The organism is Rhizobium sp. S96, from assembly GCF_030382195.1.
In the GTDB taxonomy this organism is placed as follows: Bacteria; Pseudomonadota; Alphaproteobacteria; order Rhizobiales; family Rhizobiaceae; genus Rhizobium.
In genome coordinates this window covers 1-82561 of record NZ_JAUDRY010000017.1, presented here as the reverse complement: position 1 = coordinate 82561, position 82561 = coordinate 1, and the positions used below count along the sequence as shown (strand labels likewise).

The window sequence follows — 82561 nt, the reverse complement described above, 5'->3', positions numbered from 1 at the left end:
GGACCATAACCTGAAGGCCGCAGGTTCAAATCCTGCCCCCGCAACCAACTTTCCAATCAAGACGAACACACACTCAATAAACCCCGCAAGGGGCTGTTTGCGTTAGGGTTTATCAACGTCCCGTTTCAAGCCAGAAGATCGCTTGCTCCGTTTCACTGAGGTCGAAAACCTGAATCTTGGGGTGAACAAAATAGCTGGCCAAGCCCGGGACGAGCTTCAGGAAGCTGTTATCGGTCGCGACAGCGATCCGTTCTATCAATCGGTGATGACCGGCGACAAAACTCAGGTGGGTGGCAATCGCCTCGAAGTTTTCCCAACCGGGAAACGACTTCATCTTGATCATGAGACCGGTCACCTTGCCGCTCGACACAATGGCTTGGTCGAATTCCTTCCCGATCGTCTCGAAATCCTGCCGCTCGAGTGGGCCTTGTGGTGTAATGATCAGAATGCTGCTGTTACTCGTTGTCTCAACGCTTATCATTTGCCATCGCTCCTTTTCCAGCCAGAAAACTGTAGTCCCACCGGTTGGGATGATGCAGTGCATCCGCCAGCAAACCCAATGTCCGGTAAAATTTCGGTTGGATGGCGGCGGCGTCATTTTCGAAATTGATCTCGAGCACCATTGGCGGAAGATTGGATGTCGAGCTAACGCCGCGATGAACATGCACAGAACGGCGCGGACGAGGCGTATATTACGGTAAAGTACATGGCGGCGATTGCAGAAGCGGCCGGAGGCCGTATAGCGTCGCGGTCCATAGCCGGACCTGACGGTGTTCCGCGCCAATTCTGCATGGCGTCGCACCGGAGGCCCGTTCTCGGTAGGCAAGCTTTCACCCCTACGGCAGAAGGCGAGAGGACGAAATTGACCGATGTGACCCGAGCTGTCGATCGTTTTGAAAGCATGGAACCTCAATACGGTTGCGCCTTCTTTCGGTATTGGCACCTCTGAATGTACGCGGCGATCAACACATTCGTGCTGGTGCTGGCCTCCGTGTTTCCGGTCGTCAACCCACCGGGCTCGGCGCTTGTCTTTCTCGGATTGACCCGCGGGGCAACACCCGAGCTACGTGCCACGCTCGCACGGCGCATCGCGTTAAATTCGCTTATACTGCTCACTTGCTCATTTCTGCTCGGCGCTCTCATCTTGCAGTTTTATGGGATTTCGGTGCCTATCCTGCGCGTTGCCGGTGGGATCATCGTCGCCGTGGCTGGATGGAAGCTTCTCAATGAAGGAAGCCGCAAGGAACTGGATGACCCGGCAGGCGATACCTCTCGGGTCGATTTGCTCGATCAATCCTTCTATCCGCTGACACTGCCGTTGACGACAGGACCGGGATCGATCGCAATCGTGATCAGCATCGGGCTTTCGGAGGCGACGGTTACCAGTCCTGCGCACAGGATCATATTCGTCTTGGCAAGCCTTCTCGCCCTTTTTGTGCTGTCCCTGACGATCCTGCTTTGCTTTTCCTATGCGGATCGCATCCAGCGGCTCCTTGGCCGCGGCGGAACCGACATCGCGGTGCGCCTGTCCGCGTTCATCCTGTTCTGCCTCGGTCTGCAGATCCTTTGGTCAGGTGCCAACGACCTGCTGAGATCCACGCTTTCCGCCGGCTAGGCATCCCGCTGCGGCGGACGAGCTTTCTTCTAAGCGCGAGGGCTTGCCGCATGAGTGGGTCGATGACCCGCCTTACTGCCTCCGTAGTGTAGCCTCACGTAAGTTACGCCCCATGGCCGGGTCGCTGTAATAGAGTGCGGCTTCTGATGCGGCTGGAACGACAGCCCTGACATGCGACATCGACATGAGGCGGAGGGGCCGAAGGTCGCGTTGCTTGGGGTGCTCAGACACAGCTGAATACGCAACGCGATAAATTCCTAACGTCTGTGATGCAAGGAGGTCGACGCATGCTGAGAGCAAGATCCTTCAGGCTGCTGGCCGGGTTGTCGGCCCTGTCATTGATTTGGATATATCCTGGTCCCGTGGCCTATTCGCAGACGGCTACCCCGGCGTCGGCTCCGGCAGCTGCGGCAGCGACCACCGTGGAAACACCTGACCTCCTTTCAGAGGACGAGCTCGAGGTTCTGGTCGCGCGTATTGCGCTCTATCCGGATGAGCTTGTCGCGGCGATTTCTGCTGCGTCGCTCTTCCCGCTGCAGATCGTGGAGGCGCAGCGCTTTCTAGAGGCGAAGGAAAAAAAGACCGATCTCAAGCCCAAGGCGGATTGGGACGGCAGCGTCATTTCCCTCCTCAACTATCCCGACATCGTCAAGATGATGAGCGATGACCTCGATTGGACGCAGTCGCTCGCCGATGCTCTGACCAACCAGCAGAAGGACGTGCTGATTGCCATCCAGCAGCTTCGTGACGAGGCGGTCGCCAAGAACATCATCAAGACCGACGACAAGGTGACCATCGTCAACGAAAACGAAAACATCGTCATTCGTCCGACAAACCCCGAGAAGGTCTATATCCCCCAATACCCGCCGGAAATGCTCTACGAGGATAGCTATCAGGCGGCGCCTATCTCGTATTATCCGAGTTCCTACGACAGCTATTACTATCCCGGCGCGGCATTCTTCGCCGGTGCCGTGACCGGCGCCGCATGGGCCGCAATCGTGAATTGGGATGACTGGGGGGTCTGGGGCGGCAACTGGGGCGGCGACGTCGATATCGACTGCAACAACTGCTTCAACGATCGCAACTTCAACGGCAAGATCAAGTTGAATGATGTCGACTGGAGCAAGGTCGATCGAAGCAAGTTGAATATCGGCCGTGACCAGATCAACAACCTGGACCGGTCGGCGATCAAATCCGGCTTGCAGGGCGATAACCGCAACCAGCTGAAGAACAAGATCGGCGAGGGGCAGGCTCGCGGGCCCTCGACACGTGATGCAGGCCCGCGCGCCCAGGACATCCGCAAGAGCACGGCCGAAGGCCTGAAGGCGGGCCCAAAATCCAAGGCAGGAAACGCGGCCGCCAACCGGCCCAATGCCGGCGCACGACCTGAAACGCGTCCGGCGGCCGGCAACAATCGTCCTGCGGCGAAGACCAACAAGAAGGCCAACGCACCAAAGATGGCGGCTCGGCCTGACAACAGATCTCGCCAGCCGAATGCACTCGGCAACGTACAATCCGGTCGCCGTGAGGCGGTTGCCTCCAAGCGGGGCGGGCAGAGCATGGGTGGCGGTCATCGCGGTGGGCAGAGCATGGGTGCGCCGCGCGGCGGCGGTGGCTCGCACGCCAGTCGGCCACGTCCAAGACCCCACGGCGGCGGCGGTGGTGGCCGAGGTGGTGGTGGCGGCCGCGGCGGCGGCGGAAGACGATAGTTGGCTGTCAGATAACCGGAGATAGATCATGAGACGAGAGTTGCGATTGATCCCACTGGCGCTGGGAATGGCGCTCACCCTGTTGCCGGCTTACCCTGCTGTATCGCAGCTGCAGACCAATTTGTCGGAATTCGTCGGCGGAACGCCACCGTCATTCGACAATCCATCGGATGCGCTAGAGCGTCTGAAGTCGGTGCTCAGTGCCGACGACAAAGCTGGCTTTGCCAATCTGCTCGGTCTGGACGCCAGCAAGCTCGGCGCCAACAGCGACGCGATGGCGACCTACGCGCTTATCCGCGCCGGCGCCGACCGGGAGTTGCAGCTGCAGGACCTTTCAGGGCGGAAGATTGTCCTGATCGGCAAGGCTCTGTGGCCGCTGCCTTTCCCGCTATCGCAGCTGAAGGACGGCAAGTGGGCTTTCGACACGCAGGTGGGATTGCAGGAAATCGTCAATCGGCGCGTTGGAGCGAACGAACTTCAGACGATCCAGACGATGCATGACTACGTTGCTGCGCAGTACGAATATGCGAAAGAGGACCAGGATGAAGATGGCGTCTACGAGTTTGCCCAGAAGCTGATCAGCAGCCCGGGTAAACGCGACGGCCTGTACTGGCCGCCGGGCACCTTTGATGTCGATAGTCCCGCCGGAAAGCTGATCGAGACGGCTGCCCTTGGCCGCGCGAAGCAGGGTGAGGGGTACTACGGCTATCACTATCGGATCCTGACGGGCCAAGGTGACAACGTGCTGGGAGGCAAGCAGAGCTACATCGTCAACAAGAACATGACGGGTGGCTTTGCGCTGATCGCCTGGCCGGTCAAGTATCGCGTCACCGGCGTTCAGACCTTCCTCGTCAACAATGCTGGTATCGTCTACCAGCGAGATCTGGGTGAGCGGACCGAAGAAAAGGCCGCCGCCATCAGGGAGTTTAATCCCGACTCGAGCTGGGAGCTCGTGACCGACTAGGCATATCGCCACCGGCTATCTTGACGCGACGCCAGTTTTCCGGTCGCATAGGTGCGGCCGGTGGTGTCATGCAAATGAAACGCTGGAGCGCTACTCTGCCCTAGTTTGGGTGCGCATCACAGGATGCGCCAAATCTGCCTTTCGTGCACCGGCATGCCAACCGTCAGATGACGGTCAAGATGATCGCGCCTGGTTCTGCCAGGCATAACTCCCGTACCCACAGAGGAGTGGACATGATGTCCGATCTCGCCAACATCACGAACACCCTGATGTTCTCCAACCCCGTCACCGCATACTGGACCGATGCATGGCAACGGTCCGTGCTCTACCTTGATGTGATGAGACGACGCGGCGCTCAGTATGAGGAGCAGGCCGCGCTTAGTGCTCCTCATGTGCTGGACTATGATGCGGAGCTTGTCTGCGACGGTCGTCGGCTGGAGCGGCCCGTCAACTACCTTCTTGCCCATATCATCCCGCCTTCGGGCGTCGTCATCGACCAGGGGAAGCGGCCGTTTGTCGTCGTCGATCCGCGGGCCGGCCATGGGCCTGGAATAGGCGGGTTCAAAGCCGACAGCGAGATCGGCGTTGCGATGAAGGCAGGTCATCCGTGCTATTTCATCGGGTTCCTGCCGGAACCGGTGCCGGGCCAGACGATCGAGGATATCGTTCACGCGGAAGCGACGTTCCTGGAAAAGGTGATCGCGCGCCATCCCAATGCCGATGGAAAGCCGTGCGTCATCGGCAACTGCCAGGCGGGCTGGGCTGTGATGATGCTTGCCGCACTGCGTCCGGAGCTGTTCGGGCCGATCATCATTGCCGGCACCCCGCTTTCCTACTGGGCGGGCGTCGAAGGGCAGTATCCGATGCGCTATTCCGGCGGCCTTCTCGGTGGAAGCTGGCTGACGGCGCTGACCGGCGACCTCGGTGCCGGCAAGTTCGACGGAGCGTGGCTGGTGCAGAACTTCGAGAACCAGAACCCGGCCAACACGCTCTGGAGCAAGCAATACAACCTCTATTCCAAGGTCGATACAGAGGCCGAGCGCTATCTCGGTTTCGAGCGCTGGTGGGGTGGGCACGTCATGCTCAATGCCGAAGAGATGCAGTTCATCGTCGATGAACTGTTCGTCGGCAACAAGCTCGCCGCCGGCGAGATCCGGACGTCCGACGGGACGGCGGTCGATCTGCGTAACATCCGCTCGCCAATCCTGGTCTTCTGCTCGAAGGGGGACAACATCACGCCGCCGCAGCAGGCATTGGGTTGGATCCTCGACCTCTACGACAGCGTGGACGAGATACGCTCTCTCGGGCAGACCATCGTCTACACCGTCCATGAGAAAATCGGCCATCTCGGCATCTTCGTTTCGGCCGGCGTGGCGCGCAAGGAACACGACGAGTTCGCCTCGAACATCGACCTTATCGATGTGCTGCCTCCCGGTCTCTACGAAGCGGTTCTCGAGCCTGTCGGCGATGCCATCGACCGCCCGGAACTGGTCAACGGCCAGTGGATCATGCGCTGTGAAGCGCGCACTCTGGATGATATTCGCGCCCTTGGCGGCAACGATATTGAAGACGAGCATCGCTTCGCCGCGGCCGCGCGGCTTTCGGAGATCAATCTGGCGAATTACCGCGTTCTCGCACAGCCGGCGATCCAGGCTGCGGTCACCCCGCAGTTTGCCGAAATGAGCCGCCATCTCCACCCGTTGCGCCTCAGCTATGAAATGTTCGGTCCGCGCAATCCGATGATGGCATGGGTCGAGAATGCAGCTGACTATGTCCGCAAGAACCGTCGTCCTGTTGCGTCCGACAATCCGCTTCTTTCCATACAGGAGAAGCTGTCGGAACAGATTGTCGATGGCCTTGAAAGCTGGCGGATCCTGTCGGAACGGCTGGCGGAGGAGACGTTCCGCGCGGTCTACGGTTCTACTCCCCTGCAGACTGCCCTAGGGATCGATCCGAATTCCAGTCGCCCGCCACGCAAGGCGCCGAAAAGTCTCCTGAGCGGCGCGCTACTGAAAACCCGTGTTGCGGCGTTGAAAGCGAAGATCGCAGAAGGTGGTCTGCTGGAGGGCCTTGCGCGATCGATGGTGTATGTCGGCATGGCGCGGGGCAGTGCTGACGAGCGCGGTTTCGAAGCCATTCGCAGAATAAGGCGCAGCCAGCCGGCGGCAAGCCAGTTGACGCTCGCCGAGTTCAAGGCGCTGGTGCGCGAGCAGTATTTCATGCTGCTGATCGACGAGGCGGCAGCCCTTGCGGCAATCCCGTCACTCCTGCCGCCAGATGCGGACGAGCGCCGCAAGGCCTTCGACATGCTGCGTGAGGTGCTGGAATCGTCCGGGGCGCTCGACGGCGAGGCAGCCGAGCGGTTGGATCGCGTGGCTGCATTCTTCGATATCGCTAAGTCCGATCCCGAAAGCGCCGCGCTGGTCAAGGCTGCCGGCGGCAAGCCCGTCCGGGTACCAACGCATCCAGGCAGAAGAGAAGGGGCTCCCCATTGATCGATCTCACCACGGCTGCGCCGAGCATTTCCAAATACGACCGCCTGATCGCCACCGCACGACAGGTCGTGCCGGCCGTGACGGTCGTTGCACATCCTTGCGACGAAACCTCGCTGCGGGGAGCGCTCGATGCTGCCGAAAGCGGCCTGATCGTCCCCGTGCTGGTTGGCCCATCCGCCAAGATCCGCGAGGTGGCGGCGGAAAAAGGGCTCGATCTGAAGGGGCACGAGATCGTCGATGCTCCGCACAGCCACGGAGCGGCCGCGCAGGCGGTCGCTTTGATACGTGAGGGTAAGGGCGAACTCCTGATGAAGGGCAGCCTGCACACCGATGAGCTGATGCGTGAGGTCACCGCATCAGCCACCGGGCTGCGCACGGAACGCCGTATCAGCCATGTCTTCGTCATGGACGTACCCGGCTACGCCGACACGCTCTTCATCACTGATGCCGCCATCAATATCTTCCCAAATCTCGACGCCAAACGTGACATCGTTCAGAATGCGATCGATCTCTGGACGGCGATCGGGCTGGGCGAACCGCGGGTGGCGATCGTCTCGGCGGTGGAAACGGTTACGACAAAGATCCCTTCGACGATCGACGCTGCAGCGCTCTGCAAGATGGCCGAACGCGGCCAGATCACCGGCGCCGTTCTCGACGGCCCGCTTGCATTCGACAATGCGATCAGTCCGGAAGCGGCAAGCATCAAGGGGCTGACGTCGCCTGTCGCCGGCCGGGCGCAGATCATCGTTGTGCCCGATCTCGAGGCAGGAAACATGCTAGCCAAGAACCTCACCTTCCTGTCGCACGCGGATGCAGCGGGTATCGTTCTTGGAGCTCGTGTACCGATTGTCCTGACCTCCCGAGCCGACACAGTGCGCAGCCGTCTGGCCTCGTGCGCTGTCGCAACCCTCTTTGCGGCGGCCCAGCGGCGCGTCGCGCAAGTGGTGGCCTGACGCATGGACGCAATTCTCGTTGTCAATGCGGGGTCATCGAGCCTCAAGTTTCAGATCTTCGAGATCACCGGCACGGGCCTCAGGCGCTGCATTCGCGGCCAGATGGACGGTATCGGGACGAAGCCGCGCCTTGTGGCGAAAGGTGCGGACGGCGAGGTTCTCGTTGACCGCCGCTATGCGCCGGAAGCGGTCGATCACCTGCCGGATGCGATTGCCGAAACGCGCGCTTGGCTGATGACCCTCGAGGGCTTTGCGCTCAAGGCGATCGGCCATCGCGTTGTCCACGGCGGCCCCGACTACGCTAAGCCGATTTTGATCGACCACGACATCCTGGATACCCTCGCCACCTTTCAGGAGCTCGCGCCGCTGCACCAGCCCAACAATCTGGCGCCGATTCGCCTTGCCATGGAGATCAATGCCGACGTTCCGCAGGTCGCCTGTTTTGATACGGCGTTTCATCGCGGCCACGCCGCCCACACCGACTGCTATGCCTTGCCGGCGAGCTATTACGAACATGGGGTGCGACGATACGGCTTCCATGGCCTGTCCTATGAGTACATCGCCGAGAGGCTGACGGAGGTCGCGCCAGACGTCGCAAGTGGGAGCGTCGTGGTTGCCCATCTCGGTAGCGGCGCATCCATGTGCGCGCTGAAGGAGGCCAAGAGCCTCGAGACGACGATGGGGTTCACCGCGCTGGATGGTTTGCCGATGAGCACGCGGCCCGGGCAGATGGATCCCGGCGTTGTGCTCTACCTGATCGATCAGAACGGCATGAGCGTGGCCGAGGTGACGGACCTCCTCTACAGGTCGTCGGGCCTGAAGGGACTTTCCGGCATTTCGGGCGATATGCGTGAACTTCTCGCGAGCAGCGATCCGCGTGCGGCCTTCGCGATCGATCACTTCGTCCATCGCTGCGCGCTCAGCGCCGGCATGCTCGCGGCGGCGTTGGGGGGACTGGATGCCTTCGTGTTTACAGCCGGCGTCGGCGAAAATTCCGCCCCGATCCGCGCTCGCATCAGCGAGCGTCTCGCCTGGCTCGGCGCCGAACTTGATCCTGCGGCGAACGAGGCCGGCGAAACGGTCATATCGACACCGGCGAGCCGCGTTCGTCTCTACGTCCTGCCGACCGACGAAGAGCTGATGATCGCACGCCATACGCTCGCACTCATCAGGACATCCTGACCGGCCTTTAAGGAGATGCATCAATGCCCATCTCGGTTATCAACCCAGAGCTTCTCAAGGGACGAAAAGGGCTGATCGTCGGCATCGCCAATGATCGTTCGATCGCCTGGGGATGCGCCCGTGCGTTTCGCGCTTTCGGCGCCGAGCTTGCCGTCACCTACCTCAATGACAAGGCCAAGCCCTATGTGGAGCCTCTCGCTCATGAGGTGGAGGCGTCAATCGTCATGCCGTTGGACGTCTCCGTTCCTGGTCAGCTCGAAGCTGTTTTCGAGCGCATTACCGAAACCTGGGGGGAGCTCGATTTCGTCGTTCACTCGATCGCTTTCTCGCCCAAGGATACGCTCGGCGGTCGCGTCGTCGATGTGCCGCGCGAAGGGTTCCTCAAGACGATGGACATTTCCTGCTGGTCGTTCATCCGCATGGCTCATCTGGCCGAGCCGCTGATGAAGAACGGCGGCTCGCTGTTTACGATGACCTATTACGGCTCGCAGATGGTCGTCGAGAACTACAACATCATGGGCGTGGCGAAGGCGGCGCTGGAATGCGCCGTGCGCTATCTGGCCGCTGAACTCGGACCAAAGGGGATCAGGGTTCATGCCATCTCGCCCGGCGCGCTGGCAACGCGGGCTGCCTCGGGGATACCGGAGTTCGACGAGCTGCTTGAAAAGACCAAGGCGAAGTCGCCAGCCCGCGAGCTGATCGACATCGACGACGTCGGCGTTGCCACGGCCTTTCTCGCTCACAACGCTGCACGCCTGATCACCGGGCAGGTCCTCTATGTCGACGGCGGATACCACATCATCGACTGAGTAGCTCGGCGAGAGTTGTGCGTTGCCGGAGTGGGCCGTGGACTGAGGACTGAGTTGCGCCGTCTGAAACTATCCAGACGGCGCTGGGCTTCTTCGGTCAGCGCCAGCCGAGGGCGGGTGCGATGTGTTTCAGGATGGCCTCGATGACGTGCGCGTTGTAGTCGACCCCGAGTTGGTTCGGGACGGTGAGCAACAGGGTATCGGCTTCGGCAATGGCTTCGTCCTCGCGAAGCTGCTTGATCAGCGCGTCCGGCTCGGCGGCATAGGATCGGCCGAAGATGGCGCGGGTGTTGTCGTCGATGTAGCCGATCGAATCCTGTTCCTTGCCGCCTCTGCCGAAATAGGCGCGATCGCGGTCGTCGACGAGTGCGAAGATGCTGCGGCTCACGGAGACCCGCGGCGTGCGCGTGTGTCCTGCTTCCTTCCATGCGTCCCGATAGGCACGGATCTGCGCGGCCTGCTGGACGTGGAATGGCTCGCCGGTCTCGTCATCCTTCAACGTCGAGCTCTGCAGGTTCATGCCGAGCTTGGCCGCCCAGATGGCGGTGGCGTTGGAGCCGGCTCCCCACCAGATACGCTCGCGCAATCCTTCAGAGTAGGGCTCAAGCGGCAGAAGGCCCGGCGGGTTCGGGAACATCGGCCGTGGGTTGGGCTGGGCGAAGCCGTTGCCCTTCAGGGCGTCGAGGAAGACCTCGGCATGAGCGCGGCCCATATCGGCATCGCTCTTGCCCTCGTCGGGCTGGTAACCGAAATAACGCCAGCCGTCGATCACCTGTTCCGGCGAACCACGGCTAACGCCAAGCTGCAGGCGGCCGCCTGCGATCAGGTCGGCTGCGCCAGCATCCTCGGCCATATAGAGCGGGTTCTCATAACGCATGTCGATCACGGCAGTGCCGATCTCGATGCTCTTCGTTTTCACGCCTACGGCCGCCAGAAGCGGGAAGGGAGAGGCGAGTTGGCGGGCAAAGTGATGGACGCGGAAATAGGCGCCGTCCGCGCCGAGCTCTTCGGCGGCAACCGCGAGGTCGATGGATTGGAGAAGCGCATCGCCCGCCGAGCGGGTCTGCGACTGGGGAGAGGGTGTCCAATGCCCGAAGGAAAGGAAGCCGATTTTCTTCATGTTGTGCCACCTGAAATTGTCTGATGCAGTCTGATGACACAAGATCGGGCGCAGCGACAGTCATGCTACGGCGAACGGTTCGTTCAACCGTTGAGGACTGCGCGAGCGCCATTGGGGCACTCGCGCCGTTGTTTCGCTAGGCTTCCTTGGGCAGCAGGGGGCTGCCGAGCCGGCCGACAAGCGTCGAGCTCGCCAGGTTCAGGCCTTTGACATCGACATGGACACCATGGGCCTTGAACCGCTGGACGACCTTATCGAGCGCTTCGACGCTGGTGATGTCCCAGAAGTGCGCTTGCGACACGTCGATGAGAACCGACTTGCCATTGGCATCCTGGATGTCGAAGGAGTCGATGAAGGCGTCCGCCGAGGCGAAAAAAACCTGGCCTGATACACGATAGGTCAGGCGCGCGGCGGAGGCGTCCGTTTCCGTTTCCACCTGGAGCAGGCGCGCGACCTTGAAGGCGAAGAACACGCCGCTCAGGAGAACGCCCACCGTGACGCCGAGAGCCAGATTGGCGGTGAAGACCGTGACCGCAACCGTCACGACCATTACCGCACTCGACAACTTGGGATGGACGATCAGGGCGCGCAGCGATGACCAGTCGAACGTATCGATCGACACCGTCACCATGATCGCGACCAGCGCCGCGACAGGGACCTGCGACACCCATGGCTTGAGCAAGACCATCAGAATGAGCAGGAAGGCGCCGGCAAACAAGGTCGAGAGGCGTCCGCGTCCGCCATATTTCACGTTACTGACTGTCTGGCCGATCATGCCGCAGCCGGCGATCCCACCGAAGAGGCTCGCGGCGGCGTTGGCGATACCGAGGCCAGTGCATTCCCGGTTCTTCGAACTGGTTGTATTCGTAAGGTCGTCAACGACACTTGCTGTCATCATGGATTCGAGAAGGCCGACCATCGCGATGGCGAGTGCCGGGCCGGCGATGATTGTCAGCGTTTCCCATGTCAGCGGAACCGCAGGCCAGCCAAACACCGGAAGCGAATCCGGCAGCTTGCCGAGGTCGGCGACGGTCATCAGGGGAAGCTGGAAGGCGATCGACGCGACAGTCAGAACGAGAATGCAAATCAGCGGCGATGGGACCGCCGTGGTGATCCTTGGCGCGAGATAGATGATTGCAAGGCCTGCGGCCAGCGCTGCGTAGGTAATCCAGTTGCCGCCAAGGATATGCGGCATCTGCGCGCCGAAAATCAGGATCGCCAGCGCATTGACAAAGCCGGTGCGGACGGACTTCGACACGAACCGCATGAGGACGCCGAGGCGCAGAAGGCCAAACAGGATCTGAATGAAGCCCGCAAGGAAGCCGGCAGCGAAAAGATACGTCAGCCCGTGGGCGTGGACCAGCGGTGCGGCCACCAGCGCCACCGATCCGGCCGCGGCCGAAATCATGGCGGGGCGTCCGCCGGTAAAGGCAATGACGATGCCGATGACGAAGGAGGCAAACAATCCGACCTGCGGATCGACGCCGGCCACGAACGAGAAGGCGATGACCTCAGGGATCAGTGCGAAGGTCGCAACTGCCCCGGCGAGCATTTCACGGACTGGATTGGCGAACCAATCCCGACGAATGATTGAAAGTTGCATAGGATCTGTCTCGCAAAGCATACCGCACGCGCGCTGTCGAGCGGCTGTCAAAATGACATGGAGGTTTTGCGTGGTCTGGCGGATCGGCGGCCAGAAGAGCCACCCGGAGTTTCACCGGGTCCGTGGTGAGTCCTTGGCTTATGGCCGTATTCTCCCATCGAAGCAAGGCCAAATCGCGCCCATATCGCGGTCTCAGACGGTGCCAGACCTATCCCAGGAATGCGGGCTGGCAACCTTTGGGGCGGTCAGGTTGGTGGGCTCGATGTGGTGCGGGACCGCATAAGATTTCAATCAGGACTGCTGTCGTGCTCGGCTAGTATCTTCGAAAAAGGGGTGCGACCCGCGCGACAATGAAACCCGTTTCCAAGACGCCATTTCGTTTGAATTGCACCTATGTTGCAGCTATCAATCTAGGCTATGCATTCGCTCGACGCCCAACAACGCCTCTTTACGACAAATCTGCTGTCGACCGGCCGCCAATGGCGCCGGGCGGTGGATATGGTCTTGAGTTCTCATGGCATTTCAGAAGCCTCGGCAACGCCGCTTCTGTGGATTGGCCGACTTGGCGATGGTGTTCGACAGGTGGTGCTCGCCAGCCATGTCGGTATCGAGGGGCCCTCGCTTGTGCGGCTGCTCGACCAGCTGGAGTCCCTCGGTCTTGTTGTACGCAAGGACGATCCGACGGATCGCCGCGCAAAGGGCCTATGGTTGACGACAGAAGGTGTCGCGCTGGCGGCTCGCATGGAGCGAATTCTCGACGATTTACGCTCGAGAATATTGCGCGACGTCGATGAGGCCGATCTCGAAGCGGCAGTACGCGTCCTCCAGGCATTCGACAACATCGATGTTTCCGAGCCAGCGCTTGCCGGTGACGAGCCCGGGGATGTGCGCTAGGCACAAGCGGCGACCGTCGCTCAGCCGTAATTCTGTTGCACGCTCTTTCGTACGTGCTAGATTTCGTCGAAACATGGCAAGCGTCTGTGTTGTTTGCATTTTTTGGCTCTGTCTGGCGGGTAGGGCGAATGAAGACTGCGAGTGCCTCATTAACGATCCACTACGGTGTCGAACCGGGATTGCGCTTTGCGCTCCTGCTCGACGGACACGGCGGATGTCGACAGCTCGATATGGCAGGCGTTTGTGCCTGGAAGCCGGAAGACGGCGTGCTCTGGCTTCATTTCGAGAGGGATCATCTCGCGGCGGCGGAGTGGGTGGAGCGGCAGGGTGGCCTTGATCCCTTCGTGACCGAAGCCCTGCTTGAGGAAGAGACGCGACCGCGCGTCGAGCCGGTCGATGAAGGCTTGCTTATCATCCTGCGCGGCGTCTGCGCCACGGCACCGGAAGAGGTGGAGAATGGCAACCGAGAGATCGATCTTGTCCCGCTCCATCTATGGTCGGACGTCAACAGGCTGATCTCGCTGCGTGACAGCGGCCACTACATCATGGCGCTTCGCGACATTCGCCTGGCGCTGGAGAAAGGCAAGGGGCCGCAACGCACCGGCGACCTGTTGGCGCTGATCGGCGACAAGCTCGTGCGCGACCTCGAACCGGTGCTGGATGGCATGGACGAAGAGGTCGACGAACTCGATGAAATGATCTTCCATGGCGATGCGAGTGAAGTCCGGGAGCGGCTGAAGCTGCTTCGCCGGCGCTCCGTGCAGCTTCGCCGCTATCTTGCGCCGCAGCGCGACGCCCTGAACAGGATCGAGCACGACGATGCGCCTTGGTTGCTTGAACGAGACAAGCTGCGGCTTCGCGAGGTCATCGACAAGCTCATGCGCTTCATCGAGTATCTTGACGCGATCCGGGACCGGACAGGCATCCTGCACGACGACCTCTCGACCGTGATCAGCGAGCGGATTGCCCGCAACTCTAACCGACTGGCTGCGCTGGCGGCCCTGCTGCTGCCGCCGAGCGTCGTGGCGGGTCTGTTCGGGATGAATGTCGGCGGGATCCCCGGTGTCAACGATACCTGGGCCTTTGTGATCATCGTTGCCTTCGTGACGATCACGTCGATCGCGACCTTGTGGGCGCTACGACGCATTGGCTGGTTGTAAGAAAACGCAATTCGTTGTTTGTTGCGTGTATAGTCACACGAAGATTTGACGAGCGCTGCGTTGCCTCATTTCTTGACAAGGGGATTCTCCCGGAAATATTTCTGTTGCGGATGTCACACGTCATCCGCGTGAAATATAAGGCTTCAGGTTCGGCATGATCGACACTCGCTTCTCGACAGCTCTGCAGATCGTCATCAGCGTTGCCGTAAATGAGGAAGCCGATCTTCGAACCACGAGCCAGTCGCTCGCGCAGGGGCTCGATACCAGCTCAAGTTTTGTCCGCAAGCTGCTATTGCCGCTCAACGAAAGCAGCATTCTGGCGACTTCGGCGGGTGGCAAGGGCGGTATTCGTCTGGCGCGTCCGCGAGACCAGATCCTGCTCAGCCAGATCTATGCTGCGGTAACCGGCGACAAGAGAATCTGGGCGACACGCCACGACATTCCCCATGAAGGACTTGTGGGCGAAAACATCGGCGATCTCTCCGAGTTTCTGTGCGATCGGGCGGAAAAGGCGGTCGTGGACATGCTTGGTTCCGTGACCATTGAAGACAGCGTCTCGGAATTGCGCCGACTGGAGGCGCAAAAAGCGGCTCTTCAGGGCACGACGGAGACAGGCCTCAATAGCGGTCGTCACGCTGCGGAATAAAAACTCACCAACAAAAAGAGGCGGCCAGGCAGGGAACCCGGACCACCTCTCCTAACTGATCGGAGGTCAATCTGATCAGAAGCGATTTGGAGCGCCGCAAATTCTCCTCGACCACTGTGGTCGTCGAGGAAAGATAGAATGCGGCGCTGCCGCTTATTAGAACGCGCGCTGCAGGCGGAAGAAGCCGGTCGTTACATCGTCGCCGTTGTCCGGCTCGAAGTAGTTGACGGTTGCCTTGGCGTAGAGGTTGTCAACGATCTGGTAGTCGAGCGTTACGCCGACCTTCCATGCGTCGTTGCTGTCATCGAAATCACCGGTTGCCGTGTCGATACCGTAGTTGCCGTAGTACTGAACACCGGGGGTGATCTTGAACTTGTCGGTCGCCTTGATGGCGTATTCAGCAGCGAGAACCCATTCTGCCTTCTGGTAGTAGGAGTTCGGGCCAGACGAATAGATGCCTGCGAGGCCGAGCGTGCCCGGGCCAACCGCAACGGTACCCATGGCGCGAACTGCGCCTTCTTCGTTGTCGGTGTCGTAGCCAGCCGTGATCTGGTAGGTGAAGATACCAGCCTTGCCGCCGAGACCAATAGCTACGCCGATATTGTTGGGGGTTTCGCCAGCACCGAAGTAGCCGTCTTCCAGTTCGTCAACGCTGATACCAGCGTAGAAATCGCTGGCTTCGTACTGATAACGGAACGAGTTGTGCAGAGTAACCTTGCTGCCGATGTCATCCGTTTCGCCCGAGAGGCCGTCGTCCCACCAGCTGTAGAACAGACCAGCGCGGAAGCCGGCGACGTCGATGTAAGCGGAGTCGAGCACAGCGGCCTGCGACGAAGCGTTGTCCGCATTGGTCTGCAGGACGATAACGCCGGTGAGCGGGCCATACTCAGTGTCGCTCTTGGCGGTGAACTGGACCTGACCGCGGGTGTACATATCCCAGTCAGAGTCGTTGGCAACAGAGGTGCCGTTGCCGTTGGTCGCGCTGGCATTCGGGCCACCGTTGACCTGGGTACGGATGTAACCGCTGATCTTCAGGCAGGTTTCCGTGCCCGGGATGTAGAAGTAGCCGGTGCCGTAGGCGTCGCATACGCGGACGTATTCAACAGCTTCCGGTTCAGCAGCGACGATGGCGTCGGCAGCCTGGGCGCCCGATACGGCGGCCAGAGCCGCTGCCGAGCTGATGAGCATCATTCTAATAGTCATAGTTGAGTCCAATCTAATGTGGATTGGGCACAGGTCATCATTGCCGTAAACGGCCCTACCTACCCCAATTGTCAAACAAGCCCTCACGGGGACGTGATGTCTCCGCGCCGCCAAATTACATTTCCGAAAGAATGTATCAATTATAGATACAGTCATATTTTGTTTTTTATTGCAGAGCAAAAACATCTGTTGCAGAAAGGCAACGGTGGCGATTGACGCAATTCGGCCACGGTAGAAAACTGCTATTCATCAATAACTTATAGCCGTTGTGCTTATCCGAGTAACGATGCTGCATCGCAGCATCTCCCTTCGGATGTTCTGTATTTTTGGTCGGCGAAGGCGGTCGCGGCGATCAGGACGCGACGCGTACAGCGTCCCCCTTCGGTCCTATCAGCGCGCGAACAATCGGGTCTGATCTGTTGAGGAACAGGTCGCCGTCCGAACCGACGATACGGCCGAGCAGCGCATGGACGCCTTCGCTGAAAAGGCGGCTTGCCTCCGCAGCTTCGAGACTTGCCAGCGTCGTCAGACCGACGACGCGGACGCCATGAATGTCGACGACTTGGTCCGGTTCCGTCAGCGAGCAGTTGCCGCCGTCGGCCGCGGTCAGGTCGATTACGATCGTACCCGGCGCGAGGCTGGACAGTGTTTCTTCGTCGATCAGAGCTGGAGGCCGCGCGCCCGGCAGGGTGGCGCCTGTGACGATCAGTTGCTTGTCGATCAGCTGCGGCGTGATTCGGCGGCGTAGCGCGCTCATGTCTGCCGGGGACTGATTCGCCGAGAGGCTGATGCCGCCGAGAAGAAGTTTTGCGCCCAGCTTCTCGATCCTGTCTTGCGCGTCGTCGGAGAAGGCGATTGCATGCGTCATCGCGCCGAGGCGACGCGCGGTCGCAATCGCCTGCAGGCAAGACGCATCGGCGCCGAGCGCCAGCATCTTGATGGGGCGCACAAAGCTGCCGTCGATCGTCAGCATCGATGGTGAGACACCGAGCCGCCGCGCCGCTTCCAGAACCGCGGCGTGTCCGCAAATGATCGCCTGCGTCGTAGAAACATCCATGCTGCCGGCATCCGGAAAACCGGCAAGCCGCGCAAGATTGAACCGCGAAGGATGGTTCCGGCTTGTGCCGCCGGCCTCGGCCGAGCCGAGAAAAATGAGGATGGCGCGTTCGGGAGGCGCCCGGTCGATGTCCGGTTGGCGTACGGCGAGGATGATATCGGACCGAGATCGAATGTCCTCGAACGAGGCCGACTGTGCTCCGGCGGCGAGATAGGCGCTATCGTCATGACCCGAGGCGACACCGCAGCCAGGTTCAAAGCGGATCGTCATGCGGGGGGCTAGACGGCGCACATCATCCGGCGTCAGCGCAACGCGACGCTCACCGGGAAAGGTCTCCCGAAGCAGTCCGATCTGGACGCGGATAGTGTTGTGCATTCATCGCTCTTCAAGACGGCATTTCGACGTGGTGCCCGAGCGATATAGGCGTTGTCCCCCATCGTTTTATGACAAATTTGTAATTATTTTCATCTTCCCGCGATGTCTTTGCATCGTCGCTCAACTTTGGGTAAGTTGCTGTTTGCGAAGACTTTCCACCCACTTGCATGAGCTGTTGCTTGAATTGCTATCCTGGCGAGAGATCAGGTTTTGCGTGAGCGGGTTTGGATGTAATGGTTGATCCTGAAGCGCTTGGCTGCTGGAGGCATTTGTGAATTTCTATTCGGTTTATGATCAGGGATTTGTGCGTGTAGCGGCATGTACGCCGAACTGCGAAATCGGCGATCCCGATTTCAACGCAGCCGCGACCCTGGAGCTTGCGCGGCAGGGGCATGCGCAGGGCGTCGCCCTCATGGTCTTTCCAGAGCTTGGCATTTCCGGCTATTCCATCGACGACCTGCTTGGCCAGGATGCACTGCTCAAGGCAGTCGAAGCCTCGCTTGCCGAGATCGTTCGGGCCAGCCGGGATCTGACGCCGGTGCTACTCGTCGGCGCGCCGCTGCATAGCGAGGGGCGGCTCTTCAACTGCGCCGTTGCCATCCATGCGGGACGCGTGCTCGGCGTCGTTCCGAAGATGTTTCCGCCAAATTACCGTGAGTTCTACGAAAAGCGGTGGTTTGCGTCCGGCCGCAGCGTGCGTGGCCAGCAGATCCGCGTCGCGGGCCAGGTCGTGCCGTTCGGCGTCGATGTGATTTTTGCAGCCGAAGACGTCGCTGATTTCGTGTTTCACATCGAGATCTGCGAGGACCTCTGGGCGCCTGCACCGCCGAGCGATTTCGGTGCGCTTGCGGGTGCACTGATCCTCACCAATCTTTCCGCGAGCAATATTACGGTTGGCAAGGCGGACACGCGCAAGCTGCTGTGCTCGGCGCAATCGGCGCGTAGCTGGTCGGCCTATGTCTATTCAGCGGCCGGTCCGGGCGAATCAACAACCGACCTTGCATGGGATGGCCAAGCCTGCATCTACGAGCTCGGCAGCCTGCTTGCGGAAACAGAACGGTTTCCGACGACATCGCAGATGTGCGTGGCGGATATCGATGTCGAGCGATTGCGCCTCGAGCGGCTGCGGACCGGCACGTTCAACGATGCCGCCACGCTCAACCTCGGCCCGGATCGCGAGTTCCGGCGGCTCTCGTTCGCGTTCAAGAAGCCTGAAGGCGATATCGGGCTGAAGCGGGACGTCGCGCGCTTCCCGTTCGTGCCCGCAGACGAGGGGCGGCTCGATCAGGATTGCTACGAAACTTTCAACATTCAGGTGCAGGGCTTGATGAAGCGGCTGCGGTCGACCGGTATCAAGCGTCTCTGCCTTGGCATCTCAGGCGGTCTCGATTCGACCCATGCGCTGCTGGTTGCCGCGCGCGCTTATGATCAGCTCGGCTGGCCGCGCTCAGATATCCTTTGCTTCACGATGCCCGGTTTCGCCACGGGGGATGCCACCAAGTCGAATGCGTGGGCGCTGATGCGCAGCATGGGCGTGACCGCCGAAGAAGTGGATATACGCCCGCTGGCACTGCAGCTTCTCAAGGACCTGAAGCACCCGTTCACGGATGGCGAACCGGTCTATGACATCACCTTCGAGAACGTTCAGGCCGGCTTGCGGACGGACTTCCTGTTCCGCGCCGCCAACCAGCGTAACGCGCTGGTGCTCGGCACCGGCGATCTTTCCGAGATCGGGCTTGGCTGGTCGACCTATGGCGTCGGCGACCAGATGAGTCATTATAATGTCAACGCATCGATTCCGAAGACGCTTATTCAGCATCTGATCCGCTGGGTCATTCGCACCGGCGATTTCGATGCCGAGGCAAAAGCAACGCTCGAGCGCATTCTCGATACGCTGATTTCGCCCGAGTTGGTTCCTGCCGACGAGAATGGCGTGATGCAGAGTACCGAGGATAAGATCGGGCCCTACGACCTCCACGACTTCGCGCTGTATTACACTACTCGTTTCGGTCTTCGTCCGTCGAAGGTGGCCTTCCTTGCCTACAAGGCATGGCACGATGCCGGCGCCGGCGTCTGGCCGCCGCATTTTCCGGCCGACAAGCGCCGGAGCTTCGATCTGCCCACGATCAAGCATTGGATGGAAGTCTTTCTGTTCCGTTTCTTCACGATCAGTCAGTTCAAGCGCTCGGCCTCGCCGAACGGGCCGAAAGTTACATCGGGCGGCTCGCTTTCGCCGCGCGGAGACTGGCGTGCGCCATCGGATGGCAACGCGCGAATATGGCTGAAAGAGCTGAAGGCAAACGTGCCCGACGTCAAAGGCTGACGGACAGAGTTGATCGGCTTTGCCTTGCCGGGGAGGGCTGGTGCGGTAAAATAGGTGATGACGCGCAGAACGCGATCGACCGGAGGTCTTCGCAGATGAAATATTGCCGTTCTGAAAATCTTCCGCGCTATGAAGTCTTCCAGGAATTCCCCGGTCGATGGGCGGTCATGGATACCATGACCTCACTGCCCGCTGCGACGGACGGACGCGATTTGGTCGGTCTGACAAAGCAGGATGCCGAGGATATTGCGAAAGAGTTGAACAGCAGCGATGCCCAGGGACTCGATCCGCTGATCTGATTTGTCCAGCGTCGGGCGGCTGGCGGCGCTGCTCATGTTCTCGTGTCGTCATAACCCTGCGAGGAACCTGTTCCCGCGACTATTGGACGTGGGCAAAGTTACTAAATTTATTGCTGAAGCAAGATCAAAAAATCCAAGTCCAGGCAAAACGTGGATATAAACTATATAAAAGATAGCTATTTGTTGTGCGTTCATCGTTTTGGCGTTATTTGCTGGTTAGGGGATGGAATACAGGGTGCGAGGCATAGAAAATGCTGACGAAAAAAGGGAAGTATGGGCTGAAGGCTCTGGTCGATCTGGCGCGGCTGGCGCCGGGCGAAACCGCCTTCATCAATGACGTTGCCGCACGCAACAATATTCCGAAGAAGTTTCTCGACACGATCCTGCTCGAGTTGCGCAATGTCGGCATCCTTCGCTCGAAGAAGGGGCCCGGCGGCGGTTATTCGCTATCGCGTCCAGCAACCGAAATTCGCATCGGCCATGTCATCCGCACGCTGGACGGTCCGCTCGCGCCGATCCGTTGCGCCAGCCGCACCGCGTATGAGGCGTGCGACGACTGTTCGGATCCCGAAACCTGTCAGGTGCGTCGCTCCATGACTGAGGTACGCGACGCGATTGCCGACATTCTCGACAACATGACACTGGCTCAATTCGTGGCCTCCGGCGGCAAGCTCGATGACGCCCCGGAAGAATTGCCGATCTCAGCCGTCAGTTGAGCTGTTGCGGATTTCACTAAAATAGTGCCCTGCGATGCCCGAATAGAAGCCGTTCGCGGGCTGAGCCAGCCCGTGAATGCGGGCGTTTCGCCAGTGCCGATCGAGGTTACGACCGATGCCGGCTGCGTCGTCCCCTGAAAGCGCGAACAATGCGTTGGCGGTTTCGAGTGCTGCCGAACTTGCGGTGATCTGGGCGGCGGACGCGGCGTAGAACGCGCTTTCGACGAGCTTCTGCGATGACGAGACCTGCGCGACATCGAGCTTTCGGCCCGCACTTTCCACGAGCGCGGCGGCAGCCTCTATCGTGACGACCAGCTTGCCGATCTCCGCAAGACGCGGCGATGCCGCCAGGTTTGCCAGGACCGCCCGGGCGATCCCAAGGCTTGTGCCGGCGTGCAGGAGAGCTGTGATTGCGTCGACAATCGAGGGGGAGGGTGTTGCGACGGTAGACGTTGCATCCGCGCTCACCAGAGTGCCATCAGCGATTATGGTGGCGCCGCCGTTCGTTCGCTGTCCCAAGCCGTCCCAGTCGTCGATAATGCGCAGGCCCTCGGCTTCCAGCGGCAGGTAGAGCACCAGATTCTGAATTTCGTTATTGCTGGTTATTGCAAACCAGTCTGCGAAAAGCAGAGCGGGGGCCGGGGTGCTTCGACCGGTCAATCGATAACCGCTTCCTGCAGACGCCACGGCGTCCGGTTCGGCAAAGTATGCGCCGGCGAAGCGTTCGCCCGTTAGCGCGCGGGCGAAGAGCGAGGACCTCAATTCGTCATCGGCAAGAATACGGACCTGTTCCAGGACGCGGAAGTGCAGCTCAAGACACTCGGCGACCGACGAGTCGCCCTCCGCAATGATGGCGACGATTTCGCCGAGCAGGGCGTTGGAAACGTCGAGCCCTTCATGCTCGGGAGGGATGGTGACAGCGGTCAGGCCGGACTGGGAGAGTTGATCGAGCTCCGCATAGGGGAGAATGCGATTGATATCGCGTTCACTCGCTTGTTGCGCGAATGCTGTCGCAAGCCTTCGGGCGATCGCAATCGCCTCTTCCTCGCTTTCAATTCTATGCGCCACCGGCCTTTGCCGGTTGTGAAACTGCGAAACGGTTCCCATCGGCAACCTCTCTGTTCCCGGCAGTCTGAGGGATCACATTTGTGAAGATAAGGTGCGTTTTTCTACAAGTAGGCATGGTATTGAAATTTTCTTATCCGCTTGATTGTCGCCGCAAGCCCGGTAGTTATGGCGTCGCGTCTCGGTGAAACCTTGGCGGGCGTCATCCTGAAAATCAGGTCGTCAAATTCCTATGCAGTGAGAGGTCTTACATGACACCGAACGGCCGCACACGGCTTACACTTGATCCCGGTGACATGCCGATCTACGCGATCGGTGACATTCACGGCAGGCAGGATCTCCTGCAACAGGCCGAGCAGGCGATCATCGATGACGCCGCCATGCTGCCGGGTCGCAAGCTGATCATCACACTCGGCGATTATATTGACCGGGGGCCGTCCTCCGCTCAGGTCATCTCGCACCTGATGACCGCGCCGCCGGAAAATTTCGATCGCATCTGCCTGACGGGAAACCACGAAACCACCATGCTCGATTACCTCGACGGGCTGATTTCATTTTCCGACTGGATGCCGATGGGCTCCGATGCGCTGCTGAGATCCTACGGGCTTGATCCCGAGCAGCTGCCGCGGATTTTCCCGACGGCCGCCAAGCTCGATGACTTTATCCGGCAATCCATACCGACGTCGCACATCGAATTCCTGCGATCGTTGCCGATCCTGGTCGATACGCCCGATGTCCTGTTTGTCCATGCCGGGATCGATCCGGCACGGCCGCTTGAAGACCAGGACGACGAGGACCTCGTCTTCATTCGCCAGCGCTTTATCAACAGCGCGCTACCCTTGCCGAAGCTGGTCGTTCACGGGCATACGCCGGTCGAACAGCCCGATGTGCGGGCAAGTCGCCTCAACATCGATACCGGAGCCTACAAGAGCGACCGCCTCACGGTCGCTCGTCTGTGGCGTGGACGAGTGCACCTGTTCTCGACCTGATCAGGCGCCGGCCTCGGCCGGCTGCCGGGGCTTCGGTGCTTCGTCGGTGTAGTAGCTCACATATTTCTGGCGGTAGCGTTCCGCACCGCCGAAGTTGGTGAACTTGCCGAGTTCGGTCATGTCGGTCTTGTTCAGGATCACACCCAGGATCTTGGATTTGATCTGCGGTTCCGCGTTGAGCAGGTCACGCACCACATTGGTCGGTGTCGCACCCCATTCGGTCACGAACAGGAAGCCATCGACCTGCGGCGCGAAGGCCTTGGCGTCGATGACAGGCCCGAGCGGCGCAAGGTCGACGACGATGTAGTCGAACATCTTCCGCGCATTTTCCATGAGGTTGAACATGCCCTGCGAGGCCAGAAGCTCGCTGGTGTGCATCAGGTGATCGTTCGGCAGAACCGGAAGGATCGCGAGCTTGGTTACCGGATCTACTTTGACGGCGCTTGCCCACGGCACTTCGCCAAGGACGGCCTCGACAAGACCATGCTGCGGCGGCGTCTTCAACATGCGCGTCAGTCCGGGATTGCGAAGGTCGGCGTCGATCAGAAGCGTGCGCTTGCCGCTCGATGCCAGTAGTGCTGCGAAGTTCGCTGCGGTGGTCGATTTGCCTTCTCCCGGCATTGCCGAGACCACGCCGATGACGCGATCAGATTTGCCCTGGAACATCACGTCGCTGGCAAGCTTGGCATTGCGCAGCGTTTCGGCAAAGACCGAACGAGGTGCTTCGAGGACGACGCGCATGATGCGCTGGAACGTTGCGCCACTGGTATCAGGCGTCGGATCTTCCTCTTTTACCGGTGCTTGAGCGCGGGGGCGGAAGATCTTGCTTTCGCGCGGGCCTTTGCCGACGAGCGGCAGATAGCCCAGGAACTTGAGGCCGAGGATGGTGCGAACATCACCCTCCACACGGAAGAAGCGCTCGCGGAATTCCTGGAAGACGGTCAGTGCGCCGCCGGCCATCAGTCCGAGAACGATCGCCAGTCCGAGCGTCATGGTCTTCTTGGGGCTGGATGGCGACGCCGGAACGCCGGCCTCGGAGATGACACGAGCCTTGGCGATCGGGAAGGACTGCTGCTGCGAGGCTTCCTCGTATTTGCCGAGGTAGGATTCATAGAGCGTTTTCAGTGCCGTGGCGCGTTGCTCGAGATCGTTCAGCTGAACGAGCGATCGATCCGCTTCCGAATTCTTGCCGGTGAGGTGGTCGATGTTCTGGCGCAGCGACGCTTCACGCGAACGGGCAACTTCGAACTCGTTGCGATAGCTCGCCGTCAGCTGCTGAAGCTCCTGATAGATCTGCCGCGTCAGGTCCTGCTTTTCCGCGCGCAGTGCGACGGCCTGTGGGTGGTCCTCGCCGAAATTCGTGGTCACTTCCTGTTCGCGCTTGTTGACGGAGATGTAGCGCGTGCGGAGATCCTGGATCACCGTGTTGTCGGTCTGGCCGGACGAGATCGCAGCGTTCTTGACTGCACTATCGGGGCCAAGGTCAACGATCGACTTGAACTGGTTGTAGCGGGCCGAGGCGCTGGCCGTATCCGCCTGGGCAACGATCAACTGCTTGTTGAGGTCGGCAAGCTGCTGTTCCGACATCAGTTCGCCGTTGGCGGAGGTCAGCCCGTTGTCCGCCTTGAACTTCGCGACATCAAGGGCTGCCTGCTGCGATCGTTCCCGAAGGTCGGTCAGACGCTGCTGGAGCCAGACCGACGCGCTTTCGGTTGCGTCGAAATTGGCGTTCAGCTGGTCGCTGAGATAGGCGGTGGCGTAGGCCTTGGTGATGCGGGCCGCGAGCAGGCGGTCGGTCGAACGGAAGGAAACGGCGAGAACAGCGCTTCGGTTGACGCGCGACACCGTGACGGCGTCCTGCAGCAGGGCGGCGGCCTTCTGACGACGAATGTTGCGCTCATCGTCTTCGTTCGCGGGGGTTCGGCCCGGCAGCAGCGCGCTCATGATCAGCTTCACGCCCGACTTCACGAGCGCGACCGGCGACTGCGGCGGATCGAGGATCGTGGCGTTGTCCTGGAGCTTTTCGGCGTCGACGACGCGAAGCGCGAGCTGGTTCGACTTCAGGATTTCGACGGCGCTGGCGATCTGCATGTCCACTTGCTGCGAATTCGCGATCGGCGGCTGATCCTGGGCATATTTGGTCATGCTGTCATCGAGCAGGATCTGCGTCATCGATGTGTATTGCGAGGTCGAGAAGAGCAGGTAGACGACCGCAACGGCGACCATCGCTCCGACGCAAAGGGCGATCGAACCGGCGCGGCGTATCACGATGGCAATCAGGCGGTCGATGTCGATGAAGGAATCGCTGTCGTCGGCCGCTTTCGGCAGAGTGCTGTGCAAGGTCAGGTTCCGTTGGTTCATGGCTCTATCCTTTGCGGGAGCGGGCGCCATCGATGGCTGTGAGGTCGGCTTGCTGGCCAATCAGTTTGCGGAGCGGCGCAAAGGCGCGCTCAAGTCGTGCGGCGATCGGCATCTTCAGATGCGCGACGGCCGACGGGTTGCTCCATGCTGTTCTGATCGCTCCTAAGATCGACCGGTCTTTGATATTCTGGACAAGGACGAGGAACGCGTGTCCCCGGCGCAGGCTTCGTGTCCTGAATTCCTGCGCGGCCGTGGCCTCCGCATCCAGCGGGTAATTTCGAAGGAAGGTCTTATCGCCTTCGATCATGGCGTCGATGTGATGCAGGGCGAGAACCCGGGAAATCGAGCCCTCGCGGATGTGGTAATCGTAGCCGGGGACAGGCTCGATCACGCATCGCGCGCCGAGCGCCATCGCGGCGGCGAAGAAGAGATAATCCTCGCCGATCCTCAAGGCCTCGTCGAAGCGAAGCGCATGGTTTTCGATGAAAGCTCGCTGAAAGATGGGCTTGAGATATCCGAAATTGTGCGTCGTTTGAAACAGGGCGTTGGAGCGGATGAAGACGGGAAGGGTCAGCTCCGGTGTCCGCGACAGGTCATGTTCGGCGAACATCGTTTCCGGCGGCGTACCATCGGCCCTGACCACCCGAAGATTGTCGACCGCGATCTGGGCACCAGCGGCTTCGGCGCGCTTGATCATGCGCTGCAGCCTGTCCGGCTCTACCATGTCGTCCGAATCGAGGACGGCAAGCCATCGGCCGGTCGCTGCCGCGATCGCCGCGTTGCGGGCCGCGGATGGTCCGCCGTTGCGGGCAAGCGCCACCAGCCGGACATCGGCTGCCTGGTAGCTTTCCGCAACAGCTCTTGTCTCGTCGGTGGAGCAGTCATCAGCGACGATGACCTCGACCGAAACGCCGCGCTGGGCAAGCGCGCTGTCGATCGCCTTGGCAAGCGTCCCGGCGGCGTTATAGGCGGCGATGATGAAGCTGACGTCGGGCTGGGTTTGCGTCATGCAGCCTCCGCCGTTCCATATTGGCGGATCTCACGTACGCCGAGCAGGCCGCTGACGACGCCGGAATGCATGACGCCGCGAAGGGCATAGCGGTAGCGGGGAACCGCCGAAAAGACGCATGCCAGTGCCGCCGCATAGCAGAAACCGGCTTTGGCCAGGGCCAGTCCAATCGTCTTGATCCGCTTCAGACCCGGGCTCTTCTGCTGCAGCAGCCGGCCGTGGGTCTGGCCGAAGCGGAAGCGGCGCTTCGCGAGCCAAGTCAGGTCAGCGCGGCTTTCCGTTACAGGTTCGTAGACATAGGCGTTCTCGGCATAGGCAATCTTGCCGCCATCGGCATGCATGTGGCTGAAGAACTCCGTGTCCTCGCCGCCGGTTCGGCCAAGCGCGAGGTTGAAGCGACGACCGGCCACAGTTTGCGAGGCAAGCCGCAGCAGGACATTGCAGGTGTAGCCGGTCCGAATTTCGCCGGCGACCCAGACGGGCAGGGTCGAGTGGAAATCTCCCTCGCGCATCCATGCGGGAGCGGTCTGCGAATAGACACTGCGAACCGGGCCAAGCACTGCATCCGCCTTGGTCGCCTTTGCTGTTGCCAGCAGTTCGACCAGCCATTCCTCGCTGGCATCCTCGTCATCATCGATGAAGGCGAGGAAGTCGCCGGTCGCGTTATCCAGGCAGGCGTTGCGGGCGATCGAAATGTTCGAGGCCGGGCAATGAACATAGGCGATCTCGTGGGGCACGGTATGCCGCAGGGCATCGACGCGCGCTTGTGCGCTCGGGGCCTTGTCGTTGTCGGCAACGATGATCCGCAGCGTGGCGCCTTCGGGCACAGCGAGGACGGCAAGTGAGAGCAGCGCTTCATCGAGCGAAGCGCGCCGGTAGGTGCAGATGCCGATATCGATCTGGATGGTTTTTTTCTGGGTCATCAGGACGCCTTTCGCCCGCGGAAATTCAGAAGCTCCATCCAGAACCCGGCGGACCACGCAAAGTGCATGACCATGGCGGATAGCGCCGCCAGCGGCCCGTAGGGGTTGCGCTGTCCGACGGCCATCCAGAAACCGTAGCCGACGCAGGCGACGGCCCAGAGGCTGAACGGAATGACGGCGGCCCAGTTCAGCACCGCAAGGAAGGCGCCGATGAATATCGGAACGACGAGAAGCGGCAGCAGTTGGCGCAGGCTCGGCATGCTGCCGTGCTTCAGAATGTTCTTAGCCCGGCCGCGGCCGTAACCGAGATACTGGCGAAACAGCGTGGCGACGCTGGAGCGCGGGTAGTAGATCATCCGTGTCTTGTCAGTCATCCAGATGCCGAAACCCGCCTTCTTCAGGCGGTAGTCCAGTTCCGCGTCCTCGTTGTGGCTGAACGTTTCGTCGTATCCGCCGACGGTATCAAAGGCGGCGATGCGCATCAGCGCGTGGTGGCCATGGTTGGTCCAGTGGCCCTTGGCACCCTCACGGTGTTTCGAGCCGCCGTTGCCGAGCTTGGAATTCTGCGCGAATGCGGTCGCCTTCTGGAATGTGCCGAAGCCGACCGTCTGCATTGCCACGACAACCGAGTCAGCTTGCGTTTCGACGGCTTCCTGGACGAGGCGGCGGCAATAGTCGGCGGGATAGTCGCCATGCGCGTCGATGCGGATCATGTAGTCGTAGTCGCGCCCGAAGGTGGCGACTGCCAGGTTGATGGCGGCGCTCTGGATTCGGCGCGGATTGTCCAGCAGGACGATGCGAGGATCGATTGCGCTGATGCGGGCGACGATTTCGCGCGTCGCATCCTTGCTGCCGCCGTCGGCAACCACGATCTGTGCATTGAGATAGTCGAGTTCGTTGCTCAGTTTGCCGAGCAGCGCTTCGATATGTTTCTCTTCGTTCAGGCAAGGGATGATGATGAGGCTGGAGACGCTGCTACACACATCAGACTTCATGTTTGTCCACCCTTCTGGAGCTGCTGTTTCTGAAAGAATTGCGCCGGCTTCGCCCCTCTCTGCGATGGCCGGAACAAGGCGGGAAAGGTTTGCGACGAGCGCTTCGCAATCGCTGCGATCGGCAAGCCATGTCTTGCGATCCTGGGCGGCGACGGCTTCGCTCAAGGCGTGATATCGCTCGCCAGTCATGGTCTCGAAGAGCGCCTGCAGGCCCGATGCGCTAGCCTCTGAAAGCGCAATGCCGATGTCTCGCTCGCGGACGAAACCTGCGGTCTGAGTGCCGTCGAGGGCAATCGGGACGGTGCCGTACAGGCAGCCCTCGTAAAGCCGGTTCGGCAGAAGCCAGCTGGAATTGAGGCCTTCCTCGAAGAAATCGATGGCCCAGGAAAAGTGGACGTCGTCGTAGATGGCCCGGAGATCTTCGGGGTTTCGATATGGCCCGTCGAAGCGAAGATAGGGCTCATCGCGCACAAAGCTGTCGAAATCCTCGAACTCCGAATAGGCGGGGCGACCGCGCAACACGATCTCTACCCGGCCTTCCATGCGGCGTGAGAAATCGGCCAGCAGGGCAAGCGATTTCCGGCAACGAAGCGCTCCGAACCAGCCGATTTTCCAGGGCTGACCGGGTTGCTTGAGGGGGCGGACAATCGATGGCTCCGGCCCCGCGTCGTCGAGCGTTATGACCTTGTTTTCGATCAGCAATGTTTCAGCGCGGATGCCTGAGCGTGGCGCGAAATAATTCTCGATGAATGCCGGAGAGCTGGTCATGATCAGTCTGGCTTTGCGGCCGAAGAATGCCTCGGCCCGCCGCATCGCCTTGCCGGTGAAATCGCCGCGCGACAGCAGACGGTGTATGTCCAAGCACTCGTAGACGACGGGTACAGCGCCGCCGAACAGGGCATTGGCACGATCGGCGATGGCAAGCGCTTCGAGATTTCGGCCGATGATGACATCTGGTTTGCCGGTATTCTTGAGCAGGCTTTTCAATGTCGTCATCGCTTTCGCGACAGCGGCCATGCGCTGGGCGAACCGCGCGTCGGCGGTACGCCCGAGCTCGATCGGCGTCAGTCCGTGCACTTCGGCGAGGCGATTTTCGCCGCGCCGAAAGCCGGCGAGCGTCACATCAGCACCGCCCTCGCGCAGCATCAGCACCCGTCGCCGGACGGCCGGGTCAGCCAGATCGTGCACGAGATAGAGGACTTTGAGCATAGAGATGTCTTCTCCGTTGCGAGCCGGTGGCATCACTTAGTTGAGCGTGCAGGCGATGGATTCGGGGAACTGGCAAGGAGCACCGGCGGCCGTATAGGCAAACCGCTCGACCTCCAGCGTGGCCGGCTGTGTATAGGCAAAGCGGCCCATCCAGTTCGACAGCGTGTCCGTTCCCCAGAGGCTGAAGAAGATCTTCTGCGGGTTGGTCGGGATTTTCGCCGGGTCGGTCACGTCCTGCACGAGTTTGCCGTTGAGATAGTAGCGCAAACGGCCGGGCTCCCAGACAAAGGCGTAGTCGTTGAAGCCGTCATCCGCCTTGCTGCCGACGGGGACGAGCTTCTCGTTCCCGCCCTTGGCCTTGACGTACTGATTGACCTGCACCTGGCCGGTGTTCTTTCCCAGCACCTCGAAGTCGATCTCGTCGTGCTCCTTCTTGTCCGCCGGGCCGATGTAGGTGAAGAACGCCGAATTCAGGCCAGAGCCGGTGCCGGCCTTCATGCGCGCTTCATAGGTTCCGTAGCCGTATCGCTTGGTCGTCTGGATTTCGCCGCAGAGATACTTGCGATCCTTCGATTGCCCCTCGGCGAAGGAAAGATGCAGGGAGCCGCCTTCGACTTTCACCTGGTTCTTCGACCAGGTGCAGTTCTGATGGGCACCGTTGTTCCAGCCGTCGGAGACATACCAGGCGCTGCGGTCGAGCTTGTCGAAGTTTTCGACAAAGGAGCCGCCGGCTTGTTGGGCGACAGTCGACGAGGCTCCGAGAACGAGGACTCCGAGCAGGCCAAGAGTGGGGGAAAGTGTTCGCGCATGGGCGATTTTGGTCGTCATGTGTCACCTTCGCTGTGAAATGAATTCGGAAGAGATCGCCGCTGCCGTTGCAGGCGCTTCGGCCCGTTTTTTCGTGCGCCCGCCTGTCAGCGTCGCATAGAGGCGGGGAGCGATCGTTCGGCAGAGGCTGTTGGAAACCGCAAGAACCGGAAACAGCAACGCCAGCGAGCCCAGGAAAAACAGCGGATAGATACTGATCCCTCCCTTGCCCCAGATGATCCAGAGAAAAAGCAGCAGGGGATAGTGCGCGCAGAAGATCCAGAAGCTGAGGCTTCCGGTTTTCGACAGGCGCTGGCCGATCTGGGTTTTGATCAGCAATGCGGATAGCAGCCAGAAGCCGAGGGCGCCGACAATTGCCAGCGTGTTGCGGAACAATTGTACCCAATCGGGCATCGATGGACCGGTCAGGTAGATGATCGTCGCAAGCAGCGCGGAGCTCGCAAGCAGAAGTGCCACCCCAACATGCGCATAGCGGTCAAGCGCTTTCAGATCGATCTTGTACAACCCAATGTAGATTCCGAGGCTGAAACTGAAGAGGATCGAACGCTTGAGAACGATGTAGAGCGACAGTTCCGGAACGAGCGCCAGCACCAGCAATACCGAAAGCGTTAGCAACGGCACGCGGCTGATCAGCCAGGCGAGCAGCGGCGAAAGCAGAATGCAGACGAACAAATCGCGCAGGAAGTAGAGCGGGACGTTGACCGGAAAGTCCTCCGTTGCAAGGAGTTGTGTCATCAGATCGCGTGCGGATGCGTGCCAAGGATCCGGCACATAGCCGTTGCCCAGGCCGAAACCGAGCGCGACGACGATTGCGAGAAAGAACGCGCTGTTCCAAAGCAGAAACGGCAGCAGCACCGTCTGCGACTTGGTTCGCACGGTCTTCAGATAGCTGAAGCTCTCCAACCCGCTGCGAAACAGCAGGTAACCGGAGATTGCACTCAAACACGGCACGCCGACACGGAAGAGCGCTTCCGTCAGAAACACCCTGAACCAGTCGAAAATCCCGTAAGTCCCGTTGAAAGCGCTATTCGCTGCATCAAACGGTATATGAACAAACACGATGCCCGAAATGAGCACTATGCGCATCAAGTTGATCCGCGAGGAAACGTTTGCATCAACATTCACGTTATCAGTCACCCCTTTTGGGTCGCACCTCCCTCGCGACCGTTTCAATCAGAGCAGACCCGAGCCCGCAGGCGAGAAGCTAGGGCGGATTCGCGGAATAAAATATGGCACTGCAGCAAAAAGTGATCGTCGGCCCCGGTTTGAAACGTTTGCTACCTGCCGTTACGGAAGCTCTTTTGGCGCTCCAGCGAGCGTCGCGAGCCGCTGTCTATGTCAACGTCAGCAGTGCATTCAAGAAAATGGTTATATTCATTGGGTTAGCTGTTCGCCGCCGGCCGGCGAACACGAAAGTTTTTGTCGACTGGTGACGAATGTTACAATGTTAGAGACGTCGCAGACTGCTTTTTGTGGCAGGAATGGGGCAAATAGCAGCTTGCAGCTGCATTTTGAGGCAGCTGTTCGTGAATCGGTTGTTTGTCCGCTTTGACAAATTTCGGACGAAATGCCCCTGATGATTGTGCGCTGCAGCAGCTTGTGGCCGATCCTTCGGCCGCTATATGCGCGGACTGAAGCACCAATTCGAACCTCTCAAGGAGAGAGTATGGCGACTTTCACGATCATCATCCCGTTCTATCAGCGGGAGGACGGGATCCTCAGGCGGGCGCTGGCGTCGGCCTTTTCGCAAACTTTCCAGGACTTCGACATCATCGTTGTCGACGACCAGTCGCCGTATCCGGTGGCCAGCGAACTTGCGCCGCTTCCCGAGGAGGAACGTGCGCGAATCACCGTTGTCAGCCAGCCGAACGCCGGCCCGGGTGGAGCGCGCAATACCGGCCTCGATCATGTTGCCGGTCAGACGAGCTATGTGGCGTTCCTCGATTCGGACGATATCTGGACGCCCAACCATCTGGAGAATGCCTTTGCCGCGATGCAGACGCTCGGTGGCGATTGCTACTGGGCCTCGATCGAGGGTGGCGAGGAATTCGACTACCACTTCGGAATTGCGGCGCTGGAGCAAGTCGAAGGCGCGCGCCGGGTGATGGAAAAGCCCGTCGTCCTTGACGTGCCCGACATTGCCGGGGTCATGGTCAACAACTGGGCCTTCCTGCACATGTCATGCATGGTCATCGGTCGGCCGTTGATCGAGACCGTTCGCTTCGATGCGGCGTTGCGTCTGGCGGCCGAGGATGTGCTGTACTTCTGCGATTGCATGCTCGCGGCGAAGCAGGTGCTGCTCTGCGCCGAGGCCGGCGCGCTGCGCGGGGAGGGGATCAACATCTTCCACGGCGTCGACAACACGTCGCCGGAGTTCCTGAAGCAGCAATTCATCACCTGGATGGCGCTCGATCGGCTCGAGACCCGCTTCGCGCGCCGTCCGCGCGAGATCGAGGCTATCAAGGCGCACAAGATGATGGCGCGCAGGCAGGCCGTCTGGAGTCAGATCGGGGTTCTGCGCCGGCGCGGACGTCCTGATTTCAAGTTGCTGGCGCGCTGGGTGGCGCAGGATCCGCGCCTGTTGCAAAGCGCCCTGCAGCTCGCCGTGGGCAAGCTCGCCAAGTAGCTTTCGCTACTTGGCCTGGGCCGGCAGAAGATATCGCAAACGCTCGCCTTCAATCGTGACCGAGACGCCGGCCGGGTTGCGCCAGCGCTCGGTCTTGTCGGCGAGAATGCCGCCGGTGATGGCCGGAAAGGCGCCCGGATGCTTCAACACATGGGCGACGGCCGCGACCGGGCCCGATTGGGACTTGATATCCAGGAAGCGGCGCAGCTCGTACTTCCCGCGCACGTGGCGTTCGTGCCGCCGCACCGCCGCGGCCGCGGGTCGCGGCAACTCGGATGTCGCAAGAAGCGCGCGGTCAGCTTCATAGAGCCGTTGCAGATCACCGGTGCGGTGGCTGCCGCTCAGCGAGTTGCTGCGAACGACAGCTCCATAGCCGCAGCTATGGATGACCTTGTACCGGGCGCCCAGCGCCAGGGCGCGGATATAGAGATCGTAATCCTCGCCGAGGCGCATGTCCTCGCGATATCGCAATCCATGCTTGTCGAGAAACGAGCGGCGCATGACCGGCTTGAGGAAGCCGATCTCGCCTCGCCGGACGCCACGCTTGGAGATGTTGCCGTCCACGAAGGTCGTAAGGTCGAGGAAAAGCGGATCTTCGTCGAAGTCGTCCAGCTTCTCGGAAGCGAGAGCGGCCGCATCGGCATCGACGAAGGCAATGTTGTCAGCCACGAACTCCCAGTCATCCTCCGCAAGCATTCGACGGAACCGCTCTTCGAAGAAGAAGTCGTCGGCATCGAGAATGGCGATCAGGGGAGCGGAAGAGATGTCGATCGCGTGGTTGCGGGCGGCTGACGGCCCCCTGTTGACGTCGAATCGGACCACATGAAGTCTGCCACTTGCATCGTCGCCCCGCTTCGCGGCGTCGGCGGTGCCATCGGTCGATCCGTCATCGACAACGATGACTTCGGCCACTTCCTGCTCGCGAAGGGCTGATCTGACAGCGGTTTCGATGGTATCGGCCGCATTCTTGGCGGCGATGATGACACAGGTGCTTGCCGTTTGAGCCACACTCTACCTCCGTTGTTTCGCCCCAGAACTAGGACGTCGGGCGACGGCAGACAACGGATCGGACTTCACATGATGTTACGGGCCGATCTCCGCGGCCAGGGCGTCGTGGTGGGACGCCGGCGATTCGATTCTCAGCGGTTGAAGGGTTCGGAGCCCTTGAACGGCGAGACAGGCAGCTTTTCCGGCTCTTCGCTGCGTGCCGATGCGTTCTTGTTCACGTTCCGGCTCCGGGACTCTTTCCACACGAGATACAGCACGCCGCCGAAGTATCCGGCCTGAAGCAGGACAGCGCAGATCGCCGTCTTGAAAAGTGCGCTGGAAAGAGAGCCGCCCAGCCAATAAGTCGCGATTGCAAAAACCGCCAATGCGCCGAGCATGCTGACGAAAACGCGAGGTGCATACATATGTTGCCTCCCCATCGGAGCTATCATTCAATGAACAACCATTGAATACGACCGCCCCATCAGGACCTTTGGTAGACACGTTTTACAGGACTTCTTGATTTAACAGAAGCTCTGGAGACGTTATTTGCGTCTGCGGTACCGGTAGTACAAGCACGATCTTAAATGTTTGTTCCGGGGATTGGTAAAAATACCACTTATGACGATTTCTCGCATTTTTCGAAGCAAACGCAACGAGATGGCCGCTTCGTTCTCGAATGTGGCGAAACTGGCGACGGATCGTATCGACCGCGCCACAATTCCCTGCCGCATCAGCTGCCGCTTGGGCGTTTTACGTTCAACTTTTATTACAAAGTTTTAATTTCAAACGTTTCGTTTGTGCTCTGCGAAATCAATGTTGCGATGCAATAAAAATCTGTCCGGCAAGATCAAAACCACCCCTCCTGCAGAAGCGAACGGTCAAATGGATGATTTCGCCGACAGATGTCGCAATGACTTAGACTTCAGTATTTTTGCGCGGTCAAGCAACTGACGTTCAGGTTGTTTTGTTGTGCAAAGATCAATTCAAGAATGTCCGACAAATGTAAAATTGTTTCAGTGATTGCTGAAAGACAAAAAGGTGAACAGCACCCTATCAAAACCGTTCGGAAACGTTTGGTTTTAAAAATGTGGCTTAAAAAAACAAAATCCGCTCATACACTTCAAACTCGTCAGCGCTAGCTAAGCGTCCTGAGCCTACCGACCAAACGGCAAACATAAGTGGAGTTACCTCTATGAAGTCTGCGACGAGATCGGACAGTTCGCCATTCTATGGCGCAGTTCACGAAAGGGTGTTTCCGCCCACCGGCGGATTCGCAAAACGGGCATTCGATGTGTCCGCTGCCTGCATCGGGCTACTGTTTCTCAGCCCGATTTTTCTTATGGTGATGCTCCTTGTGAAGCTCACGGACAGAGGTCCGGCCTTCTATGGGCATCGTCGTATCGGCCATAACGGCCAGGAATTCCGTTGCCTGAAGTTTCGGACAATGGTGACCAATGGCGACAAGGTTCTGCAGGAGCACCTGCGAAACAACCCGCAAGCCATGGAAGAATGGCGTGCAACGCGCAAGCTGCAGAATGACCCCCGGGTCACTGCCGTTGGTGCGGTGTTGCGCAAGCTGAGCCTTGATGAGCTGCCCCAGCTCTTCAACATCATTCGCGGCGAAATGAGCATCGTCGGACCGCGTCCCGTCGTTCAAGACGAACTTGAAATGTACGAACATGCGGCCGTCTATTATCTGCAATCGCGTCCGGGCCTTACTGGCCTCTGGCAGGTCAGCGGACGAAACGATGTTTCCTACGCAGCCCGCGTCGCTTTCGACACCCACTATGTCGAGAACTGGTCGTTGGTCCGGGATGTCGTGATTATCGCACGCACGATCCCCGCCGTTTGCGCTCAGCGCGGCAGCTACTAGCTGCTTCTTCTTCCAAGCTCCACGAGCAAACGCGCGGCAACGCCTTGAGCCTTGTCGTGCCGTAACACGGGGAAAGTTATGAATAGACGCTTCTTTGGCGGCAAGGCCGGGCGAACCCGTGCCCTGCAATCCGGTATCGCGCTTGCGGCCGGGTTGAATGCCTTTCTGTTATCAACGTGCATTGCCAGCGCCGATGACTATCGGCTCGGGGTGATGGACAAGCTGAAGATCCGGGTTGCCGAATGGCAGACGGCGGATGGAACGATCCGCGACTGGTCAGTCGTCAGCGGCGACTACGCGGTAGGTCCGTCGGGCAGCATTTCGCTGCCGTTCGTCGGCGATGTGCCGGCGTCTGGAAAGACGACCGACGCGATCGCGCAGGAAATCGGCTCTGCGTTGCAGAAGCAATTCGCCTTGAAGGATCGACCGTCCGCTTCCGTCGAGCTGTCGGAGTTCCGGCCGGTCTATCTTTCCGGTGACGTGGAAAAGCCGGGTGAATACCCGTTTGCGCCGAATCTCACGGTCGTCAAGGCCGTGAGCATCGCCGGCGGTCTTCGCCGCGCCGATGCGGGGCAACGCTTCGCCCGCGACTTCATCAATGCCAAGGGCGATGCCGTCGTCTACATGGCGGATCGCGCACGGCTTCTCGTGAAGCAAGCGCGCCTGAAGGCCGAAACGGCCAACCAGGATACGATCGAGATGCCCGCGGAGCTGCGCGACAAGCCTGAAGCAAAGGCTCTGCTCGCAAGCGAGACGGCACTCATGACGTCACGCAGGAAGCGGCTGACGCTGCAGCTGCAGGCGCTCGACGATCTGCGCGCGCTGCTGCAAAGCGAAGTCGAGACGCTGGCGAAGAAGACCGAGACACAGAACCGTCAGCTGCAGCTGGCGACGGAAGATCGCGACAAGGTCGAGGATCTGGCGGAGAGGGGCCTCGCGCTCAGCGCCCGCAAGATGTCGGCCGAGCAGCGTGCCGCCGACATCGAGGCCACTCTTCTCGATATCGACACGAACTCGCTGAAGGCCAAGCAGGATATCAGCAAGGCCAATCAGGACGAGATCACGCTCAAGAACGACTGGGACGCCCAACTGGCGCAGGAACTCCAGAATGCCGATGCGCAGCTGGACGAGCTCAACCTGAAGCTTGGAACGAGCAATTCGCTGATGTCGGAGGCTCTGACGCAGTCGACGGATGCGGCTCGTTTCGACGGGACCACAGGTGCTGCGAGCATCGCCTATTCGATCATCCGCGAAGTCGATGGAAAGCCGAAGGAAATCCCGGTGCAGGAAAACACTGCACTGCAGCCCGGCGACCTGATCAAGGTCACTGCCGGTCTGTATATGAGGTAACGAGGCCCAATGCGTATCGCTAAGTCGGCGCTCATCCAGCCCGGCGGGAATGCGGCCTATGCCATTCCCGCCGTGGCGCTGTCATTGTTCTGTTTCGCCTACTCGATCAAGTTCGGTCAGGTGGCGATCCTGCTTTATTATGCGCTGTGGCTGCCGCTGATTGCCGTCGATTACAAGAAGGTACTCGGCAGCTACGGCCGCTACATGTGGATTTTCGCGTTTGCGACGCTGGCGTTCCTGTCGGTTTTCTGGTCGGCGGTCCCCAGCGTGTCGCTGCGCGCCAGCATTCAATATCTGACGCAGGTGATCTGCGCGCTGATCGCGGTGCGGGTTCTCGATGTCAGGACGCTGACTGTCGGCATGATTGCCGGCGTTGGTATCGTTCTCGTCTACTCCCTGCTGTTCGGCTACTACGAATACGATCCGCTCGACGGCACCTTCAGTTTCGTCGGGGCCTTTGCCTCCAAGAACCAGCTTGGATTCTATGCGTCGCTGGGACTGATCGTTTGCTTCGCGGCGGTGTTCATCTTCGGTGAGCGCCGCCTCTGGATGGCGGCTGCCGGTGTCGTCGGCCTATTGTCCGCCTACTGCCTCCTTGCCTGCCAGTCGGCAACATCGGTCCTAACCACCTTCGTGGTGATCGCGCTGATCGTGGGGCTTCGGGTCGTGCTGGCGCTGACGCCCAACCAACGCAAGCTCCTGGTCGTGGGCGGCGGCGTTGCGGTCATCGTTCTGGCAGTGGCGGGTGTCTATCTCGGTGCCGTCGATGCCGTGCTCGGTATTTTCGGCAAGGATTCCACGCTGACCGGCCGAACCTATCTCTGGCAACAGGGGATCGAGGCGGCGCAGCAGAATCCGATTTTCGGCGTTGGCTACCAGGCCTATTGGGTCCAGGGGTTTTCGGAGGCCGAGCGTCTGTGGGAAGAGTTCTTCATCGGCTCGCGCAGCGGCTTCCATTTCCACAACACCTATATCGAGACGGCCGTGGAGCTTGGCCTGGCCGGCGTGATCACGCTTGCCCTAACGCTGCTCCGGATCCTGTGGGGGCATCTGCGCCGCCTGATCGAGGACATCAGGAACGACGAATCCTACCTGCTGTTTGCTATCGCGGTGCTGCTCACGATCCGCTCGTTTGTCGAGATCGACATCCTGACTCCCTACAATGTCGGGACATTCCTTTTCTATTTTGCTGCCGGGAAATTGGCCGCCCCTCGACGCCTGCCGGGCCGCCGGCAATTGGCGTCGGCAAAGGCTGCCAGAACCGGTGATGCCATAACGTCATTTGCATTTCAGACCGGCGTTGATCGGTCATTCGAGGGAACCGGATGAAGACTCTTTACGGCATCCAATATCTGCGCGCCTTTGCAGCGCTCGCTGTCGTCGTCTTTCACGCGGCGGAAAAGGTTGGCGAGCACTTTGCGATCGGTGCGGCCGGCGTCGACGTGTTTTTCGTCATCAGCGGTTTCATCATGTGGGTCATCAGCGACCGGCGGCCGATGTCGCCGCAACAGTTCCTGTTTGATCGCGTTCGTCGCATCGCGCCGTCCTACTGGTTGGTCACGGCTGTCATGATCGTCGGTGCGGTGGTCGGGTTGTTTCCCAATCTCAAGCTGACGGCGTCGCATATCATCGCCTCGCTCTTCTTTGTCCCTATGCGCTCGGCGAGCAATGGCGAGATCTGGCCGGTTCTGGTGCAGGGCTGGACGCTGAACTTCGAGATCTTCTTCTACGTGCTGTTTGCCGGTGCGCTGTTTTTGCCGCGCAACTGGCGGCTAGGCTTTCTTTCGCTGGCGTTCGGCGGCTTCTTCGCGTTCGGCTTGATCTTCCAGCCGACGTCTCCGGCGCTTCACACCTACACGCGGCCGATCATTCTGGAGTTTCTCGGCGGCGTTTTCCTTGCCGAACTCTGGCTTCGCCGATGGATCGCCGGCACCAGCCTCGGGCTCGCCTGTGTCGGCGCGTCGCTTTCGGGCTTTGCCGCGATCTTCCTGATCGGCGCTGATTTCGACGAAGCGATCTGCGGCCCGCTGGCGATGGCGCTTGTCTACGGCATGGTGTCGCTGGAAGCCGATGGAAGCATCGGGCGGGTCCCGTTGCTGACCTATCTCGGCGACGCGTCCTATTCGATCTACCTCTGGCATACGCTGGCGATTTCGGTGATCGTCAAGATCGCTGGCTTCGCTGGCCTTTCCTCTGCGCCGACGGTGGTGGCGTCGGTAATCGGCGGCACGATCCTCGGCACGGCGGCTTACGAGTTCGTCGAAAAGCCCTTTAGGAAGATGTTCTCGCGGACCGGGCCCAAGCAGGGCGCGCTGGCGCGGCGCCCTTCATGACGAGGCTTCGACCTTCGGCTCTTCCTCGACGGCCGTTTCGGTCTCGGCGGACGCGACGGGCTTCCGCCGCCATGAATGCAGGACGACATAGAAAACAGGCGTCAGGAACAGGCCAAAGAACGTTACGCCGAGCATCCCGGAGAAAACGGCCGTCCCCAGTGATTGGCGCATTTCGGCGCCGGGGCCGGTGGCGATCGCGAGCGGCAGGACGCCGAAAATAAAGGCGAACGCCGTCATCAGGATCGGGCGCAGTCGCAGGTGGCTGGCCTCGATCGCAGCCTCGACAGGCGACTTGCCCTGTTCCTCAGCCTGGCGTGCGAACTCGACGATTAGAATGGCGTTCTTGGCTGCGAGGCCGATCAGCACGATCAGACCAATCTGGGTCAGGACGTTGTTGTCCATACCCCTCAACCAGACGCCGATCAGTGCGGCAAGGACAGCGAGCGGGACGATCAGGATGATCGCCAGCGGCAGTATCCAGCTTTCATATTGAGCCGCCAGTGCCAGGAAGACGAAGACGACGGACAATATGAAGATATAGATGGCCGTGTTGCCGGTGTGAGTTTCCTGATAGGCGAGCTCCGTCCATTCGAAGGTCGTGCCCGGCGGCAGGATCTTCGTCGCCAGCGCCTCCATTTTCTTGATGGCGTCGCCGGTCGATGTGCCGGGAGTCGGATTGCCCTGCAGCGGTACCGACACATACATATTGTAGCGCTGCACCAGAGACGGTCCGCTCGAATCTTGAATATCCATCAAGGTGCCGAGCGGGACCAGCGCGCCGGTCGCGGATCGGACCTTCAGCGCGAGAATATCTTCCCTGTCCATGCGGTATTGCCGGTCAGCCTGTGCGCGCACCTGATAGACGCGGCCGAAAGCGTTGAAATCGTTGACGTAGGCGACACCGAGATTGATTGACAAGGCGTTGAAGATGTTGGGGATCGGCACGTTCAGGAAGCGTGCCTTGTCGCGGTCGATCGCCAGGAAATATTGAGGGCTTGCGTCCGAGAAGGTCGTGAAGACGCCAGTCAGGCCCTCCGTCGTTGCCGCAGCACCCATCATCTGACGAGCGAGACCCAGCACCCGTGTCATGTCGGCATTTTCAAGATCGGAGATCTGCATCTTGAAGCCGCCTGAGTTGCCGACGCCGCGCACCGATGGCGGCGGAATGGCGATGATGAAGGCTTCCTGGATGCTCTGCAGCTTGCCGAAGAGTTCGCCGATGATCTTGTTGGCGGTTTCGCCGCCTTCCTCGCGTTCGGCGAAGGACTTGAACGGCACGAAGACCACGCCCGCATTCGAGGCATTGGTGAAGGTCGCGCCGCTGAAGCCGGCGAACTGCACGGCATTGCCGACCCCGGGCACGGTGCGGGCAATGTCGCCCACCTGTTTGACGACGGCGTCGGTTCGCGCAAGCGAGGCGCCATCGGGTAGCTGCACGACGATGATCGCATAGCCCTGGTCCATCGTTGGAATGAAGCCCGACGGAACCTTCGTTCCCATGTACCAGGTGGCGGTGAGGAGGCCGGCAAAGACCAGAAGCGAGCAGGTCAGCCCCACCCAGCTGCTGACCAGATGCCGGATGATCCATGAATAGCCGGCGCTCATCCGATCGAATCCATGGTTGAAGCCATCGGCAAGGCCGCGTCCGATGCGGGATGCGATATTGGTCCGCTTTGCCTCGTGGTCGTGGCTTTTCAGCAGGATACCGGCCAGCGCCGGCGACAGCGTCAGCGAGTTCAGGGCCGAGATGGCCGTGGTGACCGAGATCGTGACCGCGAACTGCTTGTAGAACTGGCCGGAGATGCCGGGGATGAAGGCGGTGGGCACGAATACGGCGATCAGCACCAGCGAGATGGCAACGACGGCGGTGCCGACTTCATCCATCGTGACGTGCGCTGCCTCCTTCGGCGTCATCCCGCGCGCCAGATTGCGCTCGACGTTCTCCACCACAACGATCGCATCGTCCACCACGATGCCGATCGCGAGAACGAGACCGAAGAGGGTGAGCATATTGAGGGAGAAACCGAAGGCGAACAGAATGGCAAAGGTGCCGATCAGCGATACCGGGATCGCGATGATGGGAATGATCGCGGTGCGCCAGGACTGGAGGAAGACCAGAACGACGATCGCCACCAGGATCGCTGCCTCGGCGATCGTTCGATAGACCTCGTAGATCGAGTCCGAGATGAACTCTGTCGTATCGTAGACGATGCGGTATTCCAGCCCCTGCGGGAAATTCCGCGCGAGGTCCTTCATGATCCCCTGGACCTGATGGGCCGTATCAAGCGCATTGGTGCCGGGCCGCGCGAAGATGCCAAGTGCCACTGCCGGGTCGTTGTTGAGATAGCTGTTCGTCACATAATCCTGCGCGCCGAGCTCGATACGGGCGACATCCTGCAGCTGCACGAGGCGGCCGCTGGCGGTGGATTTGACGATGACATAGCGAAACTCGCGGACGTCGGAGAAGCGGCCATTGGTGCGAACGGTATACTCAAAGGCATTCTTGCCGGTGACCGGCGGCGCTCCGATCTTGCCCCCCGAGACCTGCACGTTCTGGTCTCTCAGTGCCGCGACCACGTCATCCGAGGTCATCTGGTATGCCGAAAGCTTCTCGGGATCGAGCCAGATACGCATCGAATACTGACGCTCACCAAAGATCTGAACGTCGCCGACGCCATCGAGGCGAACGAGAACATCGCGGATGCGATTGCGGGCATAGTTCGACACATAGAGCTGGTCATAGCGATGCGACGGCGACAACAGATGCACGACCATCATCAGGTCTGGCGAACTCTTGTCGGTGGTCACACCCAGTCGCTGCACTTCCTCGGGAAGGCGGGGCAGGGCGATGGAGACGCGGTTCTGGACAAGAACCTGTACCTTATCGAGGTCGGTGCCGAGCTTGAATGTGATGGTCAGCGACATGGCGCCGTCGGCGCTGGAATATGAGGACATATAGAGCATGTCCTCGACGCCGTTGATCTGTTGCTCGAGCGGTGTCGAAACGGTATCGGCGATGGTCTGCGGGTCGGCGCCCGGGTAGGACGTTCGGACGACAATGGTCGGCGGCGCAATCTCGGGATACTGCGATACCGGCAATTGTGTGTAGGCAATGCTGCCGACCACGAGGAAGACGATGGAGATAACCGCCGCAAAGATCGGGCGGTTCACGAAGAAATGGGCAAATCTCATTGTCCGCTCTCCGCTCCGGCCGTATCAGGCGGCGTTTCGCTCCGCTCCTTTGGCAGTTCGGTCATTTGTGGTGTGACCGTTCCGCCGGGCCGGGCGCGCATCAGGCCGTTGACGATGATCGTTTCCGTGCCGTCCAGACCTTCGCGAATGACGCGGTAGCCATAGAGCCGCGGTCCCGGCCGCACGGGCTTGGTCGAAACCTTGCCGTCGGCGCCGACGACATAGACGACGCGCTCGTTCTGATCCGAGCCGATCGCCTCATCCGGAACGAGGATGGCTGTGTAGGTGTTGGAGGCCTCGACCTGAATGCGGCCGAACAGCCCGGGCTGAAGCACGAGATCGGGATTGGCGAAGCGAGCGCGGATTCTGATGGTGCCGCTCTCGTTGTCGATGCGGTTTTCGGCAAAATCCAGCTTTCCCTTGAAGGGTTTGGCGTTGGGATCGCTGATCGTGACGACGACATCGACGCCGCCACCGCCTTGCTGCAGATCCTTGCCCTGCCGGCGAGCGGTGTCGGCAAAATTCAGCAGGCGACGTTCGTCGACGTCGAAGTAGAAATCGATCGGATCGAGCGAGACGATGGTGGTCAGAATGGTGTCGTCGGCCTGAACCAGATTGCCGGTCGAAATCAGGCGGCGGTCGATGCGGCCGCTGAGCGGCGCAGTGATCTGGGTGTAGAGCATATCAAGAGCGGCGCGATCGGCGGTTGCCTGTGCACCGCGGACGTTGGCTTGCGCTGATATCCATTCGCGGCGGCGGTCATCGAGGATGGAGACGGACTGGCTGCCTGTCGTTGCCAGCGACTCCGCCCGCTTGAACTGCGCTTCCGCATAGGTCTGCGTGGACTTGGCGACCTCAAGAGCGGCGTTCGCTTCGTTCAGCGCCGTGATGAACGGCCGCTGGTCGATCACGAAAAGCAGGTCGTCCTTCTTGACGATTGCGCCATCGGTGAAGTGCACCTCCTGCAGGTAGCCGCCGACGCGGGAGCGAACCGATACCTGGTCCACCGGCTCGAAGCGGCCGATGAATTCGTCGTTGTCGACGACATCGCGCACGACAGGCTTTGCCACCGTGACTGGAGGCGGCGCCGGCGCGCCCTGGGCGACGGCATTTGCGACGGGTAGGAGGATCATGCCGCCGAGCAGAAGCGCGGATCTAAGCGAGAAAAGCATAGCAGTCCCCCGATTGCGGCAGCTGCTTGGCAGCGCCGGTTAGGTCGATGAAATCATGCGCGTCATGTCTTGCTGCTGCGGACGAGAGTCGGTCGCCCGTATCGAATTCCGCACCAAGGCGCCGCTGCGGACGTGTTGGTGATCTGCCATTGCCAGAAATCTGATGCGGCGGAGGCCGCCGCTAAGTAGCTGTACGAGGTATATAAACTGCCCCGAAGCGAAATTGCAAATGCCGACGGGTTGCAATTTCGTGCGGCGCAAAAAGCGATGCGTGTGTGCCCATGAGGTCCGTTTGTGCCGCCGTTCGCAAGGACGGAGCGCCGGTGCGGCATTTTGGTCGCATCCGTCGAATCTGTAGCCGGCACCCCTTGTGCGCCGCACAAGCTTAATATATCTGGGCACATTATAAGTGTACTTATGATTGGCGCAGACTTCAATGAACAGCAATCCGACCCTCGGTTTTCTCCTGCACGACATCGCTCGCTTGCTGCGCAAGCGGTTCGAGCATCGTGCGCGGTGCCTTGGGTTGACGCGATCGCAGTGGCAGACGCTGGCGTATCTCTCGGCAAACGAGGGAATCCACCAGGGCGGGCTGGCTGAGATCCTTGAAGTCGAGCCGATTACACTTGCGCGTATTCTCGACAAGCTCGCGGAGCGTGGGCTTATCGAGCGCCGCCAACATCCGACTGATCGTCGTATCTGGCTTCTCTACATGCGGGACGAGGCTCGCCCGCTTCTGGAGACGATGCGCGAAATCGGCGACGTGACACGCGGCGAAGCTTTGGACGGTATCTCGATGGAACAGCGTGACGAACTGTTCCAGATCCTGTCCCTGATGAAAATAAACCTAGTGCAGGCCTGCCGGACCCCCCTGGCTGAAAATGAGACCAACCATGGCTGATCAATCCCCCCTTCGCATCGTTGCCGATGCCAATGCCAAGACTCCAGTTGAAGACAATGACGTTCCTGCATCCAAGGAAACGGTAGCTGAGGCGCCTTCATCCAATTCAGCGCCTGCTTCTGCCGTGGCTGCGCCTGGCGGCACAAAGGTCCGCCGCCGGCGCAGCCTCACGCGTCCCGTGCTGTTTGCACTTCTGCCGGTCGCGCTGGTGGTTGGTGGCTACTACTACGTCAACGGCGGCCAGGTCATGTCGACCGACAATGCCTATATTCAAGCCGACATGGTCGGCCTGACGACTGATGTGTCCGGTATCGTCGATCAGATCAACGTGCATGAGAATGAAGCGGTCAAGAAGGGCCAGGTCCTCTTCAGCCTGCGGCAGGATTCGTTCAAGATCGCCCTCGATGGCGCGACAGCGCAGCTTGGTGCCGTGCGCAACCAGATCCTGAACCTGAAGGCCAGCTATCAGCAGTCGCTTGCCGAGATCACCCAGGCCGAAGCCGACATTCCTTATTATCAGAGCGAATTCGATCGCCAGCAGAACCTGATGAACAGCTCTGCGGCAACCCGCGCGGCGTTCGATCAGGCCAAGCATAATCTGGACGCCGGCCACCAGAAGGTGATCGTCGCCAAGGCGGAAGCGGCTGCGACGCTGGCACAGCTCGGCGGCGACGCCGATCAGCCGGTCGAACAGAACCCGCTCTATCTCGAAGCCAAGGCCAAGGTTGACGATGCGCAGCGCGAGCTCGATCACAGCGTCGTCAAGGCGCCGTTCGACGGCATCGCAACGAACGTCAATTCGCTGCAGCCGGGATCCTATCTGCAGGCGTCCACGCAGGCCTTCTCGCTGGTTTCGACGAGCAACCTGTGGATCGCCGCCAGCCCGAAGGAAACGGAGCTGACCTATGTGAAGCCAGGTCAGCCGGTCAGCATCTATGTCGACACCTATCCTGGCGTCGAGTGGAAGGGCAAGGTCGAGAGCATCAGCCCGGCTTCCGGCTCCAGCTTCTCGCTGCTGCCGGCACAGAACACCACCGGCAACTGGGTGAAGGTCGTGCAGCGTATCCCGATGCGGGTCAGCATCGAGGATGCCGCCGGCAAGCCGCCGCTGCGCGTCGGCATGAGCACCGTCGTCGACGTCGATACCGGCCGTGCCCGCGGTCTTCCGGATTTCGTCTCCAAGCTTTTGGGTCGCACCGGCGGCAAGGATCATGAGTAACGCTGCTGCTTCTTCGCCGGCCACGCCGGTCGCCAATCGCGGCGCGATCACGGCCTGCGTCATTCTCGCCGTCATCATGCAGGCATTGGACACGACAATCGCCAACGTCGCGCTGCCCTATATCCAGGGCAGCGTGTCGGCGAGTGCTGACCAGATCAACTGGGTTTTGACGTCCTATATCGTCGCCGCCGCCATCATGACGCCGCCGTCCGGCTTTCTTGCCGCGAAGTTCGGCCGCAAGAGAGTGCTTCTGACCGCGATCATCGGCTTTGTGGTTGCTTCGGTTCTTTGCGGTCTTGCGCAATCGCTGAACCAGATCGTTGCCTTTCGCCTGCTTCAGGGCTTGTTCGGCGCGTCACTGGTTCCACTGTCTCAGGGTATCCTTCTCGACATTTATAGTGTCGAGGAGCGCGGCTCGGCCATGGCCCTATTTGGCGTCTCGGTCATGGTCGGGCCGGTCCTGGGTCCTGTGATCGGCGGCTGGCTGACGGACAACATCAGCTGGCGCTGGGTGTTCTACATCAACGTGCCCATCGGGGCTCTGGCGTTCGCGGGGATCGTGATCTACGTCACCGAGACCAAGCTGGACGCTCTGGCAAAACTCGACTGGTTCGGGTTCGGGCTGATGAGTTTGGGCATTGCGTCGCTACAGCTCTTCCTCGACCGCGGCGAACAGCTCAACTGGTTCGGCTCGGGCGAGATCATCATCGAGGCGGTTGTCTGCGCGTCGGCTTTCTACCTCCTCATCGTGCATACGTTGACGGCGGAGAAGTCCTTCGTGAATCCGAAGCTGTTCCTCGACCGGAACTTCTCGGTCAGCATGATCTTCATCTTCGTGATCGGCATCACCTATCTCGCCTCGCTGGCACTGATGACGCCTTACCTGCAGACGTTGATGGGCTATCCCGTCATCACCGCTGGTATCGTCATGGGGCCGCGCGGTATGGGGACCATGCTCTGCATGTTCATCGTCGGCAGGCTGATCGGCAAGGTGGATACGCGCATCCTTCTGGTGCTCGGTCTCAGTCTGACGGCGTGGGCGATGTATGACATGACGGGATGGACACCCGACGTCTCGCAGTGGACCATTGTGTCGGTCGGCTTTGTTCAGGGAGCCGGGCTCGGGTTCCTGTTCGTGCCGCTGACGACAATCGCCTTCTCGACCCTGCCGGCTCACATGCGCGGCGATGGTACCGGTCTCTACAATCTGTCGCGTAACATCGGCTCAAGCGTCGGCATTTCGATCGTGTCGGCCCTGCTGGTGGAGAACGCGCAGGTCAATCACGAGACGATCGCGGCCTATGTCACGCCGTTCAACCGCGCCTTCGAGGCCACGGCTGCACAGGGGCTCAATCCGCTGACGGCTGCCGGCCGGGCATCGCTCAACGAGTTGATCACGCTGCAATCGACCATCATTGCCTATATGGACGACTTCAAGCTGCTGATGCTCATGTCGCTCGCCGTCATTCCGCTGGCGCTTCTGCTGCGCAAGCCGAAGGTCGCGCCTGTCATGGACCACAGCGCCGTGATGGAATGATCAGCGGAACGGCTTGCTGAGATATCGCGACCCCAGAATGCCGAAGCGCCATGGTGCTTCGGCATTTTTCGTGATGCCGATACGCTTCCCGGAGACGACCTCGGCGGGCGTGGTCGGTGCGATGGAAAACGGCGCCTGATCGAGCAGCCGGTCATTGAGTGATATGTCGATGCCGAGCGCCTGGCAAAGCTTGCCGGGACCGCTGCAAAGCTGGGTCAGGGCCTCGGTTCCCCGACGCTCCGCCATGGCGGCGAAGCCGACTTCTGGTTCCAGTGCACGGATAAGGACAGCGGAGGCGGGGGTGCAGACGAAGTTCAGGCACCAATGCATGCCATAGATGCGATAGATGTAGACGTTTCCGGGTTTGCCGAACATCGCGCCGTTGCGCTGCGTCGGTCCGCGGAAAGTGTGGGAGGCCTCGTCGTCCGGGAAGTAGGCTTCCGTCTCGGTAATGCGACCGCCGGCGCCGTCCACCAGAAAGTGGCAACCGAGAAGATCGCGCGCGACACTGATGGCGTCGCGTTCAAAGAAATCGGACAGTTTTCGGCCAGTCAAAGGAGTGGTGCCGATCGCACCGAGCGATTGTGTCATCGGTTCTGGGCGAGTTGACCGGCGGCCTAGTGGCCGGTCTTGGGATGCGCGACTGATGTTCCCGTCACCGAAACGGGATCGCTCGCCGGGAAAGTATCTTCGAGACCTTCCTCCAGTTCCTCTTCCAAAAGGGCCGGATCCTTCTGGCGCCGGCTGTCTGTCTTCGGGGCGTCCAGGGCGACTGCAAGCAGCGCCTTCGCACGCGCGACCGCATTGTCGCTCGTCAGGCCGGGGGACGCTGCCTTGTAGAGGGTGACGGAAATGCTGTTGCCGGTGTCGTCGCCGAAGATAACGGCGAAGCCGCCATCCCTGGGGTGCACGGTGGTGTCTGTGATGGCCATGGAATGTTCTCCCGGTTCTGACAGTTGAGCCAAGTGAAACGCTTTTCGTCAGGATTGTCGAGCAAAGACCTTGACGATCCAGTCGATGAAAACGCGCACGCGCGGCGAGAGTTGCCTGTTGCGCGGGTAGAGCAGCGAGACGGGCGTCTGCGTCAACGGGAAATCCTTAAGGATATGAACGAGTTCGCCGGAGTGAATGTAGCGCTCGGCGTGATAGCGCGGCACCTGTATGATGCCGAGGCCGAGCTTGGCTGCGGCATGGAAGCTCTCTGCGGCATTGACGGAGATGGTTGCCGGCAGGACCACGTTGCGGATCGCACCGTTTACCAGGAATTCGAGGGGTAAAAGCGAGCCGGTCGCGCTGGAGTGAAAGCCGACCATGCGGTGGCCCTTCAAGTCGTCGGGATGATCTGGCGTTCCAAATCTTGCAAGGTAGGCGGGGGAGGCGAGCGTTACCTCCTCCAGCATCGCCACCCGGCGCGCGACCATGTCGCTGTCCTGCGGTGTTCCCACGCGCAGCACGCAGTCGATCCCCTCGCGCACGAGATCCACGAGCCGGTCGCCCTCGCTCATGTAGAGCTCTATATCGGGATAGGTCTCGAGAAACGACGGCAGGTTAGGCAAGACGAAGTGCCTGCCGAGCGTGCCATGCACATCCACCCGAAGAACGCCCTTTGGCTTGGCGCCGGCAAACGCGCCCTCAGCCTCTTCGATGTCGGCGAGAATGGAAAGACATCGCTGATAATAAGCCTCGCCATCAAGCGTCGGGCTCACGTGGCGTGTCGTCCGCTGCAGCAGGCGCACGCCGAGGCGAGCTTCCAGCTGCTTTACCGCGTCGGTGACGGTGGAGCGGGGCAGGCCGGTATCGTCGGCGGCAGCGGTGAAGCTGCGGCGTTCCACGACCCGGGAAAACACCCGCATGGCATCGAATCTGTCCATCTTGTTGTTCGTCTTTCCCGGATAGTGATGGCGAATAATGCATGATTATCCGCTGAACAGAAAGCGCCATCTTGTCCTCATCGAAACGCGCTGGGCGCAAATGATGAAGGAGAAGGACAATGACCGTAGCAGAGAACAAGGTCGCACTGGTTACCGGCGCTTCCAGGGGCATCGGGGCTGCTATCGCCGAGCGTCTTGGCAAAGACGGGTTCACCGTTGTCATCAACTACTCGGGCAATGCGGCTCCGGCCGAGGAGCTGGCGCAGGCGATCGAGCGAAAGGGCGGAAAGGCGCTGACGGCCAAGGCCGATGTCAGCGATGCCGAAGCGGTTCGCCGGATGTTCGATGCGGCGGAAGCTGCCTTCGGCGGGGTCGATATTCTGGTGAATAATGCCGGGATCATGATGCTGTCTTCCATAGCCGATGCCGACGACGCCAACTTCGATCGCCAGATCGACGTCAATCTGAAGGGCACTTTCAACACGCTGCGCGAAGCTGGAAAACGCCTTCGGGACGGCGGGCGGATCGTCAATTTCTCGACCTCGGTCGTCGGGACCAAACTCGAGACCTATGGCGTCTATGCCGCCACCAAGGCAGCGGTCGAGATGTTGACTGCGATCATGTCGAAGGAAATGCGCGGGCGGAACATCACCGTCAACGCGGTGGCGCCGGGGCCGACAGCTACAGACCTGTTTTTGAACGGAAAATCCGATGAACTTGTCGCCCGTCTGGCGAAGATGAATCCCCTCGAAAGGCTGGGGATGCCGGACGATATTGCTGCTGCCGTATCGTTCCTTGTTGGCCCCGATGGCGCCTGGATCAATGGCCAGGTGCTGCGTGCCAATGGCGGGATGGTGTGACGCTTAGGCCGCACTGTTCCATTTTTGAATACGTGCTGTGCACGAATCAGCCCTTACAAAAGGCAAATTCTGCGCTTATATTAGAAAGGTAAGGGCGACGGGAGGCCTCCAACTCCGGGCGCCAGGTTCTCAGATACCGGCCGTGCCATTTACCCTGGTGGTATGGATGGGTCTGAAGGAAATTCGATACCCAGACAGTTGCGGCCCGTCGAAGGAACTCCCTTCCGGGCCGCAATTGTTTTCACGCCTTATCCTTCACGCGTCGTTGAGCTTGGCATCGACCAGCAGCTTGACCAGCCAATCGACGAAGACGCGGACCTTGTTGCTGAGGTGGCGGTTCGGCGGGTAGACGATATAGAGCGCGAGCGGCTCGCGGGTCCATTCCGGCAGCACGGGTATCAGCTCGCCCTTTGCCAGCGCATCGCGGATCATGAAGCGCGGCAGCTGGGCGATTCCGAGGCCCGTCAACGCTGCCGTTACAAAGGTCCGGCTATCGTTGACCGACACCATATAGCGCGGATTGACCTCCAGATTTTCGTTGTCCTTGCGGAATTCGAACGGAAGCGTCCGGTTGGTCTGTGCGCGAAAGTAGCTTACGGAATAGTGATCGTTTTCAAGATCTTCCGGGCGTTCCGGCTTGCCGAACTTCTCGAGGTAGAGGGGTGAGGCGCAGGTGATCAGATCTACCTCCGATACGCGCCGTGCGATCAGCGACTGGTCCGCCGGTGTGCCGCCGCGCAGGGCGCAGTCGACGTTCTCGGCGAGATAGTCCACGGTTCGATCACCGACACCGAGATCGATGCGGATATCGGGATATTTCTGATAGAAATCACAAAGCGCGGGCACGACGATCCAGTCGGCGAAAGCGCCGGCCATCTCGACGCGCAGGCGACCGCCCGGAAGGCCCTGTGAGTTTGTCAGGCTGCCATCGAGTTCTTCGAGTTCCGACACGATCTGTGCCGCGCGCTCGTAGTAAAGCGCGCCGTCGGTCGTCACCATGACCCGGCGGGTGGTGCGATTCAGAAGCTTGGTGTGAAGATGTGCTTCAAGTCCCTGGATGAGATTGGTCACCGTCGCCTTGGGCATGGCGAGTGTATCGGCGGCCCGTGTGAAATTGCCTGTCTCTACGACGCGGATGAAGGCGCGCATTGCCGAGAGCTGGTCCATCGGAAATCACCTAAATAGGTTGCACTGCGGTATTGTTCGAAATTTGGAACAGTGTAATCGCGATGGCGTCACTTATTCCGTGAGTGGAATAACAATATCTTTTTTTCAGAAATTGCAAGCCGTCGCGGCTCGCAATATGTTTTACTCCGATTAAGCGAAAGCCGGAACGATGACGGTGCAGGTGAAAGACATGGTGCTGGAGAAGGTGGCCATCGGCCCCGTTTCCGCGCGCGTCTATCAGGGCGCCGAATTCGGCAAGGGCTCACCGATCGTGCTCTATTTTCACGGTGGTGCCTTCCAGCAATCCGGCCTCCAGGATTGCCCAGTCGCCGAGGCGATTGCCAGCGCCGGCGCCATCGTCGTCGTGGCCGACTACAACGCGCCGCTCGGGAATGTCTTCCCGAAGCCGCTCGAGGTGGGCTACTCGCTGTTTTCCTACATGGCCAACAAACGCGCCTCCGGTATCGGCGATCGCAATTCGCTGCTGCTGGTGGCCGGCGACGAAGCGGGTGGCAACATTGCCGCCGGCGTCGCCTTCAAGGCACGTGACCACTACGCCGACGCGCTTGACGGCCAGATCCTGATTTCTCCCTTGCTCGACCCCTTCATGGGCTCTGCTTCGATCCGCGAGGCCGACAGCATCGGCATGCGCCAGCGTTGGGCCGAGGGCTGGAGCCACTATCTCAGCGCCGGCGGCTGCCATCCTTATGCGGCGCCCTGTCTCTGTTCGCGTATTGCGGGCGTTGCGCCCGCTCTGGTTTTCACCGCCGGAGATGACCCGCTCCGCGATGAAACGCTTGGCTACGCCGACCGCCTGAAGCAGGCCGGCGTGGCAGTTCGCCAGCATGTTCTCCCCGCCGGAGCAGGCTGGCCATCGATTTACGGCGGGACATCCGACAAGTCGCCGGAGTGGCAGGAGAGCATCAGCCGCGAATTCGGAGACTTCGTTCGGGATATGCGCAGACAACCCATTGCATTGAAGACGAACTGATTATTTTTCGGCCACGAAGGCCGTAAGGAGAATACCAATGACGTCCAGTAAGAAGCGCTGGGCCCTCGTGGGCGCCGGTCTGAGCCTTGCTGCGTCCGTTTCGGCCGCAGCCATCTTTTTCGAACTGCCGATGAGCGCGACCGCCACGGCTGCCACCGCCCCAGCACAGGCTCCCGCTGTGCCGGTCACGGTTGCCGTCGTCGCCAGCCGCGATGTGACGACCTGGGAAGAATTCTCGGGCCGCCTGGAAGCGGTGGATCGCGTACAGGTCCGCTCGCGCGTGGCCGGGGCCGTCCAATCCGTGCATTTCCGCGAAGGCGCGCTGGTCAAGGCCGGCGATCTGCTATTCACCATCGATCCGGAGCCCTACCAGGCGGCGGTTTCGCAGGCGGAAGGACAGACCGCCTCTGCCGAGGCCAAGGTCAACCTTGCTCAAATCGAGCTGGAGCGTGGCCGCAGGCTTTCCGACAACAAGACGATTTCGCAAAGCGATTTCGACCAGCGGCAGAATGCCTTCACCGAGGCGCAGGCCGGTCTTCGCACTGCTCAGGCGGCGCTTCGCTCGGCCCAGCTTGAACTCGGCTACACCGAGGTCCGCGCGCCGGTTGCCGGCCGCGTCGGCAAGATCGAGGTGACTGTCGGTAACCTCGTTGCCGAAGGCAGCGCATCTCCGGCTCTGACGACGCTTGTTTCCGTCGATCCGATCTACGCCAGCTTCAATGCCAGCGAAGAGATGGTGACGAATGCGCTTGCCCAGCTTCCTGCTGGTGATGGCGCGGTGCCTGCGCTCGAAGAGATCCCCGTCGAAGTCGGCACGCTCGCCGATCAGGGCACGCCGATCAAGGGCAAGCTGCAGTTGATCGACAACCAGGTCGATGCGGCCAGCGGTACGATCGGCGTTCGCGCCGTCTTCGACAATCCCGGCGGCAAGCTCATCCCCGGCCAGTTCGTTCGTGTCCGCATGGGCGAGCCGAAGGCGGAGAACAAGATCCTGATCAGCGACCGCGCCATCGGCACCGACCAGGACAAGAAGTTCGTGTTCGTAGTCGATGCCGAAAACAAGGTCAGCTATCGGCCGGTCCAGCTTGGTCCGTCTGCGGACGGCCAGCGTATCGTCGAAAGCGGCCTGACTGTTGGCGACAAGATCGTCGTCAATGGCCTGCAGCGTATCCGTCCGGGTGCCGTGGTTGCCCCGCAGGCGGAAGAGAAAGTGGCAACCGCTCAGTAATAAAGGGCCCCTCCCCAACCCCTCCCCACAAGGGGGAGGGGCTCGTCAGTCGCACAGCTCGGTCCGAGATAGGGGCGAAACAGTGCGGCGGATTTTCTCCCCACTTGTGGGGGAGATGGCCGGCAGGCCAGAGGGGGCTTCAGACATCCAGACTAACCCACCGGCGGCATCCCAACCGCCGGAGAGGGTCGTTGCATCCCAAATTTCATCCCGGAGAGGGCTTTGAAATGAATTTCTCCAGATTTTTTGTCGACCGTCCGGTGTTCGCCGGAGTCCTGTCGGTCCTCATCGTGGTCGCCGGTCTGCTTGGACTGCGCGCACTGCCGATTTCCGAATATCCCGAGGTCGTTCCGCCATCGATCGTGGTGCGCGCCACCTATCCGGGCGCAAACCCAGAGGTCATTGCGCAGACGGTCGCAACGCCGCTCGAAGAGCAGATCAACGGCGTCGAGGGCATGCTCTACATGTCCAGCCAGGCGACCTCGGACGGCGTGATGACGCTGACGGTCACCTTCAAACTAGGCACGGACCCTGACAAGGCACAGCAGCTGGTTCAGAACCGCGTCTCGCAGGCCGAGCCGCGTCTGCCGGAAGAGGTGAAGACCATCGGCATCACGACGGTCAAGAGCTCCCCCGACCTGATGATGGTCGTGAACCTGATCTCGCCTGACAACCGCTACGACATCACCTATCTGCGCAACTACGGCGTCCTCAACATCAAGGACCGACTGGCACGCATCGATGGCGTCGGTCAGGTACAGGTGTTCGGTTCGGGCGACTATTCGATGCGTGTCTGGATCGACCCGCAGAAGGCGGCCGAGCATGGCCTTGCCGCAAGCGATGTCACCAACGCGATCCGCGGTCAGAACGTCCAGGCCGCAGCGGGCACCATCGGCGCTTCGCCGAGCCTGTCGGGTGTAGACCTGCAGCTGAACGTCAATGCGCAGGGCCGTCTGCAGACGCCCGATCAGTTCGGCAACATCATCGTCAAGACCGGCACGAACGGCGAGATCACCCGCTTGCGCGACGTTGCCCGCATCGAACTCGGCGCGGCCGATTACTCGCTGCGCTCGATCCTCGACGGCAAGCCGGCGGTCGCTATCCCGGTCTTCCAGTCTCCTGGTTCAAACGCCATCACCATCTCGGACGAAGTCCAGAAGACGATGGAAGAGCTGAAGACCGCCATGCCTGACGGCGTCAGCTACGAGATCGTCTATGACACGACGAAGTTCGTCCGCTCGTCGATCGAGAAGGTCGTCGACACGCTGCTCGAAGCGATCGCGCTCGTCGTTATCGTCGTCATTCTGTTCCTGCAGACATGGCGCGCCTCGATCATCCCGCTGATTGCCGTTCCGGTCTCGATCATCGGCACGTTCGCGGTGATGTATGTCTTCGGCTTCTCGATCAACGCGCTCAGTCTCTTCGGCCTCGTGCTCGCGATCGGTATCGTGGTGGACGATGCGATCGTCGTTGTCGAAAACGTCGAGCGAAACATCGAGAACGGTCTCAGCCCGCGGGCTGCCACCTACAAGGCCATGAAGGAAGTGTCTGGTCCGATCATCGCGATCGCGCTGGTGCTCGTCGCGGTCTTCGTGCCGCTCGCCTTCATCTCTGGTCTGTCCGGACAGTTCTATCGCCAGTTCGCGCTGACGATTGCGATCTCGACGGTCATTTCGGCCTTCAATTCGCTGACGCTGTCTCCCGCTCTGGCTTCGCTGCTGCTGCAGGACCATCACGCCAAGCGTGACTGGCTGACACGCGCCATGGACGCCGCCTTCGGCTGGTTCTTCCGTGGCTTCAACAAGGCCTTCGGCGCCGGTTCGCGGGGCTATGGCAAGGGCGTCGGCGGTTTGCTGTCGCGCAAGAGCATCGTCATGCTTGTCTATGTCGTATTGGCAGGCGCGACCTACGGGCTCTTCAATGCAGTGCCGGGCGGCTTCGTGCCGGCGCAGGACAAGCAGTATCTGATCGGCTTTGCCCAGCTGCCGGATGCCGCCAGCCTTGACCGCACCGAAGACGTCATCAAGCGGATGAGCGATATCGCCATGGCCGAGCCTGGCGTCGCCCACGCGATTGCCTTCCCGGGCCTGTCGATCAACGGCTTCACCAATTCCTCGAACGCCGGTATCGTCTTCGTGACGCTGAAGGACTTCGAGGAGCGCAAGTCGCCGGCGCTTTCGGGTGGTGCGATCGCCATGTCCCTGAACCAGAAGTTCGGGGCGATCCAGGATGCCTTCATCGCGATGTTCCCGCCGCCGCCGGTCAACGGCCTCGGCACGACGGGTGGCTTCAAGATGCAGCTCGAAGACCGCGCCGGTCTCGGCTATCAGGTGCTCGACGAGGCCAACAAGGCGATGATCGCCAAGGCCTACCAGACACCTGAGCTGACGGGCATCTTCTCTGCCTACCAGATCAATGTTCCGCAGCTCTATGCCGATCTCGACCGTGAGAAGGCGGAACAGCTTGGCGTCCCGGTAACCGATGTTTTCGAGACGCTGCAGATCTATCTCGGTTCGCTCTATGTCAACGACTTCAACGCCTTCGGCCGTACCTACAGCGTGCGCGTTCAGGCCGATGCCAAGTTCCGGGCCCAGCCCGAGGATATCGGCAAGCTGAAGGTTCGTTCGGCATCGGGCCAGATGATCCCGCTGTCTGCGCTCCTGAAGGTGAACGCGACAACCGGGCCGGAGCGGACCAACCGTTATAACGGTTTCCTCTCCGCCGATATCAACGGCGGTCCTGCTCCGGGCTTCTCCTCTGGCCAGGCTCAGGCAGCGATCGAAAAGATCGCCGAAGAGACCTTGCCGAAGGGCATCAGCTTCGAATGGACGGATCTGACCTATCAGCAGATCCTGGCGGGCAACTCCGGCGTGATCGTCTTCCCGCTGGCCCTGCTGCTGGTGTTCCTGGTGCTCGCTGCTCAGTATGAAAGCCTCGCGCTGCCGATCGCGATCATCATGATCGTGCCGATGGGCGTGCTGGCGGCGTTGACGGGCGTCTGGCTGACCGGTGGAGACAACAACATCTTCATGCAGATCGGTCTGGTTGTCCTTGTCGGCCTGTCGGCGAAGAACGCGATCCTGATCGTGGAATTCGCCCGCGAGCTGGAATTCGAAGGACGGACTCCGGTTCAGGCTGCCATCGAGGCAAGCCGCCTGCGTCTGCGCCCGATCCTGATGACCTCCATGGCCTTCATCATGGGTGTCGTCCCGCTGGTCACCTCGACCGGCGCGGGTGCCGAGATGCGTGCGGCCATGGGTGTGGCCGTGTTCTCGGGCATGATCGGCGTCACCTTCTTCGGCATCTTCATGACGCCTGTCTTCTACGTGATGGTTCGCAAGCTGTCGGGCAACCGCCCGCTGATCCAGCACAAGGAGCACGAGCACGACGAGGAAGAAGCCGAAATCATCCGACTCGCCGCCGAATAACCCCCACTCAGCGGCGAGACGTGGAAAGGCGGAGCATTGCTCCGCCTTTTCTGTTTTCATGCCCCTGCCATGGGGCTATGTCTTGATTGACGTACATCGGGCGGGAGGAGTCGCGCGGTGTCTCGGTCGAAGGAGGCATTGATGCATATTGCGATTGTCGGCGCTGCAGGCATGATCGGGCGAAAGCTGACAGCCCGGCTGGTTTCCGATGGAGCGCTGGCAGGGCAGACGGTGACGCGGCTGTCGCTGGTCGATGTCATCGAGCCGGACGTCCCACAAGGTTTCGGTGGTCGGGCAGATGTCGCCGCCATTGATATTTCAATGCCAGGGCAGGCGGCGAAGATCGTCAGCTCCCGCCCTGACGTCATATTCCATCTGGCCGCCATCGTTTCCGGCGAGGCCGAGCTGGATTTCGAGAAGGGCTATGGCATTAATCTGGAGGGGACGCGGGCACTGTTCGAGGCAATTCGCCTTGCTCACCTTCGGGATAGTTACCGGCCTTGCGTCGTCTTTACCTCGTCGATCGCGGTCTTCGGTGCGCCATTCCCCGATGTCATTCCCGACGACTTCAATCTGACACCTCTCACGAGCTACGGTACGCAGAAGGCGATGGGAGAACTCCTGCTCGCGGACTATACCCGCCGCGGGTTCATCGATGGCATCGGCATCCGCCTGCCAACGATCTGCATCCGGCCGGGAAAACCGAACAAGGCGGCGTCAGGATTTTTCTCCGGGATCTTGCGCGAACCCTTGGCTGGGCAACCTGCCATTCTTCCGGTGCCGGATACCGTTCGTCACTGGCACGCATCGCCGCGTTCGGCGGTTGGCTTCCTGATCCATGCCGCCAGCATCGATCTCCAGCCGCTGGGCTCCCGCCGCAGCCTGACCATGCCGGGTGTCTGTGCTTCGGTCGGCGAGCAGATCGAGGCCCTGCGGCGCATCGCGGGCGACAAGGCCGTCGCGCTCATCCGTCGCGAACCTGATGAAATGGTCATGAAGATCGTCGCGGGCTGGCCGCAAGCCTTCGATGCCCGGCGCGCGACGGAGCTCGGTTTCCGCGCCGATGCCTCGTTCGACGACATTATTCGCGTGCATATCGATGATGAGATGGGAGGAGTGCTTTGATGAGCGACAAGGCGCGCAATATTGCGTTTCTGGGAACCGGACTGATGGGCGCGCCGATGGTCCGGCGGCTTCTCGGCGCGGGTTTCCCGGTGACTGTCTGGAACAGGGACAAGACGAAGGCAGAGGCGCTTGCCCAGGACGGAGCCGTCGTGGCTGATACGCCTGCCGCTGCCGTGAACGGAGCGGCGGTCGTCTTCACTATGTTGAGTGACGGTAATGCCGTTGGCGACGTGCTGTTTTCGAAGGGCGTGGCGGACGCATTGGCCGCAGGGGCGATCGTCATCGACTCGAGTTCGATATCGCCCAAACAGGCGCGTGAACATGCGGGCAAACTGGCCGAGCGGGGCATTCGTCACCTGGATGCACCGGTCTCCGGCGGCGTTGTCGGGGCGACTGCCGGGACATTGGCGATCATGGCGGGGGGCGATGAAGCGCTGGTCGGCCAGCTGGCGGATGTCTTTGCGCCGCTGGGGCGTGTGACATATGTCGGCCCGAGCGGCACCGGCCAGCTTGCCAAGCTCGGTAACCAGCAGATTGTTGCGGTGACGATCGGCGCGGTTGCCGAGGCGATGATGCTGGTCGAGGCCGGCGGCGGCTCACGCGAGGCGTTTCGCCGGGCGATCCGCGGCGGCTTTGCGGAGAGCCGGATCCTGGATGTCCACGGCCAGCGAATGGTCGAACGCAGTTTTGGCAATGCCGGCCCTTCGAGGCTGCAGCTCAAGGACCTGAACAATATTCTGGCGGAGGCCGAAAGCCTGTCGCTGACACTGCCGCTGACGGAGGCTGTTCGGTCCGAATTTGCCGAGTTCGTCGCGAATGGCGGCGGAGATACGGATCATAGCGGTCTGCTGCTTCATCTGGAGAAGAAGAACACCGGTGCCGGTGAATAGTCGAGCGGACGGCGAGCCTCTTCATCTCGTCGTGCGTGCCGATTCGCGCACAATCGTTGATGGATTTTTAGGGTGTCCTAATTAATGTCTCGCGTGAGGGTTGGTGACCGCGTACAAGCAATAGATCGGATGTGCCCCTATTTTTGAAGCTGAGTGAGGCTTAGACGGCGTTGGTACCAGACAATCCCATACGATCCGAGCGAGAGTTTCAGGATATCCTGCGCCGCCTCGAGCTTGCGCTGGATGCCTCGCAGATCGGTGTGTGGGAACACGACCTGGACCGAAACGTGATCTCCTGGGACGCGCAGATGCATCGGCTCTATCGAACGGGACGGTCGAGCGGTCCTGTGGCAACCGCGGTCTGGGCCGACGCGATTCATCCTGATGATCGGTTGCGTGCCGAAGGCGAGTTCGACGCGGCCGTTGCCGAGCGCGGCCAGTATAATTCCGAATTCCGCATCATCTGGCCGAACGGCGAGATCCGGTACATTCGCTCGCGTGCGCATTTTTATGTCAGCGATGAGGGCAGACCTTCCTTCATCGGCGCGGAATGGGATGTGACGGCGGACGTGTTGCTCAATGACGAGGCGGCGCGGCAACGGTCCGTCGCGGAGGCACGCGCCCTTGCGCTTGAGGAGAGCAACGCCCGGATCGAATATGCGGCGGAGCATGACTATCTGACCGGATTGCCGAACCGGCGTCTTTTCGACAGCCGGCTGGCTGAACTTGCGGAAATGCCCGATGTGGCGACGCTTGCTGTGCTGCATCTCGATCTCGACCAGTTCAAGCAGATCAACGACAGCCATGGTCACACCGCCGGTGACGCGGTCTTGCGCGCTGCCGCACTGCGGATCGAGGCGGCCATTCCGGAGACTGCGATGGCCGCTCGTATCGGCGGCGACGAGTTCGTCATCGTCCTTGTCAATTTTGGCGGGATGGCTGCGTTGAACCGCATGGCGAAAGATGTGCAGCGTCGATTGAAGAAGAAGGTTCGGTTTGGCCAGGAGCTTCTTCAGTCGGGTGCCTCGATCGGGATTTCCTGGTCCGCCAATCGCGGCGAGGCAAACCTGCTCGCGGAGTCGGATATCGCGCTTTATCAGGCGAAAGCATCGGGCCGCGATCGCATCGAGTTCTTCTCGCAGCAGCTGAAGGACGACCTGATGAGCAAGCGGCGGCTTGCGGAGGAACTGACGCTCGCGCTCGAGTCCGGCGACATCGTCCCGTTCTACCAGCTGCAATTCGACGCTCGGACGCGCGAGATTGTCGGCATCGAGGCATTGGCCCGCTGGAAACACCCGGAGCGAGGCATTCTTGCGCCCGGGACGTTCCTGAAGGTTGCGGATGAGTACAATCTATCCGCCGAGCTCGATGCGACAATTCTCCGGCGCGTGCTCGCCGACCGGCGCTCGTGGGAGCGGCACGGCGCGAAAGTCCCGCATATCGCTGTCAATATTTCCGGTCAGCGGCTCTATGATCCGCTGCTCGTGGACGATCTGGTGGCTCTCAAGATTGCGCCGAATTCCATCGTCTTCGAGCTGATCGAGACGATCTTTCTCGATGATTGCGACGACGAGCTGCTTCAGCGCGTCGATCGGATCAAGCAGATGGGGATCGAAATCGAGATCGACGACTTTGGTTCCGGTCACGCATCGCTGATCGGTCTTGTCCGGCTGCGGCCGACGCGGCTGAAGATCGACCGGCAGCTTGTCGACGAGATTGATACCTCCGAGGAGCAGCGTCGCGTCGTCAAGTCGATCGTCGAAATCGCCAAGGCTCTCGATGTCGGGGTGATTGCCGAAGGCGTCGAAACGGAAGCGCATGCAGCGGTACTTGCAGACCTTGGCTGCGAAACGCTGCAGGGGTTCGCGCTTAGCCATCCGGCGTCCGCAGCTGAAGTCAGCGGCGTCTTTGCAAGGCTTGCTGCGAAAGCAGCGCGCGGGCGCTTGTGATCTAGGCTGTCTGCGGCTCGAGCTCGCGGTGAGCTTCGAGGTACCACTCGACAAAGGCCTTAACGCCGGTCGCCAGCGGGGTGGTCGGCTTGTAGCCGGTCAGGGCAACCAGCAGGTCGGCGCTGGCGAATGTCCGGGGGACATCACCCTTCTGCATGGGCAGCATCACGCGCTTCGCCGGTCGGGCCAGCGCCTTTTCGACGGTTTCGACAAAGTCCAGCAGGCTCACCTGCTGGCCGCCGCCAATGTTGACGACGCGGAACGGGGCCTGATGCGACAGCGTCTCGACGCGCTCGTCATTCACACGGTTGCTTTCCGAAGGAATGACGGCCGCCAACCTGACGATCGATTCCACCAGATCGTCGATATAGGTGAAATCCCGGCTCATCTTGCCTTCGCCGTAGATTTCGATCGGCTGGTCTTGCAGGATGTTCTTGACGAACTTGAAGAGCGCCATATCCGGGCGACCCCATGGGCCGTAGACCGTGAAGAAGCGGAACGCCGTCGTCGGGATCTTGTGGAGGTGCGAATAGCTGTGCGCCATCAACTCCATCGACTTCTTCGTCGCGGCATAGAAGGTGAGCGGCTCGTCGGCGCGGTCCGTTTCGCGGAACGGTACCGACGCGTTGGCGCCGTAGATCGACGAGGTGGAAGCCAGCAGCAGGTGCTGGATCCCGGCGCTTTTGGCTGCCTCCAGAACGTTCCAGGAGCCTTCGAGATTGGAGGTTAGGTAGGCGTGTGGGTTCTCAAGACTGTATCGGACACCCGCCTGCGCAGCCAAGTGAATGATGATATCCGGCTTGGCGGAGGCGACAGCGTCCTCCAAGGCCTTGCGATCCTCAAGCATTGCGGTGACGGCGCGGAACGCCGGGAACTGCGCCAATGCGGCATTCCGCATATGCTTGAGGCGGATGTTGTAATAGTGCGTCATTCCATCGAAGCCGACGACTTCGTGACCGTCCTGAAGCAGGCGGCGGGCAAGATGAAACCCTATGAAGCCGGCCGTGCCGGTGATGAAATAGCGCATTCCTATTGAAGCTCGCTTTTCTTGCCGACGGCGAAGTAGCTGAAGCCGTGGCGGGTAACCTCGGCGGTCGGGTAGATGTTGCGCAGGTCCACCAGAACGGGTTGCCGCACCAGTCCCTTCAGGCGCTTGAAATCGAGCGCGCGGAATTCATCCCATTCCGTCACAAGCACGATGGCGTCGGCGCCTTCGGCGATCTCATATGGGTCCTTGCCGTAGGTGACAGGGCCAAGCAGGTCGCGCGAGGCCTCCATGCCTTCCGGATCGTATACATGGACCGTCGCACCGCCGTCGAGCAGGGCCTGGACAATGGTGATGGACGGCGCATCGCGCATGTCGTCCGTGTTCGGTTTGAAGGTCAGGCCGAGGATCGCGATCTTCTTGCCGCGCACGCTGCCGCCGCAAGCGGCAATCACCTTGCGGCCCATGGCGCGCTTGCGGTTGTCGTTGATAGCGACGGTGGTTTCGATCAGGCGCATCGGGCTGTCGAAATCCTGGGCGGTCTTGACCAGCGCCAGCGTGTCCTTGGGGAAGCACGAGCCGCCGTAGCCGGGACCGGCGTGCAGGAACTTGTCGCCGATGCGCTTGTCCATGCCAATGCCCTTGGACACCTTCTGCACATCCGCGCCGATCTGTTCGCAGAGGTCCGCGATCTCGTTGATGAAGGTGATCTTCATCGCGAGGAAGGCGTTGGCGGCATATTTGATCAGCTCGGACGTGCGGCGTTCGCAGAAGTAAAGCGGTGCTTCGTTGAGATAAAGCGGCCGGTAGACTTCCCGCATGATCTCGATCGCACGCGGCTCTTCCGTCCCAAGAACGATGCGGTCAGGGCGCTTGAAGTCGCTGATCGCGGCGCCCTCGCGGAGGAATTCGGGATTGGAGACGACCGCGATATCCTTGTCTGGGAACTCCTCGCGGAAGATGCGCTCGAGTTCGTCACCGGTTCCGACAGGTACTGTCGACTTGGTCACCACGACGGTGAAGCCGTTGACGGCGGCCGCAATTTCACGGGCTGCAGCGTAGACGTAGCTCAGGTCGGCATGACCGTCGCCACGGCGCGACGGCGTGCCGACAGCGATGAAGACGACATCGGCATCCGCAACCGAAGGAGCCAAGTCCTTGGAGAAGTCCAGGCGACCTGCACTTCGGTTGTTCTCGATGATCGCACCGAGGCCGGGCTCGTAGATCGGAACTTCGCCGGCTTCAAGGGCGTCGATCTTGGCCACGGATTTATCAACGCAGGTTACGTGGTGGCCGAAATCAGCCAGACAAGCACCAGAGACAAGGCCGACATAGCCTGAGCCAATCATCACAATACGCATGGGTTCAATCCCCGAAACATCGATAGGGACCCGACCGACCGGCGGGTTTGTGACGGTGTTACAGAGGTAATTTTATAAGTTCAAGACAAACGAGCCTAGTTCCTTCCGAACTCGTCGACGATGCGGATGATGTCGTCTTCGCCGAGATAGGAGCCGGTCTGCACTTCGATCAGCTCGAGCGTGATCTTTCCGGGGTTGGCGAGACGGTGCACTTCTCCAAGCGGAATATAGACCGACTCGTTCTCGCGCAGCATCTGCACGTTGTCGCCGATGGTCACTTCGGCCGTGCCCTTCACCACGATCCAGTGTTCGGAGCGGTGATGGTGCTTCTGCAGCGACAGCTTCATTCCGGGGGTGACGAAGATGCGTTTCACCTGGAAGCGATCGCCATTCAGGATGGAGGTATAGCCGCCCCAGGGGCGGTAGGACGTCGGGTGCGTTTCGGTCAGCTTGGATGTCGCGGGCAGGGCGGCGAGCATCTTGACGATATCGCCCACGCCCTGGCTGTCTTCCAGCCGTCCGACATAGACCGCGTCTTCGCTGGCAACAACGGCGATGTTCTCCATGCCTTGCACGGCAAGGTGCACGCCATGCGTCATGACGAGCGAATTCTTGGTGTTGACCAGCGTGGTGTTGGCGGCTGCCACATTGCCAAGTTCGTCACGGCTGCCGCTCTTCCAGACGGAATCCCAGCTGCCGAGGTCCGACCACTTGAACGGCGAAGGAACGACGGCGGCGTTGCTTGTCTTTTCCATGATCGCGTAGTCGATGGAAATGTTGGGGCTGGCGGAAAAGGCCGCCTTGTCGAGCCGGATGAAATCGAGGTCCTTGACGCCCTTGGCGACTGCCTCGCTGGCGGCCTTCAGCGCCGCCGGAGCGTAGTTTGTCATCTCGCTGATGAGGCGGGAGACCGAGAACATGAACATGCCGGAGTTCCAGTAGAAACCTCCCTGCGCCAGCATTTCCTCGGCCTTTGCAAGCGGCGGCTTCTCGATGAAACGCTTCACCGTCTTCGCGCCGCTAGGAAGGTTGTCGCCGCCCTCAATGTAGCCGTAGCCGGTAGCGGGTTCCGTGGGGTTGATGCCGAAGGTGACGAGTTTGCCGTCGGCGGCCGTGGCCGCGGCCATGCGCACCGATTCAAAATAGGAATCGTCGGCGACGATCTCATAGTCTGAGCCGAGCACATGCATGATCGTGTCGTCGCCGAAGCGTTCACGCACCAGCGTCGCGGCTGCCGCGACGGCTGCCGCGGTGTTGCGGGCTGTCGGCTCCAGCAGGATGGCCGCGAGGCCGAGATCCAGTTCGCGCGCCTGTTCCGCGACCAGAAAGCGGAACTCCTCGTTGGTGAGCACCACCGGCGCCGTATAGAGCGTCGCGTCGGAGACGCGCAGCAGCGTTTCCTGGAACAGCGTGCGGTCGCCGATGAAGCGGATGAACTGCTTTGGCGCAGCGGCGCGCGACAAAGGCCAAAGGCGGGTGCCTTTTCCGCCTGCCATAATCACTGGAACTATCTTCTGCATCACAGCGTCCTCGAATGTTCTTATGTCGTCAATCAGTTTGCGGCCGCCCATTGGCGGATGCGGGCGAGTCCGTCAGCGAGCAGGCCGGCGGCTGCGGCCTCGGTCTCCGCCTCGACGTAACAGCGCATCTCCGGAGCGTTGCCGGAGGGTCTGAAATGGATGATCCGCCGATCCTTGAGCGTCACCCGAAGGCCGTCGATATCGCTGATCGCGGCAACGTCGCCGATGGGCTCAAGAAAGGTGGCAAGATTTTCCGGGCCGGCGCGCAGGTAGGCCATGAGCCGGGCGCTCGTCTCGACGGGGAAATTCTCGAGACGGTCGGCGGCGGCAACTGGAAGGCGGTACGCGGCGACCAACGCCGAAAGCGGCTGCTTCGTCGATGCTGCGAGCGAAAGCGTCGCCAATATCGGCAGGAAGCAGTCTCTGGTTGGCAAGGCCCGCAGCGGCTGCCCGCGCACGGAAAAGTCGCTTGCGGTGAGTACACCACCGTTTGCCTCAAAGCCGGCGACACCGTCACTGCCAGCCGTGCGTGCATCCTGCATGCCTGCTATAACGAAGGGCGATCCGACACGCGTGCGGACCACCCGAAAATTGCCGGCGGATTCGATACCGGAGTTCGAGGTGACGGGGGTGACCACCACTTTTGCGTCGAGAAAATTGGCCGTGATCAGCCCAAGCAGGTCGCCGCGCAGTGGCTGGCCATTTTCATCGGCGACAAGCGGGCGATCGCCGTCGCCATCTGCCGAGACGATGGCATCCAGACCATATTGCTTTGCCGCGTTCTTGAGGATCGCAATGGTTTCCTCAGAGACCGCTTCCGTATCGACGGGGATGAATGTTTCGGAGCGCCCGAAAGCGATCACCGTGGCGCCGTACTGTTCAAGCAATTCCACCAGCAGGTCGCGAGCGACCGTGCTGTGCTGGTAGACACCGATGGTCAGGCCTGCGAGTGCGCCGTTTTCGAGCAGTCCGGTATTGCGCTGGACAAACAATGCGCGGCACTCTTCGGAGCGACCCCGAGCGGTTTTTGCGCCCGGCGTGAAAGAAAAGCCTGCCCGGTCAAGCTCAGCGGCGGCTGCGGTGATCGCCGCTTCGTCGTCCTTGTCGATCTCGCCGTCGGGCCGGTAGAATTTGATGCCGTTTCTGTCGGCGGGAATATGGGAGCCGGTGATCATCAGGCAGGCAGCGCGTTCCTGCAGGCCGTACAGGGCCAGCGCGGGCGTTGGGACTGTGCCGCAGTCGGCTGTCCTGAAACCGAGGCCGGCAAGCGCATCGACGCAATTTTCAGCCATCTCCGGGCTGGAGTCACGGAAGTCGCGGCCCACCATAATGAGATCGCTAGGCTGGGCACGTCGGCTGTCCAGCAGGTATCGACCAAAGGCTGTCGCATAGAGCGCGGAGGCGCGGCCTTTCAGATCCTCGGAAAGGCCTCGTAGCCCGCTTGTACCAAATTTCATCCTGAATAAGCCCTCGGATGCGCTTGAATTCGCTAGTGCTTTGGACGCAATCTACGCAAAGATTGTAAATTTTAACGACTGGCGACCGATAAAATGTCTGCCAAATCCCTTTTCGAAGCAAGTTTAAAGCTCGGTCAACGGGACGGGCGGAGGCATGGCCATGAGTGAACGGACGATAGCGCTTGAAGAAAGCTGGAGAGATGCGCTCGCTGCAGAGTTCGAAAGTCCCTACATGCAGCAGCTCAAGGCTTTTCTGACGGCGCAAAAGCAGAGTGGCAAGCGGATATTTCCAAAGGGAGCGGAGTATTTTCGCGCCTTGGACCTCACGCCGCTCGCCGACGTCAAGGTCGTCATTCTCGGGCAGGACCCGTATCATGGCCTCGGGCAGGCACATGGTCTGTGCTTCAGCGTTCGGCCCGGCGTGCGAATTCCGCCGTCGCTCGTCAATATCTACAAGGAAATGCAACGCGATCTCGGGATCACACCGGCCAAGCATGGGTTTCTCGAGCAATGGGCCCGGCAAGGCGTCCTGCTCCTGAACAGCGTTCTCACCGTCGAAGAGGCGCAAGCTGCATCCCATCAGGGAAAGGGCTGGGAGAAGTTTACCGACGCGGTGATCCGCAAGGTGAACGATGAATGCGATGCGGTGGTGTTCATGCTTTGGGGCGCCTATGCGCAACGCAAGGCGGCGTTTGTCGACACGTCCCGGCATCTCGTTCTGAAGGCGGCGCATCCTTCGCCGCTTTCGGCACATAATGGATTTTTCGGCTGCGGGCATTTTTCCCAGGCCAATGCCTTCCTTCAGGCACACGGCCGCGAGCCGATCATCTGGCAGCTTCCGCTCCAGCCGGAGGACATCTGACGCATTGCTGAACGAACTGATCTTGTCGTTCACTATAAGGAGACAATGCGTTCCGGTCGGCAGGACTATTCCTGTCGGCGGTTAAGGATCATCTATCACCCATCGAAAGCCCGCGAGGCGGGCCAGAAAGGGGTCTTAAATGCTCGATCAGATCAAGGGTCTGCACCACGTCACGTCGATGGCGGAGGACGCCCGCACCAACAATCAGTTTTTCACGAATGCGCTCGGTTTGCGCCGGGTCAAGAAAACCGTGAACTTCGACGCACCTGACGTCTATCACCTCTATTACGGTGACGAGACCGGGTCGCCAGGTACGATCATGACCTATTTTCCATTTCCCAAGATGGCCCAGGGTCGTCCCGGCACGGGCGAGGTGGGAACAACGGTCTACTCCATCCCCGAAGGGTCGATCGGCTTCTGGAGCGATCGCCTTTCCAAGCTGAATGTCGGCGGTCTCAAGGCCGAAGAGACATTCGGTGAAAAGCGCTTGAACTTTGCCGGTCCCGACGGCGATGGTTTCGCGCTCGTCGAGGTCAAGGACGATAACCGCCTGCCATGGACCCATGGCGGGATCAGCGAGGATCATGCGATCCGCGGCTTCCACTCCGTCGCCATGCGTTTGCGCGATGACGGTGCTACCTCGGAGCTGCTGAAGTTCATGGGCTACCAAGTGCAGGAAGAGCGAGACGGCGTGAAGCGCCTGACAATCCCGGGTGGCAACGGCGCACATCTTGTCGATCTCGAAACCATGCCGAATATCTCGCGCGCCTTGCCGGGTGCGGGGTCGGTCCACCACGTGGCCTTCGCCGTCGAGAACCGCGAAAAGCAGCTCGAAGTCCGCAAGGCGCTGATGGACACGGGCTACCAGGTCACGCCTGTTATCGACCGCGATTACTTTTGGGCGATCTATTTCCGCACGCCGGGTGGCGTCCTGTTCGAGGTTGCGACGAACGAACCCGGTTTCGACCGTGACGAGGATACCGCGCATCTCGGTGAAGCACTGAAACTGCCGCAACAGCATCAGCATCTGCGGTCCCTGCTCGAACAGCACCTGCAGCCGCTGGAAGGCTGAGGTAGGAGATTGACATGACCGAAAGCAATTATGTGCACCGGCTGCATGCCGGTGCGCCAGGCAAACCCATTCTCTTCGCACTCCACGGCACTGGCGGCGACGAAAACCAGTTCTTCGATTTCGTGCGACGCTTGCTGCCGGACGCGACCATCGTTTCGCCGCGCGGCGATATTTCCGAGTATGGAGCGGCGCGCTTCTTCAAGCGAACGGGCGAAGGTGTCTACGACATGGCCGATCTTGCGCGGGCGACCGACAAGATGGCTGCCTTCGTCGAGAGACTTGCCGAGGAGCACAGCGCTTCGTCGATCCTGGGCCTCGGCTTTTCAAATGGGGCCAACATTCTTGCCAACGTGCTGATCGAGAAGGGGTTGTTCGACGCTTCGGCGTTGATGCATCCGCTCATTCCGTTCCAGCCCAAGGCAAATCCTGCCCTGGCGGGCCGCAAGATACTGATCACCGCCGGTCAACGGGATCCGATTTGCCCCGCGCCGGTAACGCAGGCGCTGGCTGACTATTTCGAAAGCCAGAATGCGTCCGTCGCGACGGAATGGCACCCGGGTGGGCACGATATCCGTCCGAACGAAATCGACGCGGTTCGAGTACTTTTCGAGCCATATCGATAGATCGAGACTGCATCGGACAGTCGGCTATGAGGCTGTCCGATGCATGACCGGGCGGCGCCGAGTTGCCGCAAATATAATGCGATGATCTCTAGTTGTATATTCAATCATTTATGGTAATTGTTTTTTAACAATACCTGGGCGGGTGCCCGGTTGTGGATCCGTCGAGGGTTTGCTTTCGGATGAACGAGATTGCCGACCTTCGAACGCTATTCGGCCTGATGCGACGTCAGGTCTGGACGATACTGGCTTTTGCCGCGGCGATCTTTCTTCTGACGCTCATCGTCGTTTTCTCCGTGACGCCGCGATATACGGCGCAAGCACTTCTCCTCGTCGATACCAGTTCCAAGAACCTGCTTGATCCAGATACGGCGTCGGCAAACGGGCTGACGGATAATTCGCGGGTGGAGAGTGAGGTTCGGATCATTCAGTCCGATGCAGTTCTGCTCGATGTCGTCAGGGACGGCAATCTGCTGTCGGATCCGGAGTTTCGGCCGGGTCGTGGCGCGATCGCACGCATCCGTGATCTGTTTGGGGGGGAGACTGCCCCGGCATCCGAAAGCGTTGTTCTTGGATCGGTGCTTGCCTCGTTGAAAGAAGCGGTCAGGGTTCGGCGAGAAGGCCTGACCTACCTGATCACGGTCGGGGTCACCTCACAGGATGCCGAGAAGGCTGCAAGGCTCGCCAACCTGGTGACTGCCGCCTATGTCAGGAACCAGGTGGATGGCAAGGTCGCGGGCACGATTGCCGCTCGCAACAGCCTCCAGCAGCGGGTGTCCGCGGCCAAGCAGCTGCTGGCGGAACATGAGAACGAGCTCGACGCCTTTACGGCTTCCCATCATGACCTGCCGGGCTTCAATATCGACGCAGCGCCGCGAATTTCCGCGGCCGGTTTTGGAACCATGGCCGATGGCGGGAGTGCCGTCCCCTCTGCAACGGTGACCCAGTTCTACAGCCTTCAGCAGTCGTCGCAGATTGCCAGAGCCCAGTATCAGAACCTGCTCACCCGCCTGCAGGACTTCGAGGCGCAGGCAACGCTGCAACTCGCGGACAGTCGCGTCGTCTCGCAGGCAATGGCGCCAATCGACCCTTCCTATCCGAAGACCTTGCCGATCCTGGCCGTTATGGCGCTGGTCGCCGTTGGCATTGGTCTGGGCGCTGCCTTTCTGCGCGAGTTTTTCGTCGGCGGGTTTACGGGCGAAGATCAGGTGAGCGCGGTGTTGAACATTCCGCTGGCAGCAGTGGTGCCGCATCAGGAGGGGAGCGAGCTGGACAAACCGCATGGCCGTGGCCTCTCGGACACGATCATAACGGCGCCGCTTTCGGTCTTCTCGGAATCGATCAGGCGGATCAGGGTGTCCGTCGAGCAGGCGTTGCTCAGCCGAGCGGCATTTCTCGATGACGGCCAGGAACAGGGGATCGTGATCATGGTGTCGTCGCCGTCGCATCAGGACGGCAAGTCGACGCTTGCGGCCTCGCTTGCACGAACCTATTCCCGCGCCGGCAAGCGAACGCTGCTGATCGATTGCGATCTGCGCAAGCCCAGCATTCACCGGCATGTCGATCGGGAGCCAACGCCGGCGTTCGTCAATCTGCTGCGGGGGGAGCCCGATCCCGGGCTTGCGAATATCGTCGTGACCGACAATGCGACCAATCTCTCCGTGATCCTGGGAGCGCGTCCGGCCGAGTTTCCGACCGACGACCTGCTGATGAGCCCGAAAATCAGGGCGCTGCTTTCGCGCGCCCGTCAGCACTTCGACTATGTGGTGATCGATACGCCGCCGGTCGATGCGGCGGTGGATGCGCTCTATCTTGCGCGCCTGTGCGATGCGATTCTCTTCGTTGTCCGCTGGGCCAATACGCCTCAAAGCGTGGCTCGCAAGGCTGTTGCCGAGCTCAAGGCAAACGTCCGTGACGGTGTTCCGATTGTTGCGGTGTTGAACCGGCAGGATCAGAAAAAGTGGCTGAGCTTCGGCGGTGTCTATTCGCCGTCGAGGACCTGAGACGATGCCGGCGAGCACAGCCGGTTCGAATGTGAATGCAATTTAAACGATATGCTCGGTTGAGCTTGACATTCAGGTTGTTTTCGTAAAAGTTTAGTTAAATTGCAAATACAACCGACGCCTTATTCTTGATGGAATAGCATATCGGCCGCCCGATATTGGCAGCCGAGCGCGTGGAATAGCATTTTTCAGAAAATCATAGCGAACAAGACATGGTCGAGGGCATGCGGATTCTCGTTCACGACTATTCCGGACATCCGTTCCAGATCGAGCTTTCCCGTTGTCTGGCACGACGGGGCCACACGCTGCTGCACGTCTACTCGGCGAGCTTCCAGACCCCGAAGGGCGATCTCGCCACAAAAGCCGATGATCCCGATACGCTTGACATCGTTGGACTTTCGCTCGCCGAAACCTTCCAGAAGAACAGCTTCTTCAAACGGAGATCGCAGGAAATCGAGTTCGGCCGGATGGTGGCGCGGCAGATCAGGCATTTCCGGCCCGACATCGTCCTGTCCTCCAATGCGCCGCTCGATACACAGGCGTTGATCTATAAGGCCGCGCGTGCCTGTGCCGCGAAGTTCGTCTTCTGGCTTCAGGACATCTACAGCGAGGCGATCAGTCGGGTCGTTCCGAAGGCGCTTCCGGTGCTCGGCGGCGTGATTGCGGCTCGCTACCGGAGACTGGAATATTCGCTCCTGCGACGCAGCGATCATGTGGTCGCGATCACCGAGGATTTCGTTTCGGTCCTACGACAAGAAGGTGTTGCGCAGGCGCGGGTCTCGGTTGTCGAGAACTGGGCGCCGTTGGGCGAGATGACGGACGCTGGAAGCGAAACTGCGCTGCCGGCGGGCGAGGAGGGGCGGACCCGCGCGATCTATGCTGGGACCCTCGGATACAAGCACAATCCCGATATTTTGCTCGCCGCCGCCAAGCAGTTGCCTGTTTCCATCGAGGTTTTTTCCGAGGGGAAAGTCGCCGACAGCCTTTCCCGCCGCGCGACCGAAGAAGGTGTTGCCAATCTGTCGGTCAGGCCTTGGGTACCTTTCGGTGATCTGCCGAAAGTGTTGGCGAAGGCCGATATCCTGATCGCGATGATCGAGCAGGATGCGGGGATATTTTCGGTACCATCCAAGGTATTGACCTATCTCTGCTGCGGGAAGCCCATTCTTGCCGCGATCCCGACGGGAAACCTTGCACGCCGGATCATCGAAAGGGTGCAGGCCGGGCTTGTCTCGTCACCAAGCGATGCGGGGTCGTTTATCGAAAACCTTCGAAAGCTTGCGGGGGATGTGCCTTTGCGTAAGGCGCTCGGCGCGAACGGGCGGGATTACGCGGAGAAGAATTTTGACATTCAACGGATCGGCGATCGTTTCGAGGGGATTTTCGCCGGTCTGTTCTTGCCGGAGTTGAAAGCAATCTAACGCTGGGGGGCGTAGCGTGCGTGGGAAGACTGCTCTTGTCTGTGGTGCCGGTGGCTTCATCGGCAGCCATCTCGTTCAACGATTGAAACATGAGGGCCTTTGGGTTCGCGGGGTCGATCTGAAGTTTCCTGATTACGAGGAAAGTGCGGCCGATGAGTTCGTCATTGGCGATCTCAGGAGCCAGAGTGTTTGCGAACAGGTGATCGACGGTCGCTTCGACGAGGTCTATCAGCTGGCTGCGGACATGGGTGGCGCTGGTTATATCTTCACTGGTGAGCATGATGCCGACATCATCCACAATTCGGCGACCATCAATCTCAACGTGGCGAGATTTTCGCGGCTGCAGCACATCGACCGCATCTTCTATTCGTCGTCGGCCTGCATCTATCCGGCCTACAACCAGGAAGATCCCGATAACCCCAACTGCCGGGAATCCTCTGCCTATCCGGCCGCACCGGACAGCGAGTACGGGTGGGAGAAGCTGATCTCGGAGCGGCTTTTCCTCGCCTACAACCGCAATCACGGGATGACCAACCGGATCGCCCGGTATCACAACATTTTCGGCCCGTGCGGGTCCTGGGAGGGCGGCAAGGAGAAGGCGCCGGCGGCGATCTGCCGGAAGGTCGCGACGGCTTCCTCTGGCGGCGAGATAGAAATATGGGGTGATGGGCTGCAAACGCGGTCGTTCCTCTATGTCGACGAATGCATAGAGGGGACGACGCGGCTGACGCGCTCGGACTTTCAGGGGCCGGTGAATATCGGTTCGGATGAAATGGTGAGCATAAACACGCTCGTCGACATGGTCTGCGACATCGCGGGCAAGCGTCTTCACAAGCGGCACATTCCTGGGCCGACCGGAGTGCGCGGTCGAAATTCGGACAACCGCCTGATCGAGGAGAAACTCGGCTGGCGTCCATCACAGAGCCTGACGATCGGACTTGAGAAGACCTATGAGTGGATAGAACGGCAGCTGATGCGGAAGGCGGCGTGATGCTGCCGGAAGCAACGGTCGCCAGATCGACAGCCCTTCGAAGACTATCCCAGAATGGCCATGCGAATGCTCTGTTGCTGATCACCAGCTTCGGCATGGGGCAGGGCTCGATCTTTCTCGCGCAGACCTTGCTCGTCAGTCGCGACGCATTCGATCTTCTCGCGCGCTTCGGCGTCTCCTTCTCCTTCGCGATCCTTGCCTTGATGATTGTCGATTGCGGGGCGGTCACGACGATTGCCAGGCGCGTTTCGCTTGCGGATGCGGCAGGACGGCAGGCCGAGATCGGGCGGTGTTACTGGGCTGCGTGCCGCGTGCGTTTCTGCATTGCCGCCGTCGTGGCGACGGTCGGGGTCGGTTATGCCCTCGTGTCGGCGGATCCGTTCTACCGCTTCTATATCTTGTCCGCCATTCCGGCGCTGTTCCTCTGGTCGTTCAATGCTGCCGGCGTGTTCGACGGCATGCAGCTCAGCGGCATCAGCGGAGCGACCAGCGTTCTGGCCTATCTCTCATCGGCGTTTGCTCTCGTGTTTGCAGCGCACGAAGCGCCCAGCATCGCTGGCCTCGTGCTCGGTGCTGCGCTTTCGGTCGGCTATGCCTTTGCCGTCGTGGCCCAGTTGGTAGTGCTGCGTCTGCTGCGTTGCTTGCCTCGGCCGGTGGACGTCACGCGGACGCAAAGCCTGGAATTCGCGCGGGAAGGCGGCGCCGTCCTGCTTTCCGTCCTTCCGGGGCAACTGTCATTCCGGTTTCAGATCGTCGTCTGTTCGCTGGTTCTGGGGGAGGTGGCGACCGCGCTCTTCGTTTACGGGCGCCAGATAGCAGCTGCCGTGTCGCAAGTGCTGGACTTCGTTCGCAGGGCACATTTCGCAGTGCTTGCCAGAAATCTGCTATCGGCGGCAAAGCCTTTTCGGGCTGCGTTTCGAACCCAGCGTTTGGCAACCCTGCTGGCGGTGGCCATGGCGTCGGGCCTGCTCGTTGGTGCCGCCGGCTGCTCGATACTGCTCGACGGTGCGCTAGCAAGCGCGGCAGCCGTCGTCGCGCTGTTCTCTGTCGGCATTCTGACCGGCGCCCTGGCGCAGACGGTGGCGCAGGCCGTGCAGGCGTTGGGGCGATATGCTCTGGTTGCATGGGCGATGAATACCGCCATGATCGCTTGTCTGGTCGCGAGCGCGGGCCTCGGCTGGTGGCTCGGGCTCCCGGGGCTGGCAACCGCGGAGGTTCTGAGCCATGGTGTCATGGTGCTTTGCGTCTGCCGTCCCCTCCGACGAACGACGCCGGCCGTTTCTGTTCAGGTCAACCCATGATCCGGATCGGAACGGTACTTGCCCTCTATCTGGCCAATCTTCCTTTCGCCGACAGCGCGTTTGTGGTTCTGCTGACCTTGCCCATGCTTGCGATGGTTCTGGCAGGCTTGGCGCGGATCGGATCAAGGCAGTTCCAGGTAGGAGACGTGTTCTGGTTCTGCCTCTTCATCTACTTCGTGATTTCGCCGCTGCAGCGGCTGCATGGCGACCAGATCGGTGGGGTGACGGCGATTACGACCTTCGCCTACGAGCCGGAGGAATACGTCGCGGCAATGATCATTGTCGTTCTCTTTTGCCTTCCCTTTCTTTTCGTCTCGATGGAGAAGGGCGAGAAGACGCCAGCCTCGGTGGAGCCAGGGCTGACCGGCTTGCTGGTCGTGAACCTCACGTCCTTTGCGTTGTTCGTTCTGTCGGAAGGCGGTCTTGATCGATTGCTGCTGCCGCGACTTGAGCAGGATCCATCGCAATCATTCATCGCGGGCATGCTGTTTCTGGCTGCGCAATCGGTCACGACCTGCCTGATGGCCGCTCGTTTCCGGTTGACGCAGCAGCGGGTTGCCGCAGCCATTCCCTTGCTGGCGGCCGTGCTTCTGCTCGCGATCTCACGCAACCCGTTCAACGCGCCGCGTTTCATTCTGCTCGCCGTGTGGGGACCCATCGTGCTTGCGCTCGCCGGCGGCAAGGTTTCCGCCTCGAAATTTTACATCGCCAGCCTGCTCGCGCTGACCGTCGGCTTTCCGATCCTCAATATCACGACGCGATCGGGTCTGAACGGGCTCTCCGATCTCTCCCAATTGTCCGTTGTCGGCAACTTCTTCGACATTCCTTCCATCGACGTCTTCGACACCGCCGTTCACGCCGTTCGTTTCATGTCCGCCCACGATCATCTTTGGGGTGAAAAGCTGACTGCTGTGGTTCTCTTCTTCGTTCCGCGAGCAATGTGGGAAGGAAAGCCGATCGTCGGTGGCCTGGATATCGGCAATGAGCTGTTCTCCGCGGGCATGTACGGCACGCCAAACCTGTCGTTCTTTCTGGGCTGCGATTTCTATATGGATTTTGGTTTCCTGGGTGTGGCGCTGGGCGGCACTATCGCGGCCATGTTGCTGCGAAGTGCGCTTCGTTCGACCTGGGGCAGCTTCTTCCAGGTTGACGTCATGCATTTCGTTATTGCGTCCTCGCTTCCGATCCTCCTGCGCGGTCCGGTGGGTGCGGTGCTGCCACTCTTCACCTGTCAGATGCTCGTCATGCGACTGGCAGCGATCTCGGTTCGGCGCGACGTGACGCGTGCGGTCAGTGCAGCGGAAGGATAAAGCCGGTGATGGAGATGGAACAGAGGCGACTGGGGATATTGGATGCCCAAGCAAACGGATCGCGGAGCGGCGGCCCGAGCTTCAGCCTCAGGCACCGAGCGCAACGCGCCGTGTGGAAATTGACCTGGGCGCTCCTCGGTGCATGGACGCCGGCCCCGCTTCATCCTTGGCGGGCGCTGCTCCTGAGGCTCTTCGGCGCGAAACTAGCGTCGAACGTGCGCGTCCATGGCTCGGCGAAGATATGGTACCCGCCGAACCTCACAATGGAAGCCAACACGCTGATCGGCCCTGGTGTGACCTGCTACAGCATGGCGCCGATCCGCATCTGCGCGCACGCCATTGTGTCGCAAGGCGCCCATCTTTGCGCCGGCACGCATGACATCGACGACCCGCATTTCCAGCTGGTTGCGCGGCCGATCACGATCGGCGCCAATGCCTGGGTAGCTGCCGAGGCATTCGTCGGGCCGGGCGTGATCGTTGAGGAGGGCGCGGTTCTCGGCGCGCGAGGTGTTGCGTTCAAGGATCTCCCCGCGTGGAGCGTCCACGCGGGAAACCCGGCCCGGTTCATTCGGCAGCGAGTGCGCATTACCAGCCCATAGCAAGCGTGGCGGCGACCCACGCCTCCGCGACGATGGCATAACCCTGGTCGTTGAGGTGGATAGGATCGGATCGCAGCGAACGAGGAACGATGCGGGCGGCACGGTCCTCTTCATCGAGCGCGCTTCCATTGCCCGCAGCAAGAAGCGCGGTGTGCAGGTCGACATAGTGCGGCCCGTAGCGTCGGAGCAGTTCGCTGTTCAGATCGAAGATGGCCTGTTTCGTCGGCGGCGTGTCGCCTGCCGAGGTCAGGATCGAACCGATGAGAAACCGTCCGCTCGTCGTGTGCGCCACCATCGACGCGATATCGGACAGGACGGCTGCCTGATCCATTGCGTTGTTGCGTCCGGCCCAGATCCATTGAAGGTAGCGTCGATGCGACATGGCCTCATCGGATTTGAAGGGTGTTTCATAGGGCACCGGGATGCAGTCACCGGCAACGCTTCTGGTGAAGTTGCATGTCGAGCCGGATTCGACCGTCAGCGTTCCCCGCGTGCCGGCGACGGTACCGCCGGCGCTGGCCGAACTGGTACCGTGGAAGACATCGATTGATCGGTATGTCACCGGAACCTGCGGACTGTCGTCTCCCCATTCGACCACGATATTGTCGAGCGACCAGACGACTGATGTGCCGCTTGTGAGGATCGCGAGCGCGCCACACACCGGATTGCCGAAATCCATGTTCCCGCTGGTGAAGACGAGCTCGTGATGACCGCTGCTGCTGATCACCCAGGTCGGGTTTCCGTCGGCGGTTCTCGTCGCCCAGCTGCCGCCCGGCGTGTTCAATCCACCGACGTGGATCAGGCCGGTCCCTACGGGAAAGTCGATATCGAAGGCGATGCGGATCAGCTTGCCCTCAGGGATTGCAGCAACTGCCAGCTCGCATCCCCGCAGTGTTCCAGCATCATCGTTTTCAATGACAAGCTTCCCGCCCTCCACACGTATCGGTGTCGTGTGCCCATCCTGCTGGCGGGGCGTCCATCCCTCTGCTGAAGCGCTGAAGCGGTGCGTCGTGGAATAGGTCGGATGGTATGCCGGTATCTGCCCGTCGCCCGGCGTCAACTGCAGAGCCGTCTCGCTCCCGCCCGCCTCGAACTGCCCGGAGAAAATGCGCAGCGTAAGATCGATCGTGCTCCCTTCGGTGACACTCAGCAGGATGGTGGACCGTATGAACCGGTGCGTTGCCAGCCCCGTTGCTGCGACGTGGCTGCGCGTGCCGTCGAGTTGAAACGAGGGCGCGGCGATTTCGTCGAGGTAGCCTCCCAGTTCATCGGCTTCAATCAGCAGCAAGCGCAAACCGACGACGCCGGCGGCCGATCCGCCGACCAGCTGGGCGTCCGCGGATATCGTCCAGCTGCCGCCCGGCTCGATTTCGTAGTTCGCGGCGATCGCGCCATAGACCAGTCGGCCGATGTCGGTGAACGATGCGGTTGCCGTGCCCTGAATGCGGACATCGCCGTATGGCAATCCAGTCTCGTCGCGGCCCTTCTGTACGAGCAGATGAGTGAGCCCGTTGATGCTGCCGCCTTCGAATGTATCCATCCAATCGCGGCTATGCGGGTAAAGGTTCTTGGGGTTGCTGTCGCGCACAGCGATAAGCAGCGGCAAGCCGCCCTGACGCGCCGCGATTTCGGTCGAACTCTGCCCGCCGATGCCGCGGTTTGCCACGGTTCGGGCTGGCGTGAAGAGATTTGCGGCAACCGCGGGATATGCCTGAGCAAGGCTTGATGCACCTGCGCCTGCGGTGAGACTGTCGCCGTACGCGACGATTGTGACGGAAACCGACGCTTTCGGGACATCGGGTTGAGCGACGCCGAGACTGAAACCAACATGCATGTGAGATCTCCATACGGATTTAGGAGTTTAATCCTATCGCATGGCCGGCGTGCGGGGATGTCTTTGGAGGAGATCGCCCATATCTATATGGGCCGGACGACTTCAAAAAATGGTATCTCGAATTCATCGCTGAACAGGCTGCGCGTTAACAAACGAGGTCCACTAAGGGCCGGTTGCGGACATCATGCAGATGACCTCTTCGCGCCAATTGCAGTCGCCAGTGTTCATCCATATAGGTTGGGTAATGATCGCCTTGGCGGGGTACTGAATGCGCGCAGACATTGGACACCGATTTAATGAAATGGCGGCTGAAATCGTGGCAAGGAGCACCGAACTTGTCACTCCCACCATCCCGAAAAGTTTGGTCGATTGGCTCGTCGAAGCGAGCTTCTACAACGGCTATTTCTTAGGACCGCGTAACCCACCTGGCTCCATAGATAAACAGATCGCCGAGGCAACTACAGATTTAGATGACTTCTCGGTGGAGATGCGCCTAAACAAAGTTCATCTGCAGGATGACCTAGACTATGCCTATCCTGCTCAAGACATGGTCCTGATATATTTTTCTATCTGCGACTATTTTGCCCGCTACTTGGTAAAGAACCGCATAACAAATCCTATGCTACTCTGGTATTCAACGGATGCTTTCGATCCCGACGCCGAGTTCCCAAGCCACACTATGAGCTTCGGATTCCCCCGATCCACGAGCGATTACTACACTCTGGATGTTTCTGAAGGGCCGCAAGCCCGCATCGGCACAAAGATCACGCTCGCATTCTGACCGTATTGCCGCTTCGGGCCGAGAGCCGACATCAACCCGCATTGCGCCAACTGCGGACATTGCAAGTTTATTAGGTCGCCGTAAGGTCTGGCATAGTGCTACAGCAAGGAGCCGAGTTTCGGATGAAACAAAATTGGGAGCAGCTAGCAGACTACTTCATTGCTGCGCAGTTGAGATCTGGTGATGATGGAGCAAAGCGAGCGCTCGGCGCAATTGGAGACATTGCAAAGCACATCAATCAGAGCACCTTGTGCCTAGAGCTGTTTGGCTGGTCATCTATGCTCGATCTCTGTGTTCAACAAACTGATGTCGCCCCATTTAGTGGCCCTTATCTTCGAATTTCACCGTTGCCTTCAGGGATGATTGAGTTCCGCTATATCGATACCATGCTCGAGGATCGACAGTGGCACCGGACCGAGGCGCCAGCGCAAACAATCGGGCGGTTGGAAGCGTTTTTTGATCAGCTATGTTGGCGTAATCGGTCCGCTAAGGGCCGATAGACATCGACATTCGTCCGCTTTGTGCCAAGACCGGACGTTGACACGCGCAATAACTGTGATGCCTATCATTTCACATAGCGTTTCGTTTGGAGAAGAACATGCTGACATTCGCGAGTGCGCGACGGCTCGCGGAAGCTTGGGTCCAGATAGTCTGCGGAGCGGGAGTCGAGATCGTACAAGAAGCGACAATTGCAAAGCCGTACGGTTGGATCTTCTTCTACCAATCCAGCGCTTTTCTGACAGAGCCTAGCGACCTCTCAGACGCACTGGTCGGGAATGCACCGTTTCTCATCGACCGCTATAATGGCCGAATAGAGGTTCTCGGAACCACTCAGCCAGTAGCAGATTATCTACACGAGTTCGAAAATTCCCTGTCTCCGCCGCAACTACGCATAGCGCCCGAATATCCTGTTTGGTGATGGCGGCTTTGACCGATAGCGTACCCCACGGCCCTATGGGCGGGACGGTCGAGTTCCGCCAATTGCAGTGATTGGATTTGCAAGCTACCTTTCCGGAATGTCCTTAGCGCGAAAAGTTATCCTCCACGCACCATTGTCTGATGAAGCCCTGCTGGAAGCCTTCGTTGAGCAATGCCTTGCCGACCGCGTTTCATTGCTAGCGATTATCGGGGCCGGTTCTGCAGAACTGGAAGAAAGGGTAGATTGGATAGTGGTCGGCGATGGCTCAACGCCAGATAGGTTCCTGTGTACCACTTCTCACTCCGATGAGTCGTTGACGGAGGTGCTCGATATGCTTGCGGCTTGCGAGGCCAACGAAGGCGGCAGTGTGGAACAAGTGTATCTTTAGTCCGCTAAAGGCCGATAGCCGACATCGACAATTGACCGCTTTGTGCGCCACAGGCGGACATTTGTTATGCGCGATGATCTCTCGGCCATTGCAGCGGGATAGACCGGCTGCTCGTCATATCCACGGCCAAGGATGCGTTCTTTTCGACAAATTGCCGGGCTTCCTTTAGGGTCGTGGGATACTTCACACCGAGCCGATAATACGGAAAGCCTCTTGAGATAAGAAATGCCGCCACCGCCCACCCCTTCTTGTCGGCAGCGGAAGGCGCACGGAAATCCGACCCTGTCCTATAGGTTGTGCCCGCGCAACGTGGGCAAGTCTTCTGTGTAGCGTCGGCGCGCCGTTTGAAGACCCGTTGACAGTCAAGGCAAGCAAATTTCGTCAGGGAGCGGGTCATGCGGTCTCGCGATTTGTACAGAGATAATCCCGAAAACTGCTGCATTCCGCACATCGTTGCAAGTGTGAGATGACAGCTTTGGACCGATAACCGAAATCGATAGCCGGCGGTTTTGCGCCAAAAGAAGATATTGACGTACTACATGAAATTTCTACTCTAGGCTGCCCGCTAAGGCGGCCAGAGCGAGATATCCATATGGAACTGAGAATAGGTCTCGTGCTGGCGGTTTCCGCCGAACAGACATTCATTTTCGATATGACGACGAATGAGGAGTTTGAAATAGCCTCACCGAACAACGCCGATATTTCGCTCCAGCTCCAAATCGGACCGAGGGATGAGAACTGGACAGAGACCTTTTTTACCAGAGTGGTCACCCCCAACAATGTGCCAGGCGGAACTAGCGGCATGAAAATAATGCGTATCCATTCGTTCGTGTTCGAAACGCTCAAAAAGTATTTGATCACGGCTGTTGCAGCTTGCGAGCGAGAAACGTGGAACGAATGCCTGGATGAACTACGCTCGAGGTTTCTTTGGGAATGGGACACGCCGAACAAAAAGAAAAACAAAACTTGAAGGGCTCCGGCCACGTCAATGACGGATAGCGTTTGCATGCGCGTGTGAAGCCAGCAGGAGGGATAGTGGTTTCTTTGGAGTTTGTGACCTTCCTGCCCTGTGTCGCTATTATGGCATCCATGTACATGATGCGCCGAGGTATCTGGGCTTGGATGTCCTGCATATTGGCCGGAGGCTCCTTAGCCATCGCGGTGGTATTTCTCCGAATGGGCGTCGTTCAAAGCTGTCAAATTGATGAGAGCGAGTGTCTAGGTGCTCAAGCGACATCCTATTTTGTGTTAGCATTCTGGATGTTCATGGCAGTGGGGTTTGTTGTTCGCTTTGTGGTCGTGCATCGTTCAAGCCGCTAATGAACTGGCCCGCTTAAGGTCGACTGCAGTCAAGGCGAATTCTGACCGGATGGCGTTACCGAACGTATGGCAGACCGATCCCTTGAGTAGAACATACCTGTTCATAGTCCGCTTGGATATCGAACAGATCTTTAAGCAGGAATTCAAATTCCTCGCTTAAATCTTCTAGTTGGCCAGTCGCAAGAAGTTTTTGCATGTTGGCGATCTGTGTCACGATTGAATGCAGTGAGTCTCCTTGAAAAACCACGCCTGGGAACTTTCGTTCAGGCAGTTGGACAACAGCGAAATTGTGAGCGGGTGTCAGCAGTTTTGCGCGTTCGTGCATAGGTGATCCTCGGCTAATTTCAGAAACGACCATATTTGCGAGTGAGTCCGCAATGGGCCGCTAGCGGACCCCGCCGCCCAAACATCGCTATGCCAGATTCGAGAGATGCTTGGCGAGCGCCCGGTGATGCCGGGCTCTGTCTTCGTCTCCGAAAGCTAGTGCCGATCTGTCCAGAAGGTCGTGTGTGAACTGCACCCCATTTCGACCGGACAGTCGGCATAAGCAGAAAGGCTCAAGCACAGGCTTGAGGACAGGCTTATGTCTAACGAGTATCGACACGTTGAATTG

Annotated in this window: 70 protein-coding genes, 2 pseudogenes and 1 other annotated feature; of the genes and pseudogenes, 44 read left to right on the top strand and 28 right to left on the bottom strand. The window is 60.2% G+C overall.

Translation table 11 applies throughout. From position 1 onward, the window contains the following. Positions 1 to 112: 112 nt before the first annotated feature. Both QTL94_RS19430 and QTL94_RS19425 read right to left on the bottom strand, forming a co-directional pair. Positions 113 to 481, bottom strand: coding sequence for a SpoIIAA family protein (locus QTL94_RS19430; RefSeq protein WP_289802934.1), 369 nt, complete (start codon positions 479 to 481; stop codon positions 113 to 115). Between the two features lie 22 nt (positions 482 to 503). Next, positions 504 to 614 (bottom strand): annotated as a pseudogene (locus QTL94_RS19425) (OmpA family protein); the annotation flags it as partial. A gap of 335 nt (positions 615 to 949) precedes the next feature. Between QTL94_RS19425 and QTL94_RS19420 the strand changes: the two are divergent. From QTL94_RS19420 to fabI, 7 genes are all read left to right on the top strand, one after another. After that, a complete protein-coding gene (locus QTL94_RS19420; protein ID WP_289802933.1) occupies positions 950 to 1615 on the top strand; it encodes a MarC family protein in 666 nt (221 codons plus the stop codon). A 287-nt stretch (positions 1616 to 1902) separates the two neighbouring features. Then, complete coding sequence (locus tag QTL94_RS19415) at positions 1903 to 3324, top strand: DUF3300 domain-containing protein (RefSeq protein WP_289802932.1); 1422 nt, start codon at positions 1903 to 1905, stop codon at positions 3322 to 3324. A gap of 28 nt (positions 3325 to 3352) precedes the next feature. Further along, positions 3353 to 4288, top strand: coding sequence for a DUF2950 family protein (locus tag QTL94_RS19410; RefSeq protein ID WP_289802931.1), 936 nt, complete (start codon positions 3353 to 3355; stop codon positions 4286 to 4288). Positions 4289 to 4521: 233 nt separating this feature from the next. Next, positions 4522 to 6783, top strand: a complete 2262-nt coding sequence (locus tag QTL94_RS19405) for a DUF3141 domain-containing protein (protein ID WP_502944158.1) — start codon at positions 4522 to 4524, stop codon at positions 6781 to 6783. Continuing rightward, positions 6780 to 7736: a phosphate acetyltransferase gene (locus QTL94_RS19400; RefSeq protein ID WP_065692583.1), complete on the top strand. Its 957-nt coding sequence runs from the start codon at positions 6780 to 6782 to the stop codon at positions 7734 to 7736. Before QTL94_RS19405 ends, QTL94_RS19400 begins: the two co-directional genes overlap by 4 nt. Positions 7737 to 7739: 3 nt before the next feature. After that, positions 7740 to 8918: an acetate/propionate family kinase gene (locus QTL94_RS19395; RefSeq protein ID WP_289802930.1), complete on the top strand. Its 1179-nt coding sequence runs from the start codon at positions 7740 to 7742 to the stop codon at positions 8916 to 8918. Between the two features lie 23 nt (positions 8919 to 8941). Next, positions 8942 to 9727, top strand: a complete 786-nt coding sequence (gene fabI, locus QTL94_RS19390; RefSeq protein WP_289802929.1) for an enoyl-ACP reductase FabI — start codon at positions 8942 to 8944, stop codon at positions 9725 to 9727. Positions 9728 to 9824: 97 nt separating this feature from the next. Here the strand turns inward: fabI and QTL94_RS19385 are convergent, their stop codons facing one another. Both QTL94_RS19385 and QTL94_RS19380 read right to left on the bottom strand, forming a co-directional pair. Further along, the gene (locus QTL94_RS19385) at positions 9825 to 10847 is read right to left on the bottom strand and encodes an LLM class flavin-dependent oxidoreductase (protein ID WP_289802928.1); all 1023 of its coding nucleotides are present in this window, start codon (positions 10845 to 10847) and stop codon (positions 9825 to 9827) included. Between the two features lie 136 nt (positions 10848 to 10983). Then, positions 10984 to 12450: a SulP family inorganic anion transporter gene (locus QTL94_RS19380; RefSeq protein WP_289802927.1), complete on the bottom strand. Its 1467-nt coding sequence runs from the start codon at positions 12448 to 12450 to the stop codon at positions 10984 to 10986. Between the two features lie 69 nt (positions 12451 to 12519). Further along, positions 12520 to 12575, bottom strand: a sequence feature (sul1 is cis-regulatory element that is thought to sense ions involved in sulfur or methionine metabolism; They are found in Alphaproteobacteria). A gap of 292 nt (positions 12576 to 12867) precedes the next feature. Here QTL94_RS19380 and QTL94_RS19375 point away from each other — a divergent pair. The 3 genes from QTL94_RS19375 to QTL94_RS19365 all read left to right on the top strand — a co-directional run bounded on the left by QTL94_RS19375 (position 12868) and on the right by QTL94_RS19365 (position 15150). Next, complete coding sequence (locus QTL94_RS19375; protein ID WP_065691238.1) at positions 12868 to 13344, top strand: MarR family winged helix-turn-helix transcriptional regulator; 477 nt, start codon at positions 12868 to 12870, stop codon at positions 13342 to 13344. Between the two features lie 128 nt (positions 13345 to 13472). Further along, the gene (locus tag QTL94_RS19370; protein ID WP_289802926.1) at positions 13473 to 14504 is read left to right on the top strand and encodes a CorA family divalent cation transporter; all 1032 of its coding nucleotides are present in this window, start codon (positions 13473 to 13475) and stop codon (positions 14502 to 14504) included. 154 nt (positions 14505 to 14658) lie between these two features. Next, the gene (locus QTL94_RS19365; protein ID WP_289802925.1) at positions 14659 to 15150 is read left to right on the top strand and encodes an RrF2 family transcriptional regulator; all 492 of its coding nucleotides are present in this window, start codon (positions 14659 to 14661) and stop codon (positions 15148 to 15150) included. Between the two features lie 156 nt (positions 15151 to 15306). On the opposite strand, the gene QTL94_RS19360 is transcribed toward QTL94_RS19365, so the two are convergent. After that, a complete protein-coding gene (locus QTL94_RS19360; protein ID WP_289802924.1) occupies positions 15307 to 16353 on the bottom strand; it encodes a porin in 1047 nt (348 codons plus the stop codon). Between the two features lie 352 nt (positions 16354 to 16705). Next, positions 16706 to 17785 (bottom strand): Rossmann-fold NAD(P)-binding domain-containing protein, encoded by a 1080-nt coding sequence (locus tag QTL94_RS19355; protein WP_289802923.1) that lies wholly within the window; start codon positions 17783 to 17785, stop codon positions 16706 to 16708. A 271-nt stretch (positions 17786 to 18056) separates the two neighbouring features. Between QTL94_RS19355 and QTL94_RS19350 the strand changes: the two genes are divergently transcribed. From QTL94_RS19350 to QTL94_RS19340, 3 genes are all read left to right on the top strand, one after another. After that, positions 18057 to 20108: an NAD(+) synthase gene (locus tag QTL94_RS19350; RefSeq protein ID WP_289802922.1), complete on the top strand. Its 2052-nt coding sequence runs from the start codon at positions 18057 to 18059 to the stop codon at positions 20106 to 20108. Positions 20109 to 20203: 95 nt separating this feature from the next. After that, positions 20204 to 20407, top strand: coding sequence for a hypothetical protein (locus tag QTL94_RS19345; RefSeq protein WP_113523183.1), 204 nt, complete (start codon positions 20204 to 20206; stop codon positions 20405 to 20407). A gap of 251 nt (positions 20408 to 20658) precedes the next feature. Then, entirely contained in the window at positions 20659 to 21123 is a 465-nt protein-coding gene (locus QTL94_RS19340; RefSeq protein ID WP_065691232.1) for an RrF2 family transcriptional regulator, read from the top strand. On the opposite strand, the gene QTL94_RS19335 is transcribed toward QTL94_RS19340, so the two are convergent. Then, positions 21109 to 22230, bottom strand: a complete 1122-nt coding sequence (locus tag QTL94_RS19335) for an acyl-CoA dehydrogenase family protein (RefSeq protein WP_289802921.1) — start codon at positions 22228 to 22230, stop codon at positions 21109 to 21111. The genes QTL94_RS19340 and QTL94_RS19335 overlap by 15 nt on opposite strands. 209 nt (positions 22231 to 22439) lie before the next feature. Between QTL94_RS19335 and QTL94_RS19330 the strand changes: the two genes are divergently transcribed. Next, on the top strand, positions 22440 to 23177 hold the full coding sequence (locus tag QTL94_RS19330; protein ID WP_289802920.1) for a metallophosphoesterase family protein: 738 nt from the start codon (positions 22440 to 22442) through the stop codon (positions 23175 to 23177). On the opposite strand, the gene QTL94_RS19325 is transcribed toward QTL94_RS19330, so the two are convergent. The 7 genes and pseudogenes from QTL94_RS19325 to QTL94_RS19300 form a co-directional block, all read right to left on the bottom strand. Next, positions 23178 to 25538 (bottom strand): polysaccharide biosynthesis tyrosine autokinase, encoded by a 2361-nt coding sequence (locus tag QTL94_RS19325; protein WP_289802919.1) that lies wholly within the window; start codon positions 25536 to 25538, stop codon positions 23178 to 23180. A gap of 4 nt (positions 25539 to 25542) precedes the next feature. After that, complete coding sequence (locus QTL94_RS19320) at positions 25543 to 26547, bottom strand: glycosyltransferase family 2 protein (RefSeq protein ID WP_289802918.1); 1005 nt, start codon at positions 26545 to 26547, stop codon at positions 25543 to 25545. Further along, positions 26544 to 27470 carry a glycosyltransferase family 2 protein gene (locus QTL94_RS19315; RefSeq protein WP_289802917.1) on the bottom strand — a complete coding sequence of 309 codons (927 nt, stop codon included), beginning with the start codon at positions 27468 to 27470 and terminating at the stop codon, positions 26544 to 26546. The genes QTL94_RS19320 and QTL94_RS19315 overlap by 4 nt, the downstream gene beginning before the upstream one ends. Continuing rightward, positions 27470 to 28465, bottom strand: a complete 996-nt coding sequence (locus tag QTL94_RS19310) for a glycosyltransferase family 2 protein (RefSeq protein WP_289802936.1) — start codon at positions 28463 to 28465, stop codon at positions 27470 to 27472. Before QTL94_RS19310 ends, QTL94_RS19315 begins: the two co-directional genes overlap by 1 nt. A 75-nt stretch (positions 28466 to 28540) precedes the next feature. Beyond that, positions 28541 to 29674 (bottom strand): annotated as a pseudogene (locus QTL94_RS28370) (glycosyltransferase family protein); the annotation flags it as partial. Between the two features lie 36 nt (positions 29675 to 29710). Further along, positions 29711 to 30502: an endo-1,3-1,4-beta-glycanase ExoK gene (exoK, locus tag QTL94_RS19305; RefSeq protein ID WP_289802916.1), complete on the bottom strand. Its 792-nt coding sequence runs from the start codon at positions 30500 to 30502 to the stop codon at positions 29711 to 29713. Positions 30503 to 30505: 3 nt separating this feature from the next. Beyond that, entirely contained in the window at positions 30506 to 31627 is a 1122-nt protein-coding gene (locus tag QTL94_RS19300; RefSeq protein ID WP_289802915.1) for an acyltransferase family protein, read from the bottom strand. 104 nt (positions 31628 to 31731) lie between these two features. Between QTL94_RS19300 and QTL94_RS19295 the strand changes: the two genes are divergently transcribed. Together QTL94_RS19295 and QTL94_RS19290 are read left to right on the top strand one after the other, a co-directional pair. Beyond that, positions 31732 to 31935, top strand: a complete 204-nt coding sequence (locus tag QTL94_RS19295; protein ID WP_065691224.1) for a hypothetical protein — start codon at positions 31732 to 31734, stop codon at positions 31933 to 31935. A 233-nt stretch (positions 31936 to 32168) separates the two neighbouring features. Then, positions 32169 to 33128: a glycosyltransferase family 2 protein gene (locus tag QTL94_RS19290; protein WP_065691223.1), complete on the top strand. Its 960-nt coding sequence runs from the start codon at positions 32169 to 32171 to the stop codon at positions 33126 to 33128. Positions 33129 to 33134: 6 nt separating this feature from the next. On the opposite strand, the gene QTL94_RS19285 is transcribed toward QTL94_RS19290, so the two are convergent. Both QTL94_RS19285 and QTL94_RS19280 read right to left on the bottom strand, forming a co-directional pair. Next, positions 33135 to 34136, bottom strand: coding sequence for a glycosyltransferase family 2 protein (locus QTL94_RS19285; protein ID WP_289802914.1), 1002 nt, complete (start codon positions 34134 to 34136; stop codon positions 33135 to 33137). Positions 34137 to 34267: 131 nt separating this feature from the next. Next, a complete protein-coding gene (locus QTL94_RS19280) occupies positions 34268 to 34540 on the bottom strand; it encodes an exopolysaccharide production repressor protein (RefSeq protein WP_289802913.1) in 273 nt (90 codons plus the stop codon). Between the two features lie 770 nt (positions 34541 to 35310). Here QTL94_RS19280 and QTL94_RS19275 point away from each other — a divergent pair. The 4 genes from QTL94_RS19275 (at position 35311) to QTL94_RS19260 (ending at position 39674) form a co-directional block, all read left to right on the top strand. After that, positions 35311 to 35991 (top strand): sugar transferase, encoded by a 681-nt coding sequence (locus QTL94_RS19275; protein ID WP_065691220.1) that lies wholly within the window; start codon positions 35311 to 35313, stop codon positions 35989 to 35991. Positions 35992 to 36069: 78 nt separating this feature from the next. Then, positions 36070 to 37341, top strand: a complete 1272-nt coding sequence (locus QTL94_RS19270; protein ID WP_065691219.1) for a polysaccharide biosynthesis/export family protein — start codon at positions 36070 to 36072, stop codon at positions 37339 to 37341. Positions 37342 to 37350: 9 nt separating this feature from the next. Then, positions 37351 to 38670, top strand: a complete 1320-nt coding sequence (locus tag QTL94_RS19265) for an O-antigen ligase family protein (protein ID WP_289802912.1) — start codon at positions 37351 to 37353, stop codon at positions 38668 to 38670. Next, positions 38667 to 39674, top strand: coding sequence for an acyltransferase family protein (locus QTL94_RS19260; RefSeq protein ID WP_289802911.1), 1008 nt, complete (start codon positions 38667 to 38669; stop codon positions 39672 to 39674). The genes QTL94_RS19265 and QTL94_RS19260 overlap by 4 nt, the downstream gene beginning before the upstream one ends. On the opposite strand, the gene QTL94_RS19255 is transcribed toward QTL94_RS19260, so the two are convergent. Then, positions 39669 to 42866 (bottom strand): efflux RND transporter permease subunit, encoded by a 3198-nt coding sequence (locus QTL94_RS19255; RefSeq protein ID WP_289802910.1) that lies wholly within the window; start codon positions 42864 to 42866, stop codon positions 39669 to 39671. The two genes, QTL94_RS19260 and QTL94_RS19255, sit on opposite strands and share 6 nt — an antisense overlap. After that, entirely contained in the window at positions 42863 to 43999 is a 1137-nt protein-coding gene (locus QTL94_RS19250; protein ID WP_502944160.1) for an efflux RND transporter periplasmic adaptor subunit, read from the bottom strand. Before QTL94_RS19250 ends, QTL94_RS19255 begins: the two co-directional genes overlap by 4 nt. Before the next feature lie 475 nt (positions 44000 to 44474). On the opposite strand from QTL94_RS19250, the gene QTL94_RS19245 reads away from it, so the two are divergent. From QTL94_RS19245 to QTL94_RS19235, 3 genes are read left to right on the top strand one after another with little or no spacing between them, the layout of a single operon-like run. Beyond that, positions 44475 to 44939 (top strand): MarR family winged helix-turn-helix transcriptional regulator, encoded by a 465-nt coding sequence (locus QTL94_RS19245; protein ID WP_289802908.1) that lies wholly within the window; start codon positions 44475 to 44477, stop codon positions 44937 to 44939. Further along, positions 44932 to 46158, top strand: a complete 1227-nt coding sequence (locus QTL94_RS19240; protein ID WP_289802907.1) for an HlyD family secretion protein — start codon at positions 44932 to 44934, stop codon at positions 46156 to 46158. Before QTL94_RS19245 ends, QTL94_RS19240 begins: the two co-directional genes overlap by 8 nt. After that, complete coding sequence (locus tag QTL94_RS19235) at positions 46151 to 47695, top strand: DHA2 family efflux MFS transporter permease subunit (protein WP_065691212.1); 1545 nt, start codon at positions 46151 to 46153, stop codon at positions 47693 to 47695. The genes QTL94_RS19240 and QTL94_RS19235 overlap by 8 nt, the downstream gene beginning before the upstream one ends. On the opposite strand, the gene QTL94_RS19230 is transcribed toward QTL94_RS19235, so the two are convergent. From QTL94_RS19230 to QTL94_RS19220, 3 genes are read right to left on the bottom strand one after another with little or no spacing between them, the layout of a single operon-like run. Further along, on the bottom strand, positions 47696 to 48286 hold the full coding sequence (locus tag QTL94_RS19230) for a DNA-3-methyladenine glycosylase (protein ID WP_065691211.1): 591 nt from the start codon (positions 48284 to 48286) through the stop codon (positions 47696 to 47698). It abuts the gene before it with no gap. A gap of 26 nt (positions 48287 to 48312) precedes the next feature. Continuing rightward, positions 48313 to 48627 (bottom strand): hypothetical protein, encoded by a 315-nt coding sequence (locus QTL94_RS19225; protein WP_065691210.1) that lies wholly within the window; start codon positions 48625 to 48627, stop codon positions 48313 to 48315. A 48-nt stretch (positions 48628 to 48675) separates the two neighbouring features. Beyond that, positions 48676 to 49566, bottom strand: a complete 891-nt coding sequence (locus QTL94_RS19220) for a LysR family transcriptional regulator (RefSeq protein ID WP_065691209.1) — start codon at positions 49564 to 49566, stop codon at positions 48676 to 48678. Between the two features lie 119 nt (positions 49567 to 49685). Between QTL94_RS19220 and QTL94_RS19215 the strand changes: the two genes are divergently transcribed. Further along, positions 49686 to 50426, top strand: a complete 741-nt coding sequence (locus tag QTL94_RS19215) for an SDR family oxidoreductase (protein WP_065691208.1) — start codon at positions 49686 to 49688, stop codon at positions 50424 to 50426. 255 nt (positions 50427 to 50681) lie between these two features. Here the strand turns inward: QTL94_RS19215 and QTL94_RS19210 are convergent, their stop codons facing one another. After that, positions 50682 to 51593 carry a LysR family transcriptional regulator gene (locus QTL94_RS19210; protein WP_065691207.1) on the bottom strand — a complete coding sequence of 304 codons (912 nt, stop codon included), beginning with the start codon at positions 51591 to 51593 and terminating at the stop codon, positions 50682 to 50684. Positions 51594 to 51762: 169 nt separating this feature from the next. Between QTL94_RS19210 and QTL94_RS19205 the strand changes: the two genes are divergently transcribed. The 6 genes from QTL94_RS19205 (at position 51763) to QTL94_RS19180 (ending at position 61204) form a co-directional block, all read left to right on the top strand. Continuing rightward, a complete protein-coding gene (locus QTL94_RS19205) occupies positions 51763 to 52584 on the top strand; it encodes an alpha/beta hydrolase fold domain-containing protein (RefSeq protein ID WP_289802906.1) in 822 nt (273 codons plus the stop codon). Between the two features lie 37 nt (positions 52585 to 52621). Next, positions 52622 to 53812: an efflux RND transporter periplasmic adaptor subunit gene (locus QTL94_RS19200; RefSeq protein ID WP_289802905.1), complete on the top strand. Its 1191-nt coding sequence runs from the start codon at positions 52622 to 52624 to the stop codon at positions 53810 to 53812. A gap of 227 nt (positions 53813 to 54039) precedes the next feature. Continuing rightward, complete coding sequence (locus QTL94_RS19195) at positions 54040 to 57240, top strand: efflux RND transporter permease subunit (RefSeq protein WP_289802904.1); 3201 nt, start codon at positions 54040 to 54042, stop codon at positions 57238 to 57240. 141 nt (positions 57241 to 57381) lie between these two features. Next, positions 57382 to 58365 (top strand): D-erythronate dehydrogenase, encoded by a 984-nt coding sequence (gene denD, locus QTL94_RS19190; RefSeq protein ID WP_289802903.1) that lies wholly within the window; start codon positions 57382 to 57384, stop codon positions 58363 to 58365. After that, entirely contained in the window at positions 58365 to 59255 is an 891-nt protein-coding gene (locus QTL94_RS19185; RefSeq protein WP_289802902.1) for an NAD(P)-dependent oxidoreductase, read from the top strand. Before denD ends, QTL94_RS19185 begins: the two co-directional genes overlap by 1 nt. Before the next feature lie 170 nt (positions 59256 to 59425). Then, positions 59426 to 61204 carry a putative bifunctional diguanylate cyclase/phosphodiesterase gene (locus tag QTL94_RS19180; protein WP_289802901.1) on the top strand — a complete coding sequence of 593 codons (1779 nt, stop codon included), beginning with the start codon at positions 59426 to 59428 and terminating at the stop codon, positions 61202 to 61204. 1 nt (position 61205) lies between these two features. Here the strand turns inward: QTL94_RS19180 and QTL94_RS19175 are convergent, their stop codons facing one another. The 4 genes from QTL94_RS19175 to QTL94_RS19160 all read right to left on the bottom strand — a co-directional run bounded on the left by QTL94_RS19175 (position 61206) and on the right by QTL94_RS19160 (position 66527). Then, entirely contained in the window at positions 61206 to 62231 is a 1026-nt protein-coding gene (locus QTL94_RS19175; RefSeq protein ID WP_065691200.1) for an NAD-dependent epimerase, read from the bottom strand. A gap of 2 nt (positions 62232 to 62233) precedes the next feature. Next, positions 62234 to 63550, bottom strand: a complete 1317-nt coding sequence (locus tag QTL94_RS19170; protein WP_065691199.1) for a UDP-glucose dehydrogenase family protein — start codon at positions 63548 to 63550, stop codon at positions 62234 to 62236. Positions 63551 to 63645: 95 nt separating this feature from the next. Beyond that, a complete protein-coding gene (locus QTL94_RS19165) occupies positions 63646 to 65073 on the bottom strand; it encodes a mannose-1-phosphate guanylyltransferase/mannose-6-phosphate isomerase (protein WP_289802900.1) in 1428 nt (475 codons plus the stop codon). Positions 65074 to 65102: 29 nt separating this feature from the next. Then, positions 65103 to 66527 (bottom strand): phosphomannomutase, encoded by a 1425-nt coding sequence (locus QTL94_RS19160; protein ID WP_289802899.1) that lies wholly within the window; start codon positions 66525 to 66527, stop codon positions 65103 to 65105. A 160-nt stretch (positions 66528 to 66687) separates the two neighbouring features. Between QTL94_RS19160 and ung the strand changes: the two genes are divergently transcribed. From ung to QTL94_RS19115, 9 genes are all read left to right on the top strand, one after another. Then, a complete protein-coding gene (ung, locus tag QTL94_RS19155; RefSeq protein ID WP_289802898.1) occupies positions 66688 to 67389 on the top strand; it encodes a uracil-DNA glycosylase in 702 nt (233 codons plus the stop codon). Between the two features lie 139 nt (positions 67390 to 67528). Next, complete coding sequence (locus tag QTL94_RS19150; RefSeq protein ID WP_289802897.1) at positions 67529 to 68461, top strand: VOC family protein; 933 nt, start codon at positions 67529 to 67531, stop codon at positions 68459 to 68461. A gap of 14 nt (positions 68462 to 68475) precedes the next feature. Next, the gene (locus tag QTL94_RS19145) at positions 68476 to 69084 is read left to right on the top strand and encodes an alpha/beta hydrolase (RefSeq protein WP_289802896.1); all 609 of its coding nucleotides are present in this window, start codon (positions 68476 to 68478) and stop codon (positions 69082 to 69084) included. 179 nt (positions 69085 to 69263) lie between these two features. After that, positions 69264 to 71084 (top strand): Wzz/FepE/Etk N-terminal domain-containing protein, encoded by a 1821-nt coding sequence (locus QTL94_RS19140; protein ID WP_289802895.1) that lies wholly within the window; start codon positions 69264 to 69266, stop codon positions 71082 to 71084. Between the two features lie 224 nt (positions 71085 to 71308). Then, positions 71309 to 72505 (top strand): glycosyltransferase family 4 protein, encoded by a 1197-nt coding sequence (locus tag QTL94_RS19135; protein WP_289802894.1) that lies wholly within the window; start codon positions 71309 to 71311, stop codon positions 72503 to 72505. A 16-nt stretch (positions 72506 to 72521) separates the two neighbouring features. Beyond that, positions 72522 to 73496, top strand: a complete 975-nt coding sequence (locus QTL94_RS19130) for an NAD-dependent epimerase/dehydratase family protein (RefSeq protein WP_289802893.1) — start codon at positions 72522 to 72524, stop codon at positions 73494 to 73496. Beyond that, the gene (locus QTL94_RS19125) at positions 73460 to 74797 is read left to right on the top strand and encodes a polysaccharide biosynthesis protein (protein WP_289802892.1); all 1338 of its coding nucleotides are present in this window, start codon (positions 73460 to 73462) and stop codon (positions 74795 to 74797) included. The genes QTL94_RS19130 and QTL94_RS19125 overlap by 37 nt, the downstream gene beginning before the upstream one ends. Then, the gene (locus QTL94_RS19120) at positions 74794 to 76107 is read left to right on the top strand and encodes a hypothetical protein (protein WP_289802891.1); all 1314 of its coding nucleotides are present in this window, start codon (positions 74794 to 74796) and stop codon (positions 76105 to 76107) included. The genes QTL94_RS19125 and QTL94_RS19120 overlap by 4 nt, the downstream gene beginning before the upstream one ends. 14 nt (positions 76108 to 76121) lie before the next feature. After that, positions 76122 to 76706 carry an LbetaH domain-containing protein gene (locus QTL94_RS19115; RefSeq protein ID WP_502944159.1) on the top strand — a complete coding sequence of 195 codons (585 nt, stop codon included), beginning with the start codon at positions 76122 to 76124 and terminating at the stop codon, positions 76704 to 76706. Here the strand turns inward: QTL94_RS19115 and QTL94_RS19110 are convergent. Then, positions 76693 to 78540 carry an SGNH/GDSL hydrolase family protein gene (locus tag QTL94_RS19110; RefSeq protein WP_289802890.1) on the bottom strand — a complete coding sequence of 616 codons (1848 nt, stop codon included), beginning with the start codon at positions 78538 to 78540 and terminating at the stop codon, positions 76693 to 76695. The genes QTL94_RS19115 and QTL94_RS19110 overlap by 14 nt on opposite strands. A gap of 268 nt (positions 78541 to 78808) precedes the next feature. Here QTL94_RS19110 and QTL94_RS19105 point away from each other — a divergent pair, with 268 nt between their 5' ends. From QTL94_RS19105 to QTL94_RS19090, 5 genes are all read left to right on the top strand, one after another. Next, a complete protein-coding gene (locus QTL94_RS19105; protein ID WP_289802889.1) occupies positions 78809 to 79321 on the top strand; it encodes a hypothetical protein in 513 nt (170 codons plus the stop codon). A gap of 122 nt (positions 79322 to 79443) precedes the next feature. Further along, positions 79444 to 79821 carry a hypothetical protein gene (locus QTL94_RS19100; protein WP_289802888.1) on the top strand — a complete coding sequence of 126 codons (378 nt, stop codon included), beginning with the start codon at positions 79444 to 79446 and terminating at the stop codon, positions 79819 to 79821. Positions 79822 to 79919: 98 nt separating this feature from the next. Continuing rightward, positions 79920 to 80240, top strand: a complete 321-nt coding sequence (locus QTL94_RS28365) for a YrhB domain-containing protein (protein ID WP_354666067.1) — start codon at positions 79920 to 79922, stop codon at positions 80238 to 80240. A gap of 67 nt (positions 80241 to 80307) precedes the next feature. Continuing rightward, positions 80308 to 80628, top strand: coding sequence for a DUF7684 family protein (locus QTL94_RS19095; RefSeq protein WP_289802887.1), 321 nt, complete (start codon positions 80308 to 80310; stop codon positions 80626 to 80628). A 592-nt stretch (positions 80629 to 81220) separates the two neighbouring features. Next, positions 81221 to 81598 carry an Imm8 family immunity protein gene (locus QTL94_RS19090; RefSeq protein WP_289802886.1) on the top strand — a complete coding sequence of 126 codons (378 nt, stop codon included), beginning with the start codon at positions 81221 to 81223 and terminating at the stop codon, positions 81596 to 81598. Positions 81599 to 82003: 405 nt separating this feature from the next. Here the strand turns inward: QTL94_RS19090 and QTL94_RS19085 are convergent, their stop codons facing one another. After that, entirely contained in the window at positions 82004 to 82273 is a 270-nt protein-coding gene (locus QTL94_RS19085) for a DUF6959 family protein (RefSeq protein ID WP_289802885.1), read from the bottom strand. Between the last annotated feature and the right edge of the window lie 288 nt (positions 82274 to 82561).

Excerpts from the sequence above, each read along its gene's own strand:
- QTL94_RS19195 (WP_289802904.1), top strand. The coding sequence starts at position 54,040 with ATGAATTTCTCCAGATTTTTTGTCGACCGTCCGGTGTTCGCCGGAGTC.
- QTL94_RS19105 (WP_289802889.1), top strand. The coding sequence starts at position 78,809 with ATGCGCGCAGACATTGGACACCGATTTAATGAAATGGCGGCTGAAATC.
- QTL94_RS19090 (WP_289802886.1), top strand. The coding sequence starts at position 81,221 with ATGGAACTGAGAATAGGTCTCGTGCTGGCGGTTTCCGCCGAACAGACA.
- QTL94_RS19245 (WP_289802908.1), top strand. The coding sequence starts at position 44,475 with ATGAACAGCAATCCGACCCTCGGTTTTCTCCTGCACGACATCGCTCGC.
- QTL94_RS19220 (WP_065691209.1), bottom strand. The coding sequence starts at position 49,566 with ATGGACAGATTCGATGCCATGCGGGTGTTTTCCCGGGTCGTGGAACGC.
- denD (WP_289802903.1), top strand. The coding sequence starts at position 57,382 with ATGCATATTGCGATTGTCGGCGCTGCAGGCATGATCGGGCGAAAGCTG.
- QTL94_RS19340 (WP_065691232.1), top strand. The coding sequence starts at position 20,659 with ATGCTGACGAAAAAAGGGAAGTATGGGCTGAAGGCTCTGGTCGATCTG.
- QTL94_RS19120 (WP_289802891.1), top strand. The coding sequence starts at position 74,794 with ATGATCCGGATCGGAACGGTACTTGCCCTCTATCTGGCCAATCTTCCT.
- QTL94_RS19405 (WP_502944158.1), top strand. The coding sequence starts at position 4,522 with ATGATGTCCGATCTCGCCAACATCACGAACACCCTGATGTTCTCCAAC.
- QTL94_RS19385 (WP_289802928.1), bottom strand. The coding sequence starts at position 10,847 with ATGAAGAAAATCGGCTTCCTTTCCTTCGGGCATTGGACACCCTCTCCC.
- QTL94_RS19205 (WP_289802906.1), top strand. The coding sequence starts at position 51,763 with ATGACGGTGCAGGTGAAAGACATGGTGCTGGAGAAGGTGGCCATCGGC.
- QTL94_RS19140 (WP_289802895.1), top strand. The coding sequence starts at position 69,264 with ATGAACGAGATTGCCGACCTTCGAACGCTATTCGGCCTGATGCGACGT.
- QTL94_RS19415 (WP_289802932.1), top strand. The coding sequence starts at position 1,903 with ATGCTGAGAGCAAGATCCTTCAGGCTGCTGGCCGGGTTGTCGGCCCTG.
- QTL94_RS19200 (WP_289802905.1), top strand. The coding sequence starts at position 52,622 with ATGACGTCCAGTAAGAAGCGCTGGGCCCTCGTGGGCGCCGGTCTGAGC.
- QTL94_RS19210 (WP_065691207.1), bottom strand. The coding sequence starts at position 51,593 with ATGGACCAGCTCTCGGCAATGCGCGCCTTCATCCGCGTCGTAGAGACA.
- QTL94_RS19100 (WP_289802888.1), top strand. The coding sequence starts at position 79,444 with ATGAAACAAAATTGGGAGCAGCTAGCAGACTACTTCATTGCTGCGCAG.
- QTL94_RS19420 (WP_289802933.1), top strand. The coding sequence starts at position 950 with ATGTACGCGGCGATCAACACATTCGTGCTGGTGCTGGCCTCCGTGTTT.
- QTL94_RS19240 (WP_289802907.1), top strand. The coding sequence starts at position 44,932 with ATGGCTGATCAATCCCCCCTTCGCATCGTTGCCGATGCCAATGCCAAG.
- fabI (WP_289802929.1), top strand. The coding sequence starts at position 8,942 with ATGCCCATCTCGGTTATCAACCCAGAGCTTCTCAAGGGACGAAAAGGG.
- QTL94_RS19430 (WP_289802934.1), bottom strand. The coding sequence starts at position 481 with ATGATAAGCGTTGAGACAACGAGTAACAGCAGCATTCTGATCATTACA.
- QTL94_RS19230 (WP_065691211.1), bottom strand. The coding sequence starts at position 48,286 with ATGACACAATCGCTCGGTGCGATCGGCACCACTCCTTTGACTGGCCGA.
- QTL94_RS19115 (WP_502944159.1), top strand. The coding sequence starts at position 76,122 with ATGGAACAGAGGCGACTGGGGATATTGGATGCCCAAGCAAACGGATCG.
- QTL94_RS19335 (WP_289802921.1), bottom strand. The coding sequence starts at position 22,230 with ATGGGAACCGTTTCGCAGTTTCACAACCGGCAAAGGCCGGTGGCGCAT.
- QTL94_RS19170 (WP_065691199.1), bottom strand. The coding sequence starts at position 63,550 with ATGCGTATTGTGATGATTGGCTCAGGCTATGTCGGCCTTGTCTCTGGT.
- QTL94_RS19380 (WP_289802927.1), bottom strand. The coding sequence starts at position 12,450 with ATGCAACTTTCAATCATTCGTCGGGATTGGTTCGCCAATCCAGTCCGT.
- QTL94_RS19275 (WP_065691220.1), top strand. The coding sequence starts at position 35,311 with ATGAAGTCTGCGACGAGATCGGACAGTTCGCCATTCTATGGCGCAGTT.
- QTL94_RS28365 (WP_354666067.1), top strand. The coding sequence starts at position 79,920 with ATGCTGACATTCGCGAGTGCGCGACGGCTCGCGGAAGCTTGGGTCCAG.
- QTL94_RS19160 (WP_289802899.1), bottom strand. The coding sequence starts at position 66,527 with ATGAAATTTGGTACAAGCGGGCTACGAGGCCTTTCCGAGGATCTGAAA.
- QTL94_RS19290 (WP_065691223.1), top strand. The coding sequence starts at position 32,169 with ATGGCGACTTTCACGATCATCATCCCGTTCTATCAGCGGGAGGACGGG.
- QTL94_RS19110 (WP_289802890.1), bottom strand. The coding sequence starts at position 78,540 with ATGCATGTTGGTTTCAGTCTCGGCGTCGCTCAACCCGATGTCCCGAAA.
- QTL94_RS19375 (WP_065691238.1), top strand. The coding sequence starts at position 12,868 with ATGCATTCGCTCGACGCCCAACAACGCCTCTTTACGACAAATCTGCTG.
- QTL94_RS19265 (WP_289802912.1), top strand. The coding sequence starts at position 37,351 with ATGCGTATCGCTAAGTCGGCGCTCATCCAGCCCGGCGGGAATGCGGCC.
- QTL94_RS19365 (WP_289802925.1), top strand. The coding sequence starts at position 14,659 with ATGATCGACACTCGCTTCTCGACAGCTCTGCAGATCGTCATCAGCGTT.
- exoK (WP_289802916.1), bottom strand. The coding sequence starts at position 30,502 with ATGACGACCAAAATCGCCCATGCGCGAACACTTTCCCCCACTCTTGGC.
- QTL94_RS19280 (WP_289802913.1), bottom strand. The coding sequence starts at position 34,540 with ATGTATGCACCTCGCGTTTTCGTCAGCATGCTCGGCGCATTGGCGGTT.
- QTL94_RS19395 (WP_289802930.1), top strand. The coding sequence starts at position 7,740 with ATGGACGCAATTCTCGTTGTCAATGCGGGGTCATCGAGCCTCAAGTTT.
- QTL94_RS19215 (WP_065691208.1), top strand. The coding sequence starts at position 49,686 with ATGACCGTAGCAGAGAACAAGGTCGCACTGGTTACCGGCGCTTCCAGG.
- QTL94_RS19360 (WP_289802924.1), bottom strand. The coding sequence starts at position 16,353 with ATGACTATTAGAATGATGCTCATCAGCTCGGCAGCGGCTCTGGCCGCC.
- QTL94_RS19260 (WP_289802911.1), top strand. The coding sequence starts at position 38,667 with ATGAAGACTCTTTACGGCATCCAATATCTGCGCGCCTTTGCAGCGCTC.
- QTL94_RS19250 (WP_502944160.1), bottom strand. The coding sequence starts at position 43,999 with ATGATCCTCCTACCCGTCGCAAATGCCGTCGCCCAGGGCGCGCCGGCG.
- QTL94_RS19085 (WP_289802885.1), bottom strand. The coding sequence starts at position 82,273 with ATGCACGAACGCGCAAAACTGCTGACACCCGCTCACAATTTCGCTGTT.
- QTL94_RS19330 (WP_289802920.1), top strand. The coding sequence starts at position 22,440 with ATGACACCGAACGGCCGCACACGGCTTACACTTGATCCCGGTGACATG.
- QTL94_RS19295 (WP_065691224.1), top strand. The coding sequence starts at position 31,732 with ATGGCACTGCAGCAAAAAGTGATCGTCGGCCCCGGTTTGAAACGTTTG.
- QTL94_RS19150 (WP_289802897.1), top strand. The coding sequence starts at position 67,529 with ATGCTCGATCAGATCAAGGGTCTGCACCACGTCACGTCGATGGCGGAG.
- QTL94_RS19270 (WP_065691219.1), top strand. The coding sequence starts at position 36,070 with ATGAATAGACGCTTCTTTGGCGGCAAGGCCGGGCGAACCCGTGCCCTG.
- QTL94_RS19145 (WP_289802896.1), top strand. The coding sequence starts at position 68,476 with ATGACCGAAAGCAATTATGTGCACCGGCTGCATGCCGGTGCGCCAGGC.
- QTL94_RS19185 (WP_289802902.1), top strand. The coding sequence starts at position 58,365 with ATGAGCGACAAGGCGCGCAATATTGCGTTTCTGGGAACCGGACTGATG.
- QTL94_RS19320 (WP_289802918.1), bottom strand. The coding sequence starts at position 26,547 with ATGACGCAAACCCAGCCCGACGTCAGCTTCATCATCGCCGCCTATAAC.
- QTL94_RS19370 (WP_289802926.1), top strand. The coding sequence starts at position 13,473 with ATGAAGACTGCGAGTGCCTCATTAACGATCCACTACGGTGTCGAACCG.
- QTL94_RS19410 (WP_289802931.1), top strand. The coding sequence starts at position 3,353 with ATGAGACGAGAGTTGCGATTGATCCCACTGGCGCTGGGAATGGCGCTC.
- QTL94_RS19325 (WP_289802919.1), bottom strand. The coding sequence starts at position 25,538 with ATGAACCAACGGAACCTGACCTTGCACAGCACTCTGCCGAAAGCGGCC.
- QTL94_RS19225 (WP_065691210.1), bottom strand. The coding sequence starts at position 48,627 with ATGGCCATCACAGACACCACCGTGCACCCCAGGGATGGCGGCTTCGCC.
- QTL94_RS19315 (WP_289802917.1), bottom strand. The coding sequence starts at position 27,470 with ATGACCCAGAAAAAAACCATCCAGATCGATATCGGCATCTGCACCTAC.
- ung (WP_289802898.1), top strand. The coding sequence starts at position 66,688 with ATGAGTGAACGGACGATAGCGCTTGAAGAAAGCTGGAGAGATGCGCTC.
- QTL94_RS19255 (WP_289802910.1), bottom strand. The coding sequence starts at position 42,866 with ATGAGATTTGCCCATTTCTTCGTGAACCGCCCGATCTTTGCGGCGGTT.
- QTL94_RS19355 (WP_289802923.1), bottom strand. The coding sequence starts at position 17,785 with ATGCACAACACTATCCGCGTCCAGATCGGACTGCTTCGGGAGACCTTT.
- QTL94_RS19135 (WP_289802894.1), top strand. The coding sequence starts at position 71,309 with ATGCGGATTCTCGTTCACGACTATTCCGGACATCCGTTCCAGATCGAG.
- QTL94_RS19345 (WP_113523183.1), top strand. The coding sequence starts at position 20,204 with ATGAAATATTGCCGTTCTGAAAATCTTCCGCGCTATGAAGTCTTCCAG.
- QTL94_RS19310 (WP_289802936.1), bottom strand. The coding sequence starts at position 28,465 with ATGAAGTCTGATGTGTGTAGCAGCGTCTCCAGCCTCATCATCATCCCT.
- QTL94_RS19175 (WP_065691200.1), bottom strand. The coding sequence starts at position 62,231 with ATGCGCTATTTCATCACCGGCACGGCCGGCTTCATAGGGTTTCATCTT.
- QTL94_RS19235 (WP_065691212.1), top strand. The coding sequence starts at position 46,151 with ATGAGTAACGCTGCTGCTTCTTCGCCGGCCACGCCGGTCGCCAATCGC.